Annotated in this window: 98 protein-coding genes, 3 tRNA genes and 1 pseudogene (1 of these 102 only partly in view); 39 read left to right on the forward strand and 63 right to left on the reverse strand. The window is 52.9% G+C overall.

What is annotated here, in order from left to right:
- Both KOR42_RS27780 and KOR42_RS04840 read left to right on the forward strand, forming a co-directional pair.
- Positions 1-162, forward strand: coding sequence for an integrase core domain-containing protein (locus tag KOR42_RS27780; protein ID WP_390620856.1), 162 nt, complete (start codon positions 1-3; stop codon positions 160-162).
- Between the two features lie 154 nt (positions 163-316).
- Entirely contained in the window at positions 317-865 is a 549-nt protein-coding gene (locus KOR42_RS04840; RefSeq protein WP_231740652.1) for a DUF3592 domain-containing protein, read from the forward strand.
- A gap of 72 nt (positions 866-937) precedes the next feature.
- Here KOR42_RS04840 and KOR42_RS04845 read toward each other — a convergent pair whose 3' ends face one another.
- From KOR42_RS04845 to KOR42_RS04865, 5 genes are all read right to left on the reverse strand, one after another.
- On the reverse strand, positions 938-2,503 hold the full coding sequence (locus KOR42_RS04845; RefSeq protein WP_197440870.1) for a TolC family protein: 1,566 nt from the start codon (positions 2,501-2,503) through the stop codon (positions 938-940).
- A gap of 340 nt (positions 2,504-2,843) precedes the next feature.
- Positions 2,844-4,310, reverse strand: a complete 1,467-nt coding sequence (locus tag KOR42_RS04850; RefSeq protein WP_146507498.1) for an HlyD family secretion protein — start codon at positions 4,308-4,310, stop codon at positions 2,844-2,846.
- Entirely contained in the window at positions 4,303-6,456 is a 2,154-nt protein-coding gene (locus KOR42_RS04855) for a peptidase domain-containing ABC transporter (RefSeq protein ID WP_146507500.1), read from the reverse strand. The genes KOR42_RS04850 and KOR42_RS04855 overlap by 8 nt, the downstream gene beginning before the upstream one ends.
- A 464-nt stretch (positions 6,457-6,920) precedes the next feature.
- Positions 6,921-7,442 (reverse strand): DUF1579 family protein, encoded by a 522-nt coding sequence (locus KOR42_RS04860; protein WP_146507502.1) that lies wholly within the window; start codon positions 7,440-7,442, stop codon positions 6,921-6,923.
- 221 nt (positions 7,443-7,663) lie between these two features.
- A complete protein-coding gene (locus KOR42_RS04865) occupies positions 7,664-8,365 on the reverse strand; it encodes an FHA domain-containing protein (protein WP_146507504.1) in 702 nt (233 codons plus the stop codon).
- A gap of 511 nt (positions 8,366-8,876) precedes the next feature.
- Between KOR42_RS04865 and KOR42_RS04870 the strand changes: the two genes are divergently transcribed.
- From KOR42_RS04870 to KOR42_RS04905, 8 genes are all read left to right on the forward strand, one after another.
- A complete protein-coding gene (locus KOR42_RS04870; protein WP_146507506.1) occupies positions 8,877-10,022 on the forward strand; it encodes a type IV pilus twitching motility protein PilT in 1,146 nt (381 codons plus the stop codon).
- A gap of 79 nt (positions 10,023-10,101) precedes the next feature.
- Positions 10,102-11,985, forward strand: coding sequence for a GspE/PulE family protein (locus KOR42_RS04875; protein WP_231740653.1), 1,884 nt, complete (start codon positions 10,102-10,104; stop codon positions 11,983-11,985).
- Between the two features lie 28 nt (positions 11,986-12,013).
- Positions 12,014-12,337 (forward strand): DUF6793 family protein, encoded by a 324-nt coding sequence (locus tag KOR42_RS04880; protein ID WP_146507508.1) that lies wholly within the window; start codon positions 12,014-12,016, stop codon positions 12,335-12,337.
- Positions 12,338-12,707: 370 nt separating this feature from the next.
- Positions 12,708-13,268, forward strand: a complete 561-nt coding sequence (locus KOR42_RS04885) for a hypothetical protein (RefSeq protein WP_146507510.1) — start codon at positions 12,708-12,710, stop codon at positions 13,266-13,268.
- Positions 13,265-13,657 (forward strand): holo-ACP synthase, encoded by a 393-nt coding sequence (acpS, locus tag KOR42_RS04890; protein ID WP_146507512.1) that lies wholly within the window; start codon positions 13,265-13,267, stop codon positions 13,655-13,657. The genes KOR42_RS04885 and acpS overlap by 4 nt, the downstream gene beginning before the upstream one ends.
- A 274-nt stretch (positions 13,658-13,931) precedes the next feature.
- Positions 13,932-14,399, forward strand: a complete 468-nt coding sequence (locus KOR42_RS04895) for a universal stress protein (RefSeq protein ID WP_146507514.1) — start codon at positions 13,932-13,934, stop codon at positions 14,397-14,399.
- Positions 14,400-14,543: 144 nt separating this feature from the next.
- Positions 14,544-15,008 (forward strand): hypothetical protein, encoded by a 465-nt coding sequence (locus KOR42_RS04900; protein WP_146507516.1) that lies wholly within the window; start codon positions 14,544-14,546, stop codon positions 15,006-15,008.
- 119 nt (positions 15,009-15,127) lie between these two features.
- Positions 15,128-15,202 (forward strand) — tRNA-Pro (locus tag KOR42_RS04905).
- Here the strand turns inward: KOR42_RS04905 and KOR42_RS04910 are convergent.
- The 3 genes and pseudogenes from KOR42_RS04910 to KOR42_RS04915 form a co-directional block, all read right to left on the reverse strand.
- The gene (locus KOR42_RS04910; RefSeq protein ID WP_231740655.1) at positions 15,184-15,657 is read right to left on the reverse strand and encodes a hypothetical protein; all 474 of its coding nucleotides are present in this window, start codon (positions 15,655-15,657) and stop codon (positions 15,184-15,186) included. The two genes, KOR42_RS04905 and KOR42_RS04910, sit on opposite strands and share 19 nt — an antisense overlap.
- A 24-nt stretch (positions 15,658-15,681) precedes the next feature.
- Positions 15,682-15,873 (reverse strand): annotated as a pseudogene (locus KOR42_RS27785) (recombinase zinc beta ribbon domain-containing protein); the annotation flags it as partial.
- Positions 15,870-16,409 (reverse strand): carboxymuconolactone decarboxylase family protein, encoded by a 540-nt coding sequence (locus KOR42_RS04915; RefSeq protein ID WP_146507520.1) that lies wholly within the window; start codon positions 16,407-16,409, stop codon positions 15,870-15,872. The pseudogene KOR42_RS27785 and the gene KOR42_RS04915, both read right to left, overlap by 4 nt.
- Positions 16,410-16,626: 217 nt before the next feature.
- Between KOR42_RS04915 and KOR42_RS04920 the strand changes: the two genes are divergently transcribed.
- Positions 16,627-18,255 (forward strand): sigma-54-dependent Fis family transcriptional regulator, encoded by a 1,629-nt coding sequence (locus KOR42_RS04920; RefSeq protein WP_146507522.1) that lies wholly within the window; start codon positions 16,627-16,629, stop codon positions 18,253-18,255.
- Between the two features lie 211 nt (positions 18,256-18,466).
- On the opposite strand, the gene KOR42_RS04925 is transcribed toward KOR42_RS04920, so the two are convergent.
- From KOR42_RS04925 to KOR42_RS04945, 5 genes are all read right to left on the reverse strand, one after another.
- The gene (locus KOR42_RS04925) at positions 18,467-18,937 is read right to left on the reverse strand and encodes a nuclear transport factor 2 family protein (protein WP_146507524.1); all 471 of its coding nucleotides are present in this window, start codon (positions 18,935-18,937) and stop codon (positions 18,467-18,469) included.
- A 100-nt stretch (positions 18,938-19,037) separates the two neighbouring features.
- The gene (locus KOR42_RS04930; RefSeq protein ID WP_197440872.1) at positions 19,038-19,919 is read right to left on the reverse strand and encodes a cysteine hydrolase; all 882 of its coding nucleotides are present in this window, start codon (positions 19,917-19,919) and stop codon (positions 19,038-19,040) included.
- Positions 19,920-20,151: 232 nt separating this feature from the next.
- Positions 20,152-21,090, reverse strand: coding sequence for a PNPOx family protein (locus tag KOR42_RS04935; protein ID WP_146507526.1), 939 nt, complete (start codon positions 21,088-21,090; stop codon positions 20,152-20,154).
- A gap of 75 nt (positions 21,091-21,165) precedes the next feature.
- The gene (locus KOR42_RS04940) at positions 21,166-21,618 is read right to left on the reverse strand and encodes a DsrE family protein (protein ID WP_197440873.1); all 453 of its coding nucleotides are present in this window, start codon (positions 21,616-21,618) and stop codon (positions 21,166-21,168) included.
- Between the two features lie 694 nt (positions 21,619-22,312).
- On the reverse strand, positions 22,313-23,014 hold the full coding sequence (locus tag KOR42_RS04945) for a helix-turn-helix transcriptional regulator (protein WP_146507528.1): 702 nt from the start codon (positions 23,012-23,014) through the stop codon (positions 22,313-22,315).
- Between the two features lie 236 nt (positions 23,015-23,250).
- Between KOR42_RS04945 and KOR42_RS04950 the strand changes: the two genes are divergently transcribed.
- Positions 23,251-23,736 (forward strand): SRPBCC domain-containing protein, encoded by a 486-nt coding sequence (locus tag KOR42_RS04950; protein WP_261342047.1) that lies wholly within the window; start codon positions 23,251-23,253, stop codon positions 23,734-23,736.
- 219 nt (positions 23,737-23,955) lie between these two features.
- Here the strand turns inward: KOR42_RS04950 and KOR42_RS04955 are convergent, their stop codons facing one another.
- The 5 genes from KOR42_RS04955 to KOR42_RS04975 form a co-directional block, all read right to left on the reverse strand.
- Positions 23,956-27,921 (reverse strand): PVC-type heme-binding CxxCH protein, encoded by a 3,966-nt coding sequence (locus KOR42_RS04955; protein ID WP_146507532.1) that lies wholly within the window; start codon positions 27,919-27,921, stop codon positions 23,956-23,958.
- A gap of 119 nt (positions 27,922-28,040) precedes the next feature.
- The gene (locus tag KOR42_RS04960) at positions 28,041-29,315 is read right to left on the reverse strand and encodes a tagaturonate epimerase family protein (RefSeq protein ID WP_146507534.1); all 1,275 of its coding nucleotides are present in this window, start codon (positions 29,313-29,315) and stop codon (positions 28,041-28,043) included.
- Positions 29,316-29,365: 50 nt separating this feature from the next.
- A complete protein-coding gene (locus tag KOR42_RS04965; RefSeq protein ID WP_146507536.1) occupies positions 29,366-30,184 on the reverse strand; it encodes a sugar phosphate isomerase/epimerase family protein in 819 nt (272 codons plus the stop codon).
- A 55-nt stretch (positions 30,185-30,239) separates the two neighbouring features.
- A complete protein-coding gene (locus tag KOR42_RS04970; protein WP_146507538.1) occupies positions 30,240-31,265 on the reverse strand; it encodes a zinc-binding alcohol dehydrogenase family protein in 1,026 nt (341 codons plus the stop codon).
- Between the two features lie 141 nt (positions 31,266-31,406).
- On the reverse strand, positions 31,407-32,357 hold the full coding sequence (locus KOR42_RS04975) for an aldo/keto reductase (protein ID WP_146507540.1): 951 nt from the start codon (positions 32,355-32,357) through the stop codon (positions 31,407-31,409).
- A 174-nt stretch (positions 32,358-32,531) separates the two neighbouring features.
- On the opposite strand from KOR42_RS04975, the gene KOR42_RS04980 reads away from it, so the two are divergent.
- Complete coding sequence (locus KOR42_RS04980; RefSeq protein WP_146507541.1) at positions 32,532-33,422, forward strand: AraC family transcriptional regulator; 891 nt, start codon at positions 32,532-32,534, stop codon at positions 33,420-33,422.
- A gap of 441 nt (positions 33,423-33,863) precedes the next feature.
- Here KOR42_RS04980 and KOR42_RS04990 read toward each other — a convergent pair whose 3' ends face one another.
- A complete protein-coding gene (locus KOR42_RS04990; protein WP_146507543.1) occupies positions 33,864-34,097 on the reverse strand; it encodes a hypothetical protein in 234 nt (77 codons plus the stop codon).
- A 121-nt stretch (positions 34,098-34,218) separates the two neighbouring features.
- On the opposite strand from KOR42_RS04990, the gene KOR42_RS26450 reads away from it, so the two are divergent.
- From KOR42_RS26450 to KOR42_RS05005, 4 genes are all read left to right on the forward strand, one after another.
- Positions 34,219-34,389, forward strand: coding sequence for a hypothetical protein (locus KOR42_RS26450; protein ID WP_197440875.1), 171 nt, complete (start codon positions 34,219-34,221; stop codon positions 34,387-34,389).
- 28 nt (positions 34,390-34,417) lie between these two features.
- Entirely contained in the window at positions 34,418-34,720 is a 303-nt protein-coding gene (locus tag KOR42_RS04995) for a hypothetical protein (protein WP_146507546.1), read from the forward strand.
- Between the two features lie 173 nt (positions 34,721-34,893).
- Positions 34,894-35,970 (forward strand): DNA adenine methylase, encoded by a 1,077-nt coding sequence (locus tag KOR42_RS05000; protein WP_146507547.1) that lies wholly within the window; start codon positions 34,894-34,896, stop codon positions 35,968-35,970.
- A gap of 65 nt (positions 35,971-36,035) precedes the next feature.
- Positions 36,036-36,299, forward strand: coding sequence for a hypothetical protein (locus KOR42_RS05005; protein WP_146507549.1), 264 nt, complete (start codon positions 36,036-36,038; stop codon positions 36,297-36,299).
- On the opposite strand, the gene KOR42_RS05010 is transcribed toward KOR42_RS05005, so the two are convergent.
- Positions 36,274-36,723: a hypothetical protein gene (locus tag KOR42_RS05010; protein ID WP_146507551.1), complete on the reverse strand. Its 450-nt coding sequence runs from the start codon at positions 36,721-36,723 to the stop codon at positions 36,274-36,276. The genes KOR42_RS05005 and KOR42_RS05010 overlap by 26 nt on opposite strands.
- Before the next feature lie 699 nt (positions 36,724-37,422).
- Positions 37,423-37,854 carry a hypothetical protein gene (locus KOR42_RS05015; RefSeq protein WP_146507553.1) on the reverse strand — a complete coding sequence of 144 codons (432 nt, stop codon included), beginning with the start codon at positions 37,852-37,854 and terminating at the stop codon, positions 37,423-37,425.
- A gap of 150 nt (positions 37,855-38,004) precedes the next feature.
- Here KOR42_RS05015 and KOR42_RS05020 point away from each other — a divergent pair, with 150 nt between their 5' ends.
- Positions 38,005-38,559: a phage integrase N-terminal SAM-like domain-containing protein gene (locus KOR42_RS05020; protein WP_146507556.1), complete on the forward strand. Its 555-nt coding sequence runs from the start codon at positions 38,005-38,007 to the stop codon at positions 38,557-38,559.
- A gap of 154 nt (positions 38,560-38,713) precedes the next feature.
- Positions 38,714-39,454, forward strand: a complete 741-nt coding sequence (locus KOR42_RS05025; protein WP_146507558.1) for a PEP-CTERM sorting domain-containing protein — start codon at positions 38,714-38,716, stop codon at positions 39,452-39,454.
- A gap of 226 nt (positions 39,455-39,680) precedes the next feature.
- Here the strand turns inward: KOR42_RS05025 and KOR42_RS05030 are convergent, their stop codons facing one another.
- The 18 genes from KOR42_RS05030 to KOR42_RS05120 form a co-directional block, all read right to left on the reverse strand.
- The gene (locus KOR42_RS05030; RefSeq protein ID WP_146507560.1) at positions 39,681-40,391 is read right to left on the reverse strand and encodes an MAE_28990/MAE_18760 family HEPN-like nuclease; all 711 of its coding nucleotides are present in this window, start codon (positions 40,389-40,391) and stop codon (positions 39,681-39,683) included.
- Positions 40,381-41,562 (reverse strand): DUF262 domain-containing protein, encoded by a 1,182-nt coding sequence (locus KOR42_RS05035; protein ID WP_146507562.1) that lies wholly within the window; start codon positions 41,560-41,562, stop codon positions 40,381-40,383. Before KOR42_RS05035 ends, KOR42_RS05030 begins: the two co-directional genes overlap by 11 nt.
- Before the next feature lie 27 nt (positions 41,563-41,589).
- On the reverse strand, positions 41,590-42,867 hold the full coding sequence (locus tag KOR42_RS27710) for a DNA methyltransferase (RefSeq protein ID WP_146507564.1): 1,278 nt from the start codon (positions 42,865-42,867) through the stop codon (positions 41,590-41,592).
- Between the two features lie 132 nt (positions 42,868-42,999).
- Positions 43,000-43,215 carry a hypothetical protein gene (locus KOR42_RS05045; protein WP_146507566.1) on the reverse strand — a complete coding sequence of 72 codons (216 nt, stop codon included), beginning with the start codon at positions 43,213-43,215 and terminating at the stop codon, positions 43,000-43,002.
- 379 nt (positions 43,216-43,594) lie between these two features.
- Positions 43,595-43,801, reverse strand: a complete 207-nt coding sequence (locus KOR42_RS05050; protein ID WP_146507568.1) for a hypothetical protein — start codon at positions 43,799-43,801, stop codon at positions 43,595-43,597.
- Entirely contained in the window at positions 43,798-44,967 is a 1,170-nt protein-coding gene (locus KOR42_RS05055) for a helix-turn-helix domain-containing protein (RefSeq protein ID WP_231740660.1), read from the reverse strand. Before KOR42_RS05055 ends, KOR42_RS05050 begins: the two co-directional genes overlap by 4 nt.
- A gap of 14 nt (positions 44,968-44,981) precedes the next feature.
- On the reverse strand, positions 44,982-45,185 hold the full coding sequence (locus KOR42_RS05060) for a carbon storage regulator (RefSeq protein ID WP_146507572.1): 204 nt from the start codon (positions 45,183-45,185) through the stop codon (positions 44,982-44,984).
- Positions 45,186-45,229: 44 nt separating this feature from the next.
- Positions 45,230-45,667: a hypothetical protein gene (locus KOR42_RS05065; protein ID WP_146507574.1), complete on the reverse strand. Its 438-nt coding sequence runs from the start codon at positions 45,665-45,667 to the stop codon at positions 45,230-45,232.
- Positions 45,660-46,340 carry a hypothetical protein gene (locus KOR42_RS05070; RefSeq protein ID WP_146507576.1) on the reverse strand — a complete coding sequence of 227 codons (681 nt, stop codon included), beginning with the start codon at positions 46,338-46,340 and terminating at the stop codon, positions 45,660-45,662. The genes KOR42_RS05065 and KOR42_RS05070 overlap by 8 nt, the downstream gene beginning before the upstream one ends.
- Complete coding sequence (locus KOR42_RS05075) at positions 46,337-46,750, reverse strand: hypothetical protein (protein WP_146507578.1); 414 nt, start codon at positions 46,748-46,750, stop codon at positions 46,337-46,339. The genes KOR42_RS05070 and KOR42_RS05075 overlap by 4 nt, the downstream gene beginning before the upstream one ends.
- Positions 46,747-47,232, reverse strand: coding sequence for a GNAT family N-acetyltransferase (locus KOR42_RS05080; protein ID WP_146507580.1), 486 nt, complete (start codon positions 47,230-47,232; stop codon positions 46,747-46,749). Before KOR42_RS05080 ends, KOR42_RS05075 begins: the two co-directional genes overlap by 4 nt.
- Complete coding sequence (locus KOR42_RS05085; protein WP_146507582.1) at positions 47,229-47,513, reverse strand: hypothetical protein; 285 nt, start codon at positions 47,511-47,513, stop codon at positions 47,229-47,231. The genes KOR42_RS05080 and KOR42_RS05085 overlap by 4 nt, the downstream gene beginning before the upstream one ends.
- Positions 47,510-47,782, reverse strand: a complete 273-nt coding sequence (locus KOR42_RS05090) for a hypothetical protein (protein WP_146507584.1) — start codon at positions 47,780-47,782, stop codon at positions 47,510-47,512. Before KOR42_RS05090 ends, KOR42_RS05085 begins: the two co-directional genes overlap by 4 nt.
- Positions 47,779-48,180 (reverse strand): hypothetical protein, encoded by a 402-nt coding sequence (locus KOR42_RS05095; protein ID WP_146507586.1) that lies wholly within the window; start codon positions 48,178-48,180, stop codon positions 47,779-47,781. The genes KOR42_RS05090 and KOR42_RS05095 overlap by 4 nt, the downstream gene beginning before the upstream one ends.
- On the reverse strand, positions 48,164-48,472 hold the full coding sequence (locus tag KOR42_RS05100) for a hypothetical protein (protein WP_146507588.1): 309 nt from the start codon (positions 48,470-48,472) through the stop codon (positions 48,164-48,166). Before KOR42_RS05100 ends, KOR42_RS05095 begins: the two co-directional genes overlap by 17 nt.
- Before the next feature lie 52 nt (positions 48,473-48,524).
- Complete coding sequence (locus tag KOR42_RS05105; protein ID WP_146507590.1) at positions 48,525-48,767, reverse strand: helix-turn-helix domain-containing protein; 243 nt, start codon at positions 48,765-48,767, stop codon at positions 48,525-48,527.
- Between the two features lie 55 nt (positions 48,768-48,822).
- The gene (locus tag KOR42_RS05110; RefSeq protein ID WP_146507591.1) at positions 48,823-49,014 is read right to left on the reverse strand and encodes a hypothetical protein; all 192 of its coding nucleotides are present in this window, start codon (positions 49,012-49,014) and stop codon (positions 48,823-48,825) included.
- 302 nt (positions 49,015-49,316) lie between these two features.
- Positions 49,317-49,592 carry a hypothetical protein gene (locus tag KOR42_RS05120; protein ID WP_146507595.1) on the reverse strand — a complete coding sequence of 92 codons (276 nt, stop codon included), beginning with the start codon at positions 49,590-49,592 and terminating at the stop codon, positions 49,317-49,319.
- Between KOR42_RS05120 and KOR42_RS05125 the strand changes: the two genes are divergently transcribed.
- Complete coding sequence (locus KOR42_RS05125; RefSeq protein WP_146507597.1) at positions 49,591-49,797, forward strand: hypothetical protein; 207 nt, start codon at positions 49,591-49,593, stop codon at positions 49,795-49,797. The two genes, KOR42_RS05120 and KOR42_RS05125, sit on opposite strands and share 2 nt — an antisense overlap.
- A gap of 136 nt (positions 49,798-49,933) precedes the next feature.
- On the opposite strand, the gene KOR42_RS05130 is transcribed toward KOR42_RS05125, so the two are convergent.
- The 4 genes from KOR42_RS05130 to KOR42_RS05145 form a co-directional block, all read right to left on the reverse strand.
- Positions 49,934-51,034, reverse strand: coding sequence for a tyrosine-type recombinase/integrase (locus KOR42_RS05130; protein WP_146507599.1), 1,101 nt, complete (start codon positions 51,032-51,034; stop codon positions 49,934-49,936).
- A gap of 355 nt (positions 51,035-51,389) precedes the next feature.
- Entirely contained in the window at positions 51,390-51,638 is a 249-nt protein-coding gene (locus tag KOR42_RS05135) for a helix-turn-helix domain-containing protein (RefSeq protein ID WP_146507601.1), read from the reverse strand.
- Complete coding sequence (locus KOR42_RS05140; protein ID WP_197440878.1) at positions 51,639-51,872, reverse strand: helix-turn-helix domain-containing protein; 234 nt, start codon at positions 51,870-51,872, stop codon at positions 51,639-51,641.
- A gap of 160 nt (positions 51,873-52,032) precedes the next feature.
- A tRNA-Ile gene (locus KOR42_RS05145) sits at positions 52,033-52,106 on the reverse strand.
- Positions 52,107-52,472: 366 nt separating this feature from the next.
- Here KOR42_RS05145 and KOR42_RS05150 point away from each other — a divergent pair.
- The 7 genes from KOR42_RS05150 (at position 52,473) to KOR42_RS05180 (ending at position 60,583) form a co-directional block, all read left to right on the forward strand.
- Positions 52,473-53,531: an arabinan endo-1,5-alpha-L-arabinosidase gene (locus tag KOR42_RS05150; protein WP_146507605.1), complete on the forward strand. Its 1,059-nt coding sequence runs from the start codon at positions 52,473-52,475 to the stop codon at positions 53,529-53,531.
- A gap of 239 nt (positions 53,532-53,770) precedes the next feature.
- Positions 53,771-54,220, forward strand: coding sequence for a hypothetical protein (locus KOR42_RS05155; protein ID WP_146507607.1), 450 nt, complete (start codon positions 53,771-53,773; stop codon positions 54,218-54,220).
- A 64-nt stretch (positions 54,221-54,284) separates the two neighbouring features.
- Positions 54,285-55,193 (forward strand): universal stress protein, encoded by a 909-nt coding sequence (locus KOR42_RS05160; protein WP_146507609.1) that lies wholly within the window; start codon positions 54,285-54,287, stop codon positions 55,191-55,193.
- Positions 55,194-55,268: 75 nt separating this feature from the next.
- A tRNA-Arg gene (locus KOR42_RS05165) sits at positions 55,269-55,342 on the forward strand.
- A gap of 663 nt (positions 55,343-56,005) precedes the next feature.
- The gene (gene dnaG / locus KOR42_RS05170; protein ID WP_146507611.1) at positions 56,006-57,913 is read left to right on the forward strand and encodes a DNA primase; all 1,908 of its coding nucleotides are present in this window, start codon (positions 56,006-56,008) and stop codon (positions 57,911-57,913) included.
- Positions 57,914-57,946: 33 nt separating this feature from the next.
- The gene (gene rpoD, locus KOR42_RS27715) at positions 57,947-59,650 is read left to right on the forward strand and encodes an RNA polymerase sigma factor RpoD (protein WP_146507613.1); all 1,704 of its coding nucleotides are present in this window, start codon (positions 57,947-57,949) and stop codon (positions 59,648-59,650) included.
- 486 nt (positions 59,651-60,136) lie between these two features.
- Positions 60,137-60,583, forward strand: coding sequence for an SRPBCC family protein (locus tag KOR42_RS05180; RefSeq protein WP_146507614.1), 447 nt, complete (start codon positions 60,137-60,139; stop codon positions 60,581-60,583).
- 184 nt (positions 60,584-60,767) lie between these two features.
- On the opposite strand, the gene KOR42_RS05185 is transcribed toward KOR42_RS05180, so the two are convergent.
- From KOR42_RS05185 to KOR42_RS05205, 5 genes are all read right to left on the reverse strand, one after another.
- A complete protein-coding gene (locus tag KOR42_RS05185; RefSeq protein WP_146507616.1) occupies positions 60,768-63,911 on the reverse strand; it encodes an inverse autotransporter beta domain-containing protein in 3,144 nt (1,047 codons plus the stop codon).
- A gap of 328 nt (positions 63,912-64,239) precedes the next feature.
- A complete protein-coding gene (locus KOR42_RS05190) occupies positions 64,240-69,045 on the reverse strand; it encodes a right-handed parallel beta-helix repeat-containing protein (RefSeq protein ID WP_146507618.1) in 4,806 nt (1,601 codons plus the stop codon).
- A gap of 349 nt (positions 69,046-69,394) precedes the next feature.
- Positions 69,395-69,961: a class I SAM-dependent methyltransferase gene (locus KOR42_RS05195; RefSeq protein WP_231740661.1), complete on the reverse strand. Its 567-nt coding sequence runs from the start codon at positions 69,959-69,961 to the stop codon at positions 69,395-69,397.
- A 194-nt stretch (positions 69,962-70,155) separates the two neighbouring features.
- Positions 70,156-70,842 (reverse strand): polysaccharide deacetylase family protein, encoded by a 687-nt coding sequence (locus KOR42_RS05200; RefSeq protein WP_146507622.1) that lies wholly within the window; start codon positions 70,840-70,842, stop codon positions 70,156-70,158.
- A 7-nt stretch (positions 70,843-70,849) separates the two neighbouring features.
- Entirely contained in the window at positions 70,850-71,902 is a 1,053-nt protein-coding gene (locus tag KOR42_RS05205; RefSeq protein WP_146507625.1) for a glycosyltransferase family 2 protein, read from the reverse strand.
- 1,265 nt (positions 71,903-73,167) lie between these two features.
- On the opposite strand from KOR42_RS05205, the gene KOR42_RS05210 reads away from it, so the two are divergent.
- The 4 genes from KOR42_RS05210 (at position 73,168) to KOR42_RS05225 (ending at position 82,436) form a co-directional block, all read left to right on the forward strand.
- The gene (locus tag KOR42_RS05210; protein ID WP_146507627.1) at positions 73,168-74,082 is read left to right on the forward strand and encodes an exosortase/archaeosortase family protein; all 915 of its coding nucleotides are present in this window, start codon (positions 73,168-73,170) and stop codon (positions 74,080-74,082) included.
- Positions 74,083-74,159: 77 nt separating this feature from the next.
- Positions 74,160-76,643: a polysaccharide biosynthesis tyrosine autokinase gene (locus KOR42_RS05215; protein WP_146507629.1), complete on the forward strand. Its 2,484-nt coding sequence runs from the start codon at positions 74,160-74,162 to the stop codon at positions 76,641-76,643.
- Entirely contained in the window at positions 76,627-77,382 is a 756-nt protein-coding gene (locus KOR42_RS05220) for an exosortase C-terminal domain/associated protein EpsI (RefSeq protein WP_146507631.1), read from the forward strand. Before KOR42_RS05215 ends, KOR42_RS05220 begins: the two co-directional genes overlap by 17 nt.
- A gap of 59 nt (positions 77,383-77,441) precedes the next feature.
- Positions 77,442-82,436, forward strand: coding sequence for a tetratricopeptide repeat protein (locus tag KOR42_RS05225; RefSeq protein WP_146507633.1), 4,995 nt, complete (start codon positions 77,442-77,444; stop codon positions 82,434-82,436).
- A gap of 329 nt (positions 82,437-82,765) precedes the next feature.
- Here the strand turns inward: KOR42_RS05225 and KOR42_RS05230 are convergent, their stop codons facing one another.
- Positions 82,766-85,288: a BatA domain-containing protein gene (locus KOR42_RS05230; RefSeq protein WP_146507634.1), complete on the reverse strand. Its 2,523-nt coding sequence runs from the start codon at positions 85,286-85,288 to the stop codon at positions 82,766-82,768.
- A gap of 78 nt (positions 85,289-85,366) precedes the next feature.
- Positions 85,367-89,683, reverse strand: coding sequence for a hypothetical protein (locus tag KOR42_RS05235; protein WP_146507636.1), 4,317 nt, complete (start codon positions 89,681-89,683; stop codon positions 85,367-85,369).
- Between the two features lie 292 nt (positions 89,684-89,975).
- Between KOR42_RS05235 and KOR42_RS05240 the strand changes: the two genes are divergently transcribed.
- Complete coding sequence (locus KOR42_RS05240) at positions 89,976-91,484, forward strand: amidohydrolase (protein WP_231740663.1); 1,509 nt, start codon at positions 89,976-89,978, stop codon at positions 91,482-91,484.
- Positions 91,485-91,530: 46 nt separating this feature from the next.
- On the opposite strand, the gene KOR42_RS05245 is transcribed toward KOR42_RS05240, so the two are convergent.
- The 4 genes from KOR42_RS05245 to KOR42_RS05260 form a co-directional block, all read right to left on the reverse strand.
- Positions 91,531-92,025 (reverse strand): hypothetical protein, encoded by a 495-nt coding sequence (locus KOR42_RS05245; RefSeq protein WP_146507638.1) that lies wholly within the window; start codon positions 92,023-92,025, stop codon positions 91,531-91,533.
- A gap of 419 nt (positions 92,026-92,444) precedes the next feature.
- Positions 92,445-94,349, reverse strand: a complete 1,905-nt coding sequence (locus tag KOR42_RS05250; protein ID WP_146507640.1) for a solute:sodium symporter family transporter — start codon at positions 94,347-94,349, stop codon at positions 92,445-92,447.
- 327 nt (positions 94,350-94,676) lie between these two features.
- Positions 94,677-96,404 (reverse strand): HEAT repeat domain-containing protein, encoded by a 1,728-nt coding sequence (locus KOR42_RS05255; protein WP_146507642.1) that lies wholly within the window; start codon positions 96,402-96,404, stop codon positions 94,677-94,679.
- Between the two features lie 164 nt (positions 96,405-96,568).
- Positions 96,569-97,627, reverse strand: coding sequence for a glycosyltransferase family 4 protein (locus KOR42_RS05260; RefSeq protein WP_146507644.1), 1,059 nt, complete (start codon positions 97,625-97,627; stop codon positions 96,569-96,571).
- A gap of 336 nt (positions 97,628-97,963) precedes the next feature.
- Between KOR42_RS05260 and murJ the strand changes: the two genes are divergently transcribed.
- Entirely contained in the window at positions 97,964-99,541 is a 1,578-nt protein-coding gene (gene murJ, locus KOR42_RS05265) for a murein biosynthesis integral membrane protein MurJ (protein ID WP_146507646.1), read from the forward strand.
- A gap of 28 nt (positions 99,542-99,569) precedes the next feature.
- Here the strand turns inward: murJ and KOR42_RS05270 are convergent, their stop codons facing one another.
- Positions 99,570-99,986, reverse strand: coding sequence for a hypothetical protein (locus tag KOR42_RS05270; protein WP_146507648.1), 417 nt, complete (start codon positions 99,984-99,986; stop codon positions 99,570-99,572).
- 344 nt (positions 99,987-100,330) lie between these two features.
- Here KOR42_RS05270 and rsmH point away from each other — a divergent pair, with 344 nt between their 5' ends.
- The 4 genes from rsmH to KOR42_RS05290 all read left to right on the forward strand — a co-directional run bounded on the left by rsmH (position 100,331) and on the right by KOR42_RS05290 (position 104,625).
- Positions 100,331-101,239: a 16S rRNA (cytosine(1402)-N(4))-methyltransferase RsmH gene (gene rsmH / locus KOR42_RS05275; RefSeq protein WP_146507650.1), complete on the forward strand. Its 909-nt coding sequence runs from the start codon at positions 100,331-100,333 to the stop codon at positions 101,237-101,239.
- Complete coding sequence (locus tag KOR42_RS05280; protein ID WP_146507652.1) at positions 101,236-102,441, forward strand: LysM peptidoglycan-binding domain-containing protein; 1,206 nt, start codon at positions 101,236-101,238, stop codon at positions 102,439-102,441. Before rsmH ends, KOR42_RS05280 begins: the two co-directional genes overlap by 4 nt.
- Before the next feature lie 193 nt (positions 102,442-102,634).
- Entirely contained in the window at positions 102,635-102,904 is a 270-nt protein-coding gene (locus KOR42_RS05285) for a hypothetical protein (protein WP_146507653.1), read from the forward strand.
- Positions 102,901-104,625 (forward strand): peptidoglycan D,D-transpeptidase FtsI family protein, encoded by a 1,725-nt coding sequence (locus tag KOR42_RS05290; protein WP_146507655.1) that lies wholly within the window; start codon positions 102,901-102,903, stop codon positions 104,623-104,625. Before KOR42_RS05285 ends, KOR42_RS05290 begins: the two co-directional genes overlap by 4 nt.
- 47 nt (positions 104,626-104,672) lie before the next feature.
- Here KOR42_RS05290 and pyrH read toward each other — a convergent pair whose 3' ends face one another.
- The 7 genes from pyrH to KOR42_RS05325 form a co-directional block, all read right to left on the reverse strand.
- Positions 104,673-105,401, reverse strand: coding sequence for a UMP kinase (gene pyrH, locus KOR42_RS05295; RefSeq protein ID WP_146507657.1), 729 nt, complete (start codon positions 105,399-105,401; stop codon positions 104,673-104,675).
- 199 nt (positions 105,402-105,600) lie between these two features.
- Positions 105,601-106,794, reverse strand: a complete 1,194-nt coding sequence (locus tag KOR42_RS05300) for an AAA family ATPase (RefSeq protein WP_146507659.1) — start codon at positions 106,792-106,794, stop codon at positions 105,601-105,603.
- A gap of 93 nt (positions 106,795-106,887) precedes the next feature.
- Positions 106,888-108,639, reverse strand: a complete 1,752-nt coding sequence (locus tag KOR42_RS05305) for a type II and III secretion system protein family protein (protein ID WP_146507661.1) — start codon at positions 108,637-108,639, stop codon at positions 106,888-106,890.
- Positions 108,640-108,804: 165 nt separating this feature from the next.
- Positions 108,805-109,917: a Flp pilus assembly protein CpaB gene (gene cpaB, locus KOR42_RS05310; RefSeq protein ID WP_146507663.1), complete on the reverse strand. Its 1,113-nt coding sequence runs from the start codon at positions 109,915-109,917 to the stop codon at positions 108,805-108,807.
- A 228-nt stretch (positions 109,918-110,145) separates the two neighbouring features.
- Positions 110,146-110,700 (reverse strand): A24 family peptidase, encoded by a 555-nt coding sequence (locus KOR42_RS05315; protein WP_146507666.1) that lies wholly within the window; start codon positions 110,698-110,700, stop codon positions 110,146-110,148.
- Between the two features lie 30 nt (positions 110,701-110,730).
- The gene (locus KOR42_RS05320) at positions 110,731-110,958 is read right to left on the reverse strand and encodes a hypothetical protein (protein WP_146507668.1); all 228 of its coding nucleotides are present in this window, start codon (positions 110,956-110,958) and stop codon (positions 110,731-110,733) included.
- 37 nt (positions 110,959-110,995) lie between these two features.
- On the reverse strand, positions 110,996-111,169 hold the full coding sequence (locus KOR42_RS05325) for a Flp family type IVb pilin (protein WP_146507670.1): 174 nt from the start codon (positions 111,167-111,169) through the stop codon (positions 110,996-110,998).
- 375 nt (positions 111,170-111,544) lie between these two features.
- On the opposite strand from KOR42_RS05325, the gene KOR42_RS05330 reads away from it, so the two are divergent.
- Positions 111,545-113,404 carry a TrkH family potassium uptake protein gene (locus KOR42_RS05330; protein WP_146507672.1) on the forward strand — a complete coding sequence of 620 codons (1,860 nt, stop codon included), beginning with the start codon at positions 111,545-111,547 and terminating at the stop codon, positions 113,402-113,404.
- Positions 113,405-113,501: 97 nt separating this feature from the next.
- Entirely contained in the window at positions 113,502-114,182 is a 681-nt protein-coding gene (locus KOR42_RS05335; protein WP_146507674.1) for a potassium channel family protein, read from the forward strand.
- A gap of 21 nt (positions 114,183-114,203) precedes the next feature.
- On the opposite strand, the gene KOR42_RS05340 is transcribed toward KOR42_RS05335, so the two are convergent.
- Positions 114,204-115,343, reverse strand: the 3' portion of a protein-coding gene (locus tag KOR42_RS05340; protein ID WP_146507676.1) for a prolyl oligopeptidase family serine peptidase. Its footprint extends 954 nt past the window's final position; the window shows 1,140 of its 2,094 coding nt (coding positions 955-2,094); the start codon falls outside the window, past its right edge; it ends in the stop codon at positions 114,204-114,206.

A 115,343-nucleotide genomic window follows, 5' to 3' on the forward strand; every position in this document is an offset into this window, starting at 1 on the left:
ATTCAGGACTGGCGGATGACTTACAACCACCGCCGTCCGCACAGCTCTCTTGGAGGGTTGACGCCTGCCGAATTTTCGACTCAGTGTGCTTCCGTTCCAGAGAAGGTTCCGCCTACGGCTCCACCTTCTCCTCCACTCCAGCACACTGACTTACTTACCTAACCCCAACTCTCATAAGCCTGGTTCAAACTTCGGGGGCATTTCAGACCCTCTCGACGTCTATCGAATTCGCAAACCGAAAGTCTATCGTTTCGCAGCCTACGTCCTTGTGGGATTCGGCGTTCTGAGTGGTGTCGTTGGTCCACTCGGAGTTGCGATGGTCAAAGAGAAGACGGACGGCGGAAACAACTGGCCGTCGGTTTCGGGGAAAGTCGTCAAATCGGAAGTCGAAACTCGTGAAGAAGAGTCGACAGTCATGATTGGGCGGCGAATGACCAAAGTGACGACGACCGATTACGTCGCCCGGGTGCTTGCAGAGTTTGAAGTCGACGGGAAAACGTATTCGACCGATCGAATTCATCTCGTCGGAAAACAAGCATTCAGCAAGCGAATCCCAGCAGCGGCGCTGCTGAATAATTTCCCCATCGGGAAGGAAGTTCCGGTCTTCTACAACCCGGAGAATCCCGAAGAATCGATGCTTTCCAAGGGCTCCAACATTGACACGACCCCAATGACGGTCGTCATCGGCGGGATTTGCTTCGCCTTTGTCGGAATCGTCATCGTGACAATTCTGTCGAGCGTGATTGGAATGATTGAGTCGAAATACGATGACGAAGCAATGGAGATCGTTCCGAGTACGCCGACCAACTCAGATCATCACTTCTCCGAACTTCAGTCCGCGAAGTACTTCAAGAACCAGGAGTGAAGTCTTTCAGAGACTCGATCTGCCTGAGAAGTACAGTTTGCGAAGGCGGCCTTTTGCTGGCTGCTGCCATTCCTAAAGTCGGTCGATGGCCAAAGCAGCTCGGTAGGCGGCTTCGGCTTCGAAGTATGTCAGCAGTGCGGCAACTTCCTTGTCGGCAGCTTCCTGAGCATACTGTTCGCGCAGAGAGACTTTCAGCATGTCTGAGAGTCCGAGTTCCTCGTTTCTGGCTTCACGTCGGGCAAGATCCACAGCGAGTCGCACTGCTTCGCGGGCTTGAATGACCTGGACTCTGGACTGCTCGAGTGCGACGTAGGCACTCTTGACTTCGGCGGCGATTTGATCGCTGGCGTATCGTCGCTTGGCCAGAACCTGCGACACTTTGCCTTCGATCGACTGCATCTTTCCAATCGCTTTGCGTCGCTGAATTGGAACGGACACGTACAGACCGGCATCGAATTCGAATCTTGATTTGTCTCGCTTGGACGAAGCTGGTGCGCCGACATCGTCAGAGGCGACGAAGACGGCATCGACTTCTGGTTTCATCAAGTTGGATGCTTGAGCGTGTTCGACATCCAACTGTTTTCGAATGAAGTCAAAGACTCTCAGCTCCGGACGGTTCTGAAGTGCGATTTGAATGTCGGTGTCCAAGTCCTGAGCGTCAATCTCTTTGACTTCGGGAAAAACAGGAAGCTGCTCGATGTCGGGAACGATGGGCTGTCCGTTGAAGTCGCGGTAGTACAATGAAAGCTTGATCGCTTTCTCCCGGACTTTTCTCAAGGCGCTCGCTTGCTTGGCGCGTCGATCAGCCATCAAACGCAGGTTGTCCGTGTATTCAGGAGGGTCGAGGAACCCTTCTTCAACCTGTCTGCGAATCCGGTCGTTCCGGTCATCGGCGATTCTTAATACTGCTTCCACGATTCGCAATTGACGTCCCGCTGCAACCCATTCCCAGTAGGCGAAGGACGCTTGCTCCACGAATGCGATCAACTGGGCCTGAATTTCCGGTTCAACAAATTCCCGCTGAATCGATGATGTCCAGACATCTGTTCTTCGGGCATCAATTGTTCGATCCTGAGCGAGAGGAACTGTGATCCCAGCTTTGAATTCACCGCCATCGTCGGTTTGTCGTTCTTTATACCACGGCTGGAAGTCACCTCTCCCGATTCGATATCCGGCGAACACATCAGATCCTCCGAAGAGCGGTTGCACGACACCGATGTTGTTTCGGTAGGTCTCGTAGAATCCGAAGTTTCCAGTTTCGGATGCTCCTTTGAGCTTGGTATCAAACTCCCCCCAGGCAGCGAGGTAGTTTCCGTTGGCGACGTTTCTTTCAAAGAGTGCCGACTGGAGTTTTGGGTACGATTGATAGACCGAATTGATCACCGCATCCAAATGGAGTTCTCGCCCCGTTTGAACTTCCGGGGCATCGCCCGTTAAATCCGGGGGAAGGAAAAGCTCCTTATCGGACGGCGGCGGGACGTCGGACTCTGGAGGATTGGGAATCTTTTTGTCTTGAGCAGTGTCCGGATTCTGGTCCGGCTTTTGGGCTGGTGTCGGAGCAGGTTCCTTTTCTGGAACTTGCAGAGACGTCAATTCGATTGCATCGGCAGAATTTGGTTCCGTCGCGAGTTTGTTCACCGTTGCTGAACGTGAGGAACCCTGTAATCCAGCTGGAGAGGACTCGAGTCCCAGAGTTTGGGTTACAACGTTCCGTGATTGAACGCATCCCATGAGGACGAGTATACAGCTTAAACTCAACCAGTGCTGGGCTGACATTCCTTTGCCTTTCGAGAAATCTCCGCGCGTTGGGCGCAGTCAGAGAGTCCGTCGATAACGGGCGCTCCCTGTGGAATAATTCGTCCAGATCTGAAGGGCGAACGCAGTTCCTCTTGAAATCTCCTGAAGCAAAAGATCAGATGAATCCGTATTCCCGGAAAATCTTTGCCAGCCTTCCTAGTGTTCCTGGATCTTCTATCTCCTACTTGGGCAGCGGAGGTTTTGCTGGCTTCTCATCCTCGGAACGATCAGTGACAACCGGAGGAAATCCGTTGAGTTGTCGCCAGACTTCGTACCAGAGCGGAACGACATCGAGCATGACCCATCCATTTGCCCGAACTCCCTGCCGCAGATAGCGGTCATCGGGCCAGTCTTCCGGGTTGACTGGACGAATCAAAGTTCGAAACTTCCCTTTCCCGTCGTCGATCGAATCGACGGAAACGACTTCACCGCCGAAAGTTCCGACAGCAACGGAGGGCCATCCTGCGAATTGAACAGCGGGCCATCCTTCGAACTGGAGTCGGACATGACGTCCCGGTTCGACCAGTGGGGCGTCATTTCCTTTGAGCCAGATTTGCACGGCTCGGTCTTTGGTATCGGGGACGATGGTGCAGATCGGATCTCCCTCTTTGAGAACTCCGGTTCCGAAGTTGGGAGTGATCTGAACGACGAAACCGTCGAACGGGGCAGTGACGGTCTGATTGGCCTGTCGCGAGACATCAGACTCGAGTTTGTAAACGTCGGCCTGAGCTTTCGCCATCTCTTGAGTCACTTTGGCGACTTCGGTTTTGGCTTTCTCCATGTCTGCGGTCGCTTTGCGAACGGCAGCTTTGGCGTAATCGATGTCGACTTGCGCTTTGGCGATCTTCGCGACTCTTTCCGACTGTTTGGCCTCAAGTTCCTTCATTGCACCGGCAATATCGGTTCCAGCTTTCTCCACTTTGGCGCGTTGGGCAGAGAGTTTCGCCTGCACTTCCTGGACTTTTTGCAGAGCGATATTTCCCTCTTTGTACAGGGTTTCCATTCGCGATGCTTCAGCTTCGAGCTGCGGAATGTGCGAAGCGTATTCGGTGAGCTGATTTTCGAGACCTCTGACTTTTTCCCGAGCTTGTTCGACATACGCATCCTGAGCGGCGATCGTCTCCGCTTTCACTTCCGTGTATGCAATGACCTGTTCTTCAAAGGATTCAACGACGGTGTGGGCTGCGTCGAGTACTCTGTTGCTGGCATTGAGTTGGTCCTGAGCCGATTGGACTCGCTCCCGTCCCCGATCAAGTTGCTGTTGGAGTCGCATCGCATATTGTTCGTCGAGGTCTTGAATCTCGGCGATGACCTGGCCTTCGACGACGCGTGCATTCTCGTGAATGTCTTCGCCCCATCGAATAATCCGGCCTTTGATGGGCGCTTCGATGACCTGTTGCCGTTCACCCGGAGCAAATGCAACGACACTCCCGGACCCTTTGATCGACTGTTGCCAGGGTGCGAATGCCATCACGAAAATTGTGGTCATCAAGCCGATGAACAAGATGGTGGCGACCCGACGGAACAACCTCGAAGAGCGGACCAGTCGCAACGCTGGCATATCCACTTCGTTGTATGCAATCGGAGCGAGGACACGCCGGGGCTTGGACACAATTTTAGGAGCACTCTGGAATTCTGTCTTACCCATTGACTTTCCCCGAATTCAAAGTTCGCTTCGCTGGATGATCACCAAAGCAGAGTTCATCAGTAGCCTTGTCGCAGAGAGCTTGTCGTCCCGTGGCAACAATCGCCGTCCATGTGGCATTGGGGGCGAAAATGACATTGCCGAGAGACTCGATATCGGCGTCCGAAAAACCATCGAGAAGTCCATCGATGAGCAGCAAGCTTGGATTTCCTGCGATGGAACGTGCCAGCATCAGCTTTCGTTGTTGATTGATGGTCAGCGGAAATCCTGTGGACGAGAGATGAGTTTCAATTCCATCCGGCAACTCGAGGATTTCGTCGAGCAGACCGACAGCAGTCAGGGCGATGCGCGTATCGTCCATGGTGACATTGCGGCGTTGCAGATGAACGTTCTCGGCGACGGTTCCGGAGAACACTTCGACGTGACGGACGAGTGAATGTGCGTGGCGGAGTGTTTCGAGACGGATTTCACGAACGTCCGTTCCATTGACGGTGATGTACCCGCTTTCAGATTCCTGCAATCCGAAGAGCAGGTCGAGGAAGATGGTCTTTCCACCTTCATCGTCTCCAGTCAGGGCGATGTGTTGCCCGCCTCGGATGATTGTTGAGATCGGTTTCGAGGTCGACTTGATTCCACGATGCTTGACGTTCTTCACGACGAGACTCAATTCGTGGGAAGATGGACGTGACGAGAGTCCTCCGTCTTCTTCGACGGGCAAGTCGAACAGTTCGCCCAGTTTGTCAGTCGAGGCCATGAGGTCATAGAACGACTCCATATGTTTTCCGAGTTTGGCAAACGAGCCAACAATGATTGTCACAATCAATTCAGCAGCGACAAGTTGGCCCAGCGTGAGCTCCCCAGCCACGACAAGCCATCCGCCCAGGCCCAACAATGCTGTGCTGGCGATGGCCTGCATCCCAAGAGCAAACAGAATCTGTCGGAAAACAATGTGGAAGTGCTTCTGTCTCGCGTCGAGATATTCCTGCGCGAGATGATCTGTCCGTTCGATGGCGAAGTCAGTTCCTCCGCGATAACGAAACGCCGTCTGGCACTCAGCAAGATCTTCCAGCCAGGCGACAATTTTGTACTTCGACTTCGATTCTTTGATGCTCGTCGCCACCGCTCCACGTCCGAGGACCAGAATGATGAACGCGATCAGCGCCAGCAGGACGAGGTCGAACCCCAGAAGCCACGGATGGTAAAACGCCAAGACAGCCATTCCGATCGCTGTGCTCATGACGAGAGTGACACCATCCAACAGAAACTGGGCAGCTGTTTTCTGCACAGTGACAATGTCGAAGAATCGGTTCACACGTTCGCGGGGGCTGATTCCGTTGAAGGCTGTCACATCGACTCTTGGAATCCGATACCCAATGTCCGCAGCGACGCGGACGAAAAGTCGCCGTTGAATGACTTCCACAACAAATGTTTGAACGGCGCGAAGGGCTGCAGAGAAAGCGAGGAATGAAAACAGGATGAGGGCCAGCACAATCACCGGTTGACGATAGCTTCCGAAGGCGACCGTGTTGACCAGAGTTTCGATCGCGAGCGGAACCGCCATCGTGAGCACACCAATGACGATGGCGAACACGACGATCATGTAGACATCAGCGAGTTCCGGACGCAGGAGTGCGATGAATCGATTTAAGGGACGCGTTGCTTTTCCGGGAACAGCGGAGAGTGCCACCAATGGTTCGACAACCACAGTGTTGATCAACCCGGTGTCAGGATCTGCTGAGAGACGCTTCCGAATGGCGCCGGGAGTCGTTCGAACGAAACGGCCGTCCTCGTTTGGATCACTCATTAGCAAGGTTCGTCCGTTCTTGCTCGTGACCGCAAAGAACCCTCGATCCTCTGGCCCCTTTGCAATCACCGTCGCGCCTTCACGGGCGAGACTGATGAACTCGTCCCAGTTGCAGCTGATGGTTTTGACTTTGAGGCCAAGTCCGCGACCTGCCTCGGAGACCCATCCCCACCATGCGTCATGTTTGGGATCGATTCTGTCTGCGATCGAGATATCGACAATTCGGCGGACCTGAAGACGGTCGACTTCCTCTCGTGAATCGAACAAGAGTTCCGAAAAGATCTTCGTCAGTTCGATTCCATCCTGTAAGTCGACTGGCGAGTCTGTTCGTGTCACCACATTCACTGTTTGCTCCCATCAGAGTGGTTCTTAGAGCACCTGCGGTGCCAGGAGGATTCTAGCCTCGCAGGTCGTTGACGCACATTGCAAATATCCGAATCGGGAAAAATTGGGCTGTGTCTATCGGTTGGCCTCTAACGAGATCTTCATGTCCTGCGATGCTGATTCGAGGGGATCGGTTTGACGGATTCTTAACCTGTTGACGTAAAAAGTGTTACGTTAAAAGTCTGTCGGTGGTTTTCGGGCCGGAAGAGAAACAGTTCAGAGATTGAGAGAGGACTTTCTTGCAAAGAATAATGCAGACTTCCATTTGCAATGTTTGATTCGTTCGATTGGTCACCAATGACTTCCATCATGAAACAGGGGCGAGCCCTTTTCATGGTTTCGCAGGGTCGTTTCTCTGCGGTCGTCAATTTCGATGAATATCGTGTTGGCTCCGGCGAATTTTCGAAGACGGACCCGTAGGAGTTTTATGTCGATGCTTCGGCGGTCGGAGTGTCGTCGAGGCGACGGCACTTCGTTTCGAGCGCTTTGGCCGATTCGCCCTCTGGGCTGATGTTAAAAGCCGTGATGACCAGTTCATCAGAAGAGGTCAGATCGTAAACAGTTCTCCATCCCCAGTCGGGAATATCGACCCCGACCATGTACTGACCCGTCATGTCGAGGGTGTTTCCGGTCAGTTTGCCGCGAGACAGCATGATCGAACTACTCATGTGAAAAGAATCTGCCCAACTGACATCGATCGTTTCACCAACGGGATTGAAGACGAAGAGTTCTTCACCGACTCGGGGAGAGTTTTGAATTTCTCCGGAGTATTGATGGCGAAGGAAATTTCCTCCGATCGATTTTCCGAAGCGGCCCTCAAACGGAGATTCATCGGCAAGCTGGTCCGGTTCAAACCATGTTCGGCAAACGCCTGCCCATGTTCCGCACACTTGCTCGAACCATTCATGGGCGCATTCTGAAGGCTTGCTTTGTGCGGAAGAATTCATCTGTTCCATTCCCTCATGTTGCGGTAAGAGTCCCGAAACTTGTCGGTCGATCGCTGGGAACAGATTTTCTCAAAGAATCGCGCTGAGAACCAGTTCAAAGCAGAAAACTGGTCGATTTGCGAGAGCGTCGTAATTTCTTCAGTTCAAAGATTTGCACGAGAATTGGCGAGGGCGGCTCTTGGGGGCCGACGGCGAGTCAGCCGTTTTTGACCGCGATTCGACTACGCAGTCAGCCGCATCGAGTCATCTTCGCCATCGTCAGACGGTTGTCGTGAAGCGAGAGCTTGCAGCATTTCCGCGAGGCGATCTTGAGCTGCCTGAAGTCGAGCGGAACGAGCGTCGAGTTCTTCCTCGATTCTTCGAAGTTCGATCTCGCGATCCTGTCGGGAAGCGAGTTCTTCTTCGCTCTCCTGATCGTGCGTGTCTGGAGTTGAGTTCTCAATTCGAGCCAGTGCGCGGAGCAGGGCGGAGGCACCGGTTCGGCGCGATTGTTCCACGGCTGCGAGAGAATCAATCTCTGACTGCATGAGGTCGACGAGTTCTTCGGCAGTAAGTTCACTCAAGTCGACAGGTTCATCCGACTCTTCGTCGGAAGTGGCTGCTTCCGCGATTGGTTTCGATTCGACATGGAAGACGAACGGGCCAATTTCAATCAGATCTCCAGCACTCAGCGGGCCCTCGCGAGTTGGGTTTCTGTTGACGAGAAGCGGAGGTTCAGCGACGACGGCGTCAATCCACAGGGCATCACCATTTGTCACGATAACACTGTGCAGGATCGGCATTTCGCCGCCAAGTTGAAGATGACAGTTGGTGCCAGCTCCGATGAGAAAGCGGTCCGAATGAATAGGTCGATTCGGAAACTTGGTGTTCCCACGCTCAATGCGAAGTCGGAACTCACGTCCCTGGGGGTTCGGAATGTTCATACATCAACCCTGTCAATCAGGACAGATTTCGCAGAATGGAGTGTCCTCGGTCGCGACTTACGCAGCCAGTTTTTCGTTCGTAATGGGTGAACACACATCTGGTGTCGACCTGAAGTAATCGTTCCCGACAGGGAAAATTCGGAAGAAGCGATATTTCTGTCAAATTTCGCCCAATCGGACAAATGACACCGAGCATCGGGATTTCCGAGAAAGTCACTCCGATGATCCATTCGGGAAGATGAGTCGAAACGTGATCGCCGAGGGAAGGGCAGGACGCCAAACTTTGTCGAAATGGTTCGGAAAACAGGAGCTTGCGGAAGACACGAAACCGCTTACAGATTTGCTGACGGTTTTCAATTCGTCCTCGTCCAAATGGGAATCCGATGATTTCCTGATGTCGTGAGGCGTGCTACAATTCTTCCCGGAAGCAACAGAAGTTATTCACTGTTCCCGAACTTTCCTCATCGCATCTATTCAAAGTCGTTCTTCGACCACTTCATGGAGTGTGGAAATGTCTACTGATTCTCCGGTCCAAACCGTTGCAGAGAAGAAGGCTCGCGAGCCGGAAGTCAATAAGCTCTTCAAACTTCAAATCAAACACGAAGCCTCCGACTTGCATTTGCAGGCTGAAAAACCCGCGATGCTTCGAATTCGCGGAACAATTCGCGAATTGACAATGCCTCCGCTGACCGAACAGCAACTCTGGTCAATGTTCTATGAGGTGATGGATGACCGAAACAAAATGATCTTCGAACGAGATGGTGGAGCGGACTTTGCTCACATCGTTCCTTTTGAAGGCAACGATTGGCGTTTTCGTGTCAATCTCTTCAAGCAGCTCGGCCTGCCTGGAATGGTCGCTCGAAAAGTCGAACAGTCGATCCCGCCTTTCGAGGGGCTCTATCTTCCCCCGATTATGGAAGAGTTGTGCAAATACGATCAAGGGATGGTGTTGCTCGCCGGAGTGACCGGTTCCGGTAAGTCGACGACCATTGCGTCGATGCTCAACTGGGTCAACCATAACTATCGCAAGCATATTCTCACGATCGAAGACCCGATCGAATTCGTTTACACGCCTGACAAGTGTCTGATCAATCAGCGAGAAATCGGGATGGATGTGATCGACTTCCATATCGCGATGAAACATGCTGTGCGAGAAGACCCTGATATCATGCTCGTCGGTGAGTTGCGGGATGCTGAAACTTTCGAAACCGCGATCCATGCTGCTGAAACAGGTCACCTGGTGTTCGGAACGATTCACGCTTCGAGTGCTCCCGGTACGATTGGTCGTATTCTGGATCTCTTTCCGCAGGCGATGCACAATGCCATTCGGGCCAGTATGGCGATGAACATGAAAGCCATCGTCGGTCAGAAACTTCTGAAGACGATCGTCGACAAACCTTCACGAGTTCCGATCGTGGAAATCATGAGGTTCAATCCAACAGTGCGAAAGCTTGTGCTCGAACACAAAGACGAAAAACTTTCTGCGGCGATCCGTCTCGGCAAAGACGAAGGGATGCAGTTGTTCAACGACTCGCTCTATAAATTCATCACGGAAGAATATGTGAGTCGGGCGGCAGCTTTTGAGATTTCTCCGAACGTGGAAGAACTCAAAATGATGATCAAGGGAATCGACGTCAAAGCCTCTGCGATCCTGTAGTACCAATCAAAAATTTGCTAACCTGCGCGGAACTTTTCGCAAGTTCGTACACCTTTCTGAAACAAGAAACAGGAAGATCGTGTTCGTCAGCTTTCGTATTCCGCATCTGAAGGTCATTTTGGTTCTGCTGTCTCTGTATGTGGCGGGCGGGGTGTTGAATCCTTCTGCCCTTGCGCAGGAGCCAGTTGCTGTCCCGGCGCCGGCTCCCATCAACGAGCCTGTTCCCGAAGTGGCGGACAGCACTACCGAAACCGTCGAACGATATTCCGTGCCGGTCGATCCCTTCATTCGGGGGAATGCAATTCCCAGTCGACCGGATTACGGGTTACGCGTTGTTCAAACGCCACAAGTCGGGTTTTACCTGTCGCTTTGGAAGTTTGGTTGTCTGCTGGTCGTCTTCGGATTGTGGATTCACTTCTCGAAGTGGGTTCACGATGACGGTCGCGACCTTCATGTCCGCCCGCAGTTCTGGAACGGCTGCATGACCACCGGAGGAGTGATCGGCATCCCCGCTGCGCTACTGGTGCCGCTCTTTCCCGTTGGGTTTCTCATGACACTCTCGGCGATCGGGGCTCCGTTGGGGCTCTACATTCGCGAACGAAATGAAAACGTTCCCGCCGGTCGACGGGTGATGACGCCGGAACATATCGCCCGCTGGACCAAGCGGCAGCTTGCGAAAGTCGGAATCAATTTTGGTCAGGGAGAAAAGGGCGAATCGACCACCGGGCCACCGATCCAGTTTATCGGAAAAACCAAAACCGGTCGTCGTGATGAAGCGAGAACGCGGCAAGTGGAATCGTCGCGCGGTTATGTCGCTGCGAAGGAACTCGTCTATGACGCAATTCAAAGACGCGCGACCGATATTCATCTCGAACCGAAAGACGACGAACTCGGAATTCGTGTGCGGATCGATGGCGTCATGTATCCTGCGGAACCGTTCGACAAAGCTGTCGGGGATGCGGTCATCAATATCTTCAAAGTGCTGTGTGCGATCGACATCACTGAGAAGAGGCGATCACAGGACGGCGGTTTCGGAGCGATTGTCGAAGGTCGGGAAATCGACTTTCGTGTTGCCTCGCAGGGGACTCGGCATGGCGAAAAGCTGAGCATGCGTATTCTCGACCAATCCAACTCGGTGGGACGGGTCGAAGAACTCGGGATGCGCAAGCAAATGCAGCGCAACCTGGAGAACGTCATTCACCAGCCGCACGGTCTGATGCTCGTATGCGGGCCAACCGGGGCAGGTAAGTCGACGACTCTATACGCGTGTCTGAACGATCTTGATTCGAGTGAGCGGAATATCATTACCGTCGAAGATCCCGTCGAATACTTGATGCCCGATGTGACTCAGATTGAAGTCAACACAAAGTCCGGAAACACCTTCGGACAGGCGTTGCGAAGCATCTTGAGGCAAGATCCCGACGTTGTCATGATCGGGGAAGTTCGAGATACGGAAACGGCGAAAATCGCATGCCAGGCAGCCAACACGGGACACATGGTGTTCTCGACAATTCACGCAAATGACACAATCACCGCGCTGTATCGACTGCTCGATCTCGAAGTTGAACCGTTTATGATTTCGACGTCGATTTCAGCTGTTCTGTCGCAGCGATTGGCTCGCCGTCTTTGCCCTCGATGTCGAGAATCGTATCGCCCGAAAGCAGAACTCTTGAAAGCTGTCGGATTGCCGCCGGAGAAGGTTAAGGAGTTCTTCCGTCCGCCAGCGAAGAGTTCTTCGGTTTGCACCAAGTGCGGCGGATTGGGATACTATGGGCGAGTTGGAGTGTTCGAACTTCTCATGATCACAGAGAGAATTCGAGACATGATTCGCAGCACGGCCACGATGTCCGCAATTCGTAATGAAGCGCGTAAAGACGGGATGCTTTACATGCAAGAGGAAGGCTTAAGGTTAGTCGTACGGGGTGTGACTTCCGTCGACGAAATTACGAGGGTTGTCAAATAGCTGATCTCTAAACAAAAGGTCCAGAACGATGCCGCTATTCGAAATTGAGACAGATGCTCACATCATGATCGGGTGGGCAGACGACAGAGAAGGCGCACTGCAGTTCGCTGAAGAGAACTACCCGGGCGAATCAGTGAAACGGGTTCACCAGCGCCCTCGCGATGTCTGGGTCATTTCAAAGAGGCTCCTGGGGATCGAAAGCTCGACTGATCCGTGTAACACAGCACGAGATTGTCTGGCGAAAGCGGCAGGCGATAAAGTTCACGCGATTCGTTTGTATCGACAAGAAACCGGGACAGACCTCCACGAAGCGCAGCTGGCCATCGAAACCAATATGTCACTCGGGTGGTAAATCACACAAATGTCCGGGCCTGATTCATCTCATTGATGACTGTTCCGAGTCCGGAATGTCGCTGCCCCGACACAACCTCGACGAGCGAATTGCGAACTCGTTTCTGACGCCCAAATTGCGCAAAACCGGATGATCTAAACGGATCTTCTGGAATCTTTTTGTGCCTCGATGAACAACTCGTGCGGCCGTTCGACTTGCCGGTTGAACGGCCGCTTCGAGAGCAGTGGTTTCCCTTTCGAGCGTTCGTCAACTAACCTGCTCAGCTTGTCACACTGCACACAAGCTCCGTCAGTTTGAAGCATTCCTGACCGGAGGTGTCCCAGTATATTCGCTGGGCGCGATTCACGATTCCGGAGGATTTCATTTCCTGATGAAAGTTCGCTTCTTACTGTGGTCGCTCTCCAGTTTGGGAATCGTTCTGGCTCTCGCGATCGCTTTCGCCTACGCACCGCAGCCGATGCGTCGGATCGGTCTGACGTATGTGATTTTCGGAATCCTCTCCGGAATGGCGTTCGGTCGGTTGGCACGCGAATTCGAACTTGATCGGAGTCGAATCCTGCCGCTAGTGAGCTTTGTTGTTGTGTTGATCGGAGGAACTCAACTGGCTTGGGCGTCGTTTCAGCAATTGAAAGAGGCTCGCAGCCAACAAATCGAAAACGACCCGGATCAGCTTGCCATGCTCAATCTTGCCGAGGAACTGGCGAGTGATGATCCAGAACTTGCAGACCATTACCGGCAGGAGCGCCGCGAACTCAAACCACAATTCAGAGACTATCTGAATTTCAGGTACTCGAAACTCGGTCAGTGGGGCGAACACCTCTCTGTTGTTTTCTGGAGCCTGGAACTGATTTGCGCTGCGACCCTTGCGAGCCTAATGGTTTGGAGAACGCCATTGGCGACGGACACTACAACGAAGGAACTTGAAACGTGATTGTGGGATTGGGCACTGACATTGTCGAAATCGTTCGAATCGGTGAAATGATCGAGCGGCACGGCGAACTCTTTCTGCAGCGTGTCTACTCAGAAACTGAGATCAAATACTGTCAGCGTCACAAAGAGGCGATTCAGCACTATGCCGGCCGCTGGGCAGCTAAAGAAGCTGTGATGAAAACGCTGGGAACCGGATTCACGAAAGGAGTCGGGTGGAAGGATATTCAAGTTCACAACAAACCATCCGGAGAGCCGGTCATTGTTATCTCTGGTGGTGCGGGACAAGTTGCAAAGCTCAAGGGAATCGATGAGGTTCTGATCACGATTTCACACTGCCGGGCATACGCCACAGCGACAGCGATCGCCATGCAGCACAGTCGTCACAGCTAATCCATGATCTCCACAACGGGTGAGGATTCCTCGTCAGATTTCTCTTCATCGGGCTAGATTTTTCCGTCGGAGAAACTCGAGAGTGTCCGTTTCTGGGAATGGCCGAAACGGAAGAACTTCGACTTGAGGTTTGGTAAAATCAAGTGAAAGATTGAGTCGTCGATTTCGCGCTGCGGAGTCATCGTTGGCGATCCAGCAGCGGAGGAGTTTCTCCGTTTGATCGCAATTTTCGGAGCGGTCTTCACGGACCGCATGAGCAGACTGGACAAGAACCATGATCAATTTGAAGAAGATCTTGATTCCGACGGATTTCAGTGAGTTCAGTCAACATGCCATTCGGTATGGGTGCGAATTCGCCAGAAAGTTTGAAGCGAAAGTTCACTTGATCAATGTCGTCGAAGATCTCTATCCGATCGTTCCAGAACCCGGAATGGCGACAGCGCTGTCACCTCCGTATTTTCAGGAATTGGCAGAGAGTTCACGTCGAGCCATTGAGTCGCTTCCCGCATCCGAAATGGCGAAAGGAGTCGACATCGAACGAGTCGTTGTCACCGGAACTCCGTTTCTGGAAATTATCCGATACGCCAAAGAGCAGGACATCGACATGATCGTGATCGGAACACACGGTCGATCCGGCCTCGTCCAGGCATTGATGGGAAGCGTTGCCGAAAAAGTGGTGCGGAAAGCAACGTGTCCAGTGTTGACGGTCCGACCGGAAGGCCATGATTTCGTGATGCCCTAAGCGTCACCACACTACGTTCGCTCGATTCGAAGAATCGTCTCACCAAGCACGCAGTGCACGAGGAGAGACTCATTTTCAGTCGTCAGAGCGAATCATAGGCAATTGTCAAAAGTAGAATTTTCGAGCGTTGAGGCCTGAATTTTGATGACCTACTGGATCGTTGGATCCCTCGTTTTGTTGCTGCTGATCATGCTGATCAAAGCCCCCGCATTCGTCGAGTGGAAGCGGTCGAAAGAGACTCAGCAGGCCATTGAACTGTTTCGGATTCGACGAGAAGTTCTGGAAGCCAAATTCTTCGAACTCGCAGCCGCTCAGGGGAAACCTCGCGGCCTCCGGTGGACCGAGTGTGATTGGAAAGATCCTGTCTTTTTCGCTCGAGATCGAACGACAAATCTCCTCACAGCCTTTTCCTCAGTGGAAATTCATTTTGAAGCAGTCGAGGGAGGAGACATGGAGGACATCGCAGCCGTCGGTGACATCCGAGACGCTTCGGCGGTTTTCCATTATCAGGACGGCGTCTGGGGAACTGGAGGGAAAGCTCTGTTCAACATGAGTCCGGAAATTGCCGTCGAAAAACTGACCGCCCAGTATGAACCGATCAAAATTTGACGATGAATTCGCCTCAAGTTTCGGCAGACATTGCGTCTTCGCCGATTTTCACAAAAACAGCCTTCATGTTTGATTGACGAACCGAACCATCTCTGCCTATCCTTTGTCCACCACGCACACGGGGCGTAGCTCAGCTTGGCTAGAGCGCCTGCTTTGGGAGCAGGAGGTCGCACGTTCAAATCGTGTCGCCCCGACTCAACTGGATTTCCGGCCGTTTGGCGAGTTCGTCAAACGGCTTTCTCTTTTCTATGACTAGACTTACGTCGCCTAGCATGCGGTTCAAAGATAGCGTTTCCAAGATCCGCCGTTTTTCGAGCATCTTTGAACCGCGCCTGATTTTGGGAATTTTTTGAGAAAACTCGAAGACCGCCAGTGCGGCCCGCACGTCCGCCGGGTCGAGCGACGGGGCCTCTCCGAGGGATTGTTCAACCTGGGCCAACTCGTCGCGCAGGGCGGCCAGTTTCGCGTTGAACGTTGGCTCGTCGATCGATCCCGCCAGGAACGCGTTGAGGAGCCGGTCGTTCTTATTGGTCAGTTCGGTCTGACGTTTCGCGAGCGCGATCCGCTGATTGCGTTGAAGGTCGCTGATCTCGGCGAACGCTGACTGCAACGAAGATCGAAACCACTCAACCACTTCCTCGTCGGGCATCTTCAGTTTCGACAGGTCCGCGATGATTGCGTCTTCCAGATCGTCGGCTCGCCAACGAACACTGGGGTGATCATCTTCGGGATAGTTGTTCGCACAACGATAGTAATCATGAACGCGAACGCCGCCTCCCTTCAGCTTTCGCTTGATTCGTTCTCCAGTGATCATCGCTCCACAATGCTCGCAAATGAATAGACCACCCGCCAACGGGAGATTCACCTTGCTTCCGGTGCAGCTGGGAAGTCGACATCAGTTCCGGCGACTTGGTTGAAGTAGTTCGCGAACGTCTTCCAGGCGACGATCGCAACAATCTCGGCGATTTCACCATCGCCATAACCGGCTCGTCGAACTCGGTTGAGGGCTTCGTTGCTCACCCAGCCACGGTCTTCGACAAGTTGTTTTGCTAGGCGTAAAGCGACATCAACCTTGGTGTCCGGGGACGACGACTGGCGCGCGTCGGTAAGCTCGTTGTCGCTCAGGCCGACGGTTTTCCCAATCGCGCAATGTGCGGCCACGCAGTAGTTGCAGCCGTTGGATTCCGAAACGGTGAGCGCTATTTGCTCGCGGAGTTTGGCTGGCAGCAGACTGCCTTCCATTGCCTCGCCGAGCGCCAGGTAACCCTTCAGGGCGGCGGGAGAATTGGCGAGTGTTCGCGCCAAATTGGAAACCACTCCAAACTTGTCTTTAACGTCAGCGAGAAGTTGCTTGGCCTCTCCTGTCGCCTGTTTGGGGTTGATTGCTTTGATTCTTGGCATTGCTCTTTGTCCTTTCAGGCTGTTGTTTCGTGGTTACACCGGCGTCGAAGTTGGTCAGATGTCAAAGCAACGACTGTTCCAAAGATGTAATCAGGGCGTAAGCTATTTGACTGAATTGTCTTAGGTGTATTTCTCTTGTGTCAGCGTGTCCCGAAAAATCGTGATTTCGCAATATGTCGCAGTGACTTTTCGCGAATCATCGTTTATTGTGGGCCAAATGAATCCGTCCGAAATCCGTCCACCGAATATCAACCTGCTCAAGCAGTTGCTCCTCGACATGGCGCAAGCGCGGGGTGTTCAGCAGGTTCTTAAGCTGGTTGTGGATCGAATGGCCAGCCAGCCCGAAGTTGCGCTGGCACGAATCTGGCTCCTCGGACCGGGCGACCTTTGCGCGAACTGTCATTTGCGACATGAATGCGAGGACCAAAGCGTGTGCCTTCATCTGGTGGCCAGTTCGGGGAGTTCCAAAATCACGGGCGAGGAGTGGACTGGGTTGGACGGCGTCTTCCGTCGCTTCCCTTTCGGGGTTCGTAAAGTCGGGCGGATTGCGGCAACCGGGCAACCGCTCGAAGTTCCCGACATTGCCGAACACCCAGAGATCCTGGCGAGGCCCGATTGGGCGGAGGCCGAAGGGATTCGTGCACTTGGGGGACAGCCCCTCGTTCACAAAGGCGAGGTGCTCGGGGTTCTCGCCATATTCACACGTGCCTGTTTGGGCGAAGAGAATCTGACCTGGATGCGTACGATCGCAGACCATGCGGCCGCCGCAATTGCGAACGCGCGAGCCTTTGAAGAGATCACGCGGTTAAAAGAACAACTCGAACTCGAACGCGACTATCTGCGTGAGGAACTGGCTGGAATTCAAGAGTTCGGCGACATCATCGGACAGAGCCCGTCGCTGATGAATGTGTTGCAACAGATCGATCTCGTTGCGGCAACCGACGCCAGTGTCTTGATACTTGGCGAGTCAGGGACTGGCAAAGAACTGGTCGCTCGTGAGATTCATCGGCGCAGCCAACGCCATGAGCGTTCGATGGTTAAATGCAACTGTGCATCAATTCCTCGAGAGCTGTACGAAAGCGAGTTCTTCGGCCATGCAAAGGGCGCATTCACCGGCGCGATCAGTGACCGTGCGGGACGATTTCAGTTGGCGGACGGCGGCACGCTCTTTCTCGACGAAGTCGGCGAGATTCCGCTGGACATGCAGAGCAAGCTGCTACGCGTGCTGCAAGAGGGCGAGTTTGAGCGAGTCGGCGAAGAGCGAACCCAACGTGTTGACGTGCGAATTGTCGCAGCAACGAATCGGGACTTAAAACAAGAGATCGAAGCAAAGCGGTTCCGTGAAGACCTCTATTACAGACTAAACGTATTTCCGATTCAGATCTCCCCGCTCCGCGAGCGCAAGGAAGATATCTCGGTCCTTGCCGCCCAGTTCGTCGACGTTTCGGCCCGCAATTTGAATCGTACTCCACCGCGACTGACGCAAGGCAATATCCTGCAATTGCAGCGATACGATTGGCCCGGCAATATTCGCGAGCTTCAAAATGTCATAGAACGAGCGGTGATTACGTCGGTGAAAGGCAGGCTGAGGTTCGAGCTTCCCGGCGTCGAAAGAGGGAAGCGAAGCGATATTGCGGAAACTTCTACTTCGATCGAATCGAGTTCCGATCCACAAATCGTTACCGAAGACGAAATGCGTCGCCGCGAACGGGAGAATATCATCGCGGCTTTGAAACAAACCAGATGGAAGATTTCCGGTGAAGGAGGTGCGGCCGACTTGCTGGGAATCAAGCCGACGACCTTGACGTCTCGCATGAAGAAAATGGGAATCGAAAGACCGGTTTGAATCGGACTCATCTTCCTTCTCCTCGTCGAAGACGTCAGGTCGCTGCTGCGAATTTCGCCAAGCTGCGGATTGAAATGCATCGCGTACAAAGTGATAGGAATAACATAACCACATTAGAGTTATGGTTCTTTATTAAGTGTCTTGACCAAGGTGTCTAAATGGAACAGTAAGAATGGAGCGCGTCGCTTCCCGCGAGTTCTTACTGTTTCCCCTATTTAATATGTTCTTTTAGGCCAGCATCTCCGTTTGGACGCGGTCCCAGCTGCCAGTGGAACTTGCGTTTGGACTCATTGATCACATAGTCGTTGATGCTGGCCTCACGGCGTCGCATCAGTCCGTTGTCATCGAACTCCCAGTTCTCGTTTCCATAAGCGCGGAACCAGTTGCCGTCGGCATCGTGGTACTCGTACTGGAAACGCACGGCGATGCGGTTTTCAGTGAAGGCCCACAACTGTTTTGTCAGGCGATAGTCAAGCTCCTTCTCCCACTTGCCGGTCAGGAACTCGACGATCTGGTTTCGACCTTTGACAAACGTGTCGCGGTTTCGCCACTCGCTATCGATCGAGTAGGCCAGCGAGACTTTCTCCGGGTTGCGGGAGTTCCATCCGTCCTCGGCTGCCTGGACTTTTCGGATGGCTGTTTCGCGCGTGAACGGCGGCTTGATGTCGGTGGGGTTGGGCATGGGTTTCTCCTTGGAAAACATGGTGGTGTTTAAGTACGAGTGTGCGGAGTTATGAAGGCCGCCGACGAGTGACGATGGCCTTCATGACTTGTGGGCATGGTCACTTGCTCGACGATCCGACAAATGCCTTTCGCAAGCCTTCGAGAGCTTCCTCGGTTGTCACAACAGCACTCGCGATGTAGTGGTAATTTGCTACAGCGACTTTGTGCGAATCGCCTGCAGGAGTTTTGGCACCGGCGGTCGCATCTTGCACGACAGTCACCTCAAAGCCTTGTTCGATCAATTCACGCATGTGAGATTCGGTGCAAAGGTTTGCCGACATGCCGGCCAGGATGATTTTCTCAATGCCGCGTTTTCGAAGTTGCAAGACCAGGTCATTGGATTCCGGCCCGTAGACCTTGTGCGGGCTTGTCACAATCACATTGTCTCCCTCGATGTACGGCTTGTATTGCTCCAGCCAATCGGCCCCCGAGCCGTGGAAGTGGTCACAGCTCAGCTCGCCTTTTCGGTCGAACATGTTGATGTTGTGCATGAGCGACTCTAATGCTCCCTCGAACTTCCACTGGTGATCGTGTGGGTAGTAGTAGTGCGGGGAAACGAAGACCGGCAGGTTCAAATCACGGGCGGTCTCGAACAGTGCGTGAATGTTATCAACCGTTCCGTTTTCAGTAACGCTCTCACCGACGACGCCCCAAGCGACTCCATCGGGACTCAGAAAGTCGTTTTGCGGGTCCGTGATGACGATGGCCGTGCGACCAGCCTCAAGTACCATGCCTGGCCGTGGAATACCGAGGTCGGTCGACGTGCTCAGTTTGACTTGGGTGTCGAGATTCCGGGCGACTGGTTCGGGTGTCTTGTGAGTGGCAACTTTGTTGGCCGCGGCTGATGACTTTGATCCGCCACTGAGAGAGTAAACCCCGACAATAGAAAACGTAGTGACGAGACCGAGGACAAGAGCGCTGTTTCGTTTTGTCGTTGACATGTTTCTGGCCTTTGAATTTAAGTGGTGTGTTTAAGTTCGAAAGAGTTAAATCAGAAGGTTGGCGACGAGAGAGTTACACGCGTTGCCGCTCTTTATGACGGCGTTCTAAATATCCGGCATTCGGTCGGAAGAAATCGGGGATCAATGGCGTTCTCCTTGGTTTGGGGTTCGAAATTGCTTTGCATCAACGTTGCTGTCTTCCTCCATGGACAATGGAGTACTGCTCTTTGCTTCATTCAGTTGTGGCTGGGTTATGCGGTGAGTAGTCAAGAAATTCGGAAGCACCGGGCAGTGAGTGACGAGTCTCAATCCATCGATCGATGGCGAAGTCCCAATAACGACCGGTGCCGCCCGTTTCGTTGTGCGGATCTGCGACAGCCCAGCGCACTTCCGCACGGCCGGTTAACTGAAGAGTTCGGCCATTTTCAAAATCCGGGATGAGAAGCCCGGCACGCGGATTAATAGTGAAGTTGCCGAGCGTGTTAAACATTCCGTTCCCGGAGTAGTCGGGAATGCGGAGCTGTGCCGAGTCAAGTATTCTTATGAATCCGGGATTTCCGCCACGATGCGAGGCGTCGAGGCCACTCGATGGATGCTGGCTTGCGACAAACAATGTGTCTGCGCGGGAAATCCATTCTTGTTGTTCGTTTGTGAGTCTCGTGCCAGCCTGCGACTGGGGACTCGATGGATGATTTTGGTCCGGCCGATAATTGCGTCGTTGGATATACTGCGGGCAATTGGGATAGGCTTGTTCCACGCTGACATGTAGTTGATCGTTCGTTGGAAAACTGACCTTGCCATTCACACGTAGCCGCGCGCGACTTTGCAGGTCTATCACCAGGAGTCCAATAGGAGGATCAGTAACCAGGTTCTGCCATACGGGATCGGCGTCCACTCGCAGAGCTTTGGAGACGTCGATGTCAAGTGCGTGCGGTTCTGCGGTAATGAAACCTGTGTTGCCGACAATGATCGACGCCCACAGGTCCTGTTGCTGGTCAACGCTGCTCACGACGACGAACTTTTGCTTCTTGGTGAACTTGATTGCACCCGGAATGATTGTGTTCCCAATCACACGGCCATTGCAGCGAGCTTGCTCCACCGCGCCAGCGAGTTGTTGAGCGATCAGTTCTCCCTCATGGTATTTGGTGGTGGGCGTCGTGGTTGTGGACATAATTCGCTCCAGGATTCGGAACACCGCGAGACCCTCTCCCCAGGATGCCGAGGGGAGAGGGATTAACTGCGCGAACTAGAAGATGAGAATGTTGCGACCTTCACCGACAAGTGCGGCCAAGCTCGGTAGCCCGCTTGTTCCCGGCACAGGGTTGTCGGTAATCAGGTCGAAACCGGATGCTTTGGCTTCTTCGCTGCCACCGAACACGTCAGCACATCCGCACGAGACACCAGCGATCGTGTCTTCGACTTCCCTATACAGCTCGTGAGCGGGGTGGTCTTTTTTGCTGAGCTCGCCAATCCAGCGTGTTCCGGCCCCTTGAAACAATACGCTTACGTCGTCCCTGCGATGTTTGAAGTCGTAAGCAGCAGCAAGTGCGTTGAAGACGCGTCCTAGCGCCTCTTCCTGGGAACCCGACTTCGGGTCCGATAAAACAACAATCGCCGCCTTCAGCTTGGTCGCGGTGTGAGCAGATGCATGCTGTTCGTCAACTTCACAAGCTCCAGTGGTGCAAGAGTCGGTCGCCATGGTTTCAGTCCTTTCAAGAGTGAATAGTTCGATTTGACTTACGTGGGAGCGTCTATCGCAATACACGTACCGAATACTATTCATGATGCGCAACATGCTTTTCAGAAAAGAGTTGCGACTTATCTTAGGAAACGGACAGGGTCACGAAATTTCGTGAATCCGCATTTGCGTTGATAGGTTTACGGAATTTCGTGAAAGCGGCACTTGATGCTGCGCTAGTCGATCGTCGTCCGATCACGGCCCGGTTTCGCCAGTGCGCTGGTGGACAGCGGGCGGCAGATCTTCAGGGGCAGAGCTGCGAGTCGAGTGCGGGCTCAAGCAAGTGACCTGTGAGCCATAGGCCCTTCTTGCGATAACGGTAACGTGCTGCGATATCGAGCCAACTCTATCGCGAAAGAGTTCCGTTTCGCTTCGACGTCAATTCGAGTGTTTGCTTTGGCTTATTTGCGATTATGCAGTTCGTCTCTCTGCTGGCCTGTTGAAATCAGAGTTGAACTCACATTCGAAAGCGCAGGGCGAAACTGGTAGCGATTAGCCGACGAGTTAATCAGGCGTTCAATGAAGAGAAGACGGGTCGGTAAGAACGAACAAGTGTTTCATCACCCGGTTGGCATTCGCACGCTGTCGCTACGGATTCGGCAACGTATGGGCCGGAGAAATTTCATTGACGTTGGTCGTGGTGGGCAGTGCGGATTTATGTTTGGTTGGGCGAGGACTTTGATGATTTTTGATTCTGTAAATCCTTGAGGGTCTTTCCGGTTTCGTCTGGGAATCGTTCGTCAGTGATTTGCAGATTCGTGATTCGATCGACACGGAACTCGCGGAAATCTTGGCGTGATTCGCACCACGCAGCGAGTAGCCAAACGGGGGCGATGAAGACGAGGCATAAGGGGCGAATGCGGCGTTGGGACTCTTTTCCGGATTCGTCTGTGTAGTGGATTTCGATCCAATGTTTGGTGCGGACGGCTCGCCTCAGAGCTGCAAAGTCAATTGCGATTGGCAACTTGCTGCGGCTTGAACAGGCGTAAGCTGCGGAACGGTTGGCGTCTTCGGCGAGGGAAGGTGGCAGGACAGCTGTGATCTTTTCCATTGCTCTACGGGCTGAGCGGGCGATGGCTGCGTCTCCCCAACTCTCGACCATCTGGGCTCCGAGGGTCAAGGCATCGAGTTCGTCGACATCAAACATGAGCGGCTTGACGAGATAGTCCTTGCTGAGCAGATAGCCGACACCTGCTTCGCCGATTATCGGGACACCGGAGGATTTCAAATCGGCGATGTCGCGGTAGATCGTACGGATGCCGATTTCCATCTCTTGTGCGATTTCTTCGCCTGTGACCGCTTCGCGGCGCGTCTTGAGGTACTCAACAATTCGAAAGAGGCGGTCGGCTCGGCGCATGCGGCGTTCCAGCGGATGGATTGATTGGAAACTTGGAATTCCTGACAGTCTCCTGACAGTATGCTGTCAGCAGGGCTCTGTAAAGTTCTTCCATGCGATCAACCCATGGCGTGTCTGCATCTCAATGACCTTTGCGATGTTCTGTCAGCAACAGTCGATTGGCGGACGAACTCGCTGGGGTTGATCTGACGGATCCGCATCCCCGTGTTAGCCTGCATTCAGGAAAGATGAAAATTATGAAGCCCGCTGCCGTGAGAACACCTTCTGAAACCGAGGTCGAGGTCGTAAGAAGTTTCGACGCGTCTGTTGACCTGGTCTGGAAATCCTTCATCGAGCCCGAGTTGGTGAGCCGTTGGATGCTCGGACCGCCGGGCTGGTCGATGCCTGTGTGTGAGATGGACTTTCGAGTCGGTGGAAGATACGAGAACCGATTTCGAAATGACGATGAAGGGATGGAGTTTGGTTTGGCCGGAGAGTTTCGTGAGATCGAACCGTTGCGGAAAATCGTGCAAGACGAAAACTATGGAGAAGGTCGCTCCGAGGAGGGAATGTGCCATACTGCGGTGGTCACGATTACTTTTCAAGAAGATCACACCGGGACGACTGTCGCCACAGTTGTTGAGTACCCATCAAGAGAGGCCCGCGATGCTGCACTGGCAACCGGTATGACGGAATCGATGGAAATGGGGTACTGCCGTATTGATGAGCTGATCGCGAAGTGATCGCAATGTCTCGTGTGGCAGTCACAGTGACGCCAGTCGCAGTGACACAGGGATCTCTTTCGTGATCAATACCTCGAATTGAGATCGATCAGTGTGGCGCCGACCGATTCCGTTGCACGTGGAGGCAACGGAATCGGGGCATCGTTCGGGTTCCTTCAGGATTGGATTCCTTCAAGGATCGCTGTAGGAGCGATTCAAAATTTATTAACCGCGATGGAGTTATTGTGCGACTTCTCGCTTGAGAGCACGCAGTTTTCGCTTGCCGCCTTTGTTGACCTCCAAAACGAATCGCGCCAGATTCAGGAACTCCTCTCGGTCAGCGAGTGACCGGACGAGACCGGCGGGCATTGTTGAGAGAGGAGAAGCGATGATCTCTTCGATTTGATCGGCGGGGATTTCGCGGAGTTTGCCTTTTTCGGCAGCGATACTCAGAACGACTTTTTCGTCAGTCTGTTCGACGAGATATCCTGATGTGAATCGGCCGTCATCGGTAATGACCGTAACGGATTGATATCCTTTCAGGATTGACTTGGAAGGATTCAAAATCGACTCGATGAGGAACTCGTCGGTGAGACCTTCTCGTGCAGCGGTCAGTTCCGGACCGAGTTGGAAATCTTCCTGTGCGTCGTGGCATGTCGCGCAGGCAGTCTTTTCCTGATAGAAAATCTTGGCGCCTTCCAGTGGATCACCAGCTTCCCAGGCGTCCTGAACAAGTTGAGCGACGGATTCCGCGAGCAGCTGTTGCTCCAGTTTTTCGTTCTTGAGCTGATCCTCGACAAGTGATGGTCGGCTGCCTTCCGGGAAAGGATGCATCTCGATCAGTTCTTCAGGATTGTAGAACCGGCGGCGGCTTCGTGTCTCTTCGCGGATTCGTTTGACGTCATCAACGCTGATCTCGGACGCGTCATTTCCCCAGCTGTTTCGAACGTAGGTGAGAACGCTGGCCATTTCGGCATCGGTGAACATGTTCCCCAATGCGGTCATGGGAGGGACACCTTGTGTCGGTTCAAAGACTTGTCCGCGAACCTGGATCTTTCCCCAGAGTCCGTGCAGAGTCAGTTTGATGAGCCGATCCGGGTCCCCGGTGACCCATTCACTGCCAGCCAGTGGAGGGTAGATTCGGGTGATTCCTTCGCCATGCTCACGATGGCAGGTGGCACATGATCCTTCTGAGTAGAAGACGGTTTGTCCCACTTCGTAAACCTGGCGGAACTCTTTGTCTCTGAATTTCCGCGACTTTGTGCTGTAGTCTTTGGGTTTGAATGCCCCTTCAAGTTTGGAAGCAAGGAACTGTTCCGGATTGACGGTCAGGTCAATCGTTTCGAATCGCCCGGCAGCAAGAAGCTCTTCCACTTCTGGTTTGAGTGACTGCATCGCACTGTTGAGTGCGTTCCTGATCCAGCGATCTGTCGGTTGCGTGGCGACTGACAAGACGACTTCTGCTCCCTGATTTCCTCCCAGCCAGGTCGCAGCAGCGAGGGCTTCGAGGCGAACTCTGGGGTGTTCGTCAGTGGATGCCTGCATCAGGTAGGTTTCCGGATGGTCGAGCAAATGCAGGCAGTGCCGGACGACTCGCACGCCAGCGGATCGGACGCGATGGTCTTCCGCAGTCAGGCACGCATTGAGAAGGTCCAGTGATGGGGACTGCTGCCCCCAGGTTGCCCAGAGAGCTTCGAGCACAAGCCGTTCGTTGTCAGCGTTTTCGCTGGCGAATTGCGTCGCAGCGGCGAGAACTTCTTCTCGATCGCGAGCACGGAGTTCCCGGTGAGACCATTTGCGGGCGTTCAACTCGGGAAGCTTCATGTTTTCGAATAACTCTTCGATCGATGCTCCGGCAACATGAGGCGGAGTGACGAGCGGCGAGTCGTTGCGGGTGATTCGGTAGATGCGACCGTATTTGGAGTTTCGGAGCGGATCGCGGGCACTGTGCTGCATGTGCCCGATCAGCGTGTTGTGCCAATCGATGAAGTAGAGACTTCCGTCAGGAGCGACTTCTAGATCGCAAGGCCGGAAGTTTCCATCGGTCGATTGAATCAGGTCCTGACGAAACTTGCCTTTGATCTCAGCCCCGTCTTCGACGACTTGATACTGCTTGATGCCGAGGAATCCGATGCTGTTGGCATACATGTAGTCTCCCTGAACTTCTTCAGGGAAGTGTCGTGAATGCAGGAATTCCGCGCCGGAGGTCGGTCGCGTATGGTGTTCGTAATTGAACTTGGAAACCTTCGGGATCTCGTAGGAGTGCGGGACTTTCAGTGAGTAGCCAAGCATCCAGTATTGAGCTCCTCCGGAAGCATCATTGACGACCGTTTGACCGTATTCGTCGTGTGCGACACCCCACGGATTGTTGACATCCGACTGCATCACACGTTCGACTTTCCATGAAGCGGGGTCGAAACGCCAGACTCCGCCGTCGGTCATCCGTTCTGGTCCCCAGGGGGTTTCCACTTGTGAGTGGAGGAAGCGACCTTCGCACATGAAGATTCCGCCGCCGTTGTCGACATCGAATGCAGAGATGGCGTGGTGCGTGTCGTGAGGATCGAAACCGTCCAGAAGATAAACCATTTCGTCAGCTCGGTCGTCGCCATCGTTGTCTTTGAGCAGAACCAGATACGGCTCTTGTGAGAGGTAAACACCTTCCGGTCCGAATTCGAAACCGATGGGCATGTGAAGCCCGTCGGCAAAGACCGTTTCCTTGTCTGCCCGGCCGTCTCCGTCTGTGTCTTCATAGATCAACAACATGTCGTTCGGCTTGGTGTCACCCGGTTTGTAGTGCGGGTAACTCGGCAGCGTCGACACCCAAAGTCGGCCTTTGTTGTCGAAACGCATTTGCGCGGGGTTCCCAAGATTTGGGAACTCCTGCTCTGAAGCAAACAGGGAAACGTCATAGCCGTCGGGAAGCGTGAATGTCGCTTTGGCTTCTTCTTCGGTCTTGAGAAAGTCGAGCGTTCCGTTTTTCTCGCTGACCTGATAGTTCGTCTCGACTGGCGAAAGAGGGCGGGTTTGAGAATCATCAACGTCGAGCGTCGATGAGCGTCCTTGTGCGATTGCCCAGATGTTCTGGTCGCGAAGGACCGTCATCTGGCGAATTTTCTCGATTTCTTCCGGGTAGTTGTAGTTTCCATAGGGAGCCCACCGGCGACCGTAGGCGTGAACGCCATTGAGCATTCGATAGTCGTTTCTCCAGAACCAGGACTTGTCCTGAACTGCCTGATGAAGAACGGAACCCGGATTAACTGGCTCGGTTTGTTGTCCAAACAGCTGTTCCATGAGGACTGGAGCCAGTTTCTGGTAACCCGCCTCTGAGAGATGAACACCATTGATCGTTAACGGTTCATCAGTGTTCTGAAACCACTCGAGTGTCGGCGTGAACAGGTCGACGTAGCCCACTTCTTTTTCGGTAGCGACTTCCTTCACTGCGTCCGCGTAAGCTTTGAGAATCTGATTTCTCACCACAGCATCCGGAAGAAAGTAATCGGTCAACTGCTGCATCGCGATCGGAGTCGCGAGAATCAGTCGCGGAGGTTGCGTGTCGTTCCTCGTATAGGAACGAGACAGCGTGTGATCGACAAACGCTCTGAGTTCGTTCTTGAAGTTTTCCACTCCCTCCAATCCATCGAAGGATTCATTGAAGCCGAAGAAGGCAACAATTGTGTTGGCTTTGAGGATCGTCAGCCATTCGTCCGGTGATGGGTAGTGTCCGATTCCGAGATGAGCATTGATTTCGGGGCGGAATTTCTCTGCTCCTGGAAAGGCCCACGGATCCGGTCGTCCTGCTTCCGGTCGAAACGCAGGAGTGTGTCCGGGGAAGCCCATGTTTCGAAATGTGATTTCCTTCTTCGGAAACTGCTGTTGCAGTGCCGTCTCGAAGAAATTGAAGTGCTCCATCCGCGAAGCCAGTGTGTTTCCCAGAAGGACGATCGTCTCGCCCTGATTCGGTTCGATCGGAAGTGAAACGGCAGGTGCGTCCGCATCGACGGGGACCGGTTGCAGATACTCCGGTCGGACTTGATCCGCTTGCTGGGTTTCGCTGGGAGTGATCGTCGTGATCACTTCAGGTGCAGATGGGGATGAGGCGTCCTCTTCCTTCTCCGCAATTGAATACGAATTTGCAATCGCCAGAAAAACTCCTGCTGAGACGAGGCAGAACAATCTGGAAATAGGCTTCGAGATTTCTCTTTTCATAATATTTCGTTCGCGACGGGATTCGATATTCAGGAACTGACGAACTTGTCGACAGAAGATCGGAGTTGGAACACTCTATTTCATTGAACTGGCGAGCATCTTTCAAGCTCGCTCCAGTTTTACATTCCTGAGGCCAACGCTTCGAGATGTCGGCTGAAGTGGTCGGCGAGAACTTCTTTGTAGGTCTCTGGATGAGCTTCGAGGACCTCGCGAACGGCCGGTCCGAGTTCGGGATCTGTCAATGTTGACCCGAAGGTGCAGTGCAAAATTTGACGACCCGGTTCCGTGAATCCCACACCTTTTGGAACATCGGACCAGCACTCGAGGTAGACTTTCTCCAACTGCTCAGTGCTCAGATCGTCACCGGGAGTGACGGTGTCAACTGTTGCTGAGACGTGATAGGTCGCTTTGTCGACATCGTATCTTTCGCGACCAAATTGAACGATTCGTCGGAAGAGAGCTTCGTCGTGGCGAGCAACGACGCGAAGCGCTTCGAGATAGCTCGTTCCGGCTGTTTTGACATGGAATCGTCCTCGAGTTGCCCGAGCGAGAACGCCGTACATCGACAACTTGTCGGACCCCGAGTGCAGACTCAATTTGTAAGGGCCGAGCAGTTCAGCAATTGCAGCATGGTCGTGCAAAGACTTGTCGAGTGCTTTGACGTCGCCTTTATAGTCGACTCCTTTTTCGAGTTCACCGATGAAGCGAGGAGCCAGGCTGACCAGCTTCATGCCCCCTTGGAGACATTGATCGGCGATGATGTAGTGTTCGGCAAGGGTCGTCGGTTGGTCGGTCTCATCGACGGAGAGTTCGATCTCGTAATCAGCCCCTTTGTCGCTGTGAACTTTCTTGATGTAGTCCCCAAGCGACAATGCTCGTTTGATGGCGGAGCCGTATTTGACTGCCGCCCGCATGCATGCCTGTTCGTTCAACTCGATCGTTGATCCGGTTGGCAAATCAATCGTCTTGCCAATATAGTTGTCGTACCAGGCAGCAGACTCGCGAATAGACTCGAATTTCTCTCGCAGTGTCGATTCGTCGTAGTCATCAGCTTTCTGGTCGACGTCATCAGAAGGATCGATCGTGAAAAACGTGAACCCCACGGCAGCGGTCACATCGACATCGTCGGGAGTTTTGAGATGGTCGGCATCGGCTCCGATTCGTCCGTCCCAGCCAGCTTGTTTGGCTCCGTTGAGAGCATCGTCCATGACCTGTTGCGCGGTTCTTTGGGTACGCGTCATTTCGCGAATGGACTGCTGTGGGAAGATGGGTTCGATTCCGCTTCCGGATCGTTTCATCGCTTCAACGTGACCGGGAGTTGCCAGTCCGATGCGGTCACCGAAACCAAAGCTTGGAGACAATCCAAGAGTCGTGCATTTTTGCTGTTCGCTCATCGTGATCTCACTTTGTAATGTGGAAAGTTCGCCTGATGGAGAGGGCGGAATTAGCTGCGGAAATATGTTTGAAACGCTTCGATGGTTTTCTCTGCGGTAGTTCGCGAGTCCGGAATCGGAAACGCTTCTGCAGATGCGTAGCCGTCGAATTCTGTCTCAATCATTGCGGCAGCGATGGGGGCGAAGTCCATGTGCCCGCGGCCTGTTGCTTGTCGATTCGAGTCGACGAAGTGCACGTGACCGATATATCCGCGGCCAGATCGAATAGCTTCAGCGAGATCCGCTTCTTCGATATTCATGTGGAAGAGATCGGCGAGGAGTTTGACATTCTTCGTCGACAGGGTTTTCAGGAATTCGACCCCATCAGCGATTGTCGTAATGAGATTGGTTTCGTATCGATTGAGTGGCTCGTAAATCAGAGGAACATTTTTCTTTGCGGCGTACTCTCCCAGCTCGTTCAGAGCTTCTGCCAGAAGAGACAGTGCATCGTTTCGGCTGAGGTCGCCTCCCCATCGTCCCTGCATCGAGCCGATGATGGCTGGAGCATTGAACTCACCGCCGAAGTCGATCATCTGGCGAATGAAGTCTTTGGCCGATTCACGTCGAGACTGGTCTGGGTCCGTCAGGTTCAGTCCGTGTTTGACCATTCCGGCGCCGGTTCCGACGGCGGCGACGTTGAGATTGAACTTCTCAAGCAACCCCTTCAGTTCAGCACGATCAACAGTATCGTGAGAGGGGGCGAAGATTTCGATGGCGTCGAATCCGAGGTTCGAAGCATGCTCACAGGCGTCTGCGATTCCGTCCCAGAAAACGAACGGACCACCTCGGGCTTCTTCGACAAGACTGACAGTAATGGCTGACTGAATCATTGTTTATCTTTCAGCTTGGGAGTTTCAACGATTGATAGTTGGGGGCGGGTGGGACTCAGGCGACTTCAATGACAGCTTTAATGACTCCGGATTCCGGTTTGGTAAATGTCTCGAACTGATCGATGACATCGTCGAATGATGTTCGGTGAGTGATCCACGGGTCGGTGTTAATCGTTCCGTCTTCGATGAGTCGAATGATCCGGGTGAAGTCACTTGGCAAGGCGTTGCGAGAGCCTTTGATTGTCATTTCCGGTTTGTGAAGTGCAGGATGCGGGAAGGAAATCTCAGCGGTTGTGATTCCGACATAGACAAGCGAACCGGTGTGGGCCACGTACTGGAGGGCATTTGACATCGAACCGTTGTGCCCGGTGGCATCGGTGACGACAGCGTATTTGTCGCCATTGGTGATCTCGGCGATCTGTTCGAGTTCTGAGCCGTCGCCTTTGAACTGAATCGTGTGAGGAACGCCATAAGTGTCGCGGCAGAATTGAAGTCGCGACTCGACCATGTCCATCACGGTGATGGTCGCACCCGTCAGACGAGTGAATTCCAGAGTTGCCAGACCGATCGGGCCGGCTCCGATGATCAGCACATGATCACCTTCCTGCGGAGCACCACGATCGCAGGCGTGGCAGCCGATTCCGAGTGTTTCGACCAGTGCCAGCTGCTCGAATGTGAGCGTTTCGGAAGTATGCAGTTTGTCGGCTCGGATGAGAAACTTCTCGCACAGTCCCCCATCGACCATGACTCCGATCACATTCAGCTTTTCACAGCAGTTTCCCTGTCCCTTCCGGCACGCATAGCACTCTCCGCAGTTCATATACGGTTCGACGCTGCAGCGGTCTCCGGGTTTGACATTTGTGACATCATCTCCGACCTCCAAAACTTCGACACCAAGTTCGTGGCCGGGAATTCGGGGATAGCTGAAGAAAGGCATCTTGCCGAGATAGCCACTGTAGTCGGTTCCACAGATTCCCATCCGATGGGTCCGCACGACAGCCTGACCGGGACCGGGAGGTGCGGGTTCTTCAATGTCAATCTTTTGAAAGTGTTTGGGCTGAGCGAGTTGGATGGCTTTCATGATGAACTCCGAAGGAAATGCGTCTCAGTGGAATGTGTTGAATGGAAATTCGTCTTGAACTTGGAGCGATTCGTGCAACTCAAAGCAACGTTCATCGAGAGAGCGACGTTGCTGTGAATGCACAGCAATCATGAAAATCATCTATGCGTCGACGACTGGGGAGTCATTGTTTTCGGGACGTCCTTCGATGTAGAACCAGTTGTGGATCGGCTTTAAGATCTTAAGAACGTCAGTGAGTAACGCTTCGTCGATTGTTTCTTCCGACCAGTCAACCCACTGGGAGACACGATTCGGGTTGGCCGATCCCGTGACACAGGTTGTGAAGTCGGGATTGGCGAGCGAAAACTGCAAAGCCAGTTTGGCGATGTCGGAACCGTGTTCTTTGCAGTGGTCAGCAGCTTGTTTGGCGATCTCGCGGACTTTCGGGGTGGCTTTGTGCCATTCGGGAAGTGGTGCACCGGTGAGCAAACGGGCTGAGAACGGAGCTGCATTCATCAACCCGACCCCCTTGTCTTTGCAGATCGGGACAAGCTCGAGTGCCATGTCGTTTTGGAGCGTGTAGTGATTGTATGTGAGCAGAACGCCAATGTCGCTGTTGGCGAGAACGTATTTGAACATCTTCATCGGGTAGCCACTGACCCCGATAAAGCGGACCTTCCCTTTCTCAACTTGTTTCCGCAGAGCGGGCAGTGTCTCGTTGACGATTTGAGACATCTCGACGAATTCCAGATCGTGGCAGAGAACGATATCGAGGTGATCGACTTTCATTCGTTCGAGCGAAATATCGACACTTTCCTCAACTCGACGGGCGCTGAAGTCAAAGTGCTGACCGGCGTAGCGTCCCAGTTTAGTTCCCAGGTAGTATGAATCACGCGGAAGTCCCGGAAGGACGCGGCCCAGAAGCATTTCGCTCATTCCGCGACCGTAAAACGGCGAGGTGTCAATGAAGTTCATCCCGCGTTCGATCGCGACATGAACGCTGCGAAACGCCTCGTCGAGGTCGATTTGTCGAAACTCCTGCCCGAGTGACGAGGCTCCGAAGGAGAGTTTCGTCAACTCGATTCCAGTTTTGCCCAGAGGTCGTTTTTCCATGATCTGGTTACATTCGTTTGAAGAGATGCGGGATGCGGTGTTTGAATTTCGGAGAATCGTCGCAGCTGCCATCTGAAACCGACATTGTCCGAACTGTGGTGAAATTATGCCAATCGATCAACAAACTTGAATGGCTAGACTTTACATTTGGATGTCAATTTTTAACATCGAGAGATGTCCAGTTCGTCAGCACAGTCAGCGCTTCCCGAGTTCGTCTCCAAGCAAGTCACAGAAGCGAGACGTTTCTTCCTGAATCTGAATCCTGTTCACGAGAGTCCGTTCGATGTCGTCTGCGGAGGCGTCGAAACGACCCGTCCTGAATACGTTGTCGACCGCGAGGATTTTCCTTACTTCGCTGTTGAATTCGTCTCCGAAGGCGAAGGGACTTTGCTTCTGGATGGGGGCACGTTTCGGTTGGCTCCGAGAGTGATTTTTGCTTACGGACCGGGAACTTCGCACACCATTCGAAGTCACAGCGACAACGTGATGCGAAAGTTCTATGTCGATTTCGTTGGAACTCAGGCAATTCAAATGCTTGAGGAATCGAAGTTGAGGTCAACATCGCAGCGCTTCGTGGCATTGACTGTCGGTCGCGTTCACGAGATTGCTGAAATCTACGAATTGCTCGTTCGCAACGGACTCAACAACGGGCCAATGGTGACGCCGATCTGCAACTCGCTCACGCAGTTGTTGCTTCTGAAGGTTCAGGAGGTCAGTCTCCCGCAAGAGAACTCGATGCCGCAGGCGTATTTCACCTTTGAACGGGTTCGCCAACTCATTGACGAAAAGTTCCTGCAACTGGATTCGGCACAAGATGTGGCTCATGAGTGCCAGCTGACTCCTGTGCATCTTTCGCGACTGTTCAGTCGGTTTTCGGATTGCGGGGCATATCAATATTTGCTGAGAAAGAAAATGAATTACGCCGCAGGATTGCTGATGAACGAGGGGCTGCTGGTCAAAGAAGTGGCAGCGAAGTTGAATTTTGGAGACCCGTTTCGCTTCTCGCGGTCGTTCAAACGAGTTTACGGAATCGCCCCGACTGATCTTCTGCGGGCGCGACGATAGAATGTTCCCGCAGCCGTGAGTCGTTCATGCAAAGTGCTTGCAGTTTCAGAAGTCGTCGGTGAATGTCTTCCGCGTGATTGCAGTGTGATCTGTGAGATGAGACGCTGAATGTCATCGCCAGTTTGAAAACTGAGTGTCTAAGAGCCTATCCGGAATCCTCTTCATGCTGTAAGTCGGTATTTGAACGGAGCTTGGTTGGGTGAAGGAGCTAAGCGGCGGAGCATGCGACCAATGGAAGCCACATAGATCATGGCTTCGCTCGATTTGGTGATCAGTTCAAACAAATGGTGAAAACCAAAAGTCTGAACACCTGACAACAAGTGATCATCTGGGCGCTACGCTTTTATTCCGTCACACCCTCTCCGTCGAGCGCTACGTTTTCTGACCGATGTCTACAGTCGTGTAGATCTACACAAATACAGGCCGACGCAGATCCGGAGATCAGCGGTCGGACTTGAACAGATTCAGCAGTGAGAGATCGAGCGGTTGCGAGGTCAGCAATCGCAGGATGACATTCAGAATCAGGACGATCGGCAGGGCGTAGCCTGCAAATTCATCCGGCAGCCCACCGGAATTGATCGCCTCCAGAATCGAGCCGACGGCAAAGACAGCGAACACGATCAGATTCGCCCAGAGAGTTTTCGAGGTCAAAACCGACTTGGGTTGTTCGTTCATGATTTCCCTTCCGTGGGTGTTCAGGTTCGCTCTCACAGCGAACACATACGAAGTCAATGAGGCATGCCATCATGGCGATTGAGACGAAAACAACCTCGACGCTGGGAGTTGAGTCGATACGATGAAAGTCACTGCGTCAGCGATCCGCCTCGTGCAGATCTCGGCAGTGACTCCGGACCATCCCGACCCGTTTCATCGCACGTTCAAGGAAGAACAACCCTGCCACTACGTCAGGGGCGATGTCAAGACGTTCGCAGAGCGAACGCGGTCGAACACATCAGTGTTCGCCTGACAACACAGCACCGACAAAGGAAGGTCAGATGGTCCGGAGAGTCCAGAGTAGTGAAGGTCCGTTGGATGATGGTCGAGCCTGGGATGATGACTTCGATCCGGAGCCAGCGGAGATGAAGCCTTCGAAGAAACCTCGCAGCCGATCTCTGAAGCTCAAGAAGCAGATCAGCCTGATGATCACCCGGGAGGAGTATCGCCTCCTGGAACTTGAAGCCTCGCGTCGATCGTCGATCGGCACCAAATCGAGCGGCACCTCGTCGCGACCGGTCTACGTGACCGACCTCTTGCGAGAAGTCCTGCAGCCGCTGCTTGAGCAACTCGCAAATAATTGATCGGCGACTCTAGAATTCTATTGACTGCCCCGTCGCAGTAGTCAGATCGTGCACGCCCAGCTTCGAGCAGGACTGTCACCGGGGGCAACCGATGACAGTCCCTAACGCGAAACATGTTGACCTAGCTAGGAGGTCGCTACATTCCGCGTGTGCGCGGTAGAAAGTGCGACATCATGTCTGCCAACACTCCCTGTCATCGGTCTGCCCAGTCTTCGCAATTGAGCAACTCACCTGTCACCCGCAGGACCACTGCGAGCGACAAAAAACTCCTGCGCTGTCCATTCCCGTACTTCGGCGGGAAGAGTTCGATTGTTCCGATCGTCAATGAGCGGTTTGGAGAGATCACTGCTTTGAGAGAACCATTCGCTGGCTCGGCAGCACTCACACTCGCCAGAGAGCCCGTCGCCCACGAAGCCCTCAACGATGTGAATCACTACATCGTGAACTTCTGGAGAGCGATCAAATCCGATCCCGAATCTGTCGCGGAGCATGCTCACCATCCCGTCACGGAAGCCGATCTCCACGCGCGAAGTACTTACCTGTTCCGAGGCGATGCAGTGAAAGGAGCCCAGCATCGGATCGCACAAGATCCGGAGTACTTCGATCCCCGCCTGGCGGGCTGGTATGCCTGGGGCAAATCGTGCCAGATCGCGAATGCGTTCGAGGGCGTGCAGAAGTCCAAACCTTCGATGCGTGGCAATGGAGTCTGTGTTCCGGTCTACCGCACTCAGCGAGCCCGTCAACTGGCACTGATCGACTGGTTCGGGGCGTTGGCCGAACGACTCCACAACGTCCGGATTCTGTATGGGGACTGGCAGCGACTCGTTTCGGCCCCATCCTCGCTGGGACTCTTCAATAAGAACTCCATTTCCGGAATCTTTCTGGATCCACCGTACGCCCACAGTCTGGCCCGAGTTCAGCAGCTGCTCGGCCTGGCGACTGAAATCTCAGATCCCGATCGCGGCCGCACAGACTGCTACCTGTGCGACGACGACAAGAGCCAGGTCGACCAGCTCGTCGCCGACGTCAATCACTGGTGCCAGCAGTCAGGCAGCAATCCCCGACTCAGAATCGCCCTCTGCGGTTATTCGGGCGAACATGACAACCTCGTGAGCGATCACAGCTGGACCAAGCACTCCTGGACAACCCACGGAGGCTGGGCCAACACCAGCAAGAAGACAGACACCCGCGGGAAAGAAAACAAATCCCGCGAAACAATCTGGTTCTCACCGGGGTGCGTTGGTGAGTAGTTTGGAAGTGTTCCAAAACCTCGCCCCCTGCACTGAGCCTCGAATACATCCGAGGTGAGCTACAAGTGATAGAGCGAAAGGAAGCTGACCAATTCCAGGCCATGCAATTGAGGAGTGCCGTCGAAGGAAAACTCACAGCGGTGTGCAGGGTCGGAGCAGGAAAGTGCATTGATCTGATTGTCGACAATCGTGTCGAACGACGAGATGGTTCAACGACCATGATCAGCGGGTTGTGGCTGTTGACGTGGATTTCAGACTACGGGCGGACCACAACTCCGCTGCATCATTTTGTTATGCCGCTGCCTATGGGGCAAGTCGTTGCTTGGTAGATTTTGCGTGGAATGGCTTGGCCTTGATGACGAGGGAACTGGGCGAGTCAAGTACGGTGAGCACAAGCACATCGTCGACTATGGTGTAGCGGAAATCCGTTTGCTTCCCCAAAACTGTGCCCCGAAAACGTCCATTTTGCCCCGCAGGAAGGCGACTTGTTTTTGTGACAAGCTCCTGAACGTTCCATGGTTGTGCTTCCGTCACCAACCGGAACGTAAGCTTGCCTTTGGCGAAGTGAACGCTGCCCAAAGTGTATTCTGCGGTCACTCGTCCGTTGGTTGATTCCGTCCCCGTGAAGTCATCAGAAGGCTTGCCGTTGCGTTCGACGGAGGTGACACGCCAAAGCGAATCACGCAACGTTTCGGCGGCGTCAATGGTGGAGCTGGAAAAAACTAAAGCGAGAACTGGAATCACGCGAAACATAGTGGCGTCCTTACGTATTGAATTTTGAAACTGTGTCGTGTTGCGGAATAACGTGTAAAATCACCGGGTTGCCGCCAGTGACGTTGACTTCAATTTCCGCCGGGCCGGCGCGGTTGATCTTCCATTTTGAAAACGCGTGACCGGCGGCTCCGCGTTCATGCCTTTGTTATTCGCCGGATTTTCCACTGGTTTGGGGATTTGACTTCCTGGCAATCGCGCATGAAATCACCAATCCCCATAAACCGCCTAGTACTGTGAAGGCAAGCACGGCCATTACTGGGGATACTTCCTGAAGTCCGGACTCTACGGGAAGCGTCGGGAGTGTCATTGCTGGTTTGATGCTGAGCGCGAACGCAACGAGCGCTGACAAGAAGCATGGAAACCAAATCGGCATTCGATATGTGAGAGTCTTTGCCATCGAATTTCTCCAGAGTGCGGAAGCTTTAGAAGCTCTTCGGTCGATTGTTGCAAATATTGTTTCAAACGCAACAGCGAGCCGTTTAGTAAACGAAAAACCACCGCTAACAGTTTGACCGTTGTGAGGCCAAGGAAAGTTACCGACAAAGGGCTGTAGGCGAACGTTACGGATCACGCGGGCGGGACAAGTGATCGTCCATTTGAATCCGCACGCAAGCCCGCCTCGCGTGCATCCGATGGTTCGTCGGCGTTTCGTGTGACCTGCGCATTTCAGGGCATGCGTCAGTTCGCCATCGTATCGTGCTTGGGAAGTCGCTGGTCGATATTTCCAATTTGGTCGTAGGCATGGAGCGTCCGAAACGTAGTGCCATCTGCATCCGTGGCGTCCAGGACAATATACCGTTGGTAAATCCGCATCTGCGTACCGTCATCACCTGCGGCCAATCCGCCGAACGAGCCATCTGGATTGGCGGGATGTCCAGGACCGATGAAGTGTACAGACACAACATCCGTGAAGAGCAAGTCACCCAGAACGGAACTGTGTTCCTTCGAGGCTGCTTCGAGCTTGATTTCTGGACCTGGAGGGAAATATTGAACGTCGTCCTCAAGGTAGTGGGGTGATGGCAGCGTTTGTCCGTCGCTACCAAACACGCTTACGCAAACAGCGAGCACTCCCAGTGTCATTACGATGATGGGTTTGTAGCACTTTTCCATCTGTTAGGCTCCTTCCGCGAGAGTTCGGCTAGAAGTAGTAGTCGAGCGGGCGCTCAGTCCGACGAACTTGTTATTCAACTGCGCTGTAATTTAACTGCGCGCAGGATTTTACCGGGACGGAGCCACCTTTTCCAGTAAAAGGTGAGCACAATGGCGCTGAAGTCTGCGCTGCTCGATCAGATCAAAATCGTCTGTCGACGAAAAGGGTATTCCAGGGAATCGGCACGCACCTATCGCCACTGGTGCGAGCAATATGTCCTTTGGCTACGCAAGGCAAACGGGACGTGGATTCATCCAGGCGACTGCGGTCGAGACCATGTTGAAGCATGGCTGACGGATTTAGCCGTCACGCGTCACGTCTCTGCGACATCCCCAAACGTCGCCTTCCAATCGGTCTTATTCCTGTACCGGGAAGTGCTTCATGTCATGATCGGAAACGTCAATGCCCTGCGAGCGAAACGCCCACAGCGGTCACCAACCATCCTGTCTCCCTCAGAAGTGTCACGCCTGCTCCAGGAACTCCAGGGGCGTGACAGATTGATCGGCCAGATTCTCTATGGGTGCGGACTGCGGATCGGTGAAGCGGTATCGTTACGAATGAAAGATATTGACATCGAGAAAGAGATGATCAACGTCAGGGCTGCGACTCAAGAAGAAATCGACCTCTGGAACTGGCACCACCAAATGATCGCCAGCCACTCCTGATCATCAAATTCACTTCCGAGCGTATAACGACGCAGAACTGACAGTGCCTCTCATTGTCAGTTCTGCGTCGAATTCCTTGCACAGAGTCCCTGCCGCGAAGTATGTTGATGGAGGCCAGCTTCGTTCCACACCTCTGTTGAGAAAAGGGTCTCCCATGATGCGCAACTGTGGTCTCAAACTCTCTTCAACGCTGCTTGCTTTCGGATGTCTCTGCTCACTCTCTCACTCGGCCTTCGCGGATGTCGTGTTCAACAACCTTCGTCAGGGTTCCAATGCGACGTTCTTTGTGTTTCCGGTCGACGAGACCGTTCTGACTCCACCACCGACTGACGGAACGATCATTTCGACGTCTGATACCGACGGCGATGCGTCTGCGTCGATGGACACCTCGATCACTCAAACGGGCGACACCTGGACGATCAGCTCCTCGTTCGATTCCAATCGTCCGATCGACATCGATCTCACGAACTCACTGCTGATCGTTGATTTCGATCTGACTCGCGACATGAGCTGGTCGCTCGACATCTCGATCGACTGGCCCGACACCGGACTCGATCACGGACTCGGCCGACCAGGAGTTGTTCTCTCCTTCCTGGAGGACCTCAATGGAACTCGGCTTTTGGAGATCGACAGTCCCGGCGACGTGAATACGACGCAAACGTTTTCTGGATCCGGACTCGCCCGAAGTGGAAGTGGATTTCAGCTGTACTTTGATATTTGGGATGTCCGTCACTTCGTCGACGTCAACGGCGTGGAAACAACACATCCCGGCAGTGCCAGCGGAACGTTCGAGTTCACACTCTCTCCCGCTCCCGTCCCCGAACCGACGTCAATGGTCCTGTTTGGTGTCGGAGCCATCAGCCTGCTGGGAGCTTCACGACGTCGAAATGCCTAAGTCGATCCCTGCTGATCTCAACCGTGCCACTTTCAGCGATGACACAGCATTCTCTTTCCGTAAATCAAGAGTTAGACAGAACTCTTTGATCAAGATCTTCTTCGCGAGAACAATCAACCAGAATGAAATCACCATTTACGATCCCATCTCGATATGGTTGACTCTCCCACTTTAGCCTGAGCCAATCGTTTTCTGCCTCACAAAAATGGCGAAATGGATTGTAGAGTCACAGAGCGCTCGAACTCAGGAAGTGCTGCCGATTCACCGAATTCAAAATTTCACTCTGAATGCGTTCAATCACGTCTTTCATTGCTTGCTCTATCTCGTCGAACTCCGCATTTGGAATTCCTTGTTTTCTTGACCCATGAGCCAAAGCATTTCGAATCTGAATCAAGCGATTAATTTCACCTTCGACGCTCCTAACCCAATCATGCGGAATTCCGAGAAGAAACAGGTTTCTCGAAAGCACTTTGGGCTTCATATTTGAATCGGAATCAACTACAGCGTCTTCCACAACAATTTCTCTGGACCGTAGAGAATCATGTTGTTCAATGAAATTCCTCCTTCTCCATAAAATGTGTAGTTTTCTGTCGTCTGGTAACTCACTGGTAAACACGCGACACTTTTCGTCGCCAGATTGGATTGCCTTGAAAATGTGGCCCCACGCGCCAGCAACGATTGATGAAGCCGCTGTCTGCGCTGTCAGTCTTTGACGGTTAACAAAGATTCGATAATGGTTAAGGGCAAAGACCGCGAAACCTTCATAGTGAGCATAAAGCATTACAATGATCGACTTGCGATGAGATTTCGATTCGTCATCATCTTCACGACCAATCAGATTTGAAAGAGACCGCAGTTCATCTTCTCTCCACTCCCACTCCCTGCGTAGTTCGTTTTCGAAATCGTTAATCTCAGCTTGCAAGGGATCAGATGTCATCGCGGTCTACTTCTCTCAATGACTGTTCGACTAGTGAGATCTTACTATCGTAGATTGCCTTGAAATTCTTTCCACCCCCTACTGTGTAGTCCTTCATTTCGGGGTTCTTCTTTGCATTCTCAATTCCGTTTTTGAGTCTCGTATTTTTCTCTGGAGTCAACCAGGTTGTGTCAGATCCAACTACACGAGCAATTCCGATGCTAAATGCTTCATAATGACTCATCGAAAACCCGCCCGAGAAACCGCCGTTGACCCATCTGGAGAACGCATGGCTTCCAACTGATTTGTTGATAGCCTCGAACGTATTCTTGAATATCGCCGCCTCTTCTGAAAAGTCAAAGAGGATGTTGTTCTCGGCCTTGCGATCTGTGACTCGCTCCATGAAGTCCGTTAAGAAAGGTGAAATGTCGTGTACATATTCGCTAAGATTGTTCTTGAATGCAAAGAATCTTAGGACGAGTTCCTGTCTTCCCATTCTTTGCTTCGACTTTTGTGCTAATCGCTCAGTGCAGGCGAGAAAATGTTGGTTTTGACTCAACTCTATAATGAAATCGTTGAAGTCGTTTCCCAGAATTCGTATGGAACAATTGCGAACTTCCTGTTCGCTGAGAACTTCGCCTCCAGTGTTGAGTCGTTTAAACATGTGATAGGCGAAACGGCTGTTGTTTCCTCGCTTTATAAGTTCCACTCTTAGCGTGGCTCGTCGTACTCTATATTGTACGGTTGTCGGAAGGTCGTCGAACAAAAGCCCATTCAATTCGGGGACGATGTCGCAACCGGTAAGTCTCAAGAAGTCTTGACCTGCGACAATCGGCTTCTCTCTGTCATTCTCGTACGTCTCTATGTTGAGCGCTCCACGAAGGTAGAGATAAGAGGAAATCCGTTGTAGTCCATCGATAAGTTCCCATTGACCTTCTTTGATTTCTAGGATGTATATTGCTGGAATAGGCATCTCCAATACGATTGATTCTATGAATCTTGAACTGGTAGCCGCATCCCACCGATAGGCTCGTTGGTATTCAGGAGCTATTTCTAGTTCTTTCGTCGCGTGCATGTCGGCAAGTTCGTTGAAGGAAAGGTCCAATGAGCGAACGCTCGCACGCTTACGCTCGCGCTCAACCGCGTCGTAGACACTAGATGTTCCAGTAGTTGAGTGTTTTTTATTTGTCATAACATGCGCCGTTAGGATCAATTGACACTAATCTTTAAGCGAAGACTTGCGAAACCAGAGGACTGACTCAGTTGTTCGAGCGTTTGTGCGATACTTTCGACTCTTAGCATTCAAGCTACGCATTGATCGATGGACAGGGAACGATTGAGTTTGAGTGTGCTCCCACGATAAGAAACTTGCCATTTGCTCAAGAATCTTAGGAAGGTCGATGTGGAGTTCTTTGTAATAGGAGTCTTGAACGACGATTGCGGCTTTGCCGTTAGGCTTCAGGCATCGATCGACATCGGAGAGCGACTTCTGTAAATCGGAGAAGTACTGTAAGAATGTCTTTAAATAGTATGTTTGGGAATGTCTGCTCGGGTGGGAGGAGACTTTATCCATCAGGCTGGAGCACTCCTCACCCCATGTTGCTTCAGCACATTGAATTTGTCCACGAATTGTGCTTGTTCCCATTGATCGTTCTCTGACATCTCGGAGGAGCTGGTCATCTACTCCAAGAACAGCGCTTTCGACTCGAGTAGTGATCGCGTAATCGATTCGTGTGCAGTATGGAGGTGATGTGAGAACGAAATCGATGGAATCTGGTTGAATTGGAAGGCAACGAGAATCGGCAACCATCAGGTGATGTTTTGATTGCGAGGTGGCATCGCTCAGCTTCAACACTCGCTTCTCGGCACATTGAAGTACCATGTTACAAACAGCTTTTTTGCTCGATTTTACGCGTTCGTCTGGATTTGGCCTTTTCCGCCATGTCGGATTCTTCGATCGCGAAGCAGGTTGAGAAAGCGATGCGGCCACTTCGAACAAGGTAGTCAACATGAAGCATTGCTCGGGGGAAAGTTCATCAAGTGGAATGTCATTCGTGATCTTCTTCTGCCAGAGTCGCAAAGTTTTTGCAGGTGCGTGGTGGAACCAAGCACTTAACGGATCGCTAGAATTCCGAATCGAATCTCCAGGTTCATTGAGGATCCAATCTGAGATTGCAGAAGCTTTCATCAGTAAAGCATCTCTCGTCGCAAAACGTCCACGAGAGATGACCATGGCTACTGGATTGATGTCGGCTCCGACAATCCGATGTCCCATGCTTACTGCCGCAGATGCCGTCGTGCCAACGCCGAGCCATGGATCAAGGATTGTGGAGTTTGCCGCAAGAGAAGCTTGTTCAATTGCTTGAATCGCGAACTCGTCTGAGAACATTGCATAAAATTGGTACCACCTTCCAGCGGAGTCTCTCGTACTAGAGTTCACTTTCGGCGATACAGTCATTGTGCCCATGTTTTTTCCTGCTGAATGAAGAGGAATCATAGTTGAATAGAAAGATCAGACAAAGGGTTCTCGGAAGCAAGACCAGGTAGAAGTTTCATCGTGTTGGTGACTTGAGTGAATCGATCAATTCCAAACTGTCTTGGAGAAGTTTCACATACAAATGAGCGTCGATTACCGATTTCGCAGCTCCGCCATGACCGCCTTCTCCAGCTCCGTCAGATCCCACTCGGCCAGGACGGCGTAGAACTCACCGACAACGTGCTTGAGCAAGAACGGATCCGTTGGCGGAACCATGGACTTCGGTTTTTCGTACCACTCCTCGACTTCCCAGAGGATGTACCAGTCGCGGAGCTGTCCTTTCGCAGGTCGGACATCCGCCGGAACCATTGGGACCATCGCATAGGCGCGCCAAACGCGAGGTCGTGACTCGGGACCACTGAGCTGAACCGTTCGGTGCAATCGTTCGCTGAAAATTGTCCACGACCCGTATTGCAGTTGAACTGCCCCATTGCGGAAGTCTGCCAGTTTCCATAACAGACCTCCCTGCGATCAGCTGGAGCAATTGCGAGGCGAGGTCGGCCGAGTTCATCAAACCCACCCTCGTTGATGGCATCAGACAGGTGGATCAGCGGATAGCCGTCCGCTGCAGCGTTGTAGACCTCGACGAGGCGTTGATACTCCTCTTCGGCATCCTTGTGCATTCGCGATCGGTAAGCCGTCAGCTTCCGTTTCGCTTCGTCCTGGTCGATGTGAATCAAGTTCGTGTTCATGAGTTCTCCTCGTTAGTGGTAACAATCCGAATCCTGCACGTCGGTCCCATCTGATGCTCGATCGACTGCAGAGTTTTCAGCCGTCGGCCGCACACCAGGCGGTAAGTCACCGGAGGTTCCTCCGGATCGATTAGTGACCTTTGACCGGCGATCAGTTTGCGACGCGGACGATCCATCAGCGTGCCGAGTGTGGATTGGCTCATTTGACCGGGAACTCCTCTCTCAGTCGTCGCATTTGCTCAGCTCGCATTTGCTCGAAGCTGCGTTCCTGCGCGTAGTCCTCTTGTGCTGCCGAGGCCGGGGGAGATCGAGTGTTGGCAATCGCGTGGGGATCCAGACTCCGCAGTGCTTTCTTCGCCCAGGCGAGATCGTGTTCGTCATCGACCTGCTTGGCGATGGCTTCCAGTCCCTGGCCGAGCAGGCAGTGGAAGAATCCAATCGGGCTGGCCAGTTTTCCGGACTTGCGAGCGATCAGCGAAGCCAGCTGGAAGAACAGCAGTCGATGCCTTTCAACGTCGCGGTACTTCTCGCGCGTCATCGGATGTTTCAGGCAGAGTTGCCAGAGCTCCTCGACGATCCTGGGATCCTTGAGCTCCTCGGGTTCGATCGCAGATCGCTTCTGACTGACAGTCGCCAGGCTGAAGGCTCTCTTCTTCGGGAGATCGGGAGGACTCGACGCCGGAGGCGGGACCGGCTTCGGTCGCGATGCTGACTCCGGTCGCGTTTTCTTCTCCTGGGAAATCTCAGAAACTCCATCCTTCATGAATTCATTTTCATATTCATGATTCATGAATTCATGAAGGGCCCCCTTGTGACTCCCCTCCTGAACCCCCTGGTGAGTCCCCTCAGACGGCAATGTTTCTGCAGTTTCGTATCGAAACCGGCCGCCGCGGTGAACCCCCTCAGTGGTCCCCCTCCTGACCTCCCTGGTGCGCCCCCTGGTGCGCCCCCTGGTGCTCCCCCTCGAAGAGTGTTGAGCCGAGACATCTTCGAAGATGTTGGGCCAGGCGATCGTGAAGATGTTGGTCTTTCCGGGAACCTGCTCGATGGAGAGATAACCGAGTCGTTCCGCGATCTTCCAGTTCCGTTTGACGGTGCTCACCGCACAGTCCATCTCGGTGGCGAGTTCTTCTTTCGAGGGATCGAGATAGGTGTTCCCATCGTCATCGACCCAGCCGATTTGATTCGCCAGGGACTCCATGGCGAGTAGCAATCGCTCCACGTTTTCCGAGAGTCCCAGGCTGCGGATCAGCTCCCGTCGAAACTCTCGCCGCCGTTCTGCGGCTTCCGCTTTCGCATCCGCAGCTGCGAAGGCGGCTTCGAAGTCGATCTGCCCCGGTAAGGGAGCATGACTCGTGCGCGACATCATGAATCCTTTCTAAGTCAGGCGACATCCTTGCTCACCCTGTTTTGCCCCAAAGCGGGCTGTTCCAGGATCTCAGCTCTCAGGATCTTGATCGTTCTCGGAGCGGTGATTCCGATCCGAACTCGATCGCCCCGCATGGCGACGGCTTTGATCTCAATTCGCCGACCATCTTCCAGTGTGATGACGATGTCCTCATCGACATGACGTGATAACACAAGCATCGTGCTCCTCCATTTCCATGAACTGTGATGAGCGGTTCCGGGACCTATTTCGAAACCCGCTCGGGAAAAACCTTCGAAAGTTCTCTGAACTCCAAGACTCCATAACCCTGCAAGCGGGAGTACTCTTCGCACGCCGCCTCGCAGAGCCACCAGGACTGATAGAAAATCTTCAGCCGACCACATCCCGGACAAATTGCTTCGTCAGAGAATCGCAACCCGAGAAGCCGTTGCATCGACTTTGGAACTCTGACGTCCTCGGGTTTCTTCTTCGATCGCAGTAATTTCCAGAACTCACGCAAGTCCTGGCATGTCTCAATTTCACGGTCTTCGACAACCATCCGGAATGCTTTCGAAAGTGGCAGCTTTCTCACAGGCAGTGAGTCCAGTTTTGCACGCGAGACGATCACCTCTGGCATCAACTCAGGCGGGAACGACAGAGATTCAAATTCGCTCTGGTCGACAACCTCTTTGGTCTTAGGCATTGAACAGACTCCGTTGGATGCTGGCACCACGATGAGTGATGGGAGTTCTATGGATTTGCGGTGTAGGCTCGGCAACTGTGACCGACGGTTTGGGAATCGGCGGTTCAGTGATTTCGTTGTTGAGCGTTTCAGAGATCAGCTGGTCGAGCGTCACAATCCTCTGTGGCCGGGCGGAGCAGTCGGTCAGCTTCTTCGACCAGGTGTGAATCAGATAACGACGTTTCGCCCGTGTCGCGAAGACGTTGCCGAACTGATTCAATGGGCCGGACCACTCCAACCCGAAGTCACGGCAGCGATCGAGGAACCTCTCGTGTTCTGGTGTCGATTCACCCACGACCTCGTGGGGCTGATCGTGCACCAGTAATCTCTTTTGAGTCGGCGCCACGTGTTGTTCAGTTGGAGCGGGTTCTGGAGTCTCTTCAGGTGAGCCATCCCACCACGGTCCTTCGTGAAACTCTTGCTCACCCACAGTGCCCCAGAAGTTCCAGCGACCCGTCTCCAGGTCGATCGAGAATTGACGCCCAGCCAATTCAGCAAGCTTGGTTCCGCCCCGCGTCCCATCGGGCAGCAACTGCAGCCCGTACCACCGCAGGCCATGCAGCGACCGAAACGGTTTCATCGCGATCGCGAAACCACTTTGTTCCAGATGTGACCGTCGCTCCTCCGGGCTCATGACTCCGAGTCCTCCTCGAGGGGGAACTCGGTAATGTGTTCAGTGACGTTTTGAATCAGGTAGAACGTTGGCTCGAGTCGGTGGATACGAACCCAGTCCTCAAAGGTTTTGGACAACCTTTGAGTGAGATCAGAGAGTTCCTCCTTGCTCGCTTCAAACGTCCCTTCCGCTGCTTCCGAGGAGTAGTCGGGGTGATTGCAAATTAAGTCTTCGATGACCGATTCGCCATCAATCGACGGCAAGTTGGGCCTAACAAGTTGACCAATGTAAAACTTCTCGCAGATGTTCAAGGCAAGGTGTGCTGGCGCAGCAGCAAGAGCTTCCTTCTTGGTTTTCCAAGTCTTGAAGATCGGCCAGGTTTCCTCCTGATAGGTAACCGACCAACGTCCGGATTTGTCTTCTGGTTTCATGTTTGCGTTGTCCCCTTTGTTGCCAAGTCGAACTGCATCCAGATCTCTTCCGCGTGCGAATCGATGCGTGTCGCGAGGAAATCGTGATGCTTGAGAAACAGTTGCATGCCGAGTGCCGATTCCGGGACGGCGATGTCGATGGTGTTTCGATTGAATTGCGAGAGCTTCGCTTTCAGACGTTGAATCATTTGTGACCCCACGCCCGATCGACGCTTCGCAGGATCAACGGCAAACTCCAGTATGCGAAGCCGCTTGGCGTGCAGCTCGTAGATCATGTATCCGACGATGCAATTTGCCTTTTGCCTCTCCAGATGGGCCTCTGCCACCATGCCGATGCAGTTTCGTCGTTGCAGTGCTGTGAGCATTTCCTCGATCGTCCAGGCTGGGTTGTAGGCCTGGGCAATCCGATCCACAGAAGAAGCATCGCACCGCAACAACCAGCGGATTCCCACAGCGAGTGATTTCCTGGGGAGCAGGCTCATCGAGTCGCCTTTCTTCGTCGGTCGACGAGTTTGTTGATCGTTCGCGAGTCGTAGTTGAGTGCGCAGCGGCAGCAGAAGTACTTGACGGGCCGGTGAAGTTTCTCGGCCTCCTCTTGAGCCAGGGCGATCGTCGAGCAGGCGATGACAACTTCGTCTCCACAGTCTCGACAATGCCCGCGCGTGATCGCCTCGCCCGGATCGTGCCTGGCAACCAGAGGACCGGCCGCCACGATCATCACCGCATCAATCGGCCACATCTGGGTTGGTTCGGGATGACTCATTCATGCTCCTCAGAATCTTGATCGCGCAGTGTCTGATGTCCGCAGTGCAGGCAAATCACAAACGTTCGTTCTCGTTCGTCCTCATCCCACTCGTGAATCGTTTCCCGCTGGCAGACAGGGCAATACGGATCGTCTCGCTTTCCTCGTGGGTCGCAGTTGTCGATTTCCTGATCGCGATCTCGGAGGCATTCCCGCACGAACTGGAATGGATGAAAGATCACTGCAGGCATCACTCGCAGCAGGCCGACAATCCGTTCTCGGAATTTCATCCGGCAGTCTCCTGCAGGTAGGTCAGGCCATCGAACCCTGGCGAATAACGTCTCTCTCGCTCGCGAACAATCTTGCGTTCCGATTCTTCGAGCTCAGCCACTTCGAGCGCGTGTTCGAGTTCTTCAATCCGCTCTGACAGTTGAGAGATTGCCGAGCGGCTTTCACGACTCGCGGCAAGCTCAATTGCATCCGACCACTTTCCAGCGATCTTGGAATAGTCCTCATCTTGAAGTTCTGCGGCCGCCTGAACCAACAGCGCCAAACCCTCCGTGTGGAGCATCAGGTACCTGAGATCCGAGCAGTCCCGAATTCGATTCAGCAAGTGGTTGACCGCCTGTTTTGCCGCCGTCAGCCCACCGTCCCCGACTGGCTCTTCACCCTCAGAAAGCACGATCATCGTCGTCCTCCTCGTCATCATCAGTCACGTCGGTTTGCGATTCGAGTCGTCGCAGCTTGGCTCTGAGTTCCGCAGGCAGGTCATATTCAGAAACCGGATGTCGGACGTGTCTCTCTGCCATCATGCGGGCGACCTGTTCGGTCGTCGGTGTGATGGCGTAAATCGACCCGGCCCCGAAGAGCTTCGTAAATGCAGGGCCGGATTCCGTTTCGGGAATGACTGTCCGCCGATCACCTCCTCGGAGAGTTCGCCGCAGTAGGTTTGGTGACCCATGATTTCGACGATGGCCCAACTGCGCATCGGCTTGTGTTCTGTGATCAATCCTTCGTCCAACTGTGATCTCCTTAGTGTTGTTTCAAGAATTCGCGACCGGGCTTGCGGATCTTCCATCCGTCGCGGGCGTAGTAATCGACCAGGTGACAATCCGCCGCCCGATCGAGAATCGCGTAGACGGTGTTGTAGGAGAGGCCGAGTCGATCGCAGATCAACAGGATTCCGGAACCGCCCGGACGTGAGTTGAGGTATCCTAAAACTCGCAAAGCATCCGCAGTCGGCTTGAAGTGTTTAGTGGCCTGTTTGAATGTCATCGATCACCTTCCCTGATGACTTCGGAATCCGATCTGTATCGGAACCTGACTGGTCTCAGTTGTTCCGGGCACGTTGTGAGATTCGTTCTGCTTCCTGACGCAGACGCTGGGAAGCGTGATAGGTACAAGGGACCGCCAGTTCGCCCGTGGGCAGAAACCAGCATCCACAATCACCGTGCGGCCGATGACCGTTGGATCCATCGAGTCGATTCGCAGGTCGGGCCGGTCGTTTGAGTCGTCGAGACATGGGGTGTTCCTTGAAGTTGGAAGTGGTGAAGCGAGGTCTCCTGATTGGTTGAGGGCTGTTATTGCCCTGGATGGACCGCCGCTCGAACAGCGGCGTCCTTGCTTTCAAGTAGCTTTCGCAATGCCACCGACCGCTCTGGGCCGTTTGGAATGGAACTGCAAATTGTCGTTGCCAAGGAGTGGAACGGCATCGATACTTTCTGCAGATGAGCGGGGAGGTGTTCGTACTCAAACCATTTCAACATGCGGTGTTGGGACATGGGGTGTTCCTTGAACTTGGAGTTGTGAACGCACTTTTCGAAATCAGTTCAGTGATCGAGCAGATGCTCGTTCCCAAAAGTTGGATGTTTGCTTGGCGTCTGGGTCCGAGGGGTTGATCTGCAGATACTTACGGCAGGCGTTGCCTGCGTTGGGCAGGAGAGCGGTGTCTCCGACGAAGGTGCTGCAGCAGGCTCCTCCGGTCTGAACGGCAAAGACCAGGACGGCGTCGGCCTTGATGGAGTTTTTGAGCTTCACAGCCGCTGCTTCGAACTGCATATCTTTTGCGGCGTTGATCGCGATCTTCTTCGCGGGTGTCATGGCAGGCTCCTTGCCAGGAAAAGGGGGAACGGGGAAAAACACAGCTCCAATTCGTATTGCGAACACTGCGGTGTTCGATGTGAAAGCAGCTGCCCTGGAGCAACCCCGCTTCGACGGGCCGTTCGAAGCTTGGGTATTCGTGTTGCTCGACAGGGCAGCAATCAAGGCAGGCGGGTTGAACTGCCTTGATGATCTGGATTGTTGAGAGGGGTTGTTGTCAGAAGAATTGAGCGTCGCCACATTTGGACAACACCGGGTCCGGTCTTTCCCTGACGAGTGCGAATGGACACAACACTCGGGTGCATGTGAAGGCTGTTTTTCAGAACCGTGCTCAATAGTTGTTAAAACAGAGTCCGCTGTCGATCGCCCGGGTCGAGGCCGAGAAAGCACTCGGGAACGGGTGCCGACTCGACAGCTTCGCGGATGCGCTTGGTAGGAAGATCGTAGTTCTGCGCAGAAACGCCGGGCACATAATGACCGGCAATCCAGTTGCCGAGCTTGTCTTCGATCGCGTTGTATTCGGTCACAACCCGTTCTCGAAAGTGCTTGATCTGCAGGTCGACAACGTTGGCGGCAGGCAGGATCTCGGCCCGCCAAGTCGCGTAGTATCCTCGCTTCCAGCGTTTCTGCTGATGCAGGTAGCACCCCGGCGAACGGAATCCGGGAAAGACCATGTCGTCGTCGCTCTGGATGGAACGGAGGTGACGTTCGACGGTGGTAGTCATCGGAAGTCCCTGCAGCTTGGAAGTCTTCAGGGCTTCGAATTGAATCAGTCGATCGGAGAAACGCACGTCCTGCCACTTGAGTTGCGTCAGATCGCGAGTCCGTTGCCCGTAGGTCCATTGCATGACGAGCAGCACGCGCCAGAGACGCATCGTCGTCAGAGATCCGGGGAGTGTCGCTTCGGTCGGATAGGTCGCCCGGTGACAGGAATTCCACAATCGTTCGAGTTCGGCGACGGTCACTGTTTCCCTCTGACGTTTGGAAGGGGCGTGTACCAGTCGCGACTTCATACGACGGGACACACAGGGGACAGCCGCGATGATTCCGTCGTCGCAGGCACAGGCAAAGATCGACTTGATTTCGCGCCAGATCTTGTTGACGGTGTGTGGTGATCGTCCCGGCAGCAGCACGTCTCGAAACGTTTGCAGTGTCTCGGAAGTAACGTCGCGAATGTCGGGATCGTCGGTCAGTTCTTCCCAGCGTCTCAAGGCCCCTTCGTCCTCTTTGAGTGAGCGCGGTGAGAGCTCGATCGAGAAGGTCGGCAGCAGCTCCTGAGTGTAGTACTTGCGAAGAGTCAGCTTCTCTTCGGGATCGCGTGCGTGGCCTCCCGAACTCGCGGGAGGGTTGGAGATGTTCCCCGGATCGTAGATCGTGGGAAACTTGAGAATGGAACTCCGTTCGTCGTCGTTGGCACTCCGTCGATGCGATGGTGCAATCATTTCGTGCCCTTGCGGTACTCAGCAAAACCTGATGATCGGCATCGATCACCCATGAAAATTCATGACCGAAGAAACCATAGAACGGAATTAACAGATCGGAGCTTGTGAATTCGAAATTCTCAACGGGGTGCCCGTTGAGTGCTTCGCTTTCCAAGATTCCCGATCCGTAACTCATCTTCGATGATCTCCCTCAACATCGGCTGAAGGAGGAAGGTAAGTAATCATCTACATTCGAGTCAAGCGGGCTCCGGTCGAAATTGTAATTTTGAACTCTTCCGCATCTGAGTCTGCATAAAAAAAGCCATCTCGCACTATGAGCGACATGGCTTTCGGAGAACACATTGTCCGATCGTGATCAAGCTTCCCCGGTCTTCGTTTCGTCGGTACGTGCGGTCGAATCCTTGCTCGCAGCAAATTCGAGTGGAAGGTTCAGAGCAATAAAGAACTTTTCGACGACGTCCAAACCAGGGCAAATCTTCCCAGTCAGGTACTGATTCACAGTCGGATTAGTGATGCCTATGCGACGTGCAAGTTCCCGCTGAGACATTCCCCGCCGGGAAAGTTCACTTCGGATGATCCGTCGAAACTCTTCTTGCAGAACCACTTACTTTCCAGATTCGACTGGCTCTCGAACCTCGTGAGATCCGAGCTGCAATGGGATTCCAAGTGCGATGAAAAACTTTTCGACAACATCAAGGCCAGGGCAAATTTTTCCTGTGAGATACTGCGTCACTGTCGGACGTGAAACACCCATGCGACAAGCCAACTCGTTGTGAGTCACACCCTGTCGAGTGAGTTCGTCCTTGACGATCCGTCGAAACTCTTCTTGAAGGACCACTTTCATTCTCCCAGTGTAACGGGCCTGCAGTGGTTGGCGAGGTTGGAAACCGACGTTATTTGTGACGGGCAGCCACAAACTCCGGACACCTCGGTTAGAGCAGCGGACTAGCAGTCCGATGCTCCGCACTACAAAACCCTGCAAATTAGGGTGAAAAAAGTAGGGCCGGCGGGACTCGAACCCACAACCAACGGATTATGAGTCCGCTGCTCTAACCGATTGAGCTACAGCCCCCAATTGTGTTTTTGCTGCACGTTCGACTTTCTGGCAGGAGTTGCTGTGCAGTCGATTTTTGCAGGATGGGGTTGGCGAAGTGGTTGTTGAAACGGGCTAACGCTTCTGCGTCACACGCCAATCTCCATCTTGCTGAGAAGATGCGGAAGTATGTCCCGAGACTGCGTCGAGTGCAAGTCTGGTTGCGGGACCTCGATTGAGAGTGAGTGATGGTTTGCGGGCTCGTGGAAACCTTTTCGTGAAAGATGCCCGATCGACATATCGAAGCTGTTGACGGTCGTGTTGATGATCTGTTCCTGATTACAATCATGGCGGGATAGAAACTGAAAAAGAGCAGGGCATGATGTTTGAATTCCTGGAGGTCGAATGATGGCAGGTGAGGTTGTCGGCTCGCGGCGTTTGATTGAATTGGCGGCGTTCGTCTTTCTGCTTGGGAATGCGAACTTGCTGTTCGGGCAGGAGGCAATACTTGATGGGAGTGAATGCCTTTGTCAGGGGGAGGTTGAGCGGGCGTTTCGCAGCTTGAATACGGACTCACCGGCGATATCAGTGCATGACCCTTCGAAGCTTATCGTTCAGGATGGTGTGCTTTGGGGATTTAGTACCGGGAGAGGAGTTCGGTCGTTCTATTCGACGGATTGCGAGACGTTTCAGCGGGGGCCTTCGGTCTTTTCTGAGAGTCCCGAATGGGTGGAGGAGATTGTTCCCGATCACGATGGTCGCTTCTGGGCACCGGATGTGATTGTCCTCAATGATCGTGTTCTTGTTTATTACAGCGTTTCATCTTTTGGGAAGCAGAGCAGTGCGATTGCGTTGGCTTCGTGCTCGGCTCTGTCGACTGAAGTTGGGAAGACCGAATGGAAGGATGAAGGAATCGTTGTTCGGAGTCGTCGGGGCGATCACTTCAACGCCATTGATCCGACGATCTGGAAGGCTTCGGATGAAACACTCTGGATGGCCTTCGGTTCTTTCTGGGGAGGCATATATCTCATTCAGCTCGACCCGGAGACCGGATTGAGGATGGATGATGACTCGATGGTTCCGTTGGCATTTCACGAGCAAATTGAGGCTCCCGGACTATTTGAACGGGACGGCTACTATTATCTCTTCGTGAACTGGGGATGGTGCTGTCGGGGTGTTGACAGCACCTATGAAATCCGTGTCGGGCGAAGCCGAGAGATCACCGGACCTTACTTCGATCGCGAAGGCGTGGACTTGCGTTTGAAAGGGGGAACGGAAGTTCTCACAACTTCGGGCGCGATGATTGGTCCGGGGCACGGAGAAGTGTTCGTCTGTGACGATCAACAGTTCCTGAGCTTCCATTATTATGATGGTGATTCCAATGGGCGGCCGCGACTTGGAATCCTGCCGCTGGAGTGGTCAGAAGAGGGATGGCCAATTGTAAGAATGCCTGATGCTGAATGATGATTGTGCAGGCGCCGATTTCTCAGATTTGCTAGAATTCCGCGTGCTGTTTCCGACTCAACGGATCGCCGGTAGAATTGATTTTCGACAAGGAAGACGACCGGCAGTTTCGCTGAGTTCGAAAGAGTGAGATTGCCTTGATTGTTTGCAATTGACTCGTGAAAGAGTTTGTCAGTGGTTTCATCACATCACGGCAGATCGTTCGAATTGGTGATTAGAATCCTCAGGAGGTGTCTACGATGCGCAGTTCTTATCTGACTCTATTTCTGTCGTGTGCTCTTTGCATTGGTGCAGGCTTCGTCATCTTCGATCGTCCGGGGCATGCTCAGGATGATTCGAAAGCTGCGGAAGCGGACGACAACGGGAAACCAGTTCTGAATCTGAAACAGTTCATGCGCGCGAAGCTCGATGCATCGAATAAGGTTCTGGAAGGGTTGACCACTGAAGACATGGAACTCGTCCAGTCAGGAGCGAGGACGCTCAACAAAATGAGTCGATCGGAGAAGTGGCGGGCTCATAACGATGCGATGTACAAACAATTCAGCAACGAGTTTCAGCGTACGACCGATGAGTTGGTGAAGGCTGCCCAGGAAGAGAATCTCGATCAGGCAACCTTGAAATGGATCGGAGCGACCATGGCCTGTATTGAATGTCATCGCTACGTTCGAAATACTCTGATCGTCAACTGACAAACTTTGATCAACTCGTGAGCGAGTCCGACGGATCTCTACTTCGCAGTGGAAAGTGCGCCCCATGAAAGTTCTCTTCGCAACAGATGGTTCGAGATACGCTGAGTATGCAGAGCAACTGATGATGGGGCTGTTTCCGTCTAGTTTGGTGGATCTCTCGATCGTCAGTGTGTGCCCAGCTTCGGATTTGCGACCCATCGATTTCGATTTTCCGCCGGATGTTTTGCAGTCGGTGAGTGAATGCAGAGATCACACGAAGGATCTCGTTGCGAATGCTGCCAATCGCATGAACACATGGGCCAAATCGGCAGGAACGAAAGTTCTCGAAGGCCACACAGCCCAGGAGATCCTCAAAGAGATCGATGAGACGCATCCCGACGTTTGCGTGATCGGCTCACATGGTCGGAGTGCCGTCGATCGCTTTTTCCTCGGAAGTGTTTCCGACAAGATCTCCAAGCACGCGCACGCTTCGATGCTGTTGGCTCGACCGCACAATGAGGACTACCAGTCAACGCAGTGCCATCGAATTTTGATCGCTGATGACGGATCGAGGCTGGCAAGTCGGGCGATCATCCGCTTTGCAGAACGGCCATCGAATACAAAGTCGGAGATTCAACTCGTCTCCATCGTCCCCGATTTTCGAGCATCTGCTTTCGGGCGGGGAGTTGATGGACAGGAACTGATCGATGAAGCAATCGCTGTCCATAAAGAACGGCACAAGGAGTTCACCGAACTGCTCGCTCCCAATGCCGCGTCAGTGACGAGCGTTGTTGAAGTCGGCCATAACGTTGCGAACGATATCGTTCACCGTGCGGACGAATTCAACGCCGATCTGATTATTCTCGGCGGGAATGAGAAATCGACGTTGAATCGGATGCTGCTGGGAAGCGTTTCGACTTCGGTCCTGCATCACGCTCACTGCTCCGTCTGGATCGAACGACCTCACCACAGCGACGCCACCGAACAGGCTTAAAGCTCTCTTTTCGGTCGTCGTCAGTGCGTCTCGCGATATTGAAAACTGTTGATTTCGCCCCTAAATTTGGGGCACGTCCTCGTAGCTCAGCTGGATAGAGCGTTGGTTTCCGGAGCCAAAGGTCAGAGGTTCGAATCCTCTCGGGGACACTGTCTTTGATTCGTCAGTGAAGAGCAGATGCCGATTGCTGCAAATCAGTGCACTGTGACGGATCAGATGCTTCGGACTGTCTTGATTCGCTCATCAATGCGATCCTGTTGATTCTTGACCGGGCTTGAATTGGGCTGAGAAGATGATGTTGGGCGTTGGGGCCGATCTGAAAGGGGCGAAACGGTCTGATTTCACAGTTTGCTTTCGGGATCAGATGACTCCCAGCAAGTCGCGGTGATTCTCTTCGTCAGTGGCATGACGACGTTTTTCGTCAACTGTCGTGAAAATGCCCGAAGTTTCTCATTTCCCAAGTGTCCAGTTGGCGGGCGTGGGATCTGAGGATCGGTGAAGATTTCAGGATTTGCCTGTGCGGATGGGTTGCGTCATGCAGACCTGTTGGTGATGGTGTGCTGATTTCGAAAAGTCTGAAACGTATTTTAAATAAAGGGTTACGTGGATCGGTTCTTGCGCCGTTTGTCAACCTTCAGTTTGACCGGCCTTGAATAGCGTGTAGACTTCGGTCGTTGGCAAGTGGTCTTCCTCTTGAATCTGCTTTGGACGTTTGTCCACTTGCCAAAACGTTGCATGGATGAAACAACTACCCCAGATGGAGCGGTCTTATCGATCGCGCATTCCCCTCGAACATCGCATTAGGATAGTCGGTGCTTCCACTTTCTCCTCAGAAATTTCGCGAGCAAGTTCGTTCCCACACCGACATTGTGGGACTCATCGGCGAAAGTGTCGGTCTTGAGTCGCGTTCGGGCGGACGTGAACACGTCGGGCTTTGTCCGTTCCACGACGATCACAATCCTTCGATGCGGGTTTATCCGGACCGACAAACGTTTCGATGCTGGTCGTGCAACACGGGGGGCGACTGCTTTACCTTTGTCATGGAGAGAGAGAAGGTCAGCTTTCCTGAAGCGCTCGAAATTCTGGCTCGGAGAGCGAATCTGGAGATCCCACGGTTTGTGTCGGGCCACTCTCCCCAACACGAGACGAACCGGGCTCGTCTGTTTGAAGTTCTGCAATGGGCTGAGGAACAATTTCATCAAACGCTGATGAAGTCACCAGCTGCTCAGCCAGCTCGTGAGTATTTGAAAAGTCGGGGAATGACCGCTGAGACAGTCACGCAGTTCCGGCTTGGGTTTCATCCGGAGAACTGGGAGTGGCTCATTGATCGTTCCAAAGGGAAATTTGCCCGCGAATTGCTTCTGGAAGCTCGCCTGATCGGAGAGCGAGACGGGAGACAGTTCGATTATTTCGTCAATCGGGTCATGTTTCCAATTCACAACGAAAGAGGGCAAGCTGTTTCGTTTGGAGGACGTATCCTCCCCGGCAGCAACGACGACGCCAAGTATTGGAACGGACCGGAAAGTGCCGTTTTCCATAAGAGTCGACTCCTGTTCGCGATCGATCACGCACGCGACGCGATTCGAGAGTCGAACGAAGCATTCATTGTCGAAGGTTATACGGACTGTATCGCCTGCCATCAGTTTGGCATTGCGAATGTTGTCGGGACGCTGGGAACAGCTCTCACGGACGATCACGTCAGTGCAATTAAGCGTTTCGCCCGCAAAGTCATTCTGGTTTTTGATGGTGATCAAGCAGGGCAAGCTGCGGCAATTCGGGCGGTTGAGAAGTTTCTGTTGCAGGATGTCGATCTTCGAATTCTTACGCTTCCGGAACTGATGGACCCTGCCGATTTCCTCGAACGTCAAGGGGCACAAGCATTTCGGGAAATCGCTCAAACCGCTCCAGAGGCTTGGGACTACCGATTTCGGGCAGCGAAGGCGAAGTTTGGATTGAACTCCATTGACGCCAGACAGCGCGTTCTGGACGAAATGCTGTCAGTTCTGTCCTGTGTTCCCAAAATGGCAACATCGGTGCGTGAACCACTGTTAATTGCAAACCTTGCACAGCGTTTGCAGGTTCCGGACGACGTGATTCGACGCCAGTTGAGCGAAGTCAGATCAAATCGCCCAAAAAGAATTCGTGTGGAGAATTCCAACGAAAACCGGTCTTCAGAAGATGTTGACGTTCGCCGATTACTTGCCGGCGAGTTGTCAAAGAGCGACCGAGTGGAATGTGACTTGCTGGAAGTTGTTCTGTCAGCACCACCGTTGCTGAACAACGTTGTGAATTCCATCGCGACAACACAGATTCGAAATCCAGTTCTCAGACGCATCCTGGAATTGTGTTTCGAAGAAGTTCAAACCACCGGGGAGAATCGGGAGTCTGAAACCGGACAACTGACTCTTTCTGGATTACTGAATCGAATGCCCAATCAGCAGATGAAAAGTTTAGTCGTCTGGTTGGATGAGCAGGCGAATGCGAAAGGTCTCGCAGCAAAACTGGAAGGGAACTCCACGGAAAATGGAATTCCGACAGTGCTGCATGACTCGATCGGGGCCATTCTCGATCGAGATGCAGAACAAACCCACCAGAATCTGGCGGTTCAATTGACTGAGTCCAAGGATGGGCAAAATGGACTGGACGAAGCGACGGAAAAGCTGCTTCGTCAGGCTGCGGAGTTTCACCAGAAACGAGCAACTCGAAAAGCTGGCGTGTGAATACCAGGACCAGCCCACGAATTGGAGAACTTAATGTATCGAATTGACGAGAGCCTTCGCCAGTTGACCGAATTGGGGCAGGTCCAGGGATATCTCACCTTCTCACAGGTGAATGAATATCTTCCGGACGATGATCTCACTCCGGACAAAATCGATGCTTTGCTATTGTCACTGGAAGACCTCGGGCTCGAAATCCGTGACGAGACAAAGCCACAAAAGGCAGCGGCTCCTCCGAAATCGACACGTCGAACGAAGAAGACAACTCGCCGTAGCACGCCCGTGAAAACCCAACGAAAGCAGACGGTTAATGTGACCGGGCTTGAGGGGGAAACCGGTGGCGGACGGATCATCGACGATCCTGTCAGAATGTACCTTTCGCAGATGGGGGAAATCCCACTGCTGACGCGTCAGGAAGAAATTGACCTCGCGAAGAAAATCGAATTCACTCGAAAACGCTTCCGACGCGCTCTGCTTGAGTGTCATTACGTATCCGTCGAAGCTTATGAGACGCTCCTGCGTGTTGAATCCGGGGAACTTCCCTTCGATCGAACAATCAAGATTTCCTTGACGGAATGTACCGTTAAAGATCAGGTTTTGGGGCGTTTGCCTCACAATCTCAAGACGATTCATCGGTTGGTTCAGCAGAATGAAGAAACATTCTCCCAACTCCTCGATGAGACGACACCTCAACCGGTCTGTTCGTCGATTTCGGCGCGTTTAGAGCAAAGCCGACGGAAAGTCGCGACGCTGCTGGAGGAAGTCAGCCTTCGAACTCAGCGGCTGCAACCACTCGTTAAACGACTCGAGCAAATCGCGCTTCGCATGCGTAATCTCGAGAAAGAGATTGAACGTCTTGACGGGGATCGGACCCGCAAGGAAGTTCGCTCGAATCTTCAGCAGGAACTTCGGGACCTGATGAAGCTCACTCATGAAACTCCGCAATCATTGTCGGAGCGCGTCGTCGAGATTAACGCCCGCTATGCCGACTACGATCGCGCGATGCGAGACCTCTCGGCCGGCAACTTGCGTCTGGTCGTTTCGATTGCCAAGAAATACCGGAACCGCGGACTCAGCTTCCTCGACCTGATTCAGGAGGGGAATACCGGTCTGATGCGAGCGGTGGACAAATACGAATATCGTCGAGGCTATAAGTTTTCGACCTACGCGACATGGTGGATTCGGCAGGCGATCACTCGAGCCATTGCTGATCAGGCGAGAACGATTCGAATCCCTGTTCATATGATTGAAACGATGTCTCGACTGAGACGGATCAGCAAATCTCTCGTCCAGGAACTGGGCCGGGAGCCAACCGTTGAGGAAGTCGCACAAACTGCGGAAGTTGAAGTCGAAGAAGCTCGCAGAGTCCTCAAGATGGCGAAGCCTTTGGTCAGCCTCGATAAGCCTGTTGGTGAAGGCGAAGAGAACATCTTTGGCGAGTTCATCGAAGACCGCAACGGGCACAGCCCTGTGAGTGTAGCTGCGCAGGAGATGCTCAAAGATCAGATCGATCAAGTTCTTAAAACACTCACTTACCGGGAACGCGAGATTATTAAACTTCGCTACGGATTGGGTGATGGGTACACCTACACACTCGAAGAAGTCGGACGAATCTTCAAAGTGACCCGAGAACGAGTTCGGCAGATCGAAGCGAAAGCAGTTCGCAAATTACAGCATCCTGCTCGATCGAAACAACTTCATGGATTCCTGGAACGCCTGGCATTGACCACCGGCGGATAGTCGTCGTTTTCTCGATTCTTCGACTTCATCGATTTGACGAGGCAGACTCTCCCTCTCAATCCACTCGGAGATCTCGGATCGCTGCGTTTGATGGAGTAAGAGTTGATCGTGGTGAGACAGTTTGACAGCAAGAGTTGGAATCCTGCGAGACTTGGTGTCGAACATCAAGAACAGCGCGAGAGGTCGAAAAAGACTGCTTGAAAGAATCGGAAGCCGCATCGGAGAAATCCGCTGCGGCTTTCTTGTTTGGTCGACGGATTCTTTCCCGAACGATCACTCCGTTTCTCACTGTGACCTTAGCAGAGGCGGCACTGTCTCAACGACTCAGTTCTGCGAACTCGGTAACAAACCTGAATGCGATCTCGGACGCACTCGTTTGAATGCCACCACCTGCGTTCTATGATCATCTGCCGCTGCTAAAACGCTCCGAAAGACGAACCATCGTGATTTCGTTTAACAGATTATGTCTTGCAAGTATCCACGACGATGCCGACATTTGATTTTACGTTCACCGTTGATAGCCCGCTGAAAGCGGTTCGTGAGTTTCATCATGACACGAGCGCGCTGAAACGTCTGACTCCTCCGCCGACGATCGTTCAACTGCAGGAAATCGAGCCATTGGCTGAAGGTTCGGTTTCCAAATTTACTCTCTGGGTCGGGCCACTTCCGCTTCGATGGACCGCACTTCATCAAAATGTGACAGACCACGGATTCACAGACATTCAGACGGAAGGCCCTGCGAAAAAGTGGGAACACACCCATACATTCCGAGAGTTGGCCCACAATCAAACGGAAGTCAACGAGCACATCGTCTATGAACACAAGCGAGGATTCTGGGGAATCGTCACCCGCATCCTCTTCTCTCGTCCGAGCCTCTACACGATGTTTACGTATAGAAAATTAGTCACCCAAAAAGCTCTCAAGGCTCCGTGAGTGTGTCTGTTTCGAACTTCGTTCCGGAAGTTTAAGGGCTGCTGATTCCACTCGAAATTTTGAGAGATCAAAGAGTCGCCACAGCCACAGTGGTCGTGACCTCCTGTTTGCAGCGGCTTGTCCGAACTCTCCAGAACTGATCAAACGAGACCAGTGAATACGTTCGGGAAACCATGAACGTGGTCTACGGTTGGAATGCACCGAGGACACTACCTGTTGATGGTCTTAGGTTTCCGGACGTGTCAAGGAGTAGGAGGGACTCAAGTTCAGACGTCAGATTTCCACCGGATGTCGGGATGAGTGTTCCTGGATCCCAGTCCGGAGTTCCGGATTGGATTCCAGTTTCCGACAGGAAGTCCGTTTCAATCGTGTAGTTATCGACCCATCGGTTTCCGTTTACTCCATCGCCCTGTCCAGTGATTTCAGATGATGTTCTGAGGAAGACGTTACCCACGATGTCAAAGTGCTCATGGAGGACCTGTGAGTGACCATCATCCCTGAGATGGAGTGACTGATCAAACGTATTTCCATACATCAGCAAGTGAGAGAGTTCTTTCACCATAATCTGAGACGAGAGTGCTGGAGATTGTGTTTTGAACACCGAATTGACGACGGCGATGTCTCGAGCTTCATCAATCCCACGTAGGAAAACCCCTTGTGCAGAAACTTGATCTCCCGTTGTGACTCCATAGAGCAGCTTGTTTTCGATGTCAGGGAACCACCACTGCCAGATATCCGGGTGGTATTCGATGTTGGCATTCCCGGTATCGGCTACGTGACCACCAATCACAGCGTCAGTGGCGGTGAATGCGTCGGATCCGATCACGCCAATGGTGACGTTTCTCGCCAGCCTGCCGAGGACTGCTCCATCTTTTGCTTCTGTGGCACTGAAGTCGGTGTAGTAGATATTCTCGAACCCGCTAGAGACGCGTCCGCTGACTCCTGCTCCACGTCCTGTGTATGCCAGGTTGTGAAGCCATAGTGATGAGTCAGGCATTTGACCGAGATTGGATCGAATGAGGAAATCTTCGTCGGTGACAGATGCATCGAGATCAACTCCGTCAATCTTGACTCGAAGGGCTCGCAGGCCGCGAGAACCGGTCTCTCCTCGGGCATTGATGACTGGATCGTGTCCGTCTTCAGCCTTAATTGTCAACCAGCGTTCATTGAGAACATCGGACGTAATTCCCGTGGCATAATCATACTCTCCATTGCGAAGAATGATCGTTCCGCCTTCCACTTCTCCGGACGCTCCAAGAGACTCTCGAGCCTGGGTAATTGTGGCAAACGGATTTGCAGCGGAGCCATCTCCAGTGGTGTCGGAGCCATTGTTGGCGTCGACGTAAGACTCCGCAGTTGGGAGTGTTCCGTTGATGTTCGAGAACAGCTGGAGGGAAATGACTCGCGCTTGTGCCGATGGATCGTTCGGTTGAACGGTCGCGAAGACTTCGAACGCTCCGTCGTGTTCCGGAAATTCGCTCGCATCGAGTTTGACGACATAGGCTTCGAAGGGATTGCCTGCGTAAGCATCAACGATCTGCGGAGCATTGACGACAGCTTCGCTTCCTTCAACGTGGAACGTCACGCTGGCAATTCCGCCTTTACTGAAGGCCACAACGGGGACGATGAAGTCACCAGTGACATCCTGGAAGGGGACGATCGCGTAGTGTGCGATGGGTTTGTAGTTGACTCGTTCGGGGTCCTCGGGAACATCTCTTCCGTCCCATTCGAGCGTTCCATCCCACATATCCGAGGGAGCGATCAGCGCGTCGGTGATCAAGTCTCCGGATCCACCCGGGGCTGGGACCGATGGTTCTGGGGTCTGTCCAGGTTGGTTGAGTGGAACGACTGTTTCGTTAATCCGGTAGTCACGATCGACGATGATGTTGTGATTCCGTCGTGCGAACCGAAGAGGGCTCATCGCTGAGTTGAGACCTTCTGGTCGGTCAGCAAGTTGTGGCCATTCGACGCCGACTCCCACCATGACATCGGTGCCGTAGGTGTCGTCGTGGGTCACAGTTGTCGAGAGGTTCAAGTGTCCCCAGTCGACTTCTGCGCGAGCCTTGAGACCGTTGATGGATTCCGAGTCGTCCGCAAAGAAGTGATACGAACCGGCATATCCTCTTAGGATCCATTCCTCAAACGGAATGGAGAGACCGACTTCCCAGTCGAATCCCGACATCGGACGCATCAGCGAGGTTGAAGAGTAAATGACGAGGTTATCCCCATCGACGCGGCTGGTCAGCAGTTGGGTTCCGAGTTCCTGATCCCCCTGATTGAGCGGCAAATAGCCATTTCCGCGTATCTCGAACTGATCGAGTGTGGCTTCGAGGCCCAGTCCCAGCTGGTAGAACGACTGTTCGTAGAATCGGTCATAGTCAAACCAGACAGAACCGCCCATCCAGCCTGTTTGTGAATCGTTGATGTGACGAAGTCCAAGACCGACATTGGTTCCCATGCGGTCGCCCTCTGCGACGAAGAATCGCATATCGCCGTAGTAGACGTTTTCTCCGTCGACGACATACGGCATGATCTCGAGATCGCTGAGCGAACTGTCTCGCCCGAACGTGTCGAATCCAAAATACCCAGCGCGTCCCTGGACTCCGCGAATTCGATTCGACGGAGGCACGATTGGCCCGAGTCCGCGAGGTGATGTCCAGCTGTTGTACTGCTGTTGCTGCTGAACTGCTGAGTCGATATCCATTTCTTCGTAGCCATCGAGCATGATGATGGCTGGCAGGGAGGAATCGCTTGCAGGCAACTCCGGCAAAGTTGTGGACTCAACGGCCAGGGGAGGGGGGCGTCTCAGTTTGCGATCCGGTTGAAGCGTGACAACACCATCGGTTTCCGCATCTGAGGGCTGAGATGCTCCGAGAGTGACGACTCCGACTGATTCCGGACCCGAATTCGCCGAAACGGTGGCAAATGCCGGATCCGGATTCGAATTCGTGGCGGGTGCCAGTGGTGTTTCCTCGGAATCCGATTCTGCCGTCCCGGCAAGCGGTCGACGAATGGGAGCGAGCGGCATCGGCTTCGCGAGTTCAGGCTTTGCTGACCCGGAGTCGACGTCCACCTTGGGGGGGAACGCGAGCGACGGCTTTCTTGTTTCGCGATCTTCGGGCTGACTGTCGGAATGAGTATCAGAATCCGAAGTGACTGGTTGAGGTGTCGTGGGAAATGGACGTACGGACTCTGAGCCCGAGGAGCTTGTGTGCGCATGCCAGGAATCGGCAGCGCGCAGCGGTAGCCCTGTCGCGAGAGTCGCGATCACCGCTCCAATTCCAACGATTCGCCCCCAACGAGGCGTACCGTATGTTGACCTGGCCATAAACCACGATGAGTGAGAGAAATTGTGTGCCGGGAAGGTGGATACAATTGTCGGCGTGGGTTGATGGGTGGAACGGAAGGAACTGAAAGTCCACCGTCAACCGACCGGGTGTGATTCATATGCGTGGGGTACCGCAGAGAATAGAAGATCTCTCGATAAACCAGCAAGATGATTTTGAATCAGCACGCCGCGACCGGCAGATGATGCAGGTCGCAGTCGATCCTTCCCCAATTTCTCGAAATTGCCCTCGTCCAGTCTGCGCATTTGCCGCATTTTACGGAGTGCCAGGAGGACGAATCGCAGTCATGGAACTGAGTTTGACGCGGAGTTAGGAAAGAGCAAGCCCCGCTTTGTCGCCGAGGCCAGAACCGACGGATCCGATGGAAGTCGTTTGGTCAAACCGATCTCCGAGGCTCGACGCCACCCAGCTTTCTCCAGAGACCTGATCGATTCCGACCAGATCCGCTGTTCCGTTGCCATCCACATCAATTGCTGCGACGAGGGACGGATTCTTACCAGCCCAGCTACCGTACGAAAGCAGCTGCGATTCGTTTGTTTCGGTGATTTCCATCAGGAACCAGTCACCAGAGCTGTTGATTCCCGCAATTTCACTCGTACTGTCTCCGGTGAAATTTGCGAAGATAAAGGTTGCTGAGGAGTCGAGAGCGTCAAAGGATCCGAGAAATCTTTGATTCATCGTTCCCTGGTTCCCGCCAGTGGACTCGAACTCAAACGTGAACCAACTCCCGGAATTTGTGCGGGCTGAGATTTCGTCTGACCCATCTCCGTTCCAGTCCGTGGCCTGAACATCCAACCATGTCGTCTTAGTGTCCCAGTTCATGAGCTCGAAACTGGAGGTCAATCCGGTCGCTGATCCGAGGCTCGCGTACCAAAGGCCTGATCGTTTGCTGAGTGCGACATCATCGTATCCATCCCCGTTGAAATCACCGACAACGACCGCACCTTTGAGGTAGCGCTTGCCTGCCCAACGATCACTGGTGTCACTCTCGAAGCCGTTTCCGGTCGAGTATTGAGTGTGCCAGCGTCGATCGGTTCCGAATGAGATGAAATCGTCGAGCCCATCTCCGTTGAAATCACCGATGGCGAGATTGCCGTCCAATTCTTTGCCTCGGTATTCCCCCCATTTTTCCGGTGTTCCCAATCCTGAGTTGTCAGTCAAGACGACCCAAATTTCATTGGATCCGTTCAAGCCAGCAACATCAATCAGCCCGTCTCCATTGAAGTCGCCAGTCATGAGTTCGTTGACACCGGTTGCACTCCAGTCCACAGAGTCGAACATGATCAAGTCGCCGTCGACGATGACTCCCAGGTGGGCCATCGATCCATCGACGAGGACGAGATCGGTCACATTTTGAACGACGTTCGGATCTTCGTTGACATCGGTGATTGCCAGTTGAACGTCAACGAAGTCATCGATGCTGCCTCCGACTTCAGGATCGTTCACACGTAAAGATACGTTCAGCTTGGAGGCGGATTCGTAGTCGAGGTTTGTTCCAGCTTTCAGATACAGACCGTCTCCGACCAACTCAAAGAGATGTGCATCGTCCCCAGCGAGTGACACGATGCTCTCTCCGAAGCTGTCTTGAGTCACAGTGATCGTGCCAATTTTGAGACGAGCGTCGAGCGTTGTGTTCTCGGCAATTGAATTTACCGTCTGATTGAAGTCGATGGTCGGAGCGACTCGTGGTGGGACTTCTTTAACGTCGGTGATCCTGACTCGAATGTCTACGGAATCATCGATCCGCCCTCCCAATTCCGGATCATTCACTCGGAGTGAAATGTTAAACTGTGAGTCGGCCTCATAATCGAGGGTTATCCCGGCCTTCAGATACAGACTATCTCCGATTAACTCGAAGAGTTGATAGTCCGTGCCAGCGATCGACACGATGCTTTCTCCGAACCCGTCCTGAGTCACGGTGAATGTACCAATTTTGAGTCGCGTTGTAAGCGTCGTGTTCTCAGGGACGAAGAGTGTTGTTTGATTGAAGTCGATGGTCGGAGCGACACGCGGTGGAACTTCGTTGACATCGGTAATGGCGAGTTGGACGTCGACAGAGTCATCGATGCTGCCTCCCACTTCCGGATCGTTCACACGTAGCGAGACGTTCAGCTTCGACGCCGTTTCATAGTCGAGGTTTGTTCCGGTTTTCAGATACAGACCGTCGCCGACTAACTCAAAGAGATGGGCATCTGCTCCGGCAAGTGAAACGACGCTCTCTCCGAATCCGTCTTGGGTGACTGTGAACGTGCCAATTTTGAGACGAGCGTCGAGCGTTGTGTTCTCGGCAATTGAACTTGTCGTCTGATTGAAGTCGATGGTCGGTGCGACTCGTGGTGGCACTTCGTTGACATCGGTGATTTTGACTCGAACGTCGACGGAATCATTGACGCTGCCTCCCACTTCCGGGTCATTCACTCGGAGTGAGACGTTGAACTGCGAGTCGGTCTCGTAGTCGAGGTTTGTCCCAGCCTTTAGATACAGACCGTCTCCGATTAACTCGAAGAGTTGATAGTCTGTGCCAGTAATCGAGACGGTACTTTCTCCGAATCCGTCCTGGGTGACGGTGAATGTACCAATCTTGAGTCGCGTGCTAAGCGTCGTGTTCTCAGGGATGAAGAGTGTTGTTTGATTGAATTCGATAGTCGGTGCAACACGCAGAGGAACTTCGTTGACGTCGATGATCGCAAGTTGGACATCGACGGAATCATCGATGCTTCCTCCTACTTCCGGGTCATTGACTCGGAGTGAGACATTCAGCTTGGAGGCGGTTTCGTAGTCGAGGTTCGTTCCAGCTTTCAGGTACAGACCGTCGCCGACAAGCTCGAAGAGATGAGCGTCTGACCCAGCGAGTGAAACGGTGGACTGTCCAACACCGTCGTCGGTCACTTGAACCGTGCCAATTCGGATTGCTTCGCCGATCACGGTGTTCTCGGGTATCGACGTGACAATCTGCTGAAAGTCGATAGAAGGAGGGAGATTGACCGTTGGGGGAGGCGTTGGTGCGCCGGTTCCGGATTCCGGGATGTCGCGTTGGCCATCTCCATTAAAGTCGGCCAATCGAAAGTTCGGAACATTGATCGATGAACCGAATGGGGAATCCGCGGATTCAGCTAATGAATATGCGAGATCGCTGGAATCAAGCAGTTCACTGCTCGAGCTCTTATAATCGAGGTTCAACCCGAACTCGGTATTATCTCCCCAGTTCGCGACGGCAACATGACCAAACGGAATTTCGTCGAGAGGGACCGAAAGGACAATTCCTCCGTCGCGGATTTCTAGCACTTCGCGGACGATTCCGTCGTAATTGATTTCAACATGGTCACCGACTTCGAAGAACTGGCCGCCCCTCCACATGGGCAGATAATCAAGTTGCATGTCTCCCAGTCTTCTGACGTCGACGAGATCCGTGGCAAGTGGAGCGTTTGTGAATCCGGGTGACTGATAAACGGAATTCTGGTCGTTCGTTGTCGTTGTCTGAAACGACTCAAGATCTCTGTGCCACCCAGTACTGTCGTAAAAGAGGATTCCGTTGCTGACCAGATCAGAATGCCAGTACAGGTTGGAATCCGACGTTGTATGATCGACTTCTGACGTCGCATACAACACTTTGTCGTGGCCGGTCTGGAAAATGTTTCCATAGAACTCGTAGTTGTCTCCGGTGAGTCGCATCGTACCCATCCCGGAGAAGGCAGCGGTGTTGTTTGAGATTCGAACATCAAATACACTGTCATGTCCGAACATCATTAAGTAACCGGTTGACCCAACCATTACGTTGCCGTCGATGACCACTCCCTGGGTCTCATGCATCATGATTTGCTGGGTCGCCGCCATCAGGAGATTGTTAGAGATGACGATATTGGAGACGGAGTAGAACGTCTGGATATTGTCCGGATGCCCCTGTCCGAAATGGTGATGAATATAGTTTTCGTGAATGAGGATGTTATAAGAATTGTAAGCGACAACGACGCCGTCTTGGCGGTTGTATGAAACTTCATTCCGCAGAACCTGTAAGTCAGAAACAGTTACTGCGACGAGTCCGTTTCCGTTTTGAGTGATCAGGTTCTGCGAGACGACGACGTTTGACGACGAGCGGAGCGAGACACCCACCTGCTGATTATTTGTGATGACGCAGTTCGAAATTTGAACGTTCGTTGCATTGCGAATTTCAACTCCCAACCACTCCGATCCGCTTATTTCGAATCCGTCGACGAGAACGTTCGAGACCCCGATGGCCTGAATGACTCCCATTCTCCGGGACGCTTCGAAATGACTTAAGTCCGAGATGTCGTCAGGTTTGTAGGTGACGACGAAGCCGTCTGCGGACTCTGTGATCGAGTATTCACCGGGAGTGCTGACGAAGTTGTCATGACCCGTCAGATAGAAACGGTCCCCCGTCTGGATTTGCATAATGTCATTGGGGGACTCGTAATTAATGGTTCCGGTCGCGGAATCAAAGTCCGTGATTGTCACTGTGTATTGACAGTTCCCATAAGCCGTCCAGATGAAAAACTCTGAGTTGACCAGCGTCTCTGCATCCATTCCGATCAGTTCGGAATCTGTAATCGTCGATTCACCAAGCGAATCGACGATCCACCACCCTTGATCCGGGTGACGCGATTGAGAGATTTCCTCGGAATTGACGAACATGGAACCAGGATTCCAGTCGAGGATCGTTTGGTAAGTTCCGTCGCCATTGGCTGTCCAATCCGTAACCGAATCACTTCCGGAAAGGACGACATGGTCACCTGGAACGGCGCGGAGTGAGATGTCGGATTTCAGGCGAATCGTTTCTCGGTACACTCCTTCGCGGACCCAAATCGTGTCCCCTTCCGAAGCGGCATTGATTGCGGCATTGATCGACGTGAACGGGCTCGCGCTGTCTCCATTTTGAATCGGGTTCGTGGAACTCTGATCGACCCAGATTTCGGTGCCAGAAGTGGCTGCCTCGGGGATATCTGTCGGTGTCCCACTCATGAGTGTTCTCATTTCCAGCAGTTCGAGAACTGCCGGGCTGTTGAGCTGAGAACGTTTTTTGGGAGTAAAGAATTGGGATTCAATCGGTGCGAATGCCAGCAAGGGCGCAAGGATCCCGTCGCGATCAACTGTCGACATGAATTGCAACTCAAGAAAGTAGGGGGGAAAGCAGAAAAGAACTCAAACGTGATCATTGAGGGGAGCGCGACGCAATCCATTGCATTGAATCGTAGGTTACATTCGCGGTCGTTTCGGAAGAATCCTGGAGAAACTCATCGCCAATTCGGGATGGTGAGTTGCGTCAACATGTTCATTTTTCGAAACATTTCAGGCGGTTTAATATCGAGCCTGGGGGCGCTATCAAAGAGTCGCTAAGACGGCGAAAAATCGCCATTTTTACAGAAAAGGCAAAGCATCAAGAGAGGCGAAGAAATTGCGGTTGATGCAGTTCAAGCGAATCCACGCGAATCGCATCAGTGCAGAGGATTTAAGATTCGATTGTAACTTCTTCGGATTCCCAGAGCCGACATTCCCAGTCAACGTCTTCGTAAGAAATCGAATCGAGCGCTCGCCATCCGTTGCCTTCGAAGTGGGCGCGCATATGCTCATTTCTCGGCTTGTAGTTAGATACAAAAAGCCGATGAGTCATCGCTTGTAGAGTGGGAAGAATCTCAGCGAGATCCTTCGTGTAGTAAAGGACTTCGCAGGCAGTGATAAGATCAAACTTTTGCCCGTTGAACATTGTAGCGACTGCTTCGAGTTCGCCAGCTTGGAACTTCCCTTCCGGGCATCGAGCAGCTGCGCGTTCGACAGCCTTGGGGCTGATATCGACTCCGTAGAGTTGATCGGTCAGTGTTCCGAGAAACTGCGACTGATGGCCTTCCCCACATCCGAGTTCCAGGATGGATGAGTACTTGGGTTGCACTTCACTCAGGATTCGGACTGTCTCCTGAAAACGATGCTGTTCTTTCGGGGAACTCATCTGCCAGGGATCTTCAATCGAATACAGCATTCGGATTCGACCGTAAGCCTTTGTGAAAGCCGTGCGGCTCATGAAGGCTTTGCGCCAAATCCGGTGAACGATATTTGAGATACCCATGAGAATGTGCTTTCTTGAGCGTTCTGTCTTTTCGGTGGAATCGCCTTAACGGTCCGTCGAGAGTGCGTGATACAGCTTGGGAGTGCCTATTCAATTCCCGGAGTTGAAATGCTGTTCTCTAAGCTGTCGCAGTTGTCGAAGGCGAACATTCACAATATGTAACGACGCAGCTTGGTTGAGATCGATCGACGGATCTTTGCCTTCGCTGATTCTCGTGCGTGGAGGATGTTTTCAATTCTCTCTGGCTCCATATCTCCACGAATGGAAATACGCTCCTGAATTTGAGCATCCGTTGACGTTGTTCCTCCATCGCTGGTGAAAACTCGCCGAAATTTTTGCTGCTTGAGGTTGTGAATGACCTGTCGGTTGTAAGCTCCGAACGGGATGCTCACCGTATCGATGGCCTTCCCGCAGACAATTGCCAGTTCTTCGCGGGCGGTGACGGTTTCATCGCGAAACTCGTCCGCAGGGACACTTCTCCAGTCGACGTGGTTTCGTCCGTGGAGGCCGATTTCCATCTCGTTTGAGATCAGTTCAGCAATGTCTGCCTCGGAAAGATATCCATTCATTCCCAAACGCCCGGTGAGGATGAAGAAGGTTCCTCGGAATCCAGAGTCCTTAAGGGCTGGGCAGGCGATTTCCAAATCGGAGCGGTTCCCGTCGTCGAACGTGAACATGAACTGCCGACCATTTTCGGTCAGCTGTTTTGCCTGTTCGACAATCGAGGCAAACTGTGATTCAGAAACCCAATATGGAACTTCGTCTTCCGGAATCGATGCTGCCGGAGTGCCGATTCCATGAAAATTCAGAATCGTCGTGTTGGCTATGCTCTTCATTTGGGGTTTATGTCTCGTTAATTCCAGGGAACACAGCTGCCCCGTTGATGAGACGTTCCTTCACGCGACGCGGAGGCGACATCTGATGAAGACCTTTGAGAGCTCCGTAAGCTTCCTCCCAGGCTCCTCGCGTCAACAGACGGACAATCAGGAGCACTGAAAAGAGATACGCGCTCGGAACGCCGAGGGGATTGAATCGCCAGATAAACTTTATGCGATTCCGGAAGTTGAAGTAGTTTGCGAACGCGGAAGCCCGTCTCTTCACGGAGCCGGTTCCGATGGATGTCCCGCCGTGATGGTAGACAACGGCCTTGTCACTGAATTTTAACGGGAGATCACCTCTTCGACAGGCCCAGTCAACTTCTTCAAAGTATAAGAAGTAGTCGTCGGACATCGGACCAACGGTGTCGTAAAACTCGCGCGAAGCAATGATGTTCGCGCCTGAGATGAAATTGAGCGTGTCGACGTTCGCGTACGATGTTTCGGCAGGGAGGAGTCCCTGATGCACGTTTGTGCATGCCCCTGTCCAGAATCCAACGCGCCCTCCATCGGATTGAATGAGTTGAGGAGGGTCGTGGTAGAGGACTCGTCCTCCAAAGAGCCCGAATTTCCCTGCTTTCCGTAAGTCGTCGATAAAATCGCCAGCGGTCTGAGGAGTGACAACGCAATCGGGGTTGAGAATCCAGAAACAGTCAACGTCGCTGGTTTGATTGAGCAGTCGCAAGCCAATGTTGCAGGCCCCGGCGTACCCGTAGTTCAGAGGAGAACGAACAAGTGTCACGGACGGCGCGGAGCCTTCAATTGGGCCGTCTGTTTGATCGAGTGGAATGGAGGTGAAGTTGATCTGTCGAGAAGGCTGCCGGGTGTTCCAATCGCTCGCCCAGGACATCACTTGTTCAACGGTATCGTCAGTGGATGCGTTGTCGACCACGACGACTCTCAGCTGGCGGTTCTCGGACTCCGCAAGACTTTCAAGGCAAGGGACAATCACGTCGGAGGATCCAAACGTGACAATCACAACCCCGAGCAGATCGATGCTGTTTTCTGATTCGGTTGTCATAGGTGCAGGGACTTGAACGCTGGGTTAAGGAATTTTGAGCTGGATCGGTTCGCACGATGTTGTTGATTCGACCGGTTCAGCCCGATGCGTTGACTTCGTCGTTTCGACCCACAAGAAGTTGGGGCAAGAACTGACAAAGCGACACTCTCTGAGAGTTGAGCAGAAAACAACTCCGGGACGGGAGAACTGGGCGGTTTTGACCAAAAATCTATAGATCGCGAGAGCCTGTAACGTTTTTCAAGGTTGAGTAAGAGCATGCTGTGAAATTGGTTGTGATCGGCACCAAGTCAAACCACGGAAACAACGATGTGGAGACAACAATGCGGACGGCAGTCCCTGACACGGAATCGGCTCCTGTCCTGTCGTATGGAAGGCCTCGACGAGGGGAAAATCCTTCATCGATCCCTGCAAGTAAATCCTCGGCTTATCAATACTTGCGAAACCGGAACTGGAAACGATCACGAAAACTGAGAATTGCATTCTCAGGGATGAAATTTCTTTCAATCACCAAGGCTTCAATTGCAAACCTGTCCATCTCAGCCGAAGTGCCGGAGAGAAATTTTCGGCTCGCGACTTTGAGGCCCGGTCACCTGTTCAGCAAGTCTTTTGGACTCCCAATTCCGCAGGTTGAAATCGCATCATCCGTGGAGGAGAACACCAAGTAGAAGTATATTCGGGCCGACGACCGCTTCAAATCGTGCAACTGAAACAGCAGTCAAAATCACATCGCGAAACCGAAGCGTTTGCGGGGTTATGACGGTTGTTCTGATCAAATTTTTGATCGCGAGCCAGACCGCAAAAATGTTGAGAGAGGAAACATGCGGGGTTTGACTTGAGTTGGTGAAGTGTTGTTCCACCGAACCGGTCTAACCGGCCTCAATGGCCTCCTAGCATTGCTGCAATGCCTAAACTCTCAAATTCATCATTGATCCAGAAAACGGTGATTGTATTCTCGTATCATCACGTTTACGATGACGAACAAAGGCGGTATGGCTGTCCCCCCCCTTATCGGGCCATTGTTTGTCGTTCCATGACGCAAGACGTGTCATCAATCCAACCTGATGAACTCCGACATTGCGATCGAGAAGAGCCTCAATCGCGAAACTGTTGACGACTGTTGAGTGTGACTTGTCTCACGATCATACGACTCGCAAACTACGACGACGATTGCAGAATGACGACCGATCCATCGGAGCCGGTCACCTGTCGTACTGATCTTCACTCGCTGAAATCTAAGTAGAATTCCCTAACGAACGAATACTTCTATGAATCTGCGCACGAGTTCCGGATCATCAGACTTCAATGAAGGTGGGCTCTCTTCAACTCAGCGATCTGCTTTGACGTGGACAGCCGTGTTCAGTCTTTTGGCTGTCTTGATCAACTATTCCACGATCGTGTGGTTGGTTGGCATTTGGAACTCCAATCCCGATTATTCACACGGGTTCTTTGTTCCGTTGATTTCGGCGTATCTGCTTTATCATCGTCGTGACCTTTTGAATGGGGCGGACGTGGGGCGCAATTCGCTCGGAGCGACGATCACAGGGATTGTTCTGATTGTTCTGGCTCTGATGATGAAGCTGTTTGGAATTTATTCTCCGATCATCACGCTTGAAGCGTTTTCTCTGATTCCGATGCTCTTGGGCATCGTCGTGTTGTGTGCGGGGTTCAAAGCACTCTACTGGGCGGCCCCGGCAATTTTATTTCTGGTCTTTATGATTCCTCTGCCGCGCATGGTCTCGAGCATGATGAGTGGCCAACTTCAGAATCTCGCAACAATTTGTGCGACTTACGCACTTCAAACCCTTGGAGTCCCGGCAATTTCCAACGGAAATATCATCACACTTTCAGATCAAGTGGTTGGTGTTGCCGAAGCATGTAGTGGGATCCGAATGCTTTATTCGTTCTTTGCACTCTCAGTGGGACTGTGTCTGGTCATTGATCGACCGATATGGGAACGAATTGTGCTCTGTCTCAGTGCAGGCGTCATTGCCGTCCTGGCAAACCTGTTCCGAATCGTGGTGACAGCACTTGCCTATGAATACGGTGATCCAGAGTTTGCCGAGAAATTGTTCCACGACTTCGCCGGATGGATGATGATGCCACTGGCAATGATCCTTTTGTGGTTGGAACTTCAGTTCCTCTCAAGAGTGTTCATCGAGGAATCACCTCGGACTGCTTAAGACTGACAACTGACGTACTGATGTGCCGTGGAAGAGCGGTATTCGTGTGACCTAGTTTTGGATTTTGGACTGACGATATGTCGACGGATGTCGGAAAACCTCTCGCTGCGAATGGTCGTTCTAGTCGTGGCCTGAACAACCCACAAGCGCCGTACCTCGTTCAGAACACGGTCTCCACGGCCCCCGCTGAGGAGGGGAGTGGAATTCAGCTTAGCGCAATCTGGCACGCATTTCGTCGCCGATGGGCGCTCGGGCTGCTGATTGGAATCTTGCTGACGCCTTTAGCGATTGTTCCGTGGTTGTTGATGGAGCCGCAAAGCACTGCGGTTGTTCAACTCCATCTCCACCAGGACGATCCGATGTTGATTTTCAACACGGCGGATCAGGTGCAGACAAGTGCCATCACCTACAAGCTCTTTCAGTCAACGCAAGCTCAGTTGATCAGGAGCGATCTGAACATCTCCCAGGTTCTGGAACTGGACTCCGAGATTTCGAATCTTCCCCAGGTCGTGGCGGAACCCGATCCGATCGAGTGGATTCTCGAAAATCTCCATGTGATGCAACTTCCCGACACGGAACTCTTGAATGTCTCCTTCCGTGATCCCGATCCGCAGGCTGCGATGGCGATTGCCAATGCGGTTGTCAAAAACTACTACGACAAATATGTCAAAGCTGATGAGCAGAAAGACAACAAACGACTTGCCGATCTGCAGCTGCTCTATCAGGAGAAAACCAAAGAGTTGAAGGCAGCCCGAACTCGCCTGGTCGATCTGGCCGAAACAGCTGGCTCGGGAAGTTCAGAGTCATTGACGCTGAATCAACAATCGACGTTGAGCGAACGGGAAATCCTCGAGAAGCAGCGACACGAGTTGCGTTTCAAAAGAATGGAACTCGAAGCACAACTCTTCGCGTTGCTGGAAACTCAAAAGCACCGGCAAGCGGTGGGAGAAACTGCTCCCAATGAAGACGGACAACCGGTCGTCAGTGAAGAGCCAGTTGATCCATCGCTCAGGGCTCCACTTCCTCCACTTCCAGTGGGGCAGTCGACAAATCAATGGGTCTTAACTGAAGAGATCCTTGAGGAAGAATACGCGTTCGACCCGGAAATCCGCCGGTTGAACGACGAAAAAGAAGCACTGGAAGAGAAGTTCCAGGCACTGGCCAAACGGTTGCAAGGCAGCGGACTCGAAAAGAGTCGTCAGCAGTATGAGAGTGATCTTGCGAAGATCGACGACGATCTGAACTTCCGAAAGTCCCTGATTAAAAGAAGCTTCAAGAAAGAATACGAACGCGAAAATCGCCGCCTTCAGGAGCAGTTCGAACAAGATCAGCTGGCGTACGAACTGGACTGGCGTCGAATCGAAGCGGAACGCCTGCGAGCTTTGAAAGCACAAGGAGGGGGGACTCTCATCGTCGGCGATACTGGTGAGAACCAGGACCAGTTGATGGCACAGTTCAACGAAGTCGACTTGCGGTCTCGCATCAAGAAAATCATTGAGCAGGAAGCTGAACTCGAAGCCATGAGTTCAAGTCTTCGAGACAACTTCAAATTGCTCGGCAAAACCTCAGCCGACGTCGAAATGTTGCGAGGCGATATTGCATCGCTCGAACAGGTCGTTTCGAACCTGGCTGCAGAGCTTGAACGCACTCGCGTCGAGTCGAAAGGGCAGTCGAAACGAATTGAAGTCATGGCCTACGCCACTCGTGCTCAGAAGGATGATCCCAAGAAACAAATCGCACTGACCATTGGCGTGGGACTGGCGGGGCTGTTTGCTCCACTGATTCTCCTGATGTGGCGAGACATCACAAAACAACACGTCGACGACTTGAAGACCATGCGACTTGCCATCGGTCTGGAACATATGGGAGGAATTCCCCGTCTGCCGATGAAGCAGTTGAGTGGCAAAAACGGCAAAGACGACAAGAAGGATTCCAAACTTCAGCGAGCGTTATCAGAGTCCGTTCGTGGAATCGTTGCCCAGTTGATTCGCAGAAAAGCATCGGAGAATCAAAACTGCATCATGGTCTCCAGTGCGACGGCAGGTGAAGGCAAGACGACCGCTTCGGTGGAAATTTCCCGAATGCTCGCGCGATCCGGACAAAAGACAGTTCTGATCGACTTTGACCTTCGACGACCGCGCATTCATGAGATCTTCGAAGTCGACGGTGCGACAGGAATCTATGATATCCTGACTGGCAACGAGACTCTTGACGGAGCATTGAAGTACATTGAGGAAGACAAATTGACTGTCATCCCCGCCGGGAATGTCGAGTCAGAAGTATACTTGGAATCGTATTCCGGAATGCTCGCGGAATTATTCGCAACGCTTCAGGAGCAGTATGATTTTGTGATCGTCGACTGTTGCCCGGTGCTGCCAGTTGTAGATGCTCGAATCGTTTCAGAATATGTTGATGGAGTGATCCTCGCCTTGACGCGAGACGTGAGTGTTGTCCCCGATGCAATCTCGGCAAGGGACATCCTTCGATCGCATGGAGCCACTGTGATTGGTACAATTGTTTCTGGGCATCCGGTAAGGGGACGCTATGACCTCTACAACTAAGCAAAAAACTGAACCAGCAGAGTCAACTGAGAAACCATCTCAGGAGTCGGCAGAACAGGCTTCGAAAACACGCTTTCTGCTCGTCGGCGCTTTGTTGCTCGTCTCTTTCGTCAGTGTGCAATTGGTCAGCCGAGGGTATGAACACTCGATTCGACCGATCGCCAAACCTGTTTCCGAATTGCCGACCGTTCTCGGAAAGTGGACCGGTGTTGATCAGGACCAGTTAGACGAACGGACAGCTGGGGTGCTGGGAGCTGACCAGACACTCGGAAGAACCTATTCCTCGACAGACGGGGAAAAGGCGAGTGTGCACTTGGCGGTCTGGTCATCAATCGATGATGTCGTTGATCCCGCTCCACACCATCCGGAAACGTGTTACACCGGAGCAGGGTACAAAGTCGAAAATCGCTTCATCGAAAATCTCGAAACTCCTCAAGGGGAAGTGCGCGTTGAGTACCTACTCCTGGATTTGAACGGTTCCAAGGTTGTGACCGCGCATTGGTTTCAGATTGGCAAAGATGTCATCGTGAACAAGAACGAAGGCCGAAAAGTCCACCAATCCCTGTGGGGATCGAGTGAATGGCCTGCCACGGTGAAGGTGTTGATGCAGATCTCGAAGTCGAACCTTCAGGACGGCAAACTCGCCCTTGACGATCTCATCAAAGAGGTTTACGGCTGGACATCACAACTTGATCAGTCGGAACAAAACACCACTGCTTTAACATCTGCTGAGTCATGATCGGCTGGGCTGAAGTACGGTCATAGCTTGAACTCTATCGAAATATATGGTGCAGGATAATGAAAAGGGTCAATACTCGATTCCTCTTGCTGAGCTTTGCGACGCTCCTGGTCTGTGGGATCGCGGTTGTCTCCGTGCATGCCTTTCAAATTGATCGGCAGGCGAACGGCTACCTTCGAGAAGCGAGGAAACTGACTGAGAATGTCGAAATTCCGGACTACGAAGCAGCCTCAGAACTGTCTGACGAGGAGAGGCAGCAACTCATCAAAACGCTCGGAGAATCGCTCGGTTACTATCAGCGATATCTCGGAATCAATGGTTCGGATGCTGAGGCGATCGAAGAAGGTTCCCTTGTTCTGGAAGGGCTCGGCAATCTCGGCTTAGGATTTGATTTTTTCCGCCGCTCTTATCTCAACATGGGTAAGGTGTTGCGCCTCGATCCGTCACGAGTCGAAATGCGCCGCAAGCGAACAAAACTCGCACTCCAACTCGGACAGTTTGCGGCAGGTCGAGCTGATCTGCAAGCAGTGGAACAGGCCGTCGGATACTTTCGAACAGCCCGTCAACACGCCACGGAACTCATCGAAGATTTTCCTGATGAGAGCGAAGTTCTTGTCCAACTGGCTCGCGCTGAGATTGGTCTCGAAGAAAACGAAGAGGCGATTAGACACCTTAATAACGCCATTACCAAGGACGATGTCTCTCCGCAGGCTTACCGGCTCCTCTCCGGGGTTCTGTACGAACAGAATCAAATCAATGAAGCGTTTCAGATTCTGCAAAACAGTGTGGAGCGGTTCAGCGGGGACGAGTCTATCGAGAACCAGACAGAGAGTTGGTTGAATCGTGGACTGTTCCGTGCAGTCCTGGCATTCCAAAACTCAGATCGTTTGAATGATCCACAGTTGAGAAGTCTGATTGGTCAACAGGCGTGGTATCTGGAAGATGGCCAGGAAGCTGATCCCGAAGCCCCCGCTCCAACGGTTGCCGAGATTTCGAAACGCTTAGGAACTCTTGCACTCGAAGATGCGAAACGGGCGAGAGAGGCGTCGACCGAAAATCTTGATCAATTCCTGAGAGCGATCCAGATTGAGTACAACTGTCACGTCGCCATGCGACGTTCTGAACCTCAACAATTCGATCCAGATGCTTTGCAAGATGTCATTGCAAGCCTGGAAGAACAGATTCAGAAACACTCCGACTCCTACCAGCTGACAGCCATCCGAGCCGATCTCGCCAACTTAGGTAATGACCAGGAAGGTTTTGTCGACTGGATGCGCGAGACTGTGAATCGGATTCCGAAGGAGTCATTTCAGAAGGAATACTACCGCTATCTGTTGGCAGAGCAGGAACTGAAGAATTACGGAGTCAACAACGTCACCCGTTCAAGTCAGGATACGGAAGCTAAGAGAGAGGCCACGAAACGCGTTGACGAACAGATTACTGCGATTGAAGAATTCCAGAACTCACCAAGCTTCGAGGAAATGCGATATCGGGATCCAAATGTCCCGCAGGAATTCTCCCAGTATGGGTTCGCTGGATTAATCGCAGTCCTGGAAGCCCGGAAAGACCTGTGGCTCGATCACGATTATCAGTCGGCCGCCCAAAAATTTGAGCCGCTCCTGTTCTTGCATGAGGCATTTCCTGATCTCGCGTCGGCAGATGTGATTAACGAGCTGATCTACTGCTACGAGAGACTTGGGAACTGGAAGAAAGCACAGTCAACAATCGAAACGGCTTTACTCCGTGATCCCGGAAATCTCGACCTTCGTCAGCAATATGTGCGCATCTTGCAGCAGGGGGGAAAGACTCAGCAGGCAAAGAACGAAACCCGGCGAATTATTTTGCAGCAGCCGAACTCGTTCGTCGCGAATCAAGTCTATCTGGCCCATCTCATTAACGACAATCTGCAGCTACCTCCATCGCGCAGAAACTGGAACGAAGCTGTCAGAATTGTCTCGATGCTGGAGCGGAATTATCCGGACAATCTCGATGTCACTATGCTGAAGGTCAAACTTCAAGGAGCAATGGGAGATTTCGTCGACGCATACTCGGAGATCAATGCCGCAATCGAAGAACATCCCGATTCAAAGCTACTAGTCTCGACGCGAGTACTGCTTCTGCTCCAGTCCAGCGAACCGGATCGCATCGAGCAGGCAGAAAAAGCAATCGAAGAAGCGGTGGAGCAGTTCGGCGATCAGCCGTCGTGGCGAATCTTGAAGGCACAACTTGCGATCAGCAAACTGGCGGAAGCAAATGCTCCATCGGAAGACGCTTCGAATGGCGACGACCAGAAAGCGGATGTACTGGCGGTTCTTGAGGAGATTCACACACTCGCCAGTGCTCCCGAATCGTACTCGGTCGATGACCGGGAACTTCTGGAACGTGGGTTAGTCAAGCAATTGGATAGTTTCCGTCGACTGTATCCTCAGTACGATGCAATTGAAAAACAGCTGTTGGAAAGCGCGATCGATGTCGCGGATCTCCGGACTGATCGAAACTCCTACCTGCAAGAGCAGTTAGAGCTGGATGTCTTTCAGTATGCCGTCGATGCTGGTTCTCCTGAAACACTGCAATCCCGCCTGAAACTTCTGAAAGACCGGGCATCCCAGGGACAAGAGAATCTCGGCCCATTGTTAGAGTATGGTGAAGCACTTCATCTGGGATTGTTGGCCTTCCAGGAGAGTCAAAAGTCCGGCAACCCGATCGCCGAAGATTCACGGCTGGAAGAAGCCATCCAACATCTCGATAAGGCGCTGTCACTTCGACCGGAGTGGCGTTTAGCAGAATCGATGGTCGCTCGCATGGAAGTCTTGAGTGGACATCCAGGTGTCGCGATCACCATCTACCAAACGATCAGAGACCGAAACGAAGCCGACGCGGAAGTTCTCTATACACTGGCCCAACTGCTGCAGCAGGCAGGTCGAATCAACGAAGCAGACGCAGCCCTCAAGGAAGCGCTCGATCTCTATGGTTCAACACGCAACACCAACGCACTGCAGTTCGCAACAGAGTTGTCCATCCTGACGAAAAACTACGATCGAGCCGGAAACCTGGCACAGTCAGCCAGAACATTCTCCGATCAGCAAGACGATGCCGCCTGGCTGGCGAAAGTCTTCATGGAACTGGCTCGTGAAGAATTGGAGTCTGGACAAGCAGGAAGTAACAGCCTGAATATTGCTCGGGAACATCTCGACACAGCACTTCAGATGAGTCCGGAGGACCAGTCACTCCGACAACTTGACGTCCTGTATCACCATCTCAAAGGTGATGAGGAAGGAGTTGAAAAGGCAATCGCCAGTGCGGCAGACAGTGTCGATCCTGAAGAACGCGAATTGATGTTGGCGCGATGTTATCTCATCGTTGGCGAACAGGAGAAGTCAGAAGACTATCTTCGACAGTCAATTGAAAACTGTGACGACCCGGAAAAACTCGTCGTCCGGATTCAGATGCTGGCTCAACTTCTGCTCGGAATGATGCAGTACGACGAAGCCATTGTTGCTTATGGACAATTGATCGAACTGGCTTCGACAGAAGATGTTCCCCCGGCAGTTCTGATTCAGGCCCGACAAACTGCAGCGGGACTGGAAGCTCAACATCACGGGAATCCCGGATTCCTTCGGGCGACTCGCATGCTCGAAGAGAATGTTCCTCTGTTCGAGGGAGACGATCCGGTTCTCAAGGCAGCCGAACTTCAAAACTGGCGCGTTTTGGCATACGTCTACACGATGCGGGGGGATCGAGCATCACAGGAAGCGGCCATCGGCTACTTCTCACGAATCCTCGATTCCGGCAACGAGTTGAAGCCTGAAGATAAAATGACTCTGGCTCGACTCTATGCTTCCCGGAACGACAAATCGAAAGGTGATCTGCTTAACGCTATCGCACTTGTTCGAGGACTGACCGAACTCGGTGGGACCGATGAACAGCGGGCATTTTACTATGTGACACTGATCGATTTGTTGAGTGCCTATGCCGTTCAGCAGGGATCTGGCCCAGAACAGGATCAGGCCTTCGACGAAGCTCAACGGTCGCTGGTGATCTTGCAATCAATGCAGGAAGATTCGACGATCTGGCATTCCCGACGTGCGAAATTGCACTTCGCTCGCAAAGACTTCGACGGACTTCTCGAACATCTGACATTTGTTGCACGAAGCCGCCGAGCGAATCCGTCTGATGCCGAGTCACAAGCTCGAATTCGCTGGGCCGCAGAGATCTCGGAGTATTACGGAAAGCAACTGGCCACAGCGACAGATGAACCAAGCCAGGAGGCGTCCAAGGAACTTCTGAAGACTGCCGAAGGGTTCTATCAGGATCTCGTTCAGTTGAATCCAGCAGCTGCTGTTGATCTGGCAGGGTTCCTCGCGCGAGATGGAAGAATCTCGTCTGCTCTGGATCTTGTTGAAGGAGCCAGAGAGCAGATTGCGATCGACCGACTGATTGATTTCACTTCGTTCGCGATGGCTGCCCATCCAGTTGGGAACGACCACGATCGGTTGATGGAACTTGTGATATACGCTGAGCAAAACGCGAGTGGCCTGGAGGTCATCCGAATTTTGCAAGTCGAAGCTGGGCTCTATGTCGTTCAGGGTGAGTACGACCGGGCGGCGACGAGTTACGAGAAAATTCTGGATATCGACGGTGACAACGAAGTCGCTTTGAACAATCTCGCGATGATCGAAGCTGTCCATCGCAAGAACATCCAACTCGCAAATAAGCTGATCGACCACGCCCTTTCGGTCGCTGGCGAAAAGGCGAACTTGATCGACACAAAAGGAATTGTGCAACTTGCCGGGGGTAAGAATCAGGAAGCTGCGGCGAGTTTCCAGAAAGCAGTCCAACTCGGGTCGACACCAATTCGACGGATTCACCTGGCGTATGCGTATCTCCAAATCAAGCAGCTTGATAATGCTCGGAATGAGTATATCCAGGCCTACCGGGACGGTCTTGATCCACGGACTGCCGATGCTTGGGACCGCGTCTATCTGAAGTCGCTTCGAACGGCGTTTGGAGACTTCGAACAGATCTCTGCACAAACGGCCATGACGACCGAGTAACTCTCTTTAGTACAAACCCATCCTTGCATGTGATCACTTGCAGGGATGGGTTTTCGATGCTCTTTGCGACTCAATTCGCGGTTGAAGATTCGGCGGAATGTCGTCGTCATCCATCATCTCTAAACGCATTGGCATTGCTGCTTGAACGACAATGACTCGGCACTCGCTTCTGTGCTCTCGTTCGAATGAATGCAGCGAATCCTAGTACGAATCGCGACCGACTCAAGTTGAAGATGCTCCAGGTTGTTACCGGGGAAGTTCATGATCCGAGTATCGTGTGTCTCGATGCGTAATCAGGCTGAATTGAGATTCTAACCGAACGGGCATTCTTACGAAGGTTCTGCAGGGTTCGAATCAGGTGTTGCCGCGGGAGTTTGCGAAGAGCTTGGCATCGCGGCGGGCTCTTCAACCGGTTCACCGCGTCCGTAGAAATAGCCAGCGACCAGATGTTCTGCCACGAAGAAGACCACGACGAGCATGAGCAAGACAGGATAGACTTCCTGACCTAAATCGGCTGCGTTGATGTCGTCTTTCAACTCGTCGATACTTCGTGAGACTTTGTACCTGTCCTCACCTAATAGAGCATCGAGTTGCAGGTTGGTCAGTCGTGACAAATCACTTTCCTGAGCCGGAGCGTTGATGCTGAATCCCCTGACGGGAACGCGTGAACCGGCTGCATAAAGCTCATAGTGCCCCAGTGCATCCACGGAATCGAACACAAGTGTTGATTGGTCGGGAGCGGCGACCCATTGCGTCTGCTTCAGGTCGGGATCACGAAGTAAGTACGTCGTTTCGGTCTCTGAAGGTTGAATCGGAACAACAGGAGTAGAGCCAGCTTCGAAGTTGTGTTGAATGTCAGTCAACCTCGAAACGTACTCCGTCAGCTGTTCGGTAAACGGAAGAAACAGCCAGCTCCAGTCGCCAACGGGTGACGCAAGGTTGTTCCAGGCACTTCGGTCTTCCGGATTACTGGCATCGGTCGCGAAAATCACCGTTCGACCTTTCCCAAAGCTTCGTTCGACGAGGGCAGGGGAACGCTCTTTGTCTGAGAAATAGGCGAGGACGTTCGATTGTTCTGCCGGTTCGATTTTCCAAAATCGTTTGATTCGAACAAGACTCTCAAGAATGCTGAACGCTCCATAGCTTTCCAGCTGACGAAACTTCCAGAACAGCGGATGGTTTCGGTTCTTGATGATGATTCGCCAGTCGTTCTCCGGCATCCACGAATCCAGTCGCGCTGGAAGAAACTTCACTGCTTGAGCACGGTTGTACCATGGAGATTCAATGTCCGGATCTCCCAGCACGATGATCAATCCCCCTCCGTTCTCAACGTATCGACTCATCTGAAACCACGCATCATCACTCAATCGACGGCAGTTGATCATCGTGATGGCTGCATAATCGGCCAGGTTCAGTTCAGTCAGACGACTGACCGACTCAAAGACTGGAAGAAATCGATTCTTGCCGACATTGACTCCGTCGTGAGGAGCGAGAGCGATCATCCACTCGTTGACATCGTCAAATTGCTGCCCAACGACAAGCACTTTCGGGGCTGGAATCGCTTCGGCGGAGAAGAAGCGAGTGTTGTCAAACATCAAAGGATCACTCGTCGCCAGACGAACTTCCCCTTGCAGATTTTTCTGTTCGAGGGCACTCAATGTCGGAAAGGGCATCCGAACAGGGACGCCGGCATCGACGTCCATTTGAAGCTGGCCAACTCTCGCAGACTGGTTCTTCATGTTCTTTAGGAGGAGGTCGACTCCTTCTTCTCCCGCATCGGCGCCTGTTGCCGTGACCGTTGCTGAGACCGTGAGATCACCGCCAACGGGAACGAGTTCACGGGACAAGTCGATTTCGGTGACCGCGACGTTTTGAGGGTCCTCGTTTCCGACGTCGATCAGATAGACGTTGACGTCTGGTTGATCCTTGAGGGCTGCAAGTAAAGACGATGAACCTCGCTCTCTCCAGGCGGATTGAGCAAGATCTGTGAACAGATAAACTCTTCGGATGTACCGATCTTTTCTCGCATCCGGAGCGACGTTGTCTTGATCGGAAAGTGTCCGCGAGCGGTCATCGCGATGTGCGCGAAGAGCGGATTCGAGACGTCGGTCGAGCGACAATGTTGAGGGAGTCGGTTGGAGTCCTTCGATTCGATTCTGAGCCGACAGCATCGTCGACTGAAACAGAACTGGATTGTCGTTCGACGTATCGGCAACAGCCACTCGACTTCCTGCGGGAAGCGTCTCCAGATGATCTCGAGCGATGCGTCGGGCTCGATCGAGTGAGGTCTTGCCTTCCTGAAGGTAGGACATGCTCAAGCTCGAATCGAAAAGCATGACGCCCGCGACCGGCAGGTCAACTGTGCGGAAAGGTTTCGGATCGATCAGCTCACCGGAAATTCGTTGCTGATACGGACAGCCCACCAAAAGTGCAAGACTGGCAAGGGTCCCGAACGTCGTCCAGTTGCGCAGTCGATGCTGGCGTTCTTCCTGCTGGTGAACTCGCAATGGTTGATGGCGGATGCGATAGCGGAGGAACAGATATACTGCGGCTGCGATGGCAGCGACCGCGATCAGGACTCCGGTTTCGAACCGGGTGAGTCCGTAATTTGCTGGCGGAAGAGAAGGGCGAGCGATGGCGAAGACGATCAGGCCCAAGACCAGAACGCGCAGCAATAGAAGCCAAAAGTGCTTCAGACGCATCCTGCGCATGCTTTGCTTCCGGCGCTGCTGAATCAGTCGGAGCGCCGGGAAAATGAGGCGTTTCGGTTTCTGTTTCAGAAGCAGATGGATAATGATCGGAAGTGAAACAAATCCGAGTCCGAGCAGTATTGCAGGATTCAAGAACGACATTTCGATCCGTCAATCAAACTCAGGGAACGCTGAATTGAATTTTACACCTCAGCATGATGGTGTCACTGCTTCTTTCGATCAGTCTTCTTGTTCGTCCGTCGCGTCTGGAGTGGTCGTGTCGTCGAGTTGAGATGACTGCTCCGGATTCGTCTTGTTGGGTTTGGGGCGGTTCTTGGCCCCCAGGTTTTCCTTCCAGCGACGGGCCTGTCCCAGGAAATCCTTCCGTGAAATACTGATCGTCGGAAGATTGAGGTCTGCTTCCGTGCCGGGACGACCACCTTCATCGGGTTGAGATGCATCGCTGACTTCTCGTTCGAGAGCCTGCAACCAATCCGGGATATCGACTCCCGAACCCCAACAGTCGTCGAGGTACTCATCGACCTCTTCCTGAAGCATTTCAAATGCCTCGGAGTTGAGTTTCGCAGATCGTGCGTCGCGTACTGCGGGTTCGACAAGCGAAAGCATTCTGTTCACAGCTAGCGGTTTCACGAAACGTTCGCGCAGATGATCCGTGATGGTCGGCATCCGCATTCCGAACAGCTTTTGCAGTCGTCGCAGGTCCTGAAGATGCTGATCTGCAAGGTCTGCAGTCTGCATCTCAAAGGTTGATTCCCAAACTTCGGCAGCTTCCAGGAGCGAGTTTCGCACGAGGACTTCGTGGACGAGCGTCAACGGCGTGAGATTCCAAGCATCGCGATCGTATCTGGCTTCGAGTCGAAGGAACTCCAGCAGACAGTAAATCATCTCACCGTAGTCGGATTGGGTCGTCGTCGTATTGTATTCCAGGAACCGATCAAACCGGTCGACGATAATGGAATAAACTTGTTCCAGACACCACTCCGCGTGTTCCCGATCGATAATGCCGGTGTCGATGTCATCAAGCAGTTTCATCGGGTGAATCGGATCCTGTTCCTCTTCAAGATAGTCGAGGAACCAGTCGACACCGTTGTGAAGGATGGCGCGAACGTTCCCGAGCGTGAGGTGGCTGGCATGAAAAAGTTCCCGTCCGTAGTCCTGAATGAACTCGGCGAGATCTTCCCATTCCTCTTCCTTCCGCATCACGTCGACCGCAGAAATTCTCATTGTGCGGCTGTGTTCGGACCATAACCACTGATACGGATCGAGGACCCGGCTGATGGCGTCGATGAGATCTTCTGTATCCAGTTTTCCGGGCGCCCAGGATTGAACGCTGGTGACGAGGGCATTCAGTGAACCTCGGAGGGCAATCGTGAACAGACGATCGAATTCTGTAATCGCCTGCCCCTTTGGCCGCCACTTTCGTTCCATACGAAACGCTGTATAGAGCAGATGCCAGGTTTCACGAAGCATCCCGAGTTTCGGCAACTCGCGAAGTAAGAATCGGACGACGGATTGGAGTGCTTGAGTCCGCAAGATCTGTCCGGGATCTCCGCCACTTTCAAAGGGAATGTAAAGCAACGGGTTGCGAGCTAATCTCGACAACAGCGATGGGAGCAGTTCTCGAACGGTCGCACCGTCACGCTGGACAACGGCACGATAAATCAACGCAAGTCGCCGATCCTGTTCGGTGCCGCGGGGGACCGTCACGGACTCAGGGATGATGCCGTTCAGCAGTCGCTCAGAATTTCTCAGACAGATCAATGTGTTGATGATCTGATGAAGCAGGTAGAACTTAACCTGCAACTGGATGTCGTACTCGACGTTTCCATCGTGGTCGCCGATCGGTGATTCGACTTCTCGATCCCAGACACTCTCCATCAGTTCTGCGAGATCAATTTGCCATCGCTGCGCCTGTCGGTGCCAGCCAATCAGTGCTTCAACGGTTTGTTCATCGAGCTGATGGTTCTCTTCAGACTCGAAGCTGGAACGTGCGAATGAGGCAGCTGCCATTTGCCAAAGTTGCCCAACAGCATTGAGAAACTTAAGACGTGGTTCTAACTCGCGGTTGAGGGCTTCGAACTCTCCCTGATTGGAACCGGAATCGTCATCGACGGTGTCGCTCCACTGGCCATCTTCGGCACTGTCGCGGAACACCATTCCGTCGTAGGCAGCACTGAAGAGTTCATCTTCACCTTCCGCTTCGTCGAAGTCATCTTCATCGTCGAGTTCACCGAACTCAAGCTCACCCGGCATGATTTGTTGGTCATCGGACGACGTTCGCCGAATGATGGGAACGGACCACCATTCCTCGGCGTTGGCTTCCAGGAATGCGAACATTCTTCGAATCGAAGCAGCTGCCTGATCGGGTGGGACTGGAGTGTCATCATCGCCAGTCGCCAGCTTCATCCAGCGGATGAGAAGGGAGAAGATCGAATGCTGTGGAGATTCGAAACCAACTTCCTCCATTTGGCTGAGCCATTGCATCAGCAGGCCCATGGCAGCGACGCCGTCTTTCTTCAACAGCAGGGCATCGACCACAAGTGCATACGACTGTGCGGACTGAAACTGGTCAACGCGTTCTCGCCAGAAAGAGATATCACCGGCGGATTCTCCGGCACTCCGCCAGGCTTTCAGTGCTTCTGCGACGTGAGTTGCTGATTCCCAACTTTCGTGGCCGTCGACATCGGGCAAATCTTCGATGACATCGCTTCCGAATTTGTCCCACCAGTGGGCGAGGCGTTCGAAGACGACCGAAATTTCTTCTCGCTGTGTTTGAAGCCCCTTGGCTCCAGCTTCTCCAAGAGTCCGGGAGAACACATTGAACGTTGCTTCCATCAATCCCATCAGGATTTCGATGCGACTATCGGGGATGGAGTCTTCTCGGGCTGTGAAGAGAGGAAACTGTCCTTGAAACCCGAGGATGTTCCACGGATCAACGAGGGCGCCGCACTGCACTCCACGTTCGAGAAGATCGGGGATCGAACTCGCGTATTCCACAGCTTTGGCGACGTCTTCAAGATCGAGTGCCTGATGGGCCGATGCGATCATGCATTCGATCTCGGTTTCGATTCGGATCGAACTTGCTGGGATGGCATTTGCCTGCTGGCGGCTTGCCGAGGCGTAACCCATCACAGCGTACAGGTGCGCCAATTCGCGGTGCTGAACCTGTCGGGCTCCGTATCCCGCGAGCTTCATGTTGAGGTATTGCCGGACATGTCCGAACGGCTGCTGATGTTTGACCGCTTCCTGATGAAGCCGTTTGGCGCGGCTTCCGGTCAGCTGTGTCAGAATTCGTGTGTAAAAGGCGTCTCTGCGTTCTGCGACAATCGGGAGAAGTGTCGTGAGTGAGACGGTCGAATCGTGCATTCCGGGGCCTGCACCGCTGATGGAAGAGGCCATCAACATCGTTCCACAAAGTGCAGCGGATGCATCGAAAAGACGTTCTTCCTGCGGGGACTTTTCGCCAGCTTCTTCGATCCAGTCGCAGAGTGAGTCGAGAATGATCTGACGAATGACAAACCGGCGGTAAAAACCTTTCGAATCAATCTGATGCGGATCCCACTCTCCGAACATGTAGTTGGTGCGTTTGAAGATGGGATTCAAGTGATCGTATGCACGTAAGTCGCACGCCAACTCGTCCAGATGATCGAGGGAGAAGAATGACTCCTGCAAAAGATCCTGAGGAGCTTCTTCCAGAAACTGCATCGCCCGTTCAATCAGCGGAGCGTATCGGCATTCGGCAGCCCCAGCACCTGGAATGTAAAGCGGCAACGGTCGATGGCGTTCATGGGCGTAAACGTCCATCTTGCGGCCGTTCTCAAGCACTGCGACAGGTCGGTATCCAACGAAGTCGTTGAGGTTGGCAATCGCCCCGTCGACGATTCGTCTTTCCTCATTCCACGGACCGCCTTGTTGTAAGACCGCCTCGAAAATCTTTGCGAGGAAGAAGGGTTGGCAAAACGTTTCGAGGCTCTGATGAAAGAGAAGATCCGAGTGATACTTCTGGTAGGCGGGAAGCGTATGTCGAATTGCCAGTTCCAGGGCTGCGTGCGCCTGCTTGGATTCTTCAAAGGCAGAATCCGTGGCGGTCATGTGAATGAGACCGTCATGAAGCGTCTGAAAGACACTCTCGAGCGTTTCAGAAGGACTGGTCTCCGAACTCGAACTTTCTCGCTTCCAAAGCTGATTCAGTTGGTCCAGAAACTTTGGATCCGACGTCCCCCCTGAATAGTTGAGATATCCGAGGATGTGTTGCAGGCTGCTGAAGTCCTTTGAAGGTCCGAGGTTATCGGAATCGTCAGCTCGTTTCTTCCGTGGTGCCATTTGTACCCATCCTCCACCAGTTGAATGGAGGTCACTCTTAAGTTCGAAAATCGTGATCGTAGCATATTTCAGCCCTGCATCGAGACTGTTTCGCAGTCGGATTTGGGAGCCAGTCACCATCTCCATTGTGACGGAGTCGCGACTTCGGTGAAAGCCACCCTGAAAGAGAAATCCTTCTGCCTTCCAGACATTGCGACTCAGTTTGCGACTCACTGGTCATCTTTGATGAAACATCAAACGCAGCGGATCCCGAATTTCGTCCGATTACGCCCGTCGGATCGATGATTGTCCCCGAAATTGGTACGATTCAGAATTATTGCAAGACTCCGAAGTGATTTCAGTCATTCAGCTGGCAAGTGCAATCGACTCAAAGACGCTTCGAGATGTTAGAGCTTTTTCTGATTTGGTTTGCACACACTCGCACGAGCAAGTTCGGCCTGAGACCTGATGAAACAGTGCAACCGAGTGAACGGGAAAGAGCAACCTGCTCGAGGAAAGATGCCGCATGCAAATTCTCAACGGTCGTTCATTTTGTGCCCCTCGTTTCCCGATTCGAGGTCGATGCGTCAACGTCATGCTGGCGGTCATTGTCTGCCTTTGTCTGTGGAGCGAAACTCTTGAATCGGCACCGCCTCGGAAACGCGCAAATGAGACAGTGACCGCTTTGGAGGAAATTGCGTGGACAAACGCAAAGCAGATTTGGGAATGGGCTGAGCCGGGATATCAAGAGGCCAATTCCTCAAAGCTTCTGTCGTCATGGCTCGCCTCGGAAGGCTTTGAGATTGAACGAGGAGTGGCTGGGATTCCGACCGCGTTCACAGCGACGATTGGCAACGGTTCGCCCGTCATCGCAATTCTTGGGGAGTTCGACGCGCTTCCGGGACTCGCGCAGGCAGCCGTCCCGTACAAGGCAACACCGGAAGGGAAAGACTACGGTCACGGTTGTGGTCATCATTTGTTTGGTGTCGCATCAGCAACAGCCGCAATTGCCGTTGGTCGAGAAATCCTGAACGGCGACATCGAGGGAACGGTCCGGTACTACGGATGTCCGGCTGAAGAAGGCGGCAGTGCCAAGGTGTTTCTGGTCCGTGAAGGGCTCTTCGATGATGTCGACGTTGCTCTCCACTGGCATCCAAGCAGCATCAATGCAGCCGGTGATCGATCATCTCTCGCCAGAATCGCGGTGAAATTCCGATTCCATGGGATCAGTGCTCATGCCGCAGCTGCCCCGGAGCAGGCGCGGTCGGCCCTCGACGCGGTCGAATTGACGAATATCGCGACGCAAATGCTCAGAGAGCATGTTCCCGAACAGACAAGAATTCATCACGTCATCACTTCCGGCGGAAGCGCCCCGAACGTCGTTCCGGATTTCGCAGAAGTCTACTACTACGTCCGCCATCCCGATGCTTCAACGCTCTCCGAAATCTACGAGCGTTTCGTCAAATGTGCTCAGGCGGGGGCTCTTGCGACGGAGACCGAACTCGAAATCGTCAACGAAGGCGGGATTCTCGACATTCTCCCGAACAATACGCTCGCCGAAATTACGTTGGAGAACCTCAGGCAACTCAATGATCTCGAGTACACGAGTGAGGATGTGAAGTTCGCGCTCAAACTCCAGTCGACACTCTCGAACCCCAAACCGCTCGCGTCTGTGCGTGAGGTAATCAATCGAAGTGGTGAAACGAGCAGCGGATCGACTGATGTTGGAGACGTCTCCTGGGTGGTGCCGACAACGGGATTCAATACTGCCTGTTGGGTCCCCGGAACACCCGGTCATTCCTGGCAGGCGGTTGCCTGCGGGCGGCGGAAAATGGCTCGCGCCGGGATGACGCTTGCAAGTCGGGTTCTGACAGCCACAGCCATCGATTTATTCGAACAACCCGAGGTGATCAAAGCGGCCAACTTGGAATTCGAAAGACGGCGCGGCAAGCACGGGTATCGGTCACTGATTCCGCCCGATCAGGGACCTCCACTCAACTATCGAAAGCCGACGACGATCAATTCCCGCGATTGAGCACTACTCGCGATGATATCGCGAAGTCACGTTATTCGCGTTCGAATCACTCTGCGCGGTCGAGCAGTTCGGCAATGTTACGTGAACAGTCTCGTGATTCGCATGAGAGATAAAGCGACAGTAAGTCTCGCAAGGTTGCCGATTGAGTGACAAAGAGTGGAATCCAGATTGCCCGGGAATTCCCGTCCGCACGCACCTTCAAGTACCGCAGTCCGGCAGTGGTGACGATTTCGCAATCCGAAACTGCCTCCCACGATGTCCGCTGCGGGCGGCACCAGAAATCGTAGCAGGCGATTCCATCGCGGCTGACCTGGAAAGGGAAACGGTACTTCAAGAGAAGAATCGCACTTGTACAAAGCACGATGACGAGCAACGGAAGCACGAATGCGAGAAGCTGAAAATTCGCCTCGCCATTCAGCACAAACACACATTCTGTTGTGATCAGTGCGACAACGAACACGAGCAGAAAGGGCTGGCTGAACGAGATCCGGAAGTCTTCGCGTCGAAAAGAGACACGCACAATGTCATCTGCCAATTTCATCGGACTTCCCTATTTTTACGCCATCCCACTTCTGGAGCGAGAAGTGTTAAGCTTTGATGAACAATTCGTCAGTCCTTGAATAACTCTGCAAAATTACCAAGCCTATTCAGTTATCGAAATGCGAAACAGCTTTCGATGACAATTCTACGACGGAATTGGCAGTTTCTGTTGGGTTTTCTTCATTTCTTAATAATCGCGATCGCGAACTTTCGGGCAGAACGATGTTCAAAAGCAGATTGCAACTTCTGGTCAGATGAGCCTTCACAGACGTTGAGATCCCGTGGAAAAAGACCGGGCGTCTCGCTGAGGGATTTCGAATGTTCACTCAAAGCAGATTTCGACACGGCCTTCACAAATTCACAGAAGCGAACAATGTGAAAACCATGTCGAAGAGGGTGGGCTGCAAATCGTGTTTCGGATTAGTTTCCGGTGATTATGGAGAAGTCTGCGAAGTACGCGTAAATGAACGCAACAAAAAGCATTAATCCGATTCCCATCGGTTTCGCCAGTGGCCAGGGTGTGAGGTCCACATCTCCGGAATACTGTTGTTCCCAGGGAGTTTCACGCGGCTTGACGGCTCCAATCACCAACATCAACGCCACGGAGCCAGCGAACACGAGACCGAGAAAGTGAAACGTGTGAATCGAGCTGACAAAAGCGTCTCCCGGAGTGGTGAAATACCCGAGACAAATGGCGAAGAAACTGGCGATGAGAGTCACTTTCGCAGCCAGTGCGGGAACTCTTTTCGACAACATTCCGACCAGCATCACCGAGAAAATAGGGATGAAATACAATCCGTTCATCTTCTGCAGGTAACCGAAAATGCTGTCCTGTCCGAGCAACATCGGAGCGACCAGCATCGTCACGACCGCAATGACGGTCCCGAAGATTTTCCCCGATCGAATGACTTCAGTTTCGCTGGCATTTGGACGGAGCATTCCTTGATAAACGCCCAGACTGAAGAGGGTGGCCGTACTGTTCAAGGCGGAGTTAAAGGAGCTGAGAATCGCTCCGATCACTGCTGCCGCGAAGAAACCGACGAGATAGTCCGGCAGAACGTCCTGCACAAGTCGGCCGTAGCTCTTGTCAGCGTTGCGAGGCGGAATCACGCGATCCAGTTGTTCCTCGGGGAGTTCGTCGAGATAAACATGTTCTCCATTTTCATCTTCAACGATGACGACACCGACCGGGAGAACTTTCTCGATGGCCAATTCCTTACCGACGGAATCATGAACCGTCTGTTCTGCAAATGCCAAGACGTCGGCGTCTGTTGTGACTTTGAGAAGCTCGCGGGCTTCGCTGCCGTGCAGAATTTCCTTCCCTGCCTCTGAACTAACGACCACGGCCGGAGCATCGGTTGTTTTGTCTTTCACCGCATAGGCGCCGTCTTCAGTCTCGACTCGTCCGTATTGATGGAAAGCGACCAGCCCGGGAAGGACGAGAATCATCGGCGCGAGGACTTTCAACGAGCCAGCGAGCAGAACTCCCTTCTGTCCTTCCGCTAAATTTTTGGCACCGAACGTACGTTGAATGATCTGCTGGTTCGTCGTCCAATAGAAGAGGTTGAGCAGAAGAACACCCGAAAACAGGGTGAAGAAGGGAACGGATTGGTCAGGACCCCCGATTGAATTGAACTTCTCAGGAGCTGCCTCCCTAAGCGTTTGAAGGCCCGCGACGGGACCTTCCGGATTGACTGCTGTGAGGCCGAAGTATGCGATCAAGAGTCCGCCGACGAGGAGGCCGAATCCGTTCAATGTATCTGACACGGCAACGGTTCGAAGTCCTCCCCAAATGGCGTAAATAGAGCCAATTGTCCCAATCAGCCAGACCGTCAAAGCGATGAGCGTGAATTCGTCCTGAATGCCTGTCAGTTCTCCGAGTTGCAACATTCCGGAAACACCCCGAGCCCCGGTGAAGAGAATGATGGGGAGCAGGATTCCCGCATAAGCGACGAGAAAAATCAGCGTCGTGATGTTACGGGTCCCATGATCGAAGCGGTTTTCGAGGAATTGGGGAACAGTGGCAATTCCGCTTTTCAAATACCGAGGAAGGTAGAACAGGGCGAGAATCACCAGTGAAACGGCTGCGACGACCTCCCAGGCCATCACACAAATCCCGTCGCGGTAAGCGTCGCCGTTCAGCCCCACAAGCTGTTCGGTAGAAAGATTGGTCAACAAGAGTGAGCCAGCGATAAACCCACCGGTCAGACTTCGTCCTGCCAGAAAGTATCCGGCGGAACTGTCATGGTTGTCATGACGCGTCAAACGCCAGGTGATGAATCCCACCAACGCAGTGAAAAATACAAACGACAACAATGTCAGCATGCCGACCCTTTCATCAGGCTTGTCCGATTCGTGATAGAACTGCCCGTTGTAGTGGACACATCACGTTTCGCCACTCAAAAACCCAAGAAGTGACGGAATATCTCAGTCAATCTGCTAAGGAACAACAACTGACATTGACTTTCAGCGCGGAGATGCCGCGATGAGCAAACGGCCCGCAGAACCTAAAGGACTTTGATTTGCTCTCGAAGCCACCCTGTGAAGCCGCGATGTCAACAGATACCGGCTCTTCATCGATGTGGCGAAGAGACCGCGAATAAGAATTGACTGAGTACGTCAGCAAATGCTGCATGGCCGAAGCTGCAGAGGTTATTCGAACCCGTACTTGAGGTTCTCCATTTTCTTTCTCAACCGAGCTTCGAATGCGTCTCCTCGATCTTCGAATGGCCGATTCTTCAGATACCACTCGCCCCACGTCAGCACGAGGTTTTTATGCCACTGTGCGATGGCAGCGGACTTCTGGTCTTCAGAAGCGGAGGGAGGAAGTTCCTCGAGAGGATCCTCCGGGAAGCCGAATCCGGTCGGACGCCGCGAAATCCAGCACAGGGCGTTTCGAGCTTCGATCATGACACCCAAATCAGAATCGCTCAATCGATCAATCAGGTACTGAGTCAAATTCATGTTCCCGGTGCGACCGAGTGCCCAAACGACCGTTTGTCGAATTTGGGGATCAGGATGGTCGACCAGCTTTACGAGTTGATCGACCTGTCCAATCAAATCCTCGCGATTCCCAATCTGGACCTGTTCAATAATTTGCTCCTGAACGTCGAGCATGTCGAGGTTGCCGGTGTTTGAAAGCGAAGCCAGCAAAACATCGAGAGGTTCGGTCGGTTTTTCTTTCTGCTGGATCGTTCGTCCGTTGAAATCGACGTCGCTCAAATCGTCGGGAAGTCCCCGTCCTCCGGCAAGCAGACCGTCGCCGAATCCGGGTTCACTGACTCGTTTGAGCAGTTTTCCCGTCGAACGCGTCAAGAAGAGAATCGCAAACGCGGTGTCGAGACCTTCGTCGAAGAAGCTCGATTCGTTCCAGGACCCGTTCTCAAGCTGCTTGCCGATCAGGTAGTTGGCACATTCATCGAACCAGGCATGGCTTCCGACGTTCTCAACGTCAGCAAGTGCAGCCATTCGTTCAAGCGTGTAGTAGTAATAGGTTGCGTGCGGACTCTCTTTGTTCTCGACGCGAAAACGAGTCCCGAGCCATCCGAATGCGTTCTTGACTGTTTCGACGGAAGCACCTGAGATGCGAACCGATTCGCCGCGTGCTTCTTCTCCGTCGAGATCGACTTGTTGCAGGATGCCGAATTTTGGACCAGTTGGGCCGGATTCTTCTTCGCGTTTTTTAGGTCGGCGGTCCTTCAACGGAAGGAACTCCGGGTCGATGTGTAACATTGCGATGTGCATGTTCGCGACAGCTGCCGCAGTCATGTTGAGTGTTGACGCATCTTTGAAGTGACCCGTTGTCGTGCCCGGGCAATAGGCGAATCCGCTGTCTTTGTTTTTGAATCTCACATGCCAGGAGAGAACCTTCTCCCAGACTTTGTCGTCGATTTCGATCCCAGCCCGTTCCGCTGCCCAGAGGGCGAGACACGCATATTGAATGACACTCGTATCGCCGTTGTACTTCGCCTCGCTTCTCCCGGTCGGGTAGTCCCAGCCTCCGTTTTCCTTTTGCTGCCCGATGATGTAATCAGCGATCATCTTCAGCTGCGGCTTATACTTTTCCGTCGAAATGTCCGCCAGAAGTGTCGCTTCGACTCCCGCTTCATAAATGTGTTCACTGGCCGGGCGATATTTCCCACCTTCGAATCGCTCAAGGATCTCATTGACCGTGCTCCCAACGGCTCCGGAATCGGGAGAAGCACCCGCCTTATACAGGGCGAGAGCGGTGACTGTTCGCTTTCCGCCGGTAGTTTTGTCGAAGATTCCCTGAAGGTATCCCGAACCTTGAGCAATCGCCTTCTTCACCGCAGCTGGATCAGCTGCCAGAAGATTCGATGAAAACAGGCCGATGACGATGAGCGACACGATCGACTTCATGAGGCAAATGTCTGCAATTTTGGGATATGATATGAGTAAGAAGAGAGATGAAATTATAGCAGAAGGGAATTCGGTGTGTCATGAGTCTTCGTGAGGAAATCTATTCTGAGAGGTTGACTTCTTCCGATTTGATCTCTTTTCCGGCGAAGTGACACAATTTCCCCTCAGCCTGATTTCGATTGTTCAAGCAGCTTTTGAAAGGAATCAATCAGCTTCGGGAGTGCCGACTGCACGGAAAAATCCTCCTCAACTCGCTTCCTCGCAGCTTGTCCCATCCGCTTCCGAAGCTGCGCATCCTCCAGCAATCGCAGCAATCCATTCGACCATTCCGTTTCCGTCGAGGCGAGAAAACCGTTCTCACCATGTTGAATGATTTCCTGATTCACTCCCACCGGTGACGCAATCGCAGCTCGCCCGGCAGCCATATATTGCAATAGCTTGAAACCGCACTTGTAGCGTGCCCATTCTTCATCAGGCAACGGCATGATCCCGACAGAGAAGCGAGCGATCTCCCCGGTTGCCGTTTCCGAATCCCATGCGCGAAATTCTACGAACGGGGATTTCTTTCGAAGGTCAGCAACCGAACTTTCTTTTCCCGTCACAATTCGAAGACGAAAGGGTGTGCGTTCATACGATCGACAAAGCGCCGGAAGAATCTGTTCCAGGTACGCCACATTTGAATCGGTTCCAATCCACCCGACAATCGGAAGCTCGTCGTCAGGTTCTCGATGATTCAGCGGGTAGAGTTTCGTGTCGACAACGGTCGGAAACAATTGAACCGCTGACGAGTACTGCTGGGCATACTCGACGAGATTCGGATTTCCAGCGAGAACGAGGTCGCTTTCACGACACAGCCAGGCAAACTTCTCGGGATACCGCAAGAAGATGGCATCGTCGACATCCAGAACCATGTGTCTCCCAACGCGGCGAAACCGTTCTTCGAGGTCAAACGTGGGATTGTCGAAGAGTTCGCGTTCGACGACCACGATATCTGGTCGAAACACTTTGGCTCGAAGTAGATGAGACCAGAAGCTGAGCCGCTTTAGTTTCTGGCTGAATCGCCACCCAAGGAAGTCGTTTGAGTCGTATTTGCCCGGATACCCGGACGCGACAACGCATCGAAAACCGGCCTTTCTCAGTCCGGAAATGAACGGAAGGATTCGATATTCTGTCGAGGGAACATTCCGTCCCGAAACGAGAAATAGAAGTCGCGGCTGTCTCAATGGCTTTCTCTTCTGTGGCTCCCCATCGAAGGATCAATTCGATGACTCTCTGAACTCATGAATCTGTGACTCTAGAAAACAACGGTTTGAATTGGCACCAACTCAAACGCTCTTTCGGGAACTGTGGGATTGTGGTCACCGCACGAAATCCCGGAATTGGTGACGACTTCGATAGACTTTCGTGCAGTTTTCAGTCAAAACCAGCATCGCACTTTGAAATTTGATCGAGCGACACGCTGCCGAAAGATCATGCTGCGGCGCGTGTGTCTCTTTCTTCGGAAGACTCATCTGCAACAATTGCCCTGATCGTTCACGGACTGAATCGAGAGTCATTCAATGTCTGACCCCAATCAGAACTCTATCGAACCGGTCGAAGATTCTGGTTTAGAAACACGTTCGCTCCCACGATTCTCGTCGACGTTCCTGGTCGTCTTTCTCGGAACGGTTGTTCAGATTCTGTTGCAGTTTCTGCTGCAAATTCTGCTTGCCAAACTTTTCGGAACGAGAATCGAGTTCGAAGCTTACACGGTCGCTTTGACGATTCCGATCGCCGTGAGTGCAGTCATCGCCGGAACAATTAGTGCCCCGCTTGTGACATTCATGAACCGCATCGGCGATCTGAAAGACCGTCGCGAGTTCGCAGGAACGGTTTTGGTTGTGATCGGAATGGTGTGTCTTGGGATCGCAGCTGTCGGGATGGTTGTTCGTACGCCGTTGATGCATTGGTATCTTCAAGGGGACCAATCAGAATTGGAACAGCTCTCTGCGAAGCTCTTTGCAATCCTCGTCTGGTTGATTCCTGCAAACGCAGCGATTGGACTCTTTCAGGCTGTGCTTCAGCAATCACTCGAGTTCCGAATCCCTGCCATCGCTGGAGGATTGGGCCCGCTGGTGACCGTCCTGACGGTCGCGGTCTTCGCTCGAGATTCCGGAATTGAAGTCGTTGCCTGGGGCACGATCGCAGGGGCCGTGTGCAATTTGATGATTCAGCTGCGGAGTTTGTCGACTCGCGTTCAGTGGACCATTTCAAGAAACCAGCTCGCTGCATTCGCTTCGCTGATTCTGGCCGGCGTTCCGATTTTGATTGGAACACTCGTGCTCAAAGCCGACTCGGTCGTCGATCCGTCATTGGCATCTGCGATGTCGCCGGGGTCGATCGGTCATCTCAGGTACGCGACTCAGTTGATGACGATCTTCGTTGTGCTGGGCTCGGGCACGCTCTCGACACTCGTTTTTCCGAAACTCGCCATCAGCGCTGCCTCCGACCGGGGGCTGTTTCTTCGAGATGCGTCGATGGCGCTACGCACTCTGATTCAGTTACTTGTTCCAAGCCTCGTCGTCATTTTTCTTTTCGGCCCTTCGCTTGTCGCTGATCTCTATCAACGAGGGGAATTTCAGCCGTCGGACACTCTAGAAGTCACCTCGCTCATGAAGGTGCTCAGCGGATTTTTCATTGGCGCCGGGCTGTGCGAAATCGCCGGGAAAATCTTTGTCAGCGATCACGATACCTGGACGCCGAACGTTGTCGGCAGCATCGGCGTCGGTTTGGGGATCACTGCAAAACTAACGACAGGACTTGTGCAAGACGTCACTTCCCTGGCGACGATTACGTCAATCGTCTTTCTGAGTTGCGGACTGATCCTGTGGGCCATTCTGGCATTTCGATACGGAACGGAAATTCTGTCCGGTGCGATGAGCGGAGCTGCAGTCTCCGGGATCTCAGCGATTGCTGCGGGAGTGATCGGTGGAGCCATCAATATGATGAATTTTCCGTTTTCATCCGTTGTCGGTTTGTTCGCCGGAGCGGCAACATACTTCGCTGTTTTGCTGTCCATCGATCCGCACTTGCGGCAACTGGTGATGGAACCTCGCCACTCCAGTGAACAGATTGAGACGACCGACCATCACGAATGATGATCGGTCCGTGTCGTCTCTTAACCTGTCAATCGTTGGACAGCGCATTGTTGATCGGTGCTAGAATCGGTTTTCGGGCAGGTGGATGATAGATCAACCGCTGCTCTAAAAATCGACTCTCGACATCCGCGTTGACGTCATAATTGACGCGCTTCACAGGCGGCGGAAGAGGGGCGTCAAACTCAGCTTCGGGGGAATATTCGTTCGCCTCCTGAAGCTGTTTCGGAGGCGGTGTTTCCTTCTCCGGCGTCATCTCCTGAGGCTCTTCGGCCTTGGGAGATTGGACCGGTTGCATTGTCCTTCCGGGAACGCAGGGTGAGCAGGACCCATCGACGCACGCCTGGAGGCAAGGCGAATCGCTGTGAGATCGAAAGCAGCTCAGGTTTCCGCAGCCCGCCCCGATGAGTGCGCCCGCTCCGATCACGAACAGTCCGACACGTTTCATAATACTCTCCGTAGATTGATGCCTGTTGTCCTGGGCATATGAGTTATTGGATGAATCGGATTTGTTCACGAAACTCCCAATGTGAAACGTCGACGGATTGCAATCTTTTGGCGGGTCAACGCTGGTCATTCTGGCAATTCCAAGGTTGCCAGTTACGCCATTCAGGAGAGAATTGACAATCTGGGAAGTTCCTGTTTCGGGAATGACGATTGGTCTTTTCGAAAATCGATGATTCCGGTAGAAAAGACTCAAGAAGCTCCCTTCCCTGACCGCACCGCCGGTCTCGCAGCATCCGCTGCCTCCCCATTTCCACTTCCAAATTGTCACACCTTCAGGTCTCACAAATGACGCGTCGCTCGCCATCCCGGCGAACCGTGCACATCCCGGTGATGTTGCGGGAAGTCCTTGCGCAACTTGACTTACGCGATGGACTTACCGTCGTCGATGGGACTGTTGGTGCAGGTGGGCACAGTCAGAAAATCCTTCCCATGATCGGCGAAGCAGGACGACTGATTGGCATCGATCGCGATCGCGAGATGTTGGATCGTGCTGCGCAAGTCGTCGCAGGACCGCAAGTTGTTCTTGAGCAGGCAAGCTATCTCCAATTACAGGAAGTGCTTGCGAAACGCGGCCTGACCGATGTCGACAGAATTCTCTTAGATCTCGGACTCTCGTCGGATCAACTCGCCAGTCCCGATCGAGGTTTCGGCTTCGACACTTCCGGATCTCTGGACATGCGGTTCGACGTGAACACCGGGCAATCGGTTTCGGAACTCCTCGCTTCTGCCTCGGAAAATGAGATCGCAGAGATCATTCAGGAGTTCGGAGAAGATCGGCAAGCCGGGAATATTGCGAAACAAATTGTCTCACAACGCAAGAGTGGTCAGCCCATTCAAAACGTCGATCAGTTGGTCGACGCTGTTCTCGCAGCGACGGGAGGACACTCCGGAGATCGACGATCCCCCAGCGTGGTGCGTGTCTTTCAAGCCATGCGAATTGCCGTCAATGAAGAACTGAAACAACTCGACCATTTTCTGGACTCCGTCCTCCCTCACGTCCTGCGACCGGGCGGACGGATTGCGATCATTACATTTCACTCGCTCGAAGATCGAAGAGTGAAGCAGGCGTTTCGACAATCAGAACTCTTGAAGTTAGTCACACCCAAGCCGTTGGCTCCCACGCCATCGGAAGTCCGCATGAATCCGCGCGCCCGTTCCGCAAAGCTGCGCGTCGCTGAAAGGATTGAGCGATGAATAGCCACAGAAACCATTCAATTTGGAATTCGAAGATTGAGTTCAGGAGATTACTCCTCAGCCTGATCGTTGTTTTCACAACGTCGACAAGTCTTCTAATTCCGAAGATCGTCGAGGCCCAGCAATCGGTCCCGCCGTTCGGTTTTCCGGAAGATGTTTCGAGCGAATCAGGCTCGTCTTCCTCACCTGCTCCTCAGCCAATCAAACTGACACCGGCAGGCAACAGCGAATCGCCGGGATTGATTCCCCAGAACGATCCGCTTCCGGAGCCGGTTCTTCTGAATGAGTGGGAAGGTCAAACGCAGGAAATCCCATCTCCCGACTCGTTTCTTCCTCCGAAGACACAAACACCTCAACCACTGCCAACGGGTGACCCGTTTGGAAATGTCCAGCAATCGCTCCCGCAAACTTCCTCAATCAATCCCTCGGCTCCAGCCATTTCGGGAGACGTTCAACAAGCACCGGGAGCACTTCCCCTTCAAGCTCCGAATACTGCACAAAGACCACTCTCTCCGTCTGGCGAAATCGACAGCCTTCCTCCTGTTGGGGAGTTTTCCAACCCACCAGGGCAGGGGAGTGACTTTCAGCAGATGTCGAACAGTCGCGAAGTCTATTCACCTCCAGCAGACAACTTCTCCAACTCTTTCGATTCAGCACCTCAAATGGTTCCGAGTCCCGGAAACTACGGAGGAAATTCCTCTGCAGTGCAAGTGGAAGCGGCGAAGGTGAGAACGGAAGAAGTCCACGAGATCCAATCCGGAGAGAACTACTGGACATTGTCGAGAAAGTACTACGGGGCTGCGCGTTACTTTGCTGCCCTGGCAGAATACAACCGACATCGGATTCCGCATCCCGACCGTATGAAACCGGGGATGTATGTCCTGATTCCAGATGTGAGCATTCTCGAAGAACGCTATCCGGAGATGGCATGGATTAATAAAGAAAGTGAGGAGCGAGCGAAACTTCCCGGAGGATTTTTCATCGATGAATCCGGCCGCCCAGCTTACCGAATCGGAAAAGGTGATACGCTGACGGACATCGCTCAAAACCATCTGGGGCGAATGACTCGATGGACGGAAATTCACAAGCTGAATCAAGACGTCCTCGGCGCTCGCGGAATCCTGAAAATCGGTATGGTTTTGCGACTTCCTCCCGATGCTTGCCAAGTCAGCCTCGCACCTCCGGTCGGCAATTACCGATAGAATAAGAACGAGCGAAACGAAAACTGGCTGCTTTCAACGAGCCAGAAAACTTGAACGGTCATCATTGAACTCCGGCGGCGGCTGTCTGTCGGTGTTCAATTGATGCGTGATGCGATTTCGTTTCGTTGTTGTTCATCTTTCAACATCAAACGGTTCATTCTCCAGGGAAGGGGTGTTTCCTCAGGAGAACAGCTTGTTTTTTCGTCTGCTCGCACTGATCATCGTTCTGACAAGTGTGTCTGTGGCAGAGATCGCGCTTCAGAAACAAACGCTCGCGCAAAAACGGCAAGTCAGCCAACTGTTTCAACAACTCGACATCCTCGATACGGAACGGGCTAAACTCTTTCTGGTCACTCAAGAGTTGGGGGCAGCCCCGATTCTTCACTCTGAACTGGTCCGCTCTTATCGGGATCAGGAAACGAGATCCGCGAGCCGACTCCCACAGCATCAGAGTCGACGATGAGTGGTGTTGAAACTGACTCTTCAGACAGCGATCAAAACACGAAACGACGACAGCGATTCGTGTCGGGGCTGATGATTATCATCTGGGGAATTCTGGTGGGCCGACTGGTCCAGATTCAGGTTGCATCCGGGAATCAATTCACCGCGCAAGCGACGCGGCAGCAGATTGATGAAGTAACGATTTCAGCGCGGCCCGGAGACATTCTCGATCGACGCGGTCGACTGTTGGCCACGACGTTGAAAGTTCCGAGCCTCTTTATCGATCCCTCTCGGGTTGAGGACCCCGCAACGTTGATTCGTGAGTTGGGTGAGTTGATTGAGATCGATGTCGATCGTGTGTCTCGCCAACTGAGTGCTTATCGGTCAAAGAAATTCCTTTGGATCAAACGTCAACTTTCTGAAGAGGAAGTTCTCACGCTGCAAGAGAGCGAACTCGATTGGAATGTCTTCGGGCTTCGAGATGAGTTCAAGCGGTTTTATCCGCAACAAACACTGGCTCGTCATGTTTTGGGAATCCGTGACATCGACGGAAAGGGGCGAGGGGGAGTGGAACAGTTCTTCGACAAAGAATTGAAAGGCCGCTCAGGTGTTCGCCGCTACGTTCGCGATGCTCGTGGACAGATGCTGGAAATGCTTGAAGAAGTGACCATTGCTCCGGAAATGGGAACATCGATCGTTCTCACTCTCGATTCTGTGATTCAGTTGTTCACCGAGCAGGCTCTCGATGAACTCGTGGAGAGAGTTCAACCGTTTGGAGCCAGTACAATTGTTCTCGATCCGCGGAGTGGAGAGATCTTGGCGATGGCATCCCGACCGAATCTTGTTCTCGATTCGGAAGATGAAATGCCTCCGAATGCGTGGACGAATCACGCGATTGCGTCCGCTTATGAGCCGGGGTCAACATTCAAGCCACTTGTGGCAGCCTGGGCGCTCGAGCGGAACGCTATCGAGTTCAACGAAAGCTTTCAATGTGAATGGGGCGCCTATCGGATGGGCACGCGCGTGCTGCGCGATCATCACAGCTACGGAGTGCTCGGTCTCGATGAAATTCTCATCAAGTCCAGTAACATCGGGATGGCGAAGATAGGCGAACGGCTTGGCAATGCGGAGCTTCATCAACTGGCGATCAAGCTCGGCTTTGGTCGTCGAACCGGGATCGAACTCCCCGGAGAAGCAGGCGGTATCGTTCGACCACTCGATCGATGGGATGATTATTCGACCGGGTCAATTCCCATGGGCCATGAACTTTCCGTGACGCCGATTCAGATGATCGCAGCCCATGCGATGCTTGCGAATCGAGGTCAGCGCGTCAGTCCGCATCTGGTTCGCGATTACGTCGTGGAAACCAGTTCGCCGCAACAGGTTCTTGTGTCTGAGATGATTCGACCGGAAATCGCGAGTTGGATTGTCGAATCCGCTCTCGTCGGCGTGATCGAAGAGGGGACAGGGCACCGTGCGCGAATCTCCGGCCTTTCAGTTTTCGGAAAGACCGGAACTGCGCAGAAGTACAATCCGGAAGGAGGCTACTTCGATGATAGACACGTCAGCTCCTTCATCTGTGGAGCCCCGGCCGATAACCCGAGAGTGCTTGTGCTGGTCTGTGTCGATGAACCGACCTCGGAAACACAGTCTGGCGGAACCGTCGCTGCGCCCTATGCTTCAAAGATTCTGGAAAGCACAATCCGACAGTTGGACCTGTACGCATCCCAGGATCGCCGTTGAACGCAACGGCGATTGGAAACGAATTGCTCTCGTCGCAACGCGGCGAGTTATCCCTTCTCGACGATCGTTCCGATTTTCTTTCCCTGAACCGCACGCAGGATGTTTCCGGATTGACCGAAATTGAAGACAAGGATTGGGATGTTGTGTTCCATGCAGTGATGAATGGCTTGTGCGTCCATCACTTGAAGATTCTGGCTCAGCACATTCTGGAATGTGATTTCGGAGTAACGAACCGCATGCTCGTTTTTCTCCGGATCTTCTGAGTAGACACCATCCACTTTCGTGGCTTTCATGAGAATGTCCGCTCCAAGCTCGCGTGCTCGAAGTGCGGCGGCGGTGTCTGTGGTGACAAACGGACTTCCTGTTCCAGCTGCCAGGATGACGACGCGGCCTTTTTCCAGGTGACGCAAACACCTTCGGCGAATGAATGGTTCGGCGACGCCTTCCATCCGAATCGCTGACTGGACGCGAGTCGGAACGCCGATGTTTTCGAGTGCATCCTGCAGTGCGAGTGCATTGATGACCGTCGCCAGCATCCCCATGTAGTGGGCTGTGGAAGCATGAATCGCTGCGCTGACTTCAGAGAATTGTTTCCCGCGGAGGATGTTTCCTCCTCCACAAACGATTGCAACCTGAGTGCCTGTTTCGTGGACAGATTTGATCTCTTCTGAAATCTCGCTGACTTCGGTCATGCTGATTCCGCTTTCGCGCTCACGGCAAAAGCTTTCTCCGGACAGCTTGAGAATCACTCGGTGAAAGTGCGGTTTTTCAGACATGTCTGCCAATTCAAATCATGGAATGGAAACAGCGAGTTGAACAACTCGCTGTCTTGAAATATGGAACGATCAATAGATGTAATCTAACGCAATTTGTTCTGATCCGCGCCGTTTCCCCAGAAGATCGGCTGAGTTTTTCTGCGAGATCTCTCAGCTTCCGAGTCTCGAAGAGTCCGCCTCCAGCGACTTTCGATTCCCTCTATTTGAGGAAGCTGAACAGGCCGCTCTTCTTCTTTTCAGGCGGTTTGGGAACCCCGTCTCCATTAAGCGAATCATCGATCTTCTGAGCCAGTTGTTCGATGGCTTTGGTGATCTTTGCTTTGGGGAACTCGGTCAAAAGTGGAACGCCGTTGTTTCGGGACTCGATAATCGCGGCATATTCGTTAGGAATCTGCCAGAAGACTTCGCGTCCGATGGTGTCGAGGGCTTTGTTCAGGCTGATCTGGGATTCCCCGAGTCCGACGCGATTGACGATGATCTGAACCTTTGAAGAGAGTTCGTGTTCATCGAGAAACTGGTTGATGCGCACAACATTGCGAAGGCATGGCAAATCGAGTTGCGTAACGACCAGAATCTGATCCGCAATCTCCATGGCAGCCATGTCAAGCTGCGAAAACGACTTGCTGACGTCGACGATCAGGTGCGTGAACGTTGCCTTCAGCAGTGCAATCACGCGGCGCAGTTCGTCCGGAGTCAATGGAGCACTGTGGTCCATATGCACGGGACGAGGAAGCAGGAACGCTCCGCTGGCATGTTGCGTCAGTGAACGCTTCAACATTGAGAAGTCGAGACGACTGATATTCTCGGCAACGTCGAGAATCGTGTAGTCCGGGATAATATCGAGCCAGACGTCAGCGTCGCCGAGTGCCAGATCGAGATCGATGATCGCAACACTGTTTTCGACGTTGCTGGCCAGCGCACATCCCAGATTGACAGCGAGTGATGTGCAACCGACGCCACCGCTGGCCCCGATGACCGTGATCACACGTGTCGACTTCGATTTGCCGTCTCGGTTTCCATTGACGTTCTGGATGCGGTCGAGGGCCGCCATGAAGTCGTCAAGGTTGAGGGGGGAATGGAGAAACTCTTTGGCTCCATTCCTCATCGCCTGCAAGATCAGGCTGCCTTCTTGAGAACTGCTCACCACGAGCACATGGCACTCGGGTGACTCTTGTCGAACTTCCGCAATCGTCGCCAGTCCCTGTTGTGGATCGGCGTCGAGTGCGATCAAAGCGATATCAGGTTGGGTTTGGGTGATGATGTCTGAGAAGAACTCGTAGCGGGAGCACTCAGCTTCAAGCCAGACCGAATCAATTCCTAATAGCAGGTTTTTAATCGTCGTTCGCGATCCATCTCTGGGATCGACAATCGCCAATCTGACAACATTGTTCATGACTTCACTCCTTGTCCTGGTTGGACCCGTTGCATGGCAATCAGTTCCAACCAGGATTCACGCATCGTCTGTTCCGACATCAATTCGACGTCGTTACTTCTTTGGCTGGATTAGACCATGCGACTCTGGCCCCTCAGGTAGTGTGGCATACGGTTGTTGCTGACTCGCTGAGGAGTTGGAATGAATTGCTGATTCTGCCCCTGCATGATGGATACGACCAGAACGATCGGCTTCGACAGAAAATTGATACTCTGCCCGGTCGACAGATCGAGCAGCTGATCCATCACTTTCCGCACCAACCAGTTGCAGGAATCTCTTGGATTGAGTGCGTTGAGCCGTTTCTGGCTCGAGTGCAGGAATTGGCGTGTTGTCGCTTGGAGTCACTTCCTGGTATTGGCCGGGAGTGATGAGTCCACCCGGATAAGGGCCACAATCAGGACATTCAGGACCGTACAGAGGAACTTCGAGAAGTCCGTCGAAGTACAATTCTTTGTCGGTTGGAATGTCGGTGTGCTGACCAGGGCCGTGAGATGGAACCTGATGGGGTCCCATTGGTGAGACCATTTGTGGTGTGACGAGGATCAACAGTTCCGTTTCACCGAAGCGGTAATCTTTCCGGCTGAAGGCTGCACCGATCCATGGAAGTTCACCAAGGAATGGAATTTTCTGAGTCGATCCGATCCGTGTCGTCGAAATGAGACCACCGATCATCAGGGTTTCGCCGAATCGCATTTCAACTTGAGTGTTCACACGTCGGACGGACAAACCTGGAACACTGATTCCGTCGACGACGATTGAGTTACTGACGTCGCGGTCACTGACTTCAGGAGCGATGTCCAATCGCAAGCGGCCGTTTCCGAGAACGATCGGAACTGCTTCCATTTTGATACCGAATTCTTTGAAGTCGATCGAAACAGCACCGACACCCTGTGGAACCAGAATCGGGAACTCACCACCGGAAAGCATCGAGGCGGGACGTCCACTTGTTGTCACAAGTACTGGTTCCGCAAGAACTTTCGCGAGGGCTTCCGTTTGGAGAGCCTTCAAGAATCCCTGGAAGACGGTGTTGCTGCCGGTCACAGCGAATGTCAGGTCACTGTCAGCTCCGTTGATTCCGATGGAGGGAGGACCTCCGAACGGGGTTTCGAACGAAGCAAGGTTTGCGATTCCTCCGACCGTACTCGCGATGGCGAAGTCCTGTCCGAGAATTGCGAAGTTGAACCCGAGGTCTCGCATCTTCGAACGCTGAATTTCCATCACTTTGACGTGCAACTGAACCTGGCTGACACCGCCGACATTCATTTGAGGATGCACAGTTGGATAGAACTGTTCGGCAACTTCAATGATTTGTGGGATGTGCGTAGGATCGGTGACCCAGCCACGAAGGACAACTCCTTCACGAAGGCCAATGGCTTCGATCGCAGATTCCGGGAAGAGTCGCTTGAGATAAGCTTGAAGTTCCCGAGTATCTGGCTCGACGAAGACTTCGATTTTGAAGATGGAATCGAATTCGTCGATCAGCTTCAGGGTTGTAACACCCGGTTGCTCAGCGTGGATGCGAATCCGGTTTGGCGAAAGAGCGTTGACACTCAATACGTCGGCATTGAAACCGTCAACGACAAGAATCCGGTTGCTGAGTTCAATGACACGCGTGTCAAGATGAACGAGCTTGATGTTGGAATCAGGAGCGGTGACCTGGAAGATTTCCTCTCCCGGCTGCACCGACTGATCACCTGGGATCCCCGGCTCTGGCTGAGCCAACACAGGAGTGGCCAAGCACGATAGTGCGACGAGGACCGAAAGCTTTCGGATCCATTGAATTGAATTGGCTGTAAGCTTGCGCATCCATGCACCTCGGGATTGTAGACGCCTGCTGGCTGGCGGAGTGGCTCACGAGTGAACCACCCCGCCTGGACCGGCAAAAATCATCCATGTACTCGAAATTATTCCTCGACAACGTCGAGTCAGTTATGGAGTTTCAACTTCGAACTCCAGGTAACTCAAGTCGACCTAGTTGGTCGTTTGAGCTGCTGGCGAAGTTGTCTCCTGTCCCGCATCCGTTCCATTAGGTTGCCCCCCCCAGAGTGATCGCACCGCGTCAGCGAGTGATCCAGATTCTGGAGCGACTTCCACATGTTCCTCAGGGAGTTCAAACTCATGAGGAATTGCATCTCTTCCGTTGTAAACGTGAAGCGTCCACTTGGGAGTCTCTTTGACTGGTGGTGGAACGACTTCTAGCTCTTGAATCACTGGTGCAACGACAGCAGGTTCTTCTACGGCGGCTAAGAGGTTGTTAACTTCTTCCACTTCATGCACAGGTTCGACGACTTCGTCAATATCAAACAGGTCTTCGTCGGCATTCGTCAGGTACTGATCGGCATAAAGGGGACGTTCGTTGATGCCCATTGTGCCTTCGAGTTCTTCCAGCAAGTCTTCGTCGATGTCTTTGATTTGCACAAATTCGTCGTCGAGGCGGTGTCGCCATGACAGACTCAGGTTTCCTTTGCTCTCCGCCAACTTCACATAGTTCACTTGTTGTGGCATGAGCATCAGCGAGACGAAATTTGTTCGTCCGCCCTGGTCATTCACATCGGCACGATCTTGAGTCTTGGCTCCAGTCGCGAAAACTTCGACGTATTCGAGGAGTGTTTTTGTTTTGGTTTGGGCTGGGCCGCGTGAATTACGTGCCTGGTAGGTCACGAGAACGTCGACGCGATCTCCAGGAGACACGAGGTTACTGTGAGTGTTGGTTTCGGTCACAGGAATCGTGACAACTCTCATTCCCTTCGGAATTTTCATCGAGTTCCCGACGCCGCCGGGTTCTGTCAGTTTGGACATGGTCACAATGTCCCCGGCGAAGAGCGGAACACGTGCTCCTCGTTCGGCGAATTGTTCCCGCGTCAGAACGGCGTCTTCGGGAACAGTGTCAATACTACGTGGTTGGAATGTCACTTTATCTTCAGTCAGAACCGCCCCGGTTTCAACGGCTTCAAGAGCAACGAGGACGTCAATGGTTTCGACCTGTTCAGTCTTGCCACCTTGCATCGCCTGTTGAACTGCCAACATGGCGACTAAGCCGCATCCTCCTGCCACGGTCAGTAACATGAGTGTCTTGGGTTTCATTTCGGAGCTCCCCGAACTGTTGCGACTATGCCAGCGCTCCGAATCTGACACGTCAGTGTGTCAATCGGCAGGATGAGATAGTCTGCTTCAATCTATGACGGTTATGAGGGTTAATTTGGTGATAGCGATTGTCCGCACGGCCGGGAAACTCTGCTTAAACTACGCAGGTTGACAGGCGGCAAATTGAAAAAGCGACTTTCCCGAAACGGAAAGCCGCATATTGATGTGTTAGTAAATCATTCCGGAGTACACGAAGTACCCAATCGATCCGATGCAGATCGGAATTCCGTAAGGAAGAAGAAGCATGCGTGGTTTTCGCTCAGCAGCGATCTCAGACAACTTGCGAGGGTCTTTCACTGTGAGGAATTCCATGATGATCATCAGGAAGTTTCCGTAGTGCTTGTCCCAGGCTCGTTTCCACAGAACCATGATGATTGCCATCACAGCTCCGACGACCACGGTCGCGATGAAGACATGCCAGGTGACCGTTGCCCCCAACCAGGCTCCGATACCGGCCATCAGCTTCACATCGCCAGCTCCCATTCCACCCACGGCGTAAAGTGGCAGCAAAGTCAGCAGCCCGACTGTCATTCCCCACAGTCCGGCACCGAGTCCATCAAGCCCACCGACCCAGGCACTGTAGGCCAGTCCGGTCAAGACCATTGGGAAGGTGATCCAGTTCGGGACCTTCAGTTGTTTTCCATCAATGTATGCAGCAACGATCAGAATGACGCAAACCAGCTTCACATGCCAGTTTTCGAGGAGAAGTGTCTGCCAATCCATGTTTGCCGGCCTTTCAGTAAATATGAGGGGTTAAGTTTGTCCTCCGGGACTGGTCACAACGGAAAGGAATACGATGAATCCTCCAATCACGAACGGAATGACTTCCAAAAACTTGATTGCGTCCAATTCAATCCAGAAAGGAATCATAATTCGATCCTGCAGTGTTGCGATCAGGCGATGAGCGTGGTGTTTTTCAAGTTTCGCTAGAGTGACAGGAAGCCGCCCGGTCTGTTGCGTTTCGACCGGGCGGCCATCCATGTACGATTGCTTCGCAGAGAAGCGTCCTCGTCAAAGACTATGTGAGTTGGTCTTTGATTTGGTTGAACTTCGAAGCAGCGTTGGTACCAACTGCACGAATTGCAGTCAGACAAACGATGACGATCAGTGCGAGCATGACTGCGTATTCAACAGCAGTTGGACCGTCTTCAGAAACCAGGAATTTCTTTACGCTTTGAGCCAAGTTAGTCATTTTTCGTCCTCTCTCAGTTATTACCGATCGGGCTCTCACATCCGATCAGCAGGTGGATTAACCCGTCCTCGAACCGACGAGGATCAGTCAGTCAATCCTGTTTCCCATTAGAAAGTTCTCAGTCGATCTGGTCAGCAACTGACAATTTCGCGAGACACGGAAACCTAGGTCAGAAATAGGGGCAGGCAAATTGTGCCTGTGAGAATTGGGAATTTTTTCAGAATTGTCCTGACAAATGGATTTTCAACCCCTGCTGCACCGAACCTGCTTCCGAGAGGAGCTCGTGGAGGATTTGAAACGTTCTGCCTTCGAAATCCGGATTTTGGCTTGATACATTGATCAGGAATTGGCAAGTCCTGAGGAATCAGCAAGACAATGAAATCAAATCACCCGCTCTCACAAGCGTGGAATTCTCGACCCACACGACACCCAGGACGTGCGCAAATTCTCAGGCGGGGCGATTCACTTGCTCAGGTCGTCGGGGTGGCTGCGATTCTGGTGGGCCATGGGTTGAGGAGGTCAGGGCAGACTTCTCCCGAGTTCGGAGCCGTTGTCATTTTCGCGATGGCTCTGATTTCTTTCGGGATTGCAGTTCGATTCCGGTGGAGTCTCGCACAACAGAGTTTTTCCCGTCGTCATTTGCCGACTGTGGCCGCCGCAGCTGTTTGGGGCCTCGGAATGATTCTGGCCATCATCCTCGGTCCGATTCTTCCCGATACGAACGGGAGCGGAATCGGGGGAGGTCGGTGGTGGGGAATGGTTCACATTTCGGAAATCATTCTCGGGATCTATTCCATTGCCGGAATGGTGCAGGGAATCCGTCGCCTCGCCGGGAATGGTGTGCAGCCCACGTTCTTGCTCATCGGTTCGTTTCTCGTACTTGTCACCGTCGGGACAATGACATTGATGTTGCCGATTGCAAGGAAACCAATGCAGGGCCTCGATGAATCCGGCGCGCCGTTAAGCGTGGCTCTGTTCACAGCGACAAGTGCCAGTTGCGTCACCGGATTAGTCGTCGTGGACACGTCAACTTATTGGAGCCGGTTCGGGCAGATTGTCATTCTCATTCTGTTTCAAATTGGCGGCCTGGGGATCATGTCGTTCGGGGCGTTCTTCGCTGTCATTGCCGGGCGGAATGTGCGTTTGAGCGAATTCGCCACCATGCGGGATTTGCTGGCTTCGGGGAACGTGGGCAATTTTCGAAGACTTGTCTTTGCTGTGCTCGGTACGACTTTCGGAGTCGAGTTGCTCGGGGCGTTTCTTCTGATGCCTCTATGGGATCATCTTCCGATCGGTGAACGATTCTTTATGAGCTTGTTTCATTCGGTGAGTGCCTTCTGCAACGCGGGATTTGCCCTCACGGAGAACAGCTTCGTCGGAATGGCGAACAGATGGGAGGTCAGCGGGATCGTCTGTTTGCTCATCATCGTTGGCGGACTGGGGTTTTCCATTCTCTATAACCTCGTTGCAGTAGGAGGGGCCAAGCTCAGAAGACTCCGGCAAAGCGGAATCAATCGTCCCTCACAGCCACCGATTCGATTGCGGCTCGATACGAAACTCGTTGTCACGGCGACCTTCTGGTTGCTAATCGGCGGAACGGTGATGATCTTGCTTCTCGAGAGAACGGGAGGCAATTCGGAAGAGAGCTTCAGCGTGGCTGACGCCTGGTTCCAATCGGTGACATTTCGAACGGCAGGATTTAATACTGTCGACTTAGGTGAACTTCAAACATCGACGAAGCTGATCGCCGTTCTGCTCATGATTGTCGGAGCTTCTCCCGGATCAACCGGTGGGGGAATCAAGACGATCGTTTTCGCTGTTGCGGTGGTCGGCTTGCTGACGGTTCTGAGAGGGCGAGAAAAAGTCGAAGCCTTCGGGCGAACTCTCTCTTCGACCACGGTCAATCGCGCTCTGGTGATTGTGTTCGTTTTCATGCTGACGGTGATGACAGCGACGATTCTCCTCGTGATCTTCGAACGCAAACCGGAGTTGTTTCTGGATCATCTTTTTGAAGCCACGAGCGCAGTGGGGACAGTGGGCGTTTCCACATCCGTGACTGGCCCGTACGGAGAAATGACGTCGACAACGCAGTCCCTTTCGAATCCTTCAAGGTTTGTCATTGTTGTCGCGATGTTTCTCGGCCGAATCGGACCACTCACGTTACTCCTCGCCCTCGCTGGTGAGGGCAAAAGTGCGCGGTACGACTATCCGGTCGAGCGGGTGACATTAGGATAAAACTCAATCTCCTCATTCGCGTTTTGTGAGCAGTGCGAATCGAATTCAGCCAAGTTAAAAAACATCAAACTGGTTCAAAGAGTAGAAAGCAATTGCAATGCGAAAAGCGGCCGTGATCGGACTCGGACGATTTGGAATGGCGCTGGCGAAAGATCTCGCAGCGTCAGGCGTGCAGGTGATTGCTCTCGACCGTGACGGGCGACTCGTTAATGAAGTCAAAGACTTCGTCGATCTCGCCGTCCGTGCTGATGGGACAGATCAGGCAGTGCTTCAAAGTCAGGAAATCGACAAAGTTGATGTGTGCGTTGTGGCGATCGGAGAGCAATTCGAAGCGGCGCTCCTGGCAACCGTCATTGCCAAGCAGTTCGGAATTCCGGAAGTGATCTGCCGCGCACAAACGGAATTTCATGCGGAGATCTTTCGAAAGATCGGAGCCGATCGCGTTATTCAGCCGGAGCAGCAGGCAGGAGAACATCTCGCGCGACAACTGGCGAATCCTCAATTGATCGATTTCATCCAGTTGGCCGATCAATTCACTCTTCTCGAGTTTCCCGCTCCGAAGCAGTTTCAAGGGAAAACAATCGCTGAACTCGCACTACGCAATAAGTTTCATGTCAACCTTGTTGTCATTCGTCGGCTCATCCCGTCGTCGGCGGAGGAAGGCGAAGAGAAGAAGTTTCGAACGGTCTTTCCTCGACCGGACGAAGCACTTCAAGCGGAGGACGTTCTCGTTGTCGTCGGCAGCGACGAAGCACTCTCTCGACTTCCTCGCGAGTAAAGTAAAGCCAGTGTCTTTAAGTTAGTCGCTTGCCTTCAGCGACCATGTTTCGTCGAAGAAGTCAGCATCGACGACGCCTCCCGGCCAACGTGCATTTGGCTTGATGCGCGTATCGATCACAGCCCAGTCCGGGAGTTTTGGTGTTTGTCGCGCATTGTTGAGGTAATCGTACTCGCGATAGGTGAACCCGCTGTTCAAGACGACATAGCGGTTGGGGTTCTCAGGGTTTGGAGCAATGAGAATCAGAGCATGTTCATCGGCGGAGTAGCTTTCCTCACCGACGTGTATTCCTGATTCCTTCCACACAATCGGCAGTTGCGGAATCAACTTGTTGATGAGGGAATTCGAATTCGGTGTTCCCCAGAGAATGAGATTGTACTGTGCGACATCCTCTTGAGTGACATCGACATCATTGCGAATTCGGACATCCCCTCGCATTTGTCGTCGCCATTCGTGAATCGCACGCTTCGACTCTTCTTGAACCCACTCATCGACCTTCGAATTCTTACCCTGTGCAGTCGGAAGGACGAAGAGGAACGGACTCATCAACGCATCGTCGATCGGACCTTGAAGTCCGGGGCGTTTGCTGATTGAAGTCGATTGGTCAGAGGAGGACGTTTCATCAGACTCAACGAGGGTCCATTGATCGTCAACAAGCCGATATCGATTTGCGAACGACCAGTCCGATTTTGGACGAGTCGCTGGAAGAGTTTGTCCGTCGATGACAATCGAAACTTCGCTTCCTTGCGGGAAGGGGGACCATCCGGGGGGGAAATCAATTTGGAATTCGGTGACTCCTGAAGTCTCGATGTCAATTTGCGATCCATTCGCTTTGCTGTCGACTTCATAATGCCCGTCGATGGTGCTCTTTTCCCAATGCTCCTTCAGTCCAAGCAGCGAGAGCCACGCCATCCGGTTGTACTTCAATGTATAAGTGCTGAGATGAACATCGCTGGGGAAACGTTCTCGCCCACGTTCGGCGATTGAATCAAGCTTGGAGCGAATCAGACGATTCGAGTCCGGATGAATCTTGTGCGCAGTGTCCGGTCCGATCACATGCACGAGGTCGATTCCTGCCTCGTCGCAAGCTTCTTCCATGATGTCGGCCGCTTGCTTCTGTCGATCGATCTCACCGCTGTAAGCAATCGTCGGGACCTGCAT

Source organism: Thalassoglobus neptunius (assembly GCF_007859735.1).
Classification (GTDB): Bacteria; Planctomycetota; Planctomycetia; order Planctomycetales; family Planctomycetaceae; genus Thalassoglobus; species Thalassoglobus neptunius.

Bases quoted from the DNA above. Each gene is read 5' to 3' on its own strand.
- KOR42_RS04840 (WP_231740652.1), top strand. From the start codon at position 317: ATGGTCAAAGAGAAGACGGACGGCGGAAACAACTGGCCGTCGGTTTCG.
- KOR42_RS04850 (WP_146507498.1), bottom strand. From the start codon at position 4,310: ATGGGTAAGACAGAATTCCAGAGTGCTCCTAAAATTGTGTCCAAGCCC.
- KOR42_RS04860 (WP_146507502.1), bottom strand. From the start codon at position 7,442: ATGAATTCTTCCGCACAAAGCAAGCCTTCAGAATGCGCCCATGAATGG.
- KOR42_RS04865 (WP_146507504.1), bottom strand. From the start codon at position 8,365: ATGAACATTCCGAACCCCCAGGGACGTGAGTTCCGACTTCGCATTGAG.
- KOR42_RS04870 (WP_146507506.1), top strand. From the start codon at position 8,877: ATGTCTACTGATTCTCCGGTCCAAACCGTTGCAGAGAAGAAGGCTCGC.
- KOR42_RS04880 (WP_146507508.1), top strand. From the start codon at position 12,014: ATGCCGCTATTCGAAATTGAGACAGATGCTCACATCATGATCGGGTGG.
- KOR42_RS04885 (WP_146507510.1), top strand. From the start codon at position 12,708: ATGAAAGTTCGCTTCTTACTGTGGTCGCTCTCCAGTTTGGGAATCGTT.
- KOR42_RS04895 (WP_146507514.1), top strand. From the start codon at position 13,932: ATGATCAATTTGAAGAAGATCTTGATTCCGACGGATTTCAGTGAGTTC.
- KOR42_RS04900 (WP_146507516.1), top strand. From the start codon at position 14,544: ATGACCTACTGGATCGTTGGATCCCTCGTTTTGTTGCTGCTGATCATG.
- KOR42_RS04910 (WP_231740655.1), bottom strand. From the start codon at position 15,657: ATGCCCGACGAGGAAGTGGTTGAGTGGTTTCGATCTTCGTTGCAGTCA.
- KOR42_RS04915 (WP_146507520.1), bottom strand. From the start codon at position 16,409: ATGCCAAGAATCAAAGCAATCAACCCCAAACAGGCGACAGGAGAGGCC.
- KOR42_RS04920 (WP_146507522.1), top strand. From the start codon at position 16,627: ATGAATCCGTCCGAAATCCGTCCACCGAATATCAACCTGCTCAAGCAG.
- KOR42_RS04925 (WP_146507524.1), bottom strand. From the start codon at position 18,937: ATGCCCAACCCCACCGACATCAAGCCGCCGTTCACGCGCGAAACAGCC.
- KOR42_RS04930 (WP_197440872.1), bottom strand. From the start codon at position 19,919: ATGTCAACGACAAAACGAAACAGCGCTCTTGTCCTCGGTCTCGTCACT.
- KOR42_RS04935 (WP_146507526.1), bottom strand. From the start codon at position 21,090: ATGTCCACAACCACGACGCCCACCACCAAATACCATGAGGGAGAACTG.
- KOR42_RS04940 (WP_197440873.1), bottom strand. From the start codon at position 21,618: ATGGCGACCGACTCTTGCACCACTGGAGCTTGTGAAGTTGACGAACAG.
- KOR42_RS04945 (WP_146507528.1), bottom strand. From the start codon at position 23,014: ATGCGCCGAGCCGACCGCCTCTTTCGAATTGTTGAGTACCTCAAGACG.
- KOR42_RS04950 (WP_261342047.1), top strand. From the start codon at position 23,251: ATGAAGCCCGCTGCCGTGAGAACACCTTCTGAAACCGAGGTCGAGGTC.
- KOR42_RS04955 (WP_146507532.1), bottom strand. From the start codon at position 27,921: ATGAAAAGAGAAATCTCGAAGCCTATTTCCAGATTGTTCTGCCTCGTC.
- KOR42_RS04960 (WP_146507534.1), bottom strand. From the start codon at position 29,315: ATGAGCGAACAGCAAAAATGCACGACTCTTGGATTGTCTCCAAGCTTT.
- KOR42_RS04965 (WP_146507536.1), bottom strand. From the start codon at position 30,184: ATGATTCAGTCAGCCATTACTGTCAGTCTTGTCGAAGAAGCCCGAGGT.
- KOR42_RS04970 (WP_146507538.1), bottom strand. From the start codon at position 31,265: ATGAAAGCCATCCAACTCGCTCAGCCCAAACACTTTCAAAAGATTGAC.
- KOR42_RS04975 (WP_146507540.1), bottom strand. From the start codon at position 32,357: ATGGAAAAACGACCTCTGGGCAAAACTGGAATCGAGTTGACGAAACTC.
- KOR42_RS04980 (WP_146507541.1), top strand. From the start codon at position 32,532: ATGTCCAGTTCGTCAGCACAGTCAGCGCTTCCCGAGTTCGTCTCCAAG.
- KOR42_RS04990 (WP_146507543.1), bottom strand. From the start codon at position 34,097: ATGAACGAACAACCCAAGTCGGTTTTGACCTCGAAAACTCTCTGGGCG.
- KOR42_RS26450 (WP_197440875.1), top strand. From the start codon at position 34,219: ATGAAAGTCACTGCGTCAGCGATCCGCCTCGTGCAGATCTCGGCAGTG.
- KOR42_RS04995 (WP_146507546.1), top strand. From the start codon at position 34,418: ATGGTCCGGAGAGTCCAGAGTAGTGAAGGTCCGTTGGATGATGGTCGA.
- KOR42_RS05000 (WP_146507547.1), top strand. From the start codon at position 34,894: ATGTCTGCCAACACTCCCTGTCATCGGTCTGCCCAGTCTTCGCAATTG.
- KOR42_RS05010 (WP_146507551.1), bottom strand. From the start codon at position 36,723: ATGTTTCGCGTGATTCCAGTTCTCGCTTTAGTTTTTTCCAGCTCCACC.
- KOR42_RS05015 (WP_146507553.1), bottom strand. From the start codon at position 37,854: ATGGAAAAGTGCTACAAACCCATCATCGTAATGACACTGGGAGTGCTC.
- KOR42_RS05020 (WP_146507556.1), top strand. From the start codon at position 38,005: ATGGCGCTGAAGTCTGCGCTGCTCGATCAGATCAAAATCGTCTGTCGA.
- KOR42_RS05025 (WP_146507558.1), top strand. From the start codon at position 38,714: ATGATGCGCAACTGTGGTCTCAAACTCTCTTCAACGCTGCTTGCTTTC.
- KOR42_RS05030 (WP_146507560.1), bottom strand. From the start codon at position 40,391: ATGACATCTGATCCCTTGCAAGCTGAGATTAACGATTTCGAAAACGAA.
- KOR42_RS05035 (WP_146507562.1), bottom strand. From the start codon at position 41,562: ATGACAAATAAAAAACACTCAACTACTGGAACATCTAGTGTCTACGAC.
- KOR42_RS27710 (WP_146507564.1), bottom strand. From the start codon at position 42,867: ATGATTCCTCTTCATTCAGCAGGAAAAAACATGGGCACAATGACTGTA.
- KOR42_RS05045 (WP_146507566.1), bottom strand. From the start codon at position 43,215: ATGGTTCCGGCGGATGTCCGACCTGCGAAAGGACAGCTCCGCGACTGG.
- KOR42_RS05050 (WP_146507568.1), bottom strand. From the start codon at position 43,801: ATGAGCCAATCCACACTCGGCACGCTGATGGATCGTCCGCGTCGCAAA.
- KOR42_RS05055 (WP_231740660.1), bottom strand. From the start codon at position 44,967: ATGATGTCGCGCACGAGTCATGCTCCCTTACCGGGGCAGATCGACTTC.
- KOR42_RS05060 (WP_146507572.1), bottom strand. From the start codon at position 45,185: ATGCTTGTGTTATCACGTCATGTCGATGAGGACATCGTCATCACACTG.
- KOR42_RS05065 (WP_146507574.1), bottom strand. From the start codon at position 45,667: ATGCCTAAGACCAAAGAGGTTGTCGACCAGAGCGAATTTGAATCTCTG.
- KOR42_RS05070 (WP_146507576.1), bottom strand. From the start codon at position 46,340: ATGAGCCCGGAGGAGCGACGGTCACATCTGGAACAAAGTGGTTTCGCG.
- KOR42_RS05075 (WP_146507578.1), bottom strand. From the start codon at position 46,750: ATGAAACCAGAAGACAAATCCGGACGTTGGTCGGTTACCTATCAGGAG.
- KOR42_RS05080 (WP_146507580.1), bottom strand. From the start codon at position 47,232: ATGAGCCTGCTCCCCAGGAAATCACTCGCTGTGGGAATCCGCTGGTTG.
- KOR42_RS05085 (WP_146507582.1), bottom strand. From the start codon at position 47,513: ATGAGTCATCCCGAACCAACCCAGATGTGGCCGATTGATGCGGTGATG.
- KOR42_RS05090 (WP_146507584.1), bottom strand. From the start codon at position 47,782: ATGAAATTCCGAGAACGGATTGTCGGCCTGCTGCGAGTGATGCCTGCA.
- KOR42_RS05095 (WP_146507586.1), bottom strand. From the start codon at position 48,180: ATGATCGTGCTTTCTGAGGGTGAAGAGCCAGTCGGGGACGGTGGGCTG.
- KOR42_RS05105 (WP_146507590.1), bottom strand. From the start codon at position 48,767: ATGACATTCAAACAGGCCACTAAACACTTCAAGCCGACTGCGGATGCT.
- KOR42_RS05110 (WP_146507591.1), bottom strand. From the start codon at position 49,014: ATGTCTCGACGACTCAAACGACCGGCCCGACCTGCGAATCGACTCGAT.
- KOR42_RS05125 (WP_146507597.1), top strand. From the start codon at position 49,591: ATGGCAGGCTCCTTGCCAGGAAAAGGGGGAACGGGGAAAAACACAGCT.
- KOR42_RS05120 (WP_146507595.1), bottom strand. From the start codon at position 49,592: ATGACACCCGCGAAGAAGATCGCGATCAACGCCGCAAAAGATATGCAG.
- KOR42_RS05130 (WP_146507599.1), bottom strand. From the start codon at position 51,034: ATGATTGCACCATCGCATCGACGGAGTGCCAACGACGACGAACGGAGT.
- KOR42_RS05150 (WP_146507605.1), top strand. From the start codon at position 52,473: ATGATGGCAGGTGAGGTTGTCGGCTCGCGGCGTTTGATTGAATTGGCG.
- KOR42_RS05155 (WP_146507607.1), top strand. From the start codon at position 53,771: ATGCGCAGTTCTTATCTGACTCTATTTCTGTCGTGTGCTCTTTGCATT.
- KOR42_RS05160 (WP_146507609.1), top strand. From the start codon at position 54,285: ATGAAAGTTCTCTTCGCAACAGATGGTTCGAGATACGCTGAGTATGCA.
- rpoD (WP_146507613.1), top strand. From the start codon at position 57,947: ATGTATCGAATTGACGAGAGCCTTCGCCAGTTGACCGAATTGGGGCAG.
- KOR42_RS05180 (WP_146507614.1), top strand. From the start codon at position 60,137: ATGCCGACATTTGATTTTACGTTCACCGTTGATAGCCCGCTGAAAGCG.
- KOR42_RS05185 (WP_146507616.1), bottom strand. From the start codon at position 63,911: ATGGCCAGGTCAACATACGGTACGCCTCGTTGGGGGCGAATCGTTGGA.
- KOR42_RS05190 (WP_146507618.1), bottom strand. From the start codon at position 69,045: ATGTCGACAGTTGATCGCGACGGGATCCTTGCGCCCTTGCTGGCATTC.
- KOR42_RS05195 (WP_231740661.1), bottom strand. From the start codon at position 69,961: ATGAGCCGCACGGCTTTCACAAAGGCTTACGGTCGAATCCGAATGCTG.
- KOR42_RS05200 (WP_146507622.1), bottom strand. From the start codon at position 70,842: ATGAAGAGCATAGCCAACACGACGATTCTGAATTTTCATGGAATCGGC.
- KOR42_RS05205 (WP_146507625.1), bottom strand. From the start codon at position 71,902: ATGACAACCGAATCAGAAAACAGCATCGATCTGCTCGGGGTTGTGATT.
- KOR42_RS05210 (WP_146507627.1), top strand. From the start codon at position 73,168: ATGAATCTGCGCACGAGTTCCGGATCATCAGACTTCAATGAAGGTGGG.
- KOR42_RS05215 (WP_146507629.1), top strand. From the start codon at position 74,160: ATGTCGACGGATGTCGGAAAACCTCTCGCTGCGAATGGTCGTTCTAGT.
- KOR42_RS05220 (WP_146507631.1), top strand. From the start codon at position 76,627: ATGACCTCTACAACTAAGCAAAAAACTGAACCAGCAGAGTCAACTGAG.
- KOR42_RS05225 (WP_146507633.1), top strand. From the start codon at position 77,442: ATGAAAAGGGTCAATACTCGATTCCTCTTGCTGAGCTTTGCGACGCTC.
- KOR42_RS05230 (WP_146507634.1), bottom strand. From the start codon at position 85,288: ATGTCGTTCTTGAATCCTGCAATACTGCTCGGACTCGGATTTGTTTCA.
- KOR42_RS05240 (WP_231740663.1), top strand. From the start codon at position 89,976: ATGCAAATTCTCAACGGTCGTTCATTTTGTGCCCCTCGTTTCCCGATT.
- KOR42_RS05245 (WP_146507638.1), bottom strand. From the start codon at position 92,025: ATGAAATTGGCAGATGACATTGTGCGTGTCTCTTTTCGACGCGAAGAC.
- KOR42_RS05250 (WP_146507640.1), bottom strand. From the start codon at position 94,349: ATGCTGACATTGTTGTCGTTTGTATTTTTCACTGCGTTGGTGGGATTC.
- KOR42_RS05255 (WP_146507642.1), bottom strand. From the start codon at position 96,404: ATGAAGTCGATCGTGTCGCTCATCGTCATCGGCCTGTTTTCATCGAAT.
- murJ (WP_146507646.1), top strand. From the start codon at position 97,964: ATGTCTGACCCCAATCAGAACTCTATCGAACCGGTCGAAGATTCTGGT.
- KOR42_RS05270 (WP_146507648.1), bottom strand. From the start codon at position 99,986: ATGAAACGTGTCGGACTGTTCGTGATCGGAGCGGGCGCACTCATCGGG.
- rsmH (WP_146507650.1), top strand. From the start codon at position 100,331: ATGACGCGTCGCTCGCCATCCCGGCGAACCGTGCACATCCCGGTGATG.
- KOR42_RS05280 (WP_146507652.1), top strand. From the start codon at position 101,236: ATGAATAGCCACAGAAACCATTCAATTTGGAATTCGAAGATTGAGTTC.
- KOR42_RS05290 (WP_146507655.1), top strand. From the start codon at position 102,901: ATGAGTGGTGTTGAAACTGACTCTTCAGACAGCGATCAAAACACGAAA.
- pyrH (WP_146507657.1), bottom strand. From the start codon at position 105,401: ATGTCTGAAAAACCGCACTTTCACCGAGTGATTCTCAAGCTGTCCGGA.
- KOR42_RS05300 (WP_146507659.1), bottom strand. From the start codon at position 106,794: ATGAACAATGTTGTCAGATTGGCGATTGTCGATCCCAGAGATGGATCG.
- KOR42_RS05305 (WP_146507661.1), bottom strand. From the start codon at position 108,639: ATGCGCAAGCTTACAGCCAATTCAATTCAATGGATCCGAAAGCTTTCG.
- cpaB (WP_146507663.1), bottom strand. From the start codon at position 109,917: ATGAAACCCAAGACACTCATGTTACTGACCGTGGCAGGAGGATGCGGC.
- KOR42_RS05315 (WP_146507666.1), bottom strand. From the start codon at position 110,700: ATGGATTGGCAGACACTTCTCCTCGAAAACTGGCATGTGAAGCTGGTT.
- KOR42_RS05320 (WP_146507668.1), bottom strand. From the start codon at position 110,958: ATGGATGGCCGCCCGGTCGAAACGCAACAGACCGGGCGGCTTCCTGTC.
- KOR42_RS05325 (WP_146507670.1), bottom strand. From the start codon at position 111,169: ATGACTAACTTGGCTCAAAGCGTAAAGAAATTCCTGGTTTCTGAAGAC.
- KOR42_RS05330 (WP_146507672.1), top strand. From the start codon at position 111,545: ATGAAATCAAATCACCCGCTCTCACAAGCGTGGAATTCTCGACCCACA.
- KOR42_RS05335 (WP_146507674.1), top strand. From the start codon at position 113,502: ATGCGAAAAGCGGCCGTGATCGGACTCGGACGATTTGGAATGGCGCTG.